Below are 115,343 nucleotides of genomic sequence, written 5' to 3'. Positions count from 1 at the left end.
GGTGAGGAATCGGCCGATGCGGCGGTCGTGGCGACCGCGGCCCATCTGGAGCGCAAGCTCACCGGTCTGCGGCGGGCGCTCGATGCGCTCGAGCCCGGGACCGGCGGGGGAGCGCCGGTGCTGCCCGCGCAGAGCTGAGCGTGTCGAGGGGCTGACAGCCGGGCCGTTCGGGCGGGTGCCAGGTCTGGCGGTGCGTCAAAGCACCGACACGGCACGCGACACGAACGGGTGAAGGGGTGGGCACGCGTGTCCACCGGCGCGCGCACCGGTAACCTCGGCCCCATGGCCTCACGTACGTCCGGCAAGGGTTCCCAGAGCACTGCGGGCACCGCGAAGGGCCGCACCGGCCGGACGACGGCGCCGGCGAAGAAGGCGGCCCCCGCCCGCAAGCCTGCCGCGAAGAAAGCCGCGGCGCCCCGGCGTGCCCCCGTGAAGAAGGTGCCGCCCAAGCCCGCGCCGTCCCCGACCGGGGGCGTGGTGCGGCTGGTGCGCGCCGTGTGGCTGGGCTGTGCGCACGCGGTCGGCGCGGTGTTCCGCGGGATCGGCCAGGGTGCCAAGAACCTCGACCCCGCCCACCGCAAGGACGGCGTCGCGCTGCTGCTGCTCGCCCTCGCGCTGATCGTCGCCGCGGGTACCTGGTCGAACCTGAGCGGTCCCGTCGGGGACCTGGTCACCATGCTGATCACAGGTCTCTTCGGGCGGCTGGATCTGCTCGTGCCGATCCTGCTCGGCGTCATGGCGGTACGTTTCATCCGCCATCCCGAACAGCCCGACGCCAACGGCCGGATCGGCGTCGGCCTCTCCGCGCTCGTCATCGGGGTGCTCGGCCTCGTGCACATCGCCTGCGGGGCGCCGGGCCGGGACGAGGGCACCACCGCCATGCAGAACGCGGGCGGGCTGATCGGCTGGGGCGCCTCGAAGCCGCTGATCTTCACCATGGGCGCGCCGCTGGCCGTGCCGATGCTGGTGCTGCTCACGATCTTCGGGCTGCTCGTGGTCACGGCGACCCCGGTGAACGCGATCCCGCAGCGGCTGCGGCGGCTCGGCATCCGGCTCGGGATCATCGCCCCGAACGAGTACGACGAGGGGTTCGGGGAGGACGGCGCCGCCGGGCGGCACGACCCCGAGCAGTGGCGGGCCCGCTCCGGCGCCGCCGATTCCGGTGATCCTGCCGGCCTCGTCGACCCTGCCGATTCCGCCGACACCGCCGAGGAGCAGGCGCTCGCCCGGCGGCGGCGCCCGCGGCGGACCCCGGCCCGGCCCGCCCGGGAGCGGGAGATGGACGCCGTCGACGTGGCCGCGGCGGCCGCCGCCGCGCTGGACGGGGTGGTCTACGGCGGGATGCCGCCTTCCCCGCTGGTGGCCGACCTGACGCACGGCATCGCCGCCGACCGCGCGGGCGCGGAGATCACCGCTCCGGTGCCGGCCGCCCGTGAGGAGCGGCCCAAGGCCGCCGCCCCGGAGCCGGCCGGGCCGCCGCACGACACCACCGCCGCGGCTTCCGGGACCTTGTCCGTGCCGGACCTCACCAAAGCCCCTCCGCCGCCCCAGCCGCTGCCGCCCCGCGCCGAGCAGCTCCAGCTGCGGGGGGACATCACGTACGCACTTCCCTCGCTCGACCTGCTGGAGAAGGGCGGGCCCGGCAAGACCCGCAGCGCCGCCAACGACGCCGTGGTCGCCTCGCTGCGCAACGTGTTCACCGAGTTCAAGGTCGACGCGGACGTCACCGGCTTCACCCGGGGGCCGACGGTCACCCGGTACGAGGTCACCCTGGGCGCGGCGGTCAAGGTCGAGCGCATCACCGCGCTGACCAAGAACATCGCGTACGCCGTGGCCTCGCCGGACGTCCGGATCATCAGTCCGATCCCGGGCAAGTCGGCGGTCGGCATCGAGATCCCGAACACCGACCGCGAGATGGTCAACCTGGGGGACGTGCTCAGACTGGCGGACGCTGCCGAGGACGACCACCCGATGCTGGTGGCGCTCGGCAAGGACGTCGAGGGCGGCTACGTCATGGCCAACCTCGCGAAGATGCCGCACGTGCTCGTCGCCGGCGCCACCGGCTCCGGAAAGTCCTCCTGCATCAACTGCCTGATCACCTCGGTGATGGTGCGGGCCACCCCGGACGACGTCCGGATGGTGCTCGTGGACCCCAAGCGCGTGGAGCTGACGGCGTACGAGGGCATCCCGCACCTGATCACGCCGATCATCACCAACCCCAAGCGGGCCGCCGAGGCGCTCCAGTGGGTCGTCCGCGAGATGGACCTGCGCTACGACGACCTGGCCGCCTTCGGCTACCGCCACATCGACGACTTCAACCAGGCCATCCGGGACGGCAAGATCAAGCTGCCGCCGGGCAGCGAGCGGGAGCTCAGCCCGTACCCGTACCTGCTCGTGATCGTCGACGAGCTCGCCGACCTGATGATGGTCGCCCCTCGGGACGTCGAGGACTCGATCGTCCGGATCACCCAGCTCGCCCGCGCGGCCGGCATCCACCTGGTGCTCGCCACCCAGCGGCCCTCGGTGGACGTGGTCACCGGCCTGATCAAGGCGAACGTGCCCTCGCGGCTCGCGTTCGCCACCTCCTCGCTCGCCGACAGCCGGGTCATCCTCGACCAGCCGGGCGCCGAGAAGCTCATCGGCAAGGGCGACGGGCTGTTCCTGCCGATGGGCGCGAACAAGCCGGTCCGCCTCCAGGGCGCCTTCGTCACCGAGGACGAGATCGCCGGGATCGTGCAGCACTGCAAGGACCAGATGGCGCCCGTCTTCCGGGACGACGTCACCGTCGGGCAGAAGCAGAAGAAGGAGATCGACGAGGAGATCGGCGACGACCTGGACCTGCTGTGCCAGGCGGCCGAGCTGGTGGTCTCCACCCAGTTCGGGTCGACCTCGATGCTCCAGCGCAAGCTCCGGGTGGGCTTCGCGAAGGCCGGCCGGCTCATGGACCTGATGGAGTCGCGGGGGATCGTCGGCCCGAGCGAGGGGTCGAAGGCGCGCGACGTGCTGGTGAAGGCGGACGAGCTGGACGGGGTCCTCGCGGTCATCCGGGGAGAGACCCAACCGTAATTCTTGGGCGGGCAACCGTTTCCCTTGGGTCCGCGTCAAGTTGAGGGAGGTGGCGGTACCGCGCCCGGTGCCGGTCCGCCGCAGCACCCGGACTTCCTGCTCTGTTCGGATTGCCATTCGGATGGCGTAGGAAGTCCACCCTCCGGTTGCTCCACCCTTTCGTCACCCCCCTAGACTGGACATCCAGCAGGTGGCTACACGCTCGAAAGGCGCCCTCGTGTCCATCGGCAACTCCAACTCCCCCGAAGATGAGCGGCCTTCGACCGACGACCGGTCCGAGGACCGCATCATCGAACCCACAGTCGAAGGACCGTCCATCGGGACGGCCCTGAAGAAGGCCCGGATCGTCGCCGGGCTCACTGTCGACGAGGTCAGTTCCACCACCCGCGTGCGCATCCCGATCGTGCACGCGATCGAAGCTGACGATTTCACGCGGTGCGGCGGCGACGTCTACGCCCGCGGTCACATCCGTACGCTCGCCCGCGCCGTCCACCTCGATCCGGAACCCCTGGTCGAGGCGTACGACGCCGCCCACGGCGGCCGGCCGGCACCCACGCCCGCCGCGCCGATGTTCGACGCCGAGCGGATCCGTCCCGAGCGGCAGCGGCCCAACTGGACCGCGGCCATGGTCGCCGCCATCGTCGCCGTGATCGGCTTCGTGGGCTTCACCGCCTTCGGCGGCGGCGACGCGAAGGACAAGCGGCCGGTGGCGGAAGGTTCCGCCTCTCCGCAGGCCGCACCCAAGCAGTCGGCCGGCAAGCCGGCCGCCCAGCCCCCGCAGGCCCCGAAGACGCCCCAGCCGGAGCCCTCGGACAGTGCCATCGCCGCCGCGCCCAAGGACCTCGTCACGGTCGTCCTGACGGCCAACGAGGGCGAGAGCTGGATCTCTGCGAAGGACCACAGCGGCCGGCTGCTGTTCGACGGGACGCTGGCCCCGGGCGAGTCCAAGACCTTCACGGACAAGGAATCCATCGACCTCGTCCTCGGCGACGCCGGGGTCGTGAAGCTCTTCGTGAACGGCAAGGAGATCAAGGACGATTTCCAGCCGGGTCAGGTGGAACGCCTCACATACACCAAGGACGACCCCCGCCAGGGAGCCGCACAGGCGGGCTGATATGGCGCTGAATCCATGATTCCGGGTCCCCGGGGTGCTGCGCCGCACTCCGGGGATCTTGGTTTACCGGGACTTGGGGCGGGGGTCGGCGTTTGGACAAAGTAGTCTTGAGTCCATGCCCGAACGCCGTACCGTCGCCCTTGTCACTCTTGGCTGCGCCCGTAACGAGGTGGACTCGGAGGAGCTCGCAGGCCGCTTGGCGGCGGATGGCTGGGAGCTCGTCGAGGACGCCGCCGATGCGGACGTAGCCGTCGTCAACACCTGCGGCTTCGTCGAAGCCGCCAAAAAGGACTCCGTAGACGCCCTGCTGGAAGCCAACGATCTCAAGGATCACGGCAAGACCCAGGCCGTCGTCGCCGTCGGCTGCATGGCCGAGCGCTACGGCAAGGAGCTCGCCGAGGCGCTTCCCGAGGCCGACGGCGTGCTCGGCTTCGACGACTACGCCGACATCTCCGACCGCCTGCAGACCATCCTCAACGGCGGCATCCACGCCTCCCACACCCCGCGTGACCGGCGCAAGCTGCTCCCGATCAGCCCTGCGGCCCGCCAGGACACCGAGGTGGCGCTGCCCGGCCACGCGCAGTCGGCGCCCGTCGAGCAGCCGGCCGAAGCCCCCGCCGACCTGCCGGACGGGGTCGCGCCCGCCTCCGGGCCGCGCGCGCCGCTGCGCCGCCGCCTGGACAAGAGCCCGGTCGCGTCGGTCAAGCTCGCCTCCGGATGCGACCGCCGCTGCTCCTTCTGCGCCATCCCGTCCTTCCGCGGCTCCTTCATCTCCCGCCGCCCGAGCGACGTGCTGGGCGAGACGCGCTGGCTCGCCGAGCAGGGCGTCAAGGAGGTCATGCTGGTCTCCGAGAACAACACCTCGTATGGCAAGGACCTCGGCGACATCCGCCTGCTGGAGACCTTGCTGCCCGAGCTGGCCGAGGTGGACGGCATCGAGCGCGTCCGCGTCAGCTACCTGCAGCCCGCCGAGATGCGGCCCGGCCTGATCGACGTACTGACCTCGACCCCCAAGGTCGTGCCGTACTTCGACCTGTCCTTCCAGCACTCGGCGCCCGACGTGCTGCGCGCAATGCGCCGCTTCGGTGACACCGACCGGTTCCTGGAGCTGCTGGACACCATCCGCAGCAAGGCCCCGCAGGCCGGCGTACGGTCCAACTTCATCGTCGGCTTCCCCGGCGAGAAGGAGTCGGACTTCGCCGAGCTGGAGCGGTTCCTCACCCACGCGCGGCTCGACGCGATCGGCGTCTTCGGCTACTCCGACGAGGACGGCACCGAGGCCGTCACGTACGACGGCAAGCTGGACGAGGACACGATCGCCGAGCGCCTCGCCCACATGCAGCGGCTCGCCGAGGAGCTCACCTCGCAGCGCGCGGAGGAGCGGATCGGAGAGACCCTGGAGGTACTCGTCGAGTCCGTCGAGGCGGTCGACGACGAGGGTGACGGCGCCTACGGGCGTGCCGCGCACCAGGCGCCCGAGACCGACGGCCAGGTCGTCTTCACGGACAGCACGGGCCTGGTGCCCGGCCGTATCGTGACGGCCAAGGTGGTCGGCACGCTGGGCGTGGACCTGGTGGCCGAGCCCCTGCATCTCGAGGAGGCGGCCGGATGACCGGAGTCCCGGCATCTGCGGCGGGCGGGACCGGCCGCCGGCCCGCGCCCGGCGCGAAGCTGGGGGCTGCGGCGGTCGATCAGGCCAGCCTGTGGAACATCGCCAACATCCTGACGATGATCCGGCTTGTCCTGGTGCCGGGATTCGTGTTGCTCCTCCTCGCCGACGGCGGGTACGACCCGGTGTGGCGCGCGTGGGCCTGGGCCGCGTTCGCCGTCGCCATGATCACGGACATTTTCGACGGGCACCTTGCCCGTACGTACAACCTGGTCACGGACTTCGGGAAGATCGCCGACCCCATCGCCGACAAGGCGATCATGGGGTCGGCTTTGATCTGTCTCTCCTGGCTGGGTGACCTGCCCTGGTGGGTGACCGGGCTGATCCTCGGGCGGGAACTCGGGATCACGCTCATGCGTTTCTGGGTCATCAGGTACGGAGTGATTCCCGCCAGCCGGGGCGGAAAGCTCAAGACCCTGGCCCAGGGAACGGCGGTGGGTATGTACGTGCTCGCACTGACCGGGGCGCTGGCGACCATGCGCTTCTGGGTCATGGCGGTCGCCGTCGTGCTGACCTTGGTCACCGGTTTGGATTACATCCGCCAGGCCGTGGTGCTGCGGCGCACGGGTCTGGCTGCGGAGCAGGCCGCAAGGTGACACAACCGGTGGGGGAATCTCCGGTGGCCGGTGGGGCGGCTCCGGACGTCGCGGGGGCGGCGGCCGGGACCGGGGACACCGCCGCGATCGCTGCGGAGGTGCTGCGCCTCCTTGCGGAGAGTGACCAGACCCTCGCCGTCGCCGAGTCGCTGACGGGCGGGATGGTGGCCGCGGAACTCACGGCCGTCGCCGGGGCCTCCCGGTCCTTCCGCGGTTCGGTCACGGCGTACGCGACGGAGCTGAAGCACCGGCTCCTCGGGGTGGACGCCGAGCTGCTGGCCGCCGAAGGCGCGGTGAACGCGCAGGTGGCGACCGAGATGGCGGCCGGGGTACGGCGCGTGCTGGGGGCTTCGTGGGGGATCGCGACCACCGGGGTGGCCGGTCCGGACCCGCAGGACGGGCAGCCGGTGGGCACCGTTTTCATCGCAGTGGCGGGTCCGGTGGGCAGGAAAACCGTCCCGCTGAGGTTGAACGGCTCCCGTACGGAAATCCGTAGGGAGAGTGCACGGACAGTGCTCGAACTGCTCTCGAGCGAACTCCGCGAGAATGTGCGGGGGCAGGATACGGAACAGAACGGGGGGATTTGATGTTTGCAGCCCTGAGTGAACACGACATAGCTCCCCGCACGGCCGCGGCGCGAGGCGGTACGGTGGGGCGTGAAGGATGCGGCTACACGGTCAGAGGAGGGAGCCACCGATGATTCTGCTCCGTCGCCTGCTGGGTGACGTGCTGCGTCGGCAGCGCCAGCGCCAGGGCCGTACTCTGCGCGAAGTCTCCTCGTCCGCCCGAGTTTCTCTCGGCTATCTTTCCGAGGTGGAGCGGGGGCAGAAGGAGGCATCCTCCGAGCTGCTCTCCGCGATCTGCGACGCGTTGGACGTACGGATGTCCGAGCTGATGCGCGAGGTCAGCGACGAGCTGTCGCTGGCTGAGCTGGCGCAGTCGGCCGCGGCAAGCGAACCGGTGACGGTGCCGGTCCGCCCGATGCTCAATTCGGTCTCCGTGACTTCGGTCGCGGGTGGCCCGGAGCGGGTGACCATCAAGGCGCCTGCGGAAGCGGTGAATGTCGTAGCCGCGTGAGCTCGATGCGCGAGCTGTGAAGAAATGAGCGTGGCCGGAGCCCCGGTCGGTGTGTGATGCACCGGCCGGGGCTCCGTGCCGTTCGCTGCGCTCGCTCGTACGGGGCCCATGGCGAAGCCGTTCTGGGTGCGGGGGCGGAGAGGTTGCGGGACGATGGTCCCGTCCGGGTCCCCGGCCGCTGGGAGGTAGCCGTGCGGCGGTTACTCATACCCCTCGCGCTGGCGATGGGCGTGTTGTGGTGGTGGGCGGTGCTGCGGCTGGCGCTGGCCCCGGGCGAGTCGGGGCCGGTGGAGGGCGCCGTGGCCGTGGGCGGCTGGGGGCTGGGCCTGCTGCCGGTGCACTGCACGCCGAGGCCCGCATGCAGGGCCCGGCGGGCGGCGGTCGACGGGGCGGAGCCCGATGGGGCGGCGGCCGACCGGGCGGTTACCAGGGCATCGACACTCCCCCGTTCGGGCGGAGGATCTGGCCCGTCATGAAGGACGAGGCGTCCGAGGCGAGGTAGAGCACGGCCTGGGCGATGTCCTCGGGCTCGCCGACGCGGCGCAGGGGGGACATCCGGACCATCGCGGCCTCGGTCTGCTCCTGGACCTCGGGGCTGTGCCGGCCGGTCATCGGGGTACGGATCCAGCCCGGGGCTACGGCGTTGACGCGGATGCCATGGGGGCCGGCCTCGGTGGCGAGGGTCTTGGTGAGCTGGACGACGGCGGCTTTGGCGGCGCTGTAGCAGAGCAGGCCGGGCTGGGCGGCGTCCACGGCGCCGGAGGCCATGGTGACGATCGAGCCGGGGCGGCCGGCCGCGATCATGGCGCGGGCGGCCTCCTGGCAGGTGCGCAGAATCCCCTTGAAGTTGATGTCCAGGACCCGGTCGAGGTCCTCGTCGGCCGTCTCCAGGACGCTGCTGGTGTGCATGATCCCGGCGATGGCGGCGGTGATGTCGAGCGGTCCGGCGGCTGCGACGGCGGCGCGCAGGGCTGCGCGGTCGGTGACGTCGAGGGGGTGGACGGTGGCGGATCCGCCGGCCTTGGCGACGAGGTCCGCCGTCTCGGCGAGGCCGGGCCCGTCGCGGTCCGCGCAGTGCACGGCGGCGCCCGCCTCGGCGAGGAGGACGGCGGTGGCGCGGCCTATGCCGCTCGCGGCGCCGGTGATCAGGGCGGTCCGGCCGGAGAGGTCGTACGGGGCTCTGGGTGTGGGCATGCCGGGACCGTACGACCGGATCTGACGGAGCGTCAACTAGGCTGTCGGGCCGGGTTGGCAGCGGGGGCACCAGTAGGTCGGGCGGTCGTTCTGCGGGGCCTCGCGGACGGGGGTGCCGCAGCGCAGGCAGGGGCGGTGCGTGCGGCCGTAGACGAAGAGCTCCTGGCCGGGGCGGCGGCTGCCGGTGGTGTTGCGGATCCGGCGGTCGCCGATGTTGGCGCGCAGCAGGCGGTGGGCGGCGCCGGCGAGGCGGACGGCGGTGGTCGCGGGGTCGGGGAGGTCGCCGACCGGGGTCCAGGGGGTGACCTGGGCCAGGAAGCAGAGCTCGCTCTTGTAGATGTTGCCGATGCCGGCCAGGTTGCGCTGATCGAGCAGGGCCTCGCCCAGGGGGCGCCCGGGGGTGGCGAGGAGGCGGGCGGCGGCCTGGTCGGCGTCCCAGTCCGGGCCGAGGAGATCGGGGCCGAGGTGGCCGACGGCCCGGTCCTCTTCGGCGGTGCGGAGCAGCTCGACGACGGGGAGCCGGTAGCCGACGGCCGTGTGCCCGGCGGTGCCGAGGACGGCGCGGATCTCGTGGGCGGGGCCGCCGTGCCATTTCTCCTGCGCGGCGAAGACGCGCCAGGCGCCGTCCATGCCCAGGTGGGTGTGGAGGGTGAGGCCGCCTTCGAAGCGGGCGAGGAGGTGTTTGCCGCGCGGGGTGACGTCCAGGGTGGTGCGGCCGGTGAGGTCGGCGGTGGCGAAGCGGGGGACGCGCAGGTCGCAGCGGGTCAGCTGGTGGCCTGCCAGGGCCGTGTGCAACCGGGCCGCCACGCGCCAGACGCTGTCTCCTTCGGGCATGGCGCCATTGTCGCCCCGCGGGGGCCTGGGGATGCGCGGTGCGCGGTGGGCCGGGACGGCCGGAGCCCCCGCCGCGCTGTGGCGCGGGCGGGGGCCCGGTCGTCGGGAAGGGGAAGGTGCGGAGGTGACCGCTACCGGTTCCCGTGCCGCTACTTCCAGAAGAGGCCCTTGCCGTCGTTCAGGTTGTTGTACGGGTCGCCCCAGTACTCGGCGCCGACCACCTTCGTCTGGGCCGAGGGCGCCAGGGCGATCGCGCAGCTGGTCTGCGTCTGGCCGTTGGTGAAGCCCTTCGGCAGCGTCTCGTCCTTGCACTTCTCGAACTTGCCGATGACGGAGACGCCCTGGGCCTCGGAGCCGTCCGGGAGTAGGCCCTTCATGTGGCCCACGGAGGCGTACGAGAGGTCCACGGTGCCGATGTTCTTGACCGAGTAGCGGACGTAGTAGGGAATCATCCCCTTGACCTTGTCGCCCAGCTTGAGCGCGTCCAGGTCGGCCGGCTGACCCTGCTCGACGGCGGTGACGGTGAGGGCGATGGTGCCGCCCTTGGTGTTGCCGTAGCTGAACGGCACCTGCGCCGTCTCGCCGATCTTGAAGGTCTGGCCGGGCTTCGCCTGGCCCGCCGCGCCGGCAGGGGCCTGGCCGCCGCCGGTGGAGGGGCTGGCCGGGGTGCTGGGCTGCGCGGACTCCTGACCGCCCTGGCTCGGCTGGGCGGCCGGCGCGCTCGACTGCGCGGGTGCGACCTCTTCGTTGCCGTTCTTACAGCCGGTGAGGGTCAGGGTTCCGGCAACCGCCAGACCGATGACGCCCGTTGCTGCTCGCCGCATGGTGTTGGTGCTCACTTTTCTGCTCCCCCATGAGTGTGATCTTTTGACGTGGCATCGTCATGCTTGATGCCTGCGGTGATCTTGATAGTCCAGAAAAGGGCGGGGCTGCCAGTCGAGAGGGGCTTCGTGACGTGCTCAAGACATAAGTGGAACGTAAGCGCGATGGTCGAGACCGGAATGTCGGATTCAGCTGCCGGATTCACGAGCGCAGGCGCAGGCCCCGCGGGGTGGCGTGGAATCCGGCGGTCTCGAGGACCTGGCCCAGGGGAGAGGTCAACGCCGGGGTGGCGTTGATGCGTTCCACCGTGAGCGCCGGGAGGGTGCCGATCCGGGACCCGGCCGCCAGCGCCGCGGTGGCCGCCGCCAGGCGGGGATCGTCCGCCGGAGGCCAGACCAGCAGCGTCTTGCCGCCCCGCTCGAGGTACAGGGTGAGCTCGCCGTCGACCAGGACCACCAGCGAGCCCGCCTTGCGGCCCGGCTTGTGGGTGGCCCCGGCCGGGGGCTCCGGCCAGGGCAGGGCCGCCCCGTAGGCGTTCGCCGGATCGGCGGCCGCCAGGACCACCGCCGCCAGCGGGGGCGGGTTCCGCTCGGCCGACCGCAACCGGTCCACTGCGCCGTCCATCGCGAACTGGGCCGCGCCCAGGCCTTCCACCACATAGCCCCGGCGGGCCTGGCCGCTGTCCTCGAAGGCCGACAGGACGCGGTACACCGCGCTGAAGCCGCCCTCGACGCCTTCGGCGGCCACCGCGCCCCGCGTGACCACGCCATGCCGGTCCAGCAGGGTCCTGGCCAGTGCGTGGGCCCGGTGGGTGGGGTCGGCGGCCTGGGAGGGCAGTAGCGACCAGCGGCCGGAGACCGTGGGCGGGCCCGTGCGGGACACCTGCGCGCCGAGCGTCCCGTACCGGCCGCGGGGGACCGTGCGCCGGGCCCGGTGGGCGGTGGCGCCCGCCGTACGGCCCGAGCCGAGCAGGGAGCGCAGCGGGGACAGGGTGTCGTTCGTCAGTCGGCCCGACCAGGCCAGGTCCCAGACGGCCTCGGACAGTTCGAGGTCCGTGGCCTCGGACCACTTGGCGCGCACCGATTCCGCGAGCTGGCGGAAGAACAGCCCGTACCCGCCGGACAGGGTGTCGAGGATCGACTGGTGAAGGGGCGTCAGCTCCAGCGGGTGCGGCGGCGGCAGCAGCAGCGGGGCCGAGTCCGCCAGGTAGAGCGAGACCCAGCCGTCCTTGCCCGGGAGGGCCCCGGCGCCCGCCCAGACCACCTCCCCGGTGGTGGTGAGCTCGTCCAGCAGGGTCGGGGAGTACCCCGAGACCCGCGAGGGCAGGATCAGCCGCTCCAGCGCCGAGGCGGGGACCGGGGCGCCCTGGAGCTGTTCCACGGCCCGGGCCAGGCCGTCGATGCCGCGCAGGGCACCGCCCAGGTGCTGCCACTGCGGCAGGAACGTGGCCAGGGAGGCCGGCGGCACCGGCTCCAGCTCCTGGCGCAGCGCCGCCAGGGAGCGGCGTCGCAGCCTGCGCAGCACGGTCGCGTCGCACCACTCCTGGCCGATGCCGGCCGGGTGGAACTCGCCCTGCACCACCCGGCCCGCCGCCGCGAGCCGGTGCAGGGCGCCCTCGGTCACCGCCGTGCCCAGGCCGAACCGGGCGGCCACGGCGGTCGTGGTGAACGGCCCGTGGGTGCGGGCGTACCGGGCCAGGACGTCGCCGAGCGGGTCCTTGACCGGCTCGGTGAACGCCTCCGGGACCCCGACCGGGAGCGCCGTGCCGAGCGCGTCGCGCAGCCGGCCCGCGTCCTCGATCGCCGCCCAGTGGTCTGCGCCGCCGATCCGGACCGCGATGGCCCGGCGGGCCTGGGCCAGCGCCTTCGGCCAGGCCGGGTCGGCGCCGCGCTCGGCCAGTTCGGCCGTGGTCAGCGGGCCGAGCAGGCGCAGCAGGTCGGCCACGGACTCGGCGTCCTTGGCCCGCCGGTCCTCGGTCAGCCACTGGAGCTCCCGCTCCAGCTCTTCCAGTACCTCCGCGTCGAGCAGTTCGCGCAGCTCGGCCTGGCCGAGCAGCTCCGCCAGCAGGCGGGAGTCCAGCGAGAGCGCGGCCGCCCTGCGCTCGGCGAGCGGCGAGTCCCCCTCGTACAGGAACTGGGCGACGTACCCGAAGAGCAACGAGCGTGCGAAGGGGGACGGTTCGGGGGTGGTGACCTCGACCAGGCGGACCCGGCGCGCCTCGATGTCCCCCATCAGCTCCGTCAGGCCCGGTACGTCGAAGACGTCCTGGAGGCATTCCCGTACGGCTTCCAGCACGATCGGGAACGATCCGAACTCCGAAGCCACCTGGAGCAGCTGGGAGGCGCGCTGGCGCTGCTGCCACAGCGGGGTGCGCTTGCCGGGGCTGCGGCGCGGCAGCAGCAGGGCGCGCGCCGCGCACTCGCGGAACCGGGAGGCGAACAGGGCGGAGCCGCCCACCTGGTCGGTGACGATCTGGTTGATCTCGCCGTGGTCGAAGGCGACGTCCGCGGCGCCCAGCGGGGCCTGTTCGTCGTCGAACTCGAATGAGTGGGAGGCAGCAGGGTCGTGGTCGAGCAGGTCCATGGAGAGCAGGTCCGCGTCGGGCAGCCGGAGCACGATCCCGTCGTCGGCATGCATGACCTGCGCGTCCATGCCGTACTTCTCGGCGAGGCGGGCGCCGAGGGCCAGCGCCCAGGGGGCGTGCACCTGGGCGCCGAACGGGGAGTGGACCACGACCCGCCAGTCGCCGAGCTCGTCGCGGAACCGCTCGACCACGATCGTCCGGTCGTCCGGGACGTGGCCGCAGGCCTCGCGCTGCTCCGCGAGGTACGCGAGGACGTTCTCCGCGGCCCACGCGTCGAGGCCGGCCGCCAGCAGCCGCAGCCGGGCGTCCTCCTCGGGCAGCGCGCCGAGCTCGCGCAGGAACGCGCCCACCGCGCGGCCCAGTTCCAGCGGCCGGCCCAGCTGGTCGCCCTTCCAGAACGGCAGCCGGCCGGGGACCCCGGGGGCGGGGGAGACCAGGACCCGGTCGCGGGTGATGTCCTCGATCCGCCAGGAGGTGGTGCCCAGGGTGAACACATCGCCCACGCGGGACTCGTACACCATCTCCTCGTCGAGCTCGCCGACCCGGCCGCCGCCCTTCTTCGGGTCCGCGCCCGCGAGGAACACGCCGAACAGCCCGCGGTCGGGGATCGTGCCGCCGGAGGTGACCGCCAGCCGCTGCGCGCCGGGCCGGCCGGTGATGGTCCCCGCCACCCGGTCCCAGACGACCCGCGGTCTGAGCTCCGCGAACGCGTCGGACGGATACCGGCCCGCCAGCATGTCCAGGACCGCGGTGAACGCCGACTCCGGCAGCGCCGCGAACGGCGCCGCCCGCCGCACCAGCGCCAGCAGCTCGTCCAGCTGCCACGTGTCCATCGCGGTCATCGCGACCAGCTGCTGCGCGAGGACGTCCAGCGGGTTCGAGGGGATGCGGAGCGACTCGATGGACCCGGTGCGCATCCGCTCGGTGACCACGGCCGCCTGGACCAGGTCCCCGCGGTACTTGGGGAACACGACCCCCGTGGACACCGCGCCCACCTGGTGCCCGGCCCGGCCCACGCGCTGGAGGCCGGAGGCCACCGAGGGCGGGGACTCCACCTGCACCACCAGGTCCACGGCGCCCATGTCGATGCCCAGCTCCAGACTGGAGGTGGCGACCACGGCGGGCAGCCGGCCCGCCTTCAGATCCTCCTCCACCAGCGCCCGCTGCTCCTTGGAGACCGAGCCGTGGTGCGCCCGCGCCAGCAGCGCCGGGGCGCCGTGGGCGGCCCCCGACTGGGCCATGATCTCGGCTGGCGGCGCACCCTCGGGCAGCTTCTCGCCCATGGCGCGCTCGTACGCGATCTCGTTGAGCCGGTTGCACAGGCGCTCGGCGAGGCGGCGGGAGTTGGCGAACACGATCGTGGAGCGGTGCGCCTGGACCAGGTCCGCGATCCGCTCCTCCACATGCGGCCAGATCGAGGGCTTGTCCCCGCCGTCCTTGCCCTCGGTCGCGGGGGAGCCACCCAACTCGCCCATGTCCTGCACCGGGACGACCACCGACAGGTCGAACTCCTTCGCCGAGGGCGGCTGGACGATCTCGACCTTGCCGCGCGGCGCGAGGTACCGGGCCACCTCGTCCACCGGCCGGACCGTCGCCGACAGCCCGATCCGGCGCGCCGGGCGCGGCAGCAGCTCGTCCAGCCGCTCCAGGGACAGGGCCAGGTGCGCGCCGCGCTTGGTCCCCGCGACCGCGTGCACCTCGTCCAGGATCACCGTCTCGATCCCGGCCAGTGCGTCCCGCGTCGCCGAAGTCAGCATCAGGAACAGCGACTCGGGCGTGGTGATCAGGATGTCCGGCGGCCGGGTGGCCAGCGACCGCCGCTCGGCCGGCGGGGTGTCCCCCGAGCGGATCCCGACCCGGATCTCCGGCTCGGGCAGGCCCAGGCGGACCGACTCCTGGCGGATCCCGGTCAGGGGGCTGCGCAGGTTCCGCTCCACGTCGACCGCGAGGGCCTTCAGCGGGGACACGTACAGCACCCGGCAGCGCTTCTTCGGCTCGGCCGGCGGCGGGGTGGACGCGAGCTGGTCGAGGGCGGCGAGGAAGGCGGCCAGGGTCTTCCCGGAGCCGGTCGGCGCGACGACGAGCACGTCGGAGCCCTCCCGGATGGCCCGCCAGGCTCCCTCCTGCGCGGAGGTGGGCTGGACGAAGGCCCCCATGAACCAGGAGCGGGTCGCGGGGGAGAACGAGTCGAGCGCAGAGCCGGCCATGCCCCCATCCTGCACCCGGGCACCGACAACGGCCCGGACCTGGGGAAACACCCGGACAGGGCCCGGCCCTGATCCGCCAGCCACCGCCAAGGCGGAGAATGGGGGGATGGCGGACGAGGCGGTCGAGCGGGAGTGGGCCCGGCACTGGCAGTACGCGGAACTGCCCGGCCTGGACCTGCTGCGCGCCCGCTACGTACGCCACACCTTCCCGCGCCACGCCCACGACGGCTACGTGATCGCGGCGGTCACCGGCGGTATCGAGGAAGTCGGCCTGCCCGGCGGCATCGTGCGGGCCGGGCCCGGGAGCGTGGTCCTGATCAACCCCGAGGTGCCGCACACCGCGCGGGCCGGGGTTCCGGAAGGCTGGGCCTACGCCACCCTGTACCCCTCCCGGGAGCTGATCGCCGAGGTCGCCGCGGAGATCGGCAGCCTGCGCGGAACCCCAGGCTTCACCGCCGACTCGGTCGCCGACCCGCAGACCTCGCACGTCATCACCGAGGTGCACCGGGCCGCCGAGGAGGGCAACGCGCTGGCCGCCGACACGCTGCTGCGCCGTGCGGTGGCGCGGATGCTGACCCGGCACGCCGGACCGCTCCCCGTCCGTACGGTCCGCAGCGCCGGAGCCGCCGACGCCGCGGCGGCCCGGGCGGTGCTCCAGGAGCGGATGGCGGAGCCGCCGTCGCTGGAACGGCTGGCCGCGGAGCTGGGGACCAGCCCGTTCGCCCTGCTGCGGGCCTTCCGGGAGCGGTACGGGATGCCGCCGCACACCTGGCTGACCGACGCCCGGGTCCGGCAGGCCCGCCGGCTGCTCGACGCAGGCACCCCGCCGGCGGAGGCGGCCGTAGCCGTCGGCTTCACCGACCAGCCGCACCTGAACCGGCACTTCACCCGCATCGTCGGCGTCCCGCCGGGCGCGTACCGACGGGGGCGGGCGGGCGGTTAGGCTCCCGCCGTGGACGGGGTGGAGCAGGCCGGGGTGTGGCGGGCGTACGCGGCGCAGGTGCGCGGGCGGGTGCCCGAGTGGCCGCCGACGGGCGCGGTGGTGGAGCAGGACGGGCCCTTCGTACGGACCCACTACGGCACGCACGGGACGGTCGGGCACCGGCCGCTCACGGACATCCCGCGCGCCGAGCTGGCCGGGCTGGTGCGGCGGCAGCAGGAGGCCTTCGCGGCACGCGGCGAACCCGTGCGGTGGAAGGTGTACGGGGAGGACCCGCCGGACCTGGCGGAGGAGCTGGCCGCGGCCGGGTTCACCGCCGACGCCCCGCGCTCGCTGCTCGTCGCGGATCTCGCGCGGCTCGCGCCGGGCCGGGAGACCGGGGTCCGTTCGGTCTACAGCGGTCTGCAGGGGGATTCCCCGTGGAAGGCCCTGGCCGCCGCGAGCGGGCCGCACGCCAAGCCGCTCGCCGAGTTCGAGGCCGACCGCGGCCGGCGCTGCGACCCGGGGGACCTCTCCGTGCTGATCGAGCAGGGTCGCGTGGTGGCCGCGGGCTGGCTGGAGGTCGCCCGCGGCACCGACTTCATGCTGGTCGGCGGGCTGACCGACCCCGCGGCGGCCGCCGCCTTCGTACGGCACTGGACGCCGCCCGGCGATGCGGACCACCACCGGCCGGGCGCGGCGGCGTACTGCATCGCCGAAGCCGACGGGGAGCTGCGCACCGCACTCCTCGCGGCGGGCTTCGCCGAGCTCACGACCGTACGCACCTTCCGGCTGGACCTGGCCGGCCCGCCGGCCCGGACCCGTCCCGTCCGGGAGCTCGCGGGGTCGGAGGACGACGTGCTGTGGGACCGGCTGCGCAGCGAATTCGGCTTCCGGACCAAGGTCGTGGACATCCCCGGCTTCGCCGCCCCGGGCCCGTCCGCCACCTGGCCGCTCGGCGACCCCCACGAGTCGCTGGTCGCTGGGCTGGACCGGATCGTCCTGCGCGGGCTGAGGGCCGTCACCGAGCCCGGGGAGCAGGTGCACTGGCTGGACTGGCAGCACCCCTGCTACGCCTTCGACCCCCACCGGGTCGGCGGCCCCGGGGAGCCGGAGTGCCCGGGCCAGGCGTATCCGGACGGCGATTTCTACCTCTACGTGGACCCCGGGCTGCGCTTCGGCACCTTCGGCCACCCCTGGGAGCACACGCTGACCGTCTTCGGGGCGGGGCTGCTCGGTGCGGTGGAGGCGGAGCTGACCGCCCTGCTCGGCGAGCCGGTGCGGCGCCGGGGCTGATCCGCCGGGACCTGCAAGGCGTACGGGACCCGCAAGACGTACGGGACCCGCAAGAACGTACAAGACCCGACCCCCCTGGCCTGCGTACTTTCGCCGGGTGGAAGAACATCGGACGTTGATGCAGAAGACCCCCGAGGAGGTCGCCGGGCGGCCGCGCGGCGCCGTCGTACGCGACGCGCTCGGGGTCGGGGTGGCCGTCGGGCTGTCCGGGTTCGCGTTCGGGGTGACCGCCGCCGGGGCCGGGATCAGCGTGCTCCAGGCCTGTGTGCTGAGCCTGTTCGTGTTCACCGGAGCCTCGCAGTTCGCGCTGGTCGGGGCGCTGGCCGCGGGCGGGAACCCGTTCACCGCGGCCGCCGGTGCCTTCTTCCTCGGTACGCGCAACGCCTTCTACGGGCTGCGGCTTTCGCAGCTGCTCAACCTGCCCGGGGCCGTGCGGCCGTTCGCCGCCCACTGGGTGATCGACGAGACCACCGCCGTGTCGCTGGCGCAGCCCGACCGCAGGTCGGCGCGGCTCGGGTTCACCGTGACCGGGCTGAGCCTGTACGTCCTGTGGAACCTCACCACCCTGCTGGGTGCCCTCGGCGCCGAAGCCCTCGGGGACACCGCCGCATGGGGGCTGGACGCCGCCGGACCGGCCGTCTTCCTGGCCCTGCTCGCGCCGATGCTGAAGACCGCCACCGAGCGGGCCGTCGCCGCGCTCGCCGTCGTCCTCGGGCTGGGCCTGCTCCCCGTGCTGCCCGCCGGGCTGCCGGTGCTCGTCGCCGCCCTCGCCGCCCCCGTGATCCTCTGGCTGAAGGGACGCCGCTCGTGAACGTCTGGCTCGCCATCGGGCTCACCGTCGTCGGCTGCTACGCCGTCAAGCTCGCCGGGCTGCTCGTACCCGCCGGGGCACTGGAGCGGCCGCTCGTGCGCAGGCTCGCCGCGCTGCTGCCGGTCGCGCTGCTCGCCGCGCTCACCGCCCAGCAGACCTTCGGCACCGGGCACGGGCTCGTGCTCGACGCCCGCGCCGCCGGGCTGGCCGCCGCCGGGCTCGCGCTGCTGCTGAGGGCCCCGTTCCTGCTCGTGGTCGGCGCCGCCGTGGTCGTCACCGCGGGCGTCCGGGCTCTGGGCGGTTAGCCGCTTCACGGGGATCGCCGGCCAGGGGGCGCCCGTACGCGCGCAGGGTCAGCAGGGCCTCCAGGGTGGCGATCGGGCGGCGTTCCAGCGAGCTGCCCGGCGCCCACGCGAGGCGGCGCACGGGCCAGCCGCCGTCCGGCTGCTGCGCGGCGGCCAGGAAGTCCAGCGAACGCCCCAGCTCCTCGTCGGTGAACCAGCCGCGCGCCAGCGACTCCGGCCGCCGGGCGACATCGTGCGGGAACAGCTGCTCGCCCGGCGCGTGGCCGGGGTACGGCGGGTACTCGCGGCGGCGACGCGGATCGAGCACGACGAGCCGCTGCTCGCGCACGAGCCGTCCCAGCCGGTCCGCGGCCGCCACCGCCCGCGGCCGGTCGGGGGCGCCGTCGAGGAAGGCCACCGCGCTCTGGATCTCGTACGGGTCCGCGCGGCGCAGGGTCTCGACCCGGTCCCAGCAGAAGTCCGTGGCCCGGAACAGCCACGCGTGCCAGATCCGGTTGCGGTGCAGTACGCCGACGACCGGGCCCGTGGTCAGCAGTTCGGCCGGCGGATCGTCGTACAGCGGGTGGTACGGGGCCCCGGGGTAGCCGCGCGGGGCCGGGAGGAGCACCGGAAGCGCGCCGTCCGCGGTCGAGACCCGGGTGAGGTGGCGGCAGAGCCGCTCGATCCGCTGCCCGGCGCAGCGGCCCAGGCTGTCCAGGACCCGCAGGGCGTGCGCGGTGTGCAGCGGCTGGCTGAGCGGACCGCGCAGATCGGGATCGAGGGCGTGGCCGTAGCCGCCGTCGGCGTTGAGGTACGAGCCGAGGGCGGTGTCCACCGCGTCGGGGTCGCCGCCGAGGAAGTGGAACGCGAAACGCCGCTGCTCCAGCACCCGGGCCGTGAGCCAGATGAACTGCTCGGCGCGGGCCAGCGGGGTCGGCGGGGTGGGTGGGGCCAGCGAGGAAGCTTCGTCTCCAGGCATGCGTGAAACCGTAGGGCGCGGCCGTGCGGGGACGGGGGGCGAACAGCGCCGGTGCACTCTCCCGGGGCGGGATACTGGGGGCATGCGGTTGACGATTTTCTGGGAGCGGATGGCCGAGCACTTCGGTGCGGGCTACGCGGACTCCTTCGCGCGGGACCACGTCATGACGGAGCTCGGCGGACGCACCGTCCACCAGGCGCTGGAGGCGGGCTGGGAGGCCAAGGACGTGTGGCGCGCGGTGTGTTCGGCGATGGGCGTGCCGGCCTCGCTGCGCTGATGCCTGCGGCCGCTTCCCCGTCCGCGCGGCGGGTGGGACAGACTGGGGCGCGTGGCAGCCACCGATGAGACGACCGTGACGACGACCGGCACCGCCGACACCACCGGGTCGGCCGGTACGGCCGAGGCGGCGACCGGCCGGACCGGGCCGGGTCCCGCCGGTCCTGCAGGGCCTCCCGGCGGCGCCACCGCCCAGGCGGCGCCCGGGGCCCGGATGCCGCGCTGGCTGCCGCGCGCCGTCGTCCTCGTCCTGGCCCTCATCGCCTGCTTCCAGCTCGGCAGCTGGGCCTTCCACCAGCTGACCGGGCTGCTCGTCAACATCCTGATCGCGTTCTTCCTCGCGCTCGCGATCGAACCCGCCGTGGCCCGGATGTCGGCCCGCGGGATGCGCCGCGGGCTCGCCACCTTCCTGGTGTTCCTCGGGGTGTTCGTCGCGGCCGTCGGCTTCGTCGTCCTGCTCGGCTCGATGCTCGCCGGGCAGATCGTGGCGATGGTGCAGGGCTTCCCGGGCTATCTCGACTCGGTGATCGGCTCGATCAACACCACCTTCCACACCAAGCTGTCCCGGCTCGCGATCCAGGACAGCCTGCTGCACTCCGACTGGCTCCAGAAATACGTACAGAACAGCGCGACCGGCGTGCTCGACGTGTCCGCCACGGTGCTCGGCGGGCTCTTCAGGCTGCTGACGGTCGGGCTCTTCTCCTTCTACTTCGCCGCCGACGGGCCGCGGCTGCGGCGCGCGCTGTGCTCCGTACTGCCCCCTGCGAAGCAGTCGGAGGTGCTGCGCGCCTGGGAGATCGCCGTCGCCAAGACGGGCGGCTACCTGTACTCACGCGGACTGATGGCCCTGGTGTCCGGCATCGCGCACTACGTCGTCTTCGCGGTGCTCGACGTGCCGTACGCGCCCGCGCTCGCGGTGTGGGTGGGGCTGGTCTCCCAGTTCATCCCCACCATCGGCACCTACCTGGCGGGCGCGCTGCCGATGCTGATCGCCTTCCCGGACTCGCCCTGGTACGCGCTGTACGTCCTCGGATTCGTGGTGGTCTACCAGCAGTTCGAGAACTACGTGCTGCAGCCGAAGCTGACCGCGAGGACGGTCGACATCCACCCGGCGGTGGCCTTCGGCTCCGTCATCGCGGGCACCGCCCTGCTGGGCGCGGTCGGGGCGCTGATCGCGATCCCGGCCGTCGCCACGCTGCAGGCCTTCCTCGGCGCGTACGTGAAGCGGTACGAGGTGACGGAAGGGGCGGCCGGGGCGGCCGGGGCCGCCGGGGATCCGGCTACTCCTTCTCCTCGGCCGTGGCGAGGAAGGCTGCCAGGGCCTCGGTGACGGTCGCCTCGACGGCGGCCTTGTCCACGCCGAGGCCGCTGAAGACGCCCTCGCCGTTCTCGAGTTCGAGGAGCGCGAGCAGGATGTGCTCGGTGCCGACGTAGCTGTGGCCGAGGCGCAGGGCCTCGCGGAAGGTGAGCTCCAGGGCCTTCTTGGCGGAGGCGTCGAAGGGGACGAGCTCGGGAACGTCCCCGGCGGCCGGGGGCAGGGCGGCGGTCGCGGCGGCGCGTACGTCGTCCGCCGAGACCTGCTGGGCGCGCAGGGCGAGCGCGGCGAGGCCCTCCGGCTCGGCGAGCAGGCCGAGGACGAGGTGCTCGGTGCGGATCTCGGTGTTGCCGGCGGCACGCGCCTCGTTCTGCGCGGTGACGACGACGTTGCGGGCGCGGGGGGTGAAGCGGCCGAAGCCCTGGTTGGGGTCGATACCGGCTTCGCCCTCCTTGTCGGCCTTGGGGACGAAGCGCTTCTGGGCGGCCTGGCGGGTGACGCCCATGCTGCGGCCGATGTCGGTCCAGGAGGCGCCGGAGCGGCGGGCCTGGTCCACGAAGTGGCCGATGAGGTGGTCCGCGACGTCACCGAGGGACTCGGCGACGACGACGGCGCCGCTGAGCTGCTCCAGGGTGTCGGTGTGGACCTTCTTGATGGCCTCGATCAGGTCGTCGAGGCGTACCGGATTGGTCATGCGAACGGGTTCCACCGAAGGGTTCGTCATGGGTGCAACCGTAGGTTGACAGTCGAGAGGGCGTCAACCCTGGGTTGTCAGTTGGGGGGCTGAGGTCAACCCGGGGCCTCGTGGGGCGGTGCGGGGGAGGGCGGGGGTGCGGGCATGGGGCGGGCCAGGGCGGCGGGGGCGCGGGAGATGCCGTGGCGGACGACCTCGATGAGCGCGGACCGGGCCCCCGCGGGGACAGGGGTACCGGCCACCGGCCAGGGGATCCGCGGCGACCATGTCCCGTCCGCGAAGACCTCGAGGCTGCGGCGTCGGCCCGCAGCGGTGGCGTGGCCGGGCACCGGCCCGGCGAACAGGGTGGCGAGCCCCGTCACCGCGCCGAGCGCGGCGAACGCGAGGAACGGCCCCAGGCCGTTGCCCTTCCCGGTGGCAGAGTCGACGGCGCAGGCCGCGACCGTTGCCGGGACCGCGAGCGCCAGCAGCACCTGCTGCGCGGCCTGGGTGCGCGTGGCCCTCTCGCGGCTCCCGGGGGCGACGGCCAGGCCCCGTGCGGCCAGGTCCGTCCCGACCGCGGCGGTGGCGGGGGAGGCGGCGACGAGCTCCCCGAGCCGGTCCACGCGCGACGCCGGAGACCCTGCTGCGCGGCGGAGGGCGTCCACCTGCACGGGGTCGGCCGGCGGGGGCTGCTCCCGTACGCCGGCCCCGACCCGGCCGTCGGCGTTCACCGGCAGCATCCCGGCCAGGTGCAGCGCGGTGAGCGCCACCTCGGCGACGCGCTGCGGGCCGCCGTCCAGGTACGCGGCCTCGTGGAGGCCGAGCGCCCCGGTGTCCGCCCGGCCTTCGGGATCGAGCCCGCGCTGCAGCGGGATGCGGGCGAGGGTCACGGTGAGCAGCGGCACGGCCGAACCCAGGAAGATGTAGACCCACACCGTCGCCCCCGACTCCGTGTCCCGTCGTGCCCTGCCCTGCCCCGCGCTGTGCTGCCTTGCCTCGCCCGGTCCCGCTCCGTTCCGCCTGAGTGTGGGGCTGCACGGTGGCCGGGGCAATGCGTCGGACCGGACCCGCCGGCCCGCGGGCCGACGGCCCCGCCGGGCGGCCCGCGCCAGGTGGGGCGTGGCGCGCTTGACAGGGAAATCGAACATCCATTCTGATGAGTTATCCACAGCCGAACCGGACGTGGGAGCGCATTGTCAGTGGCAGGCGTTAGCGTCAATGGCGTGAAGCGATCGACTCAAGCAAACCGGGTGGAACCCATGGCAGGCACCGACCGCGAGAAGGCTCTCGACGCCGCGCTCGCACAGATTGAACGGCAATTCGGCAAGGGTGCGGTCATGCGCCTCGGCGACAAGCCGAACGACCCCATCGAGGTCATCCCCACCGGGTCGACCGCGCTGGACATCGCCCTCGGCGTCGGCGGGCTGCCCCGCGGCCGCGTGATCGAGGTGTACGGCCCGGAGTCCTCCGGCAAGACGACCCTGACCCTGCATGCCGTGGCCAACGCGCAGAAGGCCGGCGGCACCGTCGCCTTCGTGGACGCCGAGCACGCGCTCGACCCCGAGTACGCGAAGGCCCTCGGCGTCGACACCGACAACCTCATCCTGTCGCAGCCGGACACCGGCGAGCAGGCGCTGGAGATCGTGGACATGCTCGTCCGCTCCGGTGCTCTCGACCTGATCGTCATCGACTCCGTGGCGGCCCTCGTGCCGCGCGCGGAGATCGAGGGCGAGATGGGCGACTCGCACGTGGGTCTCCAGGCCCGTCTGATGAGCCAGGCGCTCCGGAAGATCACCGGTGCGCTCAACCAGTCCAAGACCACCGCGATCTTCATCAACCAGCTCCGCGAGAAGATCGGTGTGATGTTCGGCTCGCCGGAGACCACCACCGGTGGCCGCGCGCTGAAGTTCTACGCCTCCGTGCGCCTCGACATCCGCCGTATCGAGACCCTCAAGGACGGCACCGACGCGGTCGGCAACCGCACCCGCGTCAAGGTCGTCAAGAACAAGGTCGCGCCGCCGTTCAAGCAGGCCGAGTTCGACATCCTCTACGGCCAGGGCATCAGCCGCGAGGGCGGCCTGATCGACATGGGCGTGGAGCACGGCTTCGTGCGCAAGGCCGGCGCCTGGTACACGTACGAGGGCGACCAGCTCGGCCAGGGCAAGGAGAACGCCCGCAACTTCCTGAAGGACAACCCCGACCTCGCCAACGAGATCGAGCGGAAGATCAAGGAGAAGCTGGGCGTGGGCGTGCGCAAGGACGCCGCCGCCGAGGCGGCCGCCGGCGCGCCTGCCGAGGCCACGGCCGTGCCCGCCCCCGCATCGAAGGCCAAGACGACGGCCAAGGCCGCCGTAGCCAAGAGCTGACCCGTGCGGGAGCAGGAAAGGGGCGGCGGGAACGGCGGCCGGGAGGGCCGTCGCGAAGGCAGCCGCGAACGCGGCCGTGAAGGCCGTGGCGAAGGCCGTGGCGAAGGCCGCCAGGAGCTGCCGCCCCAGAGTCCCGAAGAGCAGGCGCGGGCGATCTGCCTGCGCCTGCTCACCGGGATGCCGCGCACCCGGCGCCAGCTCGCGGACGCCCTCGACAAGCGGGGCATCCCCGAGGAGGTGTCGCAGGAGGTCCTCTCCCGGTTCGAGGAGGTCGGCCTGATCGACGACGCCGCCTTCGCCGGGGCCTGGGTCGAGTCCCGGCACCGCGGCCGGGGCCTCGCCCGCCGGGCGCTCGCCCAGGAGCTGCGCACCAAGGGGGTGCACGCCACCCTCGTCCAGGAGGCCCTGGAACAGCTGGACTCCGACCAGGAGGAGCAGACCGCCCGGGAGCTCGTGGAGCGCAAGCTCCGCGCCACCCGGGGCCTGGAGCGGGACAAGCGGATCCGGCGGCTCGCCGGGATGCTCGCCCGCAAGGGGTACCCGGAGGGCATGGCCCTGCGGGTGGTCCGGCGCGCGCTGGAGGAAGAGGGTGACGACGGCACGGAGGCGGACGACCTGGGGTATCCGGGGTTCTGAGCTGCGCCGCAGGACCCGGGGGTGGGGATAGCCCCCGGGTGCGGACGCCAGGGTGCTCCACTGTCAAGAAGCAGGCCCGGCGGCAGAGTTGCCCGCATGATGCTGCGTTACGCCCTCCAGACCGTCAGGGACCGCAAGGGCGGATTCCTCGGTGCCTTCGTCGCACTCCTGTGCGCGGCGGCCCTCGTCACCGCCTGCGGCACGCTCCTGGAAACCGGACTCCGCGGAAAGATCGCCACCGAGCGCTACGCGGCCGCGCCGGTCGTCGTCTCCGCGGACCAGAACGTCCACCAGACCACGGTCAAGGAGAAGAAGGGCAAGGCCAAGACGAAGCACAAGGCCAAGCCCGTCGCCGAGCGGGCGTGGCTCCCCGCCTCCACGGTGGACGCGGTCGTGTCCGTGCCGGGCGTCGAGCGGGCCGTACCGGAGCTCAGCTTCCAGGCCGTCCCGCTGGTCAAGGCCCCCGGCGGCGCGAAGCCCTCGTACGGGCACGCCTGGACATCCGCCGCGCTCACCCCCTTCACGCTCACCGAGGGCCGCGCCCCCCAGGGCGGCGGCGAGGTCGTCGTCGACCGTGAACTGGCCGCCCGTGCGGGGCTGAAGACCGGCTCCCCGCTCACCGTGCAGGCCACCGGCGAGCCGAAGACGTACACCGTCAGCGGGATCACGCAGACCGCCCGCGGCGATCTCGCACGGCAGAACGCACTGTTCTTCGGCGACGCCGAGGCGCAGCGGCTGGCCGCCCGCGACGGGCAGGTCACCGCCATCGGGGTACGGCCCGCGCCCGGGACCGACCCCGGCGAGCTGGCCGGACGCATCGAGCAGGCATTGGGGGGCACCGGCGCGCAGGTCGCCGTGGGCGACGCACGCGGGCCCGTGGAGTTCCTCGACGCGGCCGGCGCGCGCATCAAGCTGGTCTCCATGGGCGGGGCCATGGGCGGCACCTCGCTGCTCGTCGCGATCCTCGTGGTCGTCGGAACCTTCGCACTCTCCGTCCAGCAGCGCTATCGCGAACTCGCCCTGCTGCGCGCCATCGCCGCCACACCCAAGCAGCTGCGCCGCATGATCGGCCGCGAGGCCCTGGTCGTGGGCCTGGCCGCCGGTGTCGCCGGGGCGCTCGCCGGGCTCCCGCTCGCCGCCTGGCTGCACGGCCGGTTCATCGCGAGCGGGGTCGTGCCCGCCAACCTGGAGCGCACCGCCGGGATCTTCCCCATGTTCGCCGCCGTCGGCGCGAGCCTGCTCGGAGCCTGGGCCGCGGCCCGGATCACCGGGCGGCGGATCGCCCGGATCCGCCCGGCCGAGGCGCTGGCCGAAGCCGCCCTCGAGCGGGGGCGGCCCGCGTGGATCCGGATCGCGACCGGGGTGCTGCTGCTCGCCGGCGGTGTGGTGCTGATCGCCGTGCTGAGTGTGCTGCGCACCGAGCCGGCGTCGACCCCGGTGACCTTCCTGGCGGTCGTGGTCCTCGCCGGGGCGGTCTCGCTGCTCGGCCCGCTGCTCGTACGGGGCGCGACCGCGCTGCTCGCCGGGCCGCTGCGGCTGGCCGGCGCGGGCGGGCACCTGGCCACCGCGAACCTGCGCGGCAACGCCACCCGGATGGCCTCCGCCGTCACCCCGCTCGCCCTGCTGATCGGCATGACCTGCACCGTCCTGTTCATCACGCCGACGCTGGGCAACGCCGCCCGGGCGCAGACCCGTGAGGGGGTCCGGGCCGGCTGGGTGCTGGCCGCGCAGGGGCCGGGTGTCACCGGCGCTGCCGCGGAGCGGATCCGCCGGACCCCGGGGGTCACGGCGGCCACCGAGATCGTGCACACGTCCGTACGGGTGGGGCTGACGAAGTACGGCGCGCAAGGGGTGACCCCGGCCGGGCTGACCCGGACCTGGGACCCCGGTGTGACGAGCGGGAGCCTGGACGGCTTCGGCGAGAAGAGCGTGGCGGTGAGCGAACTGGCCGCCGATCAGCTGGGGCTGAAGCCGGGGAGCCCGCTGAAGCTGGCGCTGGGCGACGGGACCCCGGTCACCCTGACCGTCTCGGCCGTGTACGCGCGGGGGCTGGGCTTCGGGGACCTGACGCTGCCGCACGACCTGGTCGCGGCGCACGTGGACAACCCGCTGGCGAGTAGCGTGCTGGTGGCGGCGGAGCCGGGGACCGGGCGGGAGCAGCTGGCCGCGGCGGTACGGGAGTTCCCGGGGGTCGGGGTGCTGTCGGCGCGGGACGCGGACGCGGTACGGGCGGAGCAGCAGCAGGCCGGCGCCGAGATCAACCTGCTGGCGATGGGACTGGTGCTGGCCTTCACCGCGATTGCGGTGGTCAACACGCTGGCGATGTCCACGGCGGAGCGGCTGCGGGAGTTCGCGATGCTGCGGCTGGCGGGGGCGAAGCGGCGTCAGGTGCTGCGGATGCTGCGGACGGAGGCGCTGGCGGTGCTGCTGATCGGGGCGGTGCTGGGGTCGGGGATCTCGCTGGCCGTGCTGACCGCGTTCAGCGTGGGCATGACGGGGGCGGCTGCGCCGGCGGTGCTGCCGGTGGTGTACGTGGGGGTGCTGGGGGTGGCGGGGCTGCTGGCCCTCGTGGCCACCGCCCTGCCGGGCCGGGTTGCGCTGCGGGTCCCTCCGGTGGAGGTGGCCACCTCGAGGTAGCGGCCACCACCTGCGGGCCCGCGGCCCGCCGCCCGCTGCCCGCGGGCCCGGGGCCCCACCGCCTCGGCGGTGCCGGTCCCGGGGCCCGGGGTGGGCGTGGCCTGCGGCGCTGGTCCCCTACCCGCCCTTCTCCCGTTCACCGGGCGCTGCCCGGACCCGGTCCTCAAACGCCGGACGGGCTGAAAGATCCGGGCGCTGCCCGGACCCGGTCCTCGAACGCCGGACGGGCTGGGAGGTCCCGGGGGGTGCCCGGACTCGGTGTCAGGTAACCGGGAGGCCTGCGGCCTTCCAGGCCTGGAAGCCGCCGGTCAGGTCCGTGGCTCGGTGGAGGCCCAGGGCGTGGAGGGAGGCCGCCGCGAGGGACGAGGCGTAGCCCTCGTTGCAGATCACCACCACCCGGAGGTCGTGCGAGGTGGCCTCGGGGGCGCGGTGCGAGCCCTGGGGGTCCAGGCGCCACTCCAGCTCGTTGCGCTCGACCACCAGCGCACCCGGGATCAGGCCGTCGCGCTCGCGCAGCGCCTGGTAGCGGATGTCCACCAGGAGGGCGTCGCCCGCCCGGAACGCGGCGTGCGCCTGCGCCGGGTCGATGCGGGTGTATGCCGAACGGACCCGTTCCAGCAGGGCGTCGATGCCGATCGGGGCGCTCACTGCCAGTCCGCCGGGCGCTCGACCTGCTCCAGCGTCAGCACCTGGCCGGTGCGGCTGTAGCGGCGGATCAGGGGCAGCGGCGGGTAGTACGCGTGCACCGAGACCGCGTGCTCCGCCTCCGACTCGTTGAGCACCTCGTGGACGTGGTGCTCGCCGAAGGCCCGGCCCGTCCCCGCGCCCAGGCTGCGGCTGCGGTCCAGATCGGGGGCGAGTTCCAGGCTCCGCCAGCCCTCCGACGGCAGCCGGACCGCCAGGGAGTGCTCCCGGAGGCGGCCCCGGGCGGTGGCGAACGCGCCGCGCGACTCGGCGTGGTCGTGCCAGCCGGTGCCGGTGCCCGGCGGCCAGCCGATCACCCAGGCCTCGCTGCCGCCCGGCCCGTCGAGGCGGATCCAGGTGCGGCCCTCGGGGTCGAGGGGGAGGGAGTCGATGACCACCGGGTCGGCGGCGGTACGCAGGGCGAAGTCGAGGAGTTCCGCAGCCGTCACAGCATCGGCGCGTGCGGGGGCGTGCGGAGGTGAGAGGGGCGCAGTGGGTGCACTGGGTGCAAGGGGCGCATACATGGGGGCGTGACCGTCCTGGGGGTTCGCGAAAGTGCGCGCGGAGCGCGGAGGGATCGGCGAATCAGCAGGAAGGGCGACACACGCAGCCCGCGTAGCGGAGCAGGTCCATATGGACCCTCCGCCACAGGCGTACGTCGTTGCCGGTCATGTCGGCGAGTGAAGCATGCGGACCGGAGACCGGTCAATCGATCACGGCCGGATGAGTCGAAGACGACTCGAGCGGGGCGGGCGCCCCGAGCCGGACGGTGTCCGCCGCCTCGTACAGCTCGGCCGGCCGCACGCCCGCGAAGGTCGCCGCCAGGTGTCCGTCCGGCCTGACCAGGAGGACGGTGTGCGCCGGAGCCCCCGGGTAGCCGTCCGCGACCAGCAGTTCCGTGCGGACCGGGAGGGCGCTCACCGCCGCCGCGAGCCGGGGCATCAGCCCGGCGCCCAGCCAGTGCCGCCGGTCCCAGACCCCGGTGCCGGGGGCGACCAGGACCACCAGCAGGCGGCCCCGCCCCAGCAGGTCGCGCAGCGGCACGGTCGCCCCGTCGGGCGCGGTGACGGGAACGTTGGCCACCTGGCCGCCCGGCTCCGTGTCGGTGGGCACCTCGCGCACGGCCACCGGAGGGGCGTACGTCGGTACCGCGCCCAGCGGCCCCCGGCCCAAGTGGCCGTCGGTCAGCAGCAGCTCGCCGGAGCGGGTGGCGCCGGGCAGGTACGTCCGCAGCCCGCCGCCCCCGCGCAGTACGGGCATCGCCTGGTCGGCGGCGCGCAGCCGGGCCGCGACGGCGGTGCGGCGCTCGTCCTCGTAGCTGTCGAGCAGGGCCTCGGAGGCGCCCTGGTGCCAGGCCAGGGACAGCTTCCAGGCGAGGTTCTCGGCGTCCCGGAGCCCCTCGTCGACCCCCTGCGTGCCGAGCGCGCCCAGCAGGTGGGCGGCGTCCCCGGCGAGGAAGGCGCGGCGGTCGCGCCAGCGCCGGGCGAGCCGGTGGTGCAGCGTGTACACCCCGGTGTCGAGGAGGTCGTACGGGGGAGCAGCGCCCCCGCACCACACGGCCAGGGTGTCCCGGATCAGGGTGACGAGGGCATCGGGCGTGACCAGTTCCCCGCGGGCCGGGAGCAGCCAGTCCAGCCGCCACACCCCGTCGGGCAGCGGCCGGGCGCTGACCTCGGGTACGCCGGGCGCCGGGGCGCGGTGCAGCAGGGCCTCGCCGGGCCAGGGGAGTTCGGTGCGCAGCGCGGCCACGGCGTGCCGCTCGACGGCGGTGCGGCCGGGGAAGCGGATGCCGAGCAGCTTGCGCACGGTGGAGCGCGCTCCGTCGCAGCCGACCAGGTAACTCCCCCGCCACCACGTGGTCTCGGCGCCCCGGGTGTGCGCGGTGACCCCGCGGTCGTCCTGTTCGAGGGAGTCCAGTTTGCTGTCGGTGACCAGCTGGACCAGCGGATGTGCGGCCGCGGCGTCGCGCAGCCCGCGCGTGAGGGCGTGCTGCGGCAGGTGCAGGGGGGCCTGGCGGTCCTCGAAGGTGATGTGCCGGGCGTCGTCGGTGCGGCTGCGGCGCCGCATGGTGCGCCAGGCGGCGAAGAGCGCGCCCTCGTCGCGCAGTGTCGTACAGCCCAGCCGGTGGATCATGGCCGAGGTGTCCTCGTGCAGGACGACCGTACGGGCAGGTCGGGGCAGGTCCTTGCCGGGTCCCTCGTCGAGCACGACGCTGGGCACGCCCGAGCCGGCCAGGGCCAGGGACAGGGACAGTCCGACGGGCCCCGCGCCGACGACGATCACCGGGTCCATGATGCGGCTCCCGATGTCCGGTATGTGATCACAGAACGTATGCAACCCACTGGAGGTGCCTGCGTCAAGTGACACCCGGCCCCGCCAACGCCGTGTGGTGCGGCGGATGAGTTCCGCCGCACCACAGGTGTCACGCCAGTGTACTGACCGGGTGTCAGGCTCCTGCCGTCGGGGAGCCGTGTCGTCCGGATGCCGGGCCGGGTGTCAGGGAGCCTCGCCCACGCCGGCCGCACCGCCCGCGTCGACCTCGGCCACGTCCCCGGCGACGACCGCGCCGGTGCCCTTCTTCGACTTCCGCAGCCGGCCTTCGATCCAGGAGGCGAAGGTCGTGAGCGCGGAGTTCACCACGATGTAGATCAGTGCGATCACGACGAGGGTCGCGATGGTGTTGCTGTAGTTGGCCGAGATCTGTCGGTTCATCGACAGCAGCTCGGCCAGGCCCAGCACCGCACCGCCGATCGCGGTGTCCTTGAGGATCACCACGAGCTGGCTGACCAGGGCCGGCAGCATGGCCGTGACGGCCTGCGGGACCAGGACGTGCGTCATGATCTGGCCCTTGCGCATGCCGATCGCCTTGGCCGCGTCGGTCTGGCCCCGCGGCAGCGAGCGGATGCCGGCGACGACGATCTCGGCGATGACCGCCGAGTTGTACAGGACCAGGCCGGTGACCACCGCGTACAGCGGGCGCAGTTCGGAGCTGACGGTGCTGAACTTCACGTACAGCGCGGAGCTGAACAGCATCAGCATCAGCACCGGAATGGCGCGGAAGAACTCGACCCACGCGCCCACGGGGATCCGCACCCACCGGTGGTCGGAGAGCCTGCCCATGCCGAGGACCGCGCCCAGCGGCAGCGCGATGACCACGGCGATGAGGCCGGCCTTCAGTGTCTCGGTGAGCCCCGGCAGCAGGAAGGTCGTCCAGACCTCGCTGTCGGTGACGAACGGGCTCCACTTGTCGGCGTCGAGCTGGTTGTTGGCGGCCATGATGGCGAGGACCCACCACATGGCCAGGCCGAACACGACCAGGAAGGCCGCCGTGTAGATCCAGTTGCGCGCCCTGGCCTTGGGGCCCGGGGTGTCGTACAGCACGGAGCTCATCGCTTCACCGCCACTCGCTTGGCCACCCAGCCCAGCAGCAGGCCGGTGGGCAGGGTCAGCAGGACGAAGCCGAGAGCGAAGATCCCGAAGACGGCGAAGAGCGCCTGCGGCTCGTTCTCGATCATTTCCTTCATCAGCAGGGCCGCTTCGGCCACGCCGATGGCCGCCGCCACCGTGGTGTTCTTGGTGAGGGCGATCAGTACGTTCGTGAGCGGCGCGATGACCGCCCGGAAGGCCTGGGGGAGCACGATCATGGTGAGCACCTGGAAGAAGCTCAGGCCAAGCGCGCGGGCTGCTTCGGCCTGGCCCACGGGAACCGTGTTGATGCCCGAGCGGATCGCCTCACAGACAAAGGTGCCGGTGTAGGCGACGAAACCCAGGATCGCGAGCCGGAACCCGATCTCCTTGAACGTGCCGCCGCCGAGCGAGATGCCGAGGGTCTGGTTGAGACCCAGCGAGCAGCCGATGATGATGACGGTCAGCGGGGTGTTGCGCACGATGTTGACGTACGCGGTGCCGAAGGCCCGCATCAGCGGGACCGGGCTGACCCGCATCCCGGCCAGGACGGTGCCCCAGATCAGGGATCCGACCGCCGAGTAGAGGGTGAGCTGAACCGTCACCCAGAAGGCCCCGAGCACGTCGTACTGCCCGGAATTAAGAAAGTCGAACACGTTGCCCTGCGCTCTCCCCAGGATGGCCGGTGAGGTGCGCCGCCGCCCGTGACAGGCGGGCGGCGACGCCCCTCACCGATGAATCAGCTGCCTTCGGTGATCTGCGGGGCCGGCTCGGCCTTGTAGTCGGCCGGGCCGAGGTTCGCGTCGACCGCCTTCTGCCAGGAGCCGTCCTCGACCATCTTCTTCAGCGCGGCGTTGACCTTCGTCTGGAGGTCCTTGTCGCCCTTCTTCAGGCCGATGCCGTAGGGCTCGTCGCTCAGCTTCAGGCCGACGAGCTTGAACTTGCCCTTGTTCTTCTCCTGGGCGGCGTAGCCGGCCAGGATCGAGTTGTCCGTGGTCAGGGCGTCGAGCTTCTTGTTCTCCAGGCCGGTGAGGCACTCGGAGTAGCCGCCCTGCTCCAGCAGGTCGGCCTCGGGGGCCAGCTTGGTCTTGACGTTCTGCGCGGAGGTGGAGCCGGTGACCGAGCAGAGCTTCTTCTTGTTGAGGTCCTCGGCCTTGGTGATCGAGGTGTCGTCGGCGCGGACCAGCAGGTCCTGGTGGGCCAGGAAGTACGGGCCCGCGAAGTCGACCTTCGCCTTGCGCTTGTCGTTGATCGTGTAGGTCGCGACGACCAGCTTCACGTCGCCGTTGGCGATCAGGTTCTCGCGCTCGGCGCTGACGGCCTGCTTGAACTCGATCTGGTCGGGCTGGTAGCCGAGCTCCTTGGCGACGTAGGTCGCCACGTCGACGTCGAAGCCCGAGAACTTGCCGTCCGGGGTCTTGAGGCCCAGACCCGGCTGGTCGTACTTGATGCCGATGACGATCTTGTCCTTCTTGGCGCCACCGGACGCCCCAGCGTCACTGCTCGCCTTGTCGCTGCTGCCGCCGCAGGCGGTCGCGGTCAGAGCGAGGACTGCGGCCACGGCCGCGGCCGCACCGGCCTTGAAAACCTTCATGGTGAACTTCCCTCGGATGAGACGTTGTTGGACGACGAGCGACACGTGTGCTCTGAGCCGCCAGGGGATCACTACCAGACAAGACCGTCAGTGGTGCAGGATCTTTGAAAGGAAGTCCTTGGCGCGGTCACTGCGCGGGTTGCTGAAGAACTGCTCGGGGGCGGCCTCTTCGACGATCTTTCCGTCGGCCATGAAGACGACCCGATTGGCCGCAGACCGGGCGAAGCCCATCTCGTGCGTGACGACCACCATCGTCATGCCCTCCCGGGCGAGCTGCTGCATGACCTCCAGCACCTCGTTGATCATTTCCGGGTCGAGCGCCGAGGTCGGCTCGTCGAACAGCATCACCTTCGGGTCCATCGCCAGCGCGCGGGCGATCGCCACGCGCTGCTGCTGGCCGCCGGAGAGCTGCGCCGGGTACTTGTCGGCCTGCGAGCCGACGCCCACCCGGTCCAGCAGGGACTTCGCCTTCTCGAGCGCCGCTGCCTGGTCCGTCTTGCGGACCTTGAGCTGACCGAGCATCACGTTCTGCAGCACCGTCTTGTGCGCGAACAGGTTGAAGGACTGGAAGACCATGCCCACATCGGCACGCAGCCGGGCCAGTTCCCGTCCCTCCGAGGGCAGTTCCTTGCCGTCGACCGTGATCGTGCCCGAGTCGATCGTCTCCAGCCGGTTGATGGTCCGGCACAGCGTGGACTTGCCCGATCCCGACGGACCGATCACCACGACGACCTCACCGCGGGCAATGCTCAGATCGATGTCCTGAAGCACGTGCAGCGCGCCGAAGTGCTTGTTGACGTTGCTCAGTACGACCAGGTCGTCCGCGGCCCCGGCCGCATCCTGCACGTCCTTGGTCACTGATACTCCGCTCATCGGCAACTTGCTCCGTCCTCCTCGGTTGGGAGGACAGTAGTGACGTGTCGCGCACACCGTCATCACATCTGAGGGAGAATTGAGCATAACGAAACGGCCTCGCTCCGATACGCTCCGTGCGCACCACGGCAACCGGGCGCGTTTGCCCGTACCGGGTGCATAACGGAAGACGCGCCGGACCGGAACCCCCTTGACGTGGGCCTCTCCATCGGCGTGGATGCAGGGTGGCCCTCCGACCGCGGGCCCTGATCAGAAAAAAACAGGAAAGGGGGACGCAATGAGACTGCTGCTCGTCGAGGACGACGACCACGTCGCCGCCGCCCTGTCCGCGATCCTCGCCCGGCACGGCTTCCAGGTGACCCACGCCCGCAGCGGCGAGGAAGCCCTGCAGGCCCTGCTGCCCGCCGGAGCGCCGCCCTTCGGCGTCGTCCTCCTGGACCTCGGCCTGCCCGACCAGGACGGCTACGAGGTGTGCGGCAAGATCCGCAAGCGCACCGCGACGCCCGTCATCATGGTGACCGCGCGCGCCGACGTCCGCTCCCGCATCCACGGCCTCAACATGGGCGCCGACGACTACGTCGTCAAGCCCTACGACACCGGTGAACTCCTCGCACGCATCCACGCCGTCGCCCGGCGCACCGGCGCCTCCGAGGAGGCCGCCGCCACCGGGACGGGCGCCCTCGACGTGGTCCGGCTCGGCCCGGTCAGCATCGAGCTGCCCACCCGGCGGGTCAGCGTGGACGGCACCGACGTACCGCTCACCCGCAAGGAGTTCGACCTGCTGGCCCTGCTGGCGCAGCGCCCCGGGGTCGTCTTCCGCCGCGAGCAGATCATCAGCGAGGTGTGGCGCACCAGCTGGGAGGGGACCGGGCGGACCCTCGAGGTCCACGTTGCCTCGCTGCGCTCCAAGCTGCGCATGCCCGCCCTCATCGAGACCGTCCGCGGGGTGGGCTACCGGCTCGTCACCCCGGCCGCCTCCTAGCGGGGCCCCGTCGTGCGCGCCCGGCTGCTCCCGCTGCTCGTCGTCCTGATGGCGGGCGTGCTGCTCGCCCTCGGCTTCCCGCTCGCCGTGAGCCTGGCCGCCGGCCAGCAGCAGCGCGTGGTCGTGGACCGGATCGACGACAGTGCCCGCTTCGCCGCCCTCGCCCAGTTCGTCATCGACGCCGAGGGCTCCGGGTCCACCGGCGCCGCCGACCGGCACGACACCCTCCAGCTCGAACTCGCCCGCTACCAGCAGCTGTACGGCATCCGGGTCGGCATCTTCTACCGCGACGACAACGCCATGGCCCGGGCCCCCGGCTGGTGGCAGCTCCCGGAGACGGAAGATGCCCGCCAGGCCTTCAGGGAGGCCCTCGCCGGGCGGCGCAGCCACGACCCCGCCCAGGTGTGGCCCTGGCAGACCCACGGCAAACTCCTCGTTGCCTCCCCGGTCGTCCTCGACGGCGACGTCGTCGCGGTCGTCGTCACCGAGTCGCCCACCGACCAGATGCGGGCCCGGATCCTGAGCGGCTGGCTGCTGATCGTCGCCGGGCTCGGCGCCGCCATGCTGGTCGCCTTCGGCGCCGCCCTGCGGCTCACCAGCTGGGTGCTCAAGCCCGTACAGACCCTGGACGCGGCCGCCCACGGCATCGCCACCGGGCGGATGAACTCCCGGGTCGCGGCGGCCGGCGGGCCCCCGGAACTCCAACGCCTGGCCCACTCGTTCAACGAGATGGCCGACAACGTGGAAGAGGTCCTGGAGCAGCAGCGGGCGTTCGTCGCCGACGCCTCCCACCAGCTGCGCAACCCGCTCGCGGCGCTGCTCCTGCGGATCGAGCTGCTCGCCCTCGAACTGCCCGAGGGCAACGAGGAGATCGCCTCCGTGCGGACCGAGGGCAAGCGCCTGACCCAGGTCCTCGACGACCTGCTGGACCTGGCGCTGGCCGAGCACACCTCCGCCGAGCTCAGCCTGACCGACATCGCAGCGCTGACCGCCGAACGGGTGACCGCCTGGCGGCCGTACGCCGAGGAGAAGGGCGTACGGCTCACCGAGACGGGCCGGGCCGCCGTCACGGGCTGGAGCGACCCCATCGCGCTCTCCAGCGCGCTCGACGCCGTCATCGACAACGCCCTCAAGTTCACCCCTGAGGGGGAAGAGGTCGAGGTGTCGGTCGCCGCGGCCGGGCCCTTCGTGCAGGTCGTCGTCGCCGACCGCGGTCCCGGTCTGACCGACGAGGAGCTGCTCCGCGTCGGCGACCGGTTCTGGCGCAGCGGCCGCCACCAGAACATCAAGGGCTCCGGGCTCGGCCTGTCGATCTCCCGGGCCCTGCTCGCCGCGGGGGGCGGGTCCCTCTCGTACGAGACGAACCCGCCGCACGGGCTGCGGGTGACGGTGGCCGTCCCGCGCAGCGATCCGCACACGTCCTGAGCACTGCCGCTGCGGGGCCGGTCAGGCGGATCCGGCCCACGGGAGGGTGGTGCCGGCGGGGGCGGAGGCCGTGTACAGCTCGTCCACGGCCCGGACCTCGAAGGCGGCCGCCCGCTCCCGGCCAGCGCGGGTGACGGCCGGGAGGTGGAGGGCCGTGCCGCAGGTGCCGCCGAGGAAGCGGCGGGTGCCGTCCGGGAGCAGGCGGTACAGCTCGTAGTGGCGGACCGGTCCGGCTGCCCGGCGCCAGGACAGTCGCACGGAGGCCTTGCCGTCCTGCTGGGTCTGGGCGTCCACGGTCAGCGCACTCGGAGACGCCGGGCGCCGCCGCGCGGTGTCGTCGCGTACCGACAGGGCGCCGAGCCGCCAGGACACGGCCGTGTTCCCGCGGGCCGTGATCCGTACGGCAAGCCCGTACGCGGTCCGGCCCGCCAGGGACGAGAGCCCGACCCGGGAGGTGCGCCAGCCGCCCTGGCCGGAGCCCTGGGCCTGCGTCTTCAGCCAGGTGTACGGGACCGGCTCGCCCGGGGCGGCCGGCTCGCGCGTGGCCACGCCCACCTCGACGGTGAGCGCGCCCGCCTCGGTGGCGTGCACCAGCTCCAGCACGGTGGAGCCGGTCAGGGGCAGCCGGGTCGCGTGCAGCCCGACCGCGGCCGGAGCGGTGAGTCTGCCCGCCACGAGGAGGCTGGAGCCGCCGCGCCAGGCCTTCGCGAAGTCCAGGCCGACGGTCGGGCGCGGCCCGGCGCTCTGCACGGCCCAGCGGCGGCCCGGGAGCCGGTCCTGGAGCCCGAGGTGGTTCCAGGCGCTGTCGGAGATGACCTTGCCGCCCTCGTACCAGCGCTCCCCGTGCCCGGTGTTGAAGGCGCAGGCGAAGGGCAGGGCGGCGACGGTGGACCGGTCCGCGACGGCGGTGGCGGGCGCCCGCCAGGTGCTCTCGGGCGCGGGGTGCAACGGGTCCAGGGACTCGCCCGTCCAGAACCGGTCGTCGGCGCGGTGGAAGGCGCCGGGGGAGCGGTCGGTGAGGTGGTTGCGCGTCCACTCGGGGCGGTAGAAGCCGATGCTGACGACGTGGTCGCGGTCGCGCGGGATGATCGCATCCCAACGGACGGTGGAATTCCAGCCGTTGGACTCCATGTCGAGCGCCGCCCACAGCTCGCGGCGGGAGCGGCCCAGCCGGTCGGCGAGCGCGCCGGAGGCGGCCAGGGTCTGCTGCGTCCAGCGGAAGTCGACGAACATCGTGTCCGCGACCCGGCCCGCCCGGTCCTCGAAGAACTCCTGGTTGAGCTGGTTGAGCGCGCCCTGCCAGCCGACCCGGCCGGTGCTGTTCATGGCGTCGTACCAGGTGATCCGCAGGCCGTGCGGGGATCCGGCTGCCCGCAGGGCGCGCAGGAACTCCCGCATCCGGGCGGCGAGCGAGCTGTCCCCGCCGTCGGTCTCGGCGTTCACGAACCAGCCGTCGAACCCGTACGTCCGCGCCACCTGGACGAGCTTCTCGGCGATCGGGAACCGGCCGAGGGCGTCCTGCTGCACCAGGTCCCGCGTCCACCGGAGGTCGCCGCCGTACGCGACGGGCGGCAGGAAGATGTTGCCCAGCACCGGGACGCCGTTGCGGTGGGCCGCGTCGACCACGGGCGCGTTCGGGGCGAGCACGATGCCCTCGCCGGAGGAGCCGCCCCAGAACACCAGCTCGTCGAGGTACGCCCAGTGCGTCAGCGCGTAGTGGTCGGCGGTCGCGGAGCCCTGGGAGGGGTTCTGGGCGGTGGGCCCGAAGGACACGAGGGAGGAGATCCGCGCTTGGCCACTGCGCGCGCCCGCGTTCGGCGGCACCGGGGTGAAGCGGGGCGCGAGCGGCACGGTCGCGGTGTTGTAAGCGAGGTCCGGGTCGGACTCGGGGGTCCACTGCTTCAGCGAGCGCCAGGTGATGCCCGGGCCGGGGGAGCCCTGGGGGAGCGAGTCGGGGAACCAGTACGAGGCGTACGGGGCCAGGTCGGCCGGGGACGGGGTGGCGTCGGCCCGAGTGCCCGGAGCGGTTGCTGCGGCCTGGGCTCTCGTGGTCGCGCCGGTGGCGCCGAGCAGCGCGGCGGCCCCCGCCCCGGCTCCGGCGGCGAGCACCCCGCGCCGGGTCGGCGGCGCCGTACGGGCCGAATGCATCGGAGGTGCCGGAGGTGCCGTAGGTGCCGTACGGAGGGAACGTGCGGTGCGAGGGTCGGCGCCGTTGCCGGTCTCGGACATGCGGGGCTCCTCGGTGACGGGTGACGGGTGACGGGTGACGGGTGACGGGTGACGGGTGACGTGGCGATCGTCAGGTGACGTCGGGCACGCGCAGCACCTCGGTGATGCCGCGCGCGGACAGATGGGCGGGGTCCTCGGCGAGCTCCGCCAGGACCACCGCAGGGCGGACCCCCTGGGCCGTCAGCGCCGCCCAGGCCTCGAAGAACGCCCCGCCGGGGGCGCACACCGACCGCCTCGGCGCGGCCCCCGCCCCGCCGACGTCCACGGCCAGCGCGGTGGACCGGACGGCCGGGCGGTGCTCCCGGCCCCGCCACTCCGCGGCGATCCGGGCGACGGCGGCGCCGGCCGGCTTGGCCTTGCGGTCGTTGGTGAGCAGTCCGAGCCCGTACTCCAGCTCCGGGAAGTCCGCGAGCTCCCGGGACACGTCGTGCGAGCACCACCAGGTCACGCCCCACAGGTCCGGGCAGTCCAGCACGTTCGCCACGGTCGCCTCGGTGAAGGCGGCCGCGTGCTCCGCCGGGATCAGCGGCGCGGGCGCCCCGACCTCCTGGAGCCACACCGGCCGGTGCGGATCGAGCGCCCAGGCCTTCGATAGTTCGACCAGGTACGCGGCGTGGTGCTCGGTCGCCGTCCCGGTCCGGCCGTGGCGCTGCGCGGTGCCGTTGAACACCCACGAGTGCACGGCCGTGGCCGCGCCCAGCCGGGCCGCCTGCGCGACCGTGAAGGGGTGCCCGTCCTGGTACCAGGCGGCGTCGTACTCGGCGTGCAGGTGGAAGCGGCCCGGGGCACCCCTCTCGCAGGCCGCGAGCATCCGCTCCAGCCAGCGGCCCGCCTGCTCGCGGGTGATCCGGTCCGGGTCAGGGTGCGGGGCGTCGGAGAACTGGTTGATCTCGTTGCCGACGGTCATGCCGAGGAAATTGGGCCGGTCGGCGAGGGCGGCGGCCAGCGTGCGCAGGTACTCCTCCTGCCCGGCGACGACGTCCGGGTCGGTGAAGATGTTCCGCCGGTGCCAGGTCCCGGTCCACGCGGGCAGGAAGTCGAAGCTCGACAAGTGCCCTTGCAGACCGTCCACGCCGACGTCGAGCCCGCGCTCGGCGGCCGCGTCGGCGAGCGCGACGAGCTGTTCGACGGCGCGCGGCCGGATGAGCGTCCGGTTCGGCTGGAACACCGGCCACAGCGGGAAGACCCGTACGTGGTCCAGGCCGAGCGCGGCGACCGAGTCGAGGTCGGCCCTGACCTCGTCGAGGTCGAAATCGAGCCAGTGGTGGAACCAGCCGCGTGCCGGGGTGTAGTTGGCGCCGAAACGGAGCGGACGAGGGGCGGATTCGTCGTACACAAGGCGTCCTGGAGTTCTCGGAAATGCGCCGGGTGACGCACAACCTGCCGGGTGTCACGGGGTAAGTCAACAGCGCCTCCAGAACGGGAACTTATGCGCTTCAGTCCCGTTGACAGAAGGGCTCCGGCCCTCCCAAGCTGATCGAGCTAATGCGGTTTAGTTCTGCCACAGGAAAGCGTGCGGAAATGGACAGCGGTATTTCGGTCACCGAGGTCGCCACCCCGGCCCTCTTTACCGGTTCTGCGCAAAGCCCGGCGCAGGTGGTCCGCGTGCGGATCCGCAGGGAGCGTCCGGCCGGCCCGCTGTACGTCACCGTGCACGGCCCCGGAGTCGGCACCCCGCACCCGCGCATCCTGCGCGCCGACACCGCCGACGCGTGGGGCACCGCCGACGTATGGGACACCGCCGGTGCCGGGACCGGCGCGGCGGTGGAGTCCACCGTCGAGGTCGCCGTCCGCACGGGCGGCGCCGCGCCGGGGGCCGTACTGCCCGCCACCGCCCGCGTCGCCACCCCCGACGGGCGGCCGCTCGCCGAGCTGCCGTTCGGCCTGGCCGTCGCCGAGCCGGGCTGGACCGTCCGGCTCGTCCCGCACTTCCACTACGACCCCCTGTGGTGGAACACCCAGGCCGCGTACACCGCCCTGTGGGACGCCCCGCTGCGGCCCGGCGAGCCCGAGCGCGGCTGGGAGTACACCGGCGTCCCCGCCTTCACCCTGATCCCGCTCCACCTGCAACAGGCGCGCGAGGATCCCGCGTACCGCTTCGTGCTCTCCGAGATCGACTACCTCAAGCCGTACTGGGACAGCCGTCCCGAGGACCGCGCCGAGCTGCGCGCCCTGATCGCCGGGGGCCGCGTCGAGATCGTCGGCGGCACGTACAACGAGCCCTCCACCAACCTCACCTCCGCCGAGAGCACCATCCGCAGCGCCGTCCACGGACTCGCCCTGCACCGCGGCACCCTCGGCGCCGACCCGCGCACCGCCTGGCAGCTCGACGTGTTCGGCCACGACCCGTCCTTCCCCTCCCTGATGGCCGGCGCCGGGCTCGACTCCGCCGTCCTCGCCCGCGGCCCGCACCACCACTGGGGCCCGATGCAGGACACCTGGGGCGACGCGCTCCGGGCCCCGTCCGCGATGCAGCTGCCCGCCGAGTACGAGTGGATCGCGCCCGACGGCCGGGGGCTGCTGCTGCACTACCTGCCCGCGCACTACTCGGCCGGCTGGCCCTCCCACCAGGCCCCGGACGCCGAGGCCGCCGCCGGGCAGCTGCTCGAGCTGTATGAACTGCTGCGGACCGGCGCCGCAACGCGGAACGTCCTGATCCCGATGGGCACCGACTTCTCCTGGCCGCACCGCTGGGGCCCGGACGTGCAGCACGCCTGGAACCGCCGCTACTGCTGGCCGCGCATGGAGCACTCCGGCCCGCGCGCCCACTTCGAGGCCGTCCGCGCCGAACTGGCCGCCCGCGGGGAGCGGCCGCTGCCGGTGACCCGGGAGATGGGCCCGGTGTACACCGGCAAGGACGTCAGCTACGCCGATGTGAAACAGGCCCACCGGGCTGCCGAGAACCTGCTCGAACAGGCCGAGACCTTCACCGCGCTGGCCTGCGCGGAAGGGCTGCTGGACTACCCGGAGCAGACCCTCGCCAAGGCCTGGCGGCACCTGCTGCACGCCGCGCACCACGACGCGGTCACCGGGACCTTCTCCGACCAGGTGTACCTGGACCTGCTCCCGGCCTGGCGGGAGGCCCACGAACTGGCCGCCTCCGTACGGGAGGAGGCACTGCGCGCGCTGACCCGGGCGGCCGACACCCGTGGGCCGGGCGCCCTCGCCGTGACCGTCCACAACCCGGTGTCCTGGACGCGGACCGACCTGGTCCGTACGACCGTGGACCTCGCGGAACTGGGCCTGGGCGCGGGCGTGGAGGAGGCCCGGCGCATCACGGTCCTGGACGCCGAGGGGCGCGGCGCGGCCGTCCACCTCGAAGCCGTGGCCGGCCGCCGGGCGGAGCTGGCCTTCCTGGCCGTCGACGTGCCGCCGCTGGGGCACCGCACCTGGTGGCTCGCCGCCGCCCCGTCGCCCGTCTCCGGCGGCTGGGAGCCGGCGGCAGGCCTGGCCGTCGAGAACGCGTACTTCCGGGCGGAAGCCGATCCCGCGCGGGGCGGCGGCCTCGCCCGGCTGCTGGACCGGCGTACGGGGGACGAGCTGCTGACGCCGGGTGAGGTGGACGAGCTCGTCGTACAGGAGGAGTACGACCAGCACCCCTTCTTCGGGGAGGGCCCCTGGCATCTGCTGCCCAAGGGGCCCGGCACCGGCTCGGGCAGCGCGCCCGCCGACTCCTGCCGCGTGGAGCGGGGCCCGCTGGGGGCGCGGATCGTGGCCTCCGGGCGCACCGGCCCGGTCCGCTGGACCCGGACCACGACCCTGTGGGAGGGCCTCGACCGGGTCGAACTCACCACCACCGTGCACGAGTTCAGCGGCTCCGACCGGCTGCTGCGGCTGCGCATCCCGGCCGACGTGCCCGGGGCGCTGCCCGTCGCGGAGACGGCGGCCGCGGTGGTGGGGCGCGGGTTCGCGTTCCCCGAGGCGGATGCGGGGGCCGACCGCACGCGGGCTCCGTGGACCCTGGACAGCCCGTGCCTGAACTGGTTCGGGCTCTCGGCGCCGCTGGTGGTGGGCGGTGGCCGGGGCGGGGGTCCGGGCCGGGCGGTGGGAGCCGGCGAGATCGTGCTCCCGGACGCGGGAACTCCCGACGGCCTGCGGGAGTTGGTCGTCGCGCTCGCCCGGTACGGGGTCACCGCCACCCCGACCCGGCCGGGCGGCCCGCGCTGGGGCGACCTGGCCGCGGACAGCAGCCTCCCGGACTTCCGGATCGCACTCGGCGGCCCCGAGCGGAACACCTTCACGGCGGCGGTGCTGGCGGCGGCCGATCCCGCGTACGAGAAGGCCGTACGAGAACACGCACAGGTCTGGGTACCGGCTCGGGCCGGGCTCCGCGCACTGTGGAGCCCCGGCTGCGACCTGACCGGCATCCGGGACCTGCCGGTCCTGGTGCTCGCCGGGCCGGCGGGGGAGGCCGCGTCGGCCGTCGCCGCGTCGGGCCGGCTCGAGGCCGTGGACCCGCCGGCCGGGGCGGCCGCGCCCGAAGCCCCGTACCCCGGCCCGCCCGAAGCCCCGTACGCCGGCCGGACCGTCGGGATCCTGGTCAAGGGGACGCCCGGCTTCGCCGTGGACACCGGGGGCCGGCTGCACGGCAGCCTGATGCGCTCCTGCACGGGCCGGCCCGCCGGGGAGTGGATGGACCCGCCGCGGCGTACGGCCCCGGACGGCAGCTCCTTCCAGCTCCAGCACTGGACCCACGTCTTCGAGCACGCGCTGGTCGCGGGGTGCGGGGACTGGCGGGAGACCGATCTGGTCCGCCGGGGCCGTGAGTTCAACAAGCCGCTGACCGCCGTCACCGCCGCGCCGGACGCCGGCCCGCAGCCGCCCGCCCGGTCACTGCTCGGCGTCGAACCCGCCGACCGGGTCCTGATCGAGGCGGTCAAGCGCGCGGCCGGCGGCTCGGGCGCTCTGGCGGTCCGGCTGCACGAGACCCACGGCCGCCCGGCGCAGGTCCGGCTGCACTGGCCCGCGGCCCCCGCCGCCGAGGCGGATCTGCTGGACCGCCCCCGCGGCCCCTTCCCCGGCGGGGTCGGCGGCGCGGCGACGACGACCGTACTGCTGCCGGCCGCGTCCGGCATGCCGCTGCGGCAGGGCGAACGCGAGCCGCACCAGCCGGTGTTCAGCCGGTACTGGCTCCACAACACGGGAACGGCGCCGCTGGGCGACGCGCCGTACGCGGTGACCTGCACGGGCGTCCCGGCCGACGCCGAGGTGACGGTCGCGGCGCACGGCGAAGGCGCCTGCGGCCCGGTCGGGCTGGAGGTCCGGGCCCCCGAGGGCTGGCAGGCCTCCTGGACCCGGCGCACGGTCGAACTGCCGCCCGGCGGCTACGAGCGGCTCCCGCTGGCGGTGACCCCCGCGGCCGGTGCCCGGCCCGGCACCCACCTGGTCCGCATCCTCGCGAGCACCCCGGCGGGGGAGTTCGAGGACGTCCTCGCCGTCGATGTGCCCGGCGACCCGGACGCCCCTCCCGCGCTGTGGGTGGAGGCGCCCGATCCCGAGGTGGAGGTGGCCCCCGGCGGGCGGGCCCTCGTACGGGCCCGGATCGGCAGCACCGGGATCCGGAGCCCGCTGACGGGCCGGGCGTACGCCGTATCCCCGTACGGGACCTGGCAGTTCACCGGCCCCGCCGGACAGCCCGTGCACGTACCGGCGGACCATCCGGCGGAGGTGGAGTTCGAGCTCCGGCCGCCGCCGGGAGCCGTGCCGGGCACGTACTGGATGCTGGTCAAGGCGGCCTGCCAGGGCAGGATCGCGTACGGTCCCGCCATCGCCGTCCGCGTATCCGGCGTGCCCGACGTACCCCAGGGATGAAGAAGAGGCAGGCAGGCCATGGCCCGCAGACCCACCATCAAGGACATCGCCCGCCGGGCCGGGGTGTCCGAGAGCGCCGTGTCCTTCGCGCTCAACGACCGGCCCGGCGTGTCCCGGGACACCCGCGCCCGGATCCGCCGGGTCGCCGAGGAACTCGGCTGGCAGCCCAACAGCGCCGCCCGCGCCCTGTCCGGCGAACGCTCCGGCGCGGTCGGACTGGTGCTCGCCCGGCCCGCGCAGACCCTCGGCGTCGAGTCCTTCTTCCTCCAACTGGTCTCCGGCATCCAGGAGGTGCTGTCCGCGGGCCGGGTCGCCCTGCTCTTCCAGGTCGTGGACGGCATCGACGCCGAATGCGCCGTCTACCGCCGCTGGTGGGCCGAGCGGCGCGTGGACGGGGTCCTCGTCGTCGACCCGCGTACGGACGACCCGCGCCCGGAGCTCCTCGCACAGCTCGGCCTCCCGGCGGTCATGATCGGCGCAGCGGGCGGGACCGGCCCCCTTCCGTCGGTCCGGGCCGACGGAAGCGGAACCGGCCCCTTGTCCCCTGTTGGGGCCGACGGAGACGGAACCGGCCCCTTGTCCTGCGTCTGGGCCGACGACGCCCGGGCCATGGCCCAGGTCCTGGACCACCTGTACGGGCTGGGCCACCGCCGGATCACCCACATCGCCGGGCTGCCCGGCCTCGCCCACACCGCCCGCCGGATGGACTCGCTGCGCACCGAGGCCGAGGCGCGCGGGCTCGGCCCGGAGCACGTGCGCTCGGTGGTCACCGACTACTCCGACGCCGAGGGGGCGGCCGCCACCCGCCGGGTCCTCGCCGAGCCCGAACCGCCGACCGCGCTCGTCTACGACAACGACGTGATGGCGGTGGCCGGCATCGCCGTCGCCGCCGAGCTGGGCATCGCGGTCCCCGGCCGGATCTCCATGGTCGCCTGGGACGATTCCCCGCTGTGCCGGGTCACCCACCCCCGGCTCACCGCCCTCGTACGCGACACCGCCGGCTTCGGCCGGCTCGCCGCCGAGGAGCTCCTCGCCGTACTCGTCGGGAGCCCGCCGCGGGCCCGCGAGAGCGAGCAGCCCCGGCTGGAGCCCCGGGAGAGTACGGCCCCGCCGCCGGCCGCATACTGAATCCGACCCCTTCCTGGAGCCGCTGCCGTGACGAGTCCCCACCCCGCCTTCCCCGCACCGCGGGCCACCGCCTCGGCCACCGGCCTGACGGTCGCGATCGACATCGGCGGTACGAAGATCGCCGGCGCCCTGGTGCACCCCGACGGCACGATGACGGCCACCACCCGCCGCCCGACCCCGCGGGGCGCGGACGGCGACGCGGTCTTCGTCGCCGTCGCCGAGGTCGTCGCCGACCTCGCGGCCTCCCCGCTCTGGCCTTCGGCGGTCCGCTGCGGGATCGGCAGCGCGGGCCCCGTGGACGCCTCCCGCGGCACGGTGAGCCCGGTCAACATCGGGGCGTGGCGGGAGTTCCCGGTCCAGGCCCGGATCGAGGCCGAACTGGCCCGGCACGGCGCGGCCCTCCCCACCGTGCTCGCCGGCGACGGACCGGCGATGACCGCCGCCGAGCACTGGCTGGGCGCGGCCCGGGGGCACGCGAACGCCCTGTGCATGGTGGTCTCCACCGGGGTGGGCGGCGGGCTGATCCTGAACAACCAGCTCCACCCCGGCCCCACGGGCAACGCGGGCCACATCGGCCACATCAGCGTGGCCTTCGACGGTGAGCCGTGCGTCTGCGGGGGCCACGGCTGTGTGGAGTCCATCGCCTCGGGCACCGCCATCGCCCGGTGGGCCAAGGCCCAGGGCTGGACCCCGGCGAGCCCGGACGGGGACGTCACCGCAGCGGGTGTGGCCGTGGCCGCCGAGGCAGGGGACCCGGTCGCCGTGGCCGCCTTCGACCGGGCGGGCCGCGCCCTGGCCGCCGCCATCGCAGCCACCGCGACCCTCGTTGAAACGGACATCGCGGTCATCGGCGGGGGCGTCGCCACCTCGGGCGACACCCTGTTCGCACCGATCCGCGCACACCTGGCGGACTACGCCGCGCTCTCGTTCGTGAGGGGCCTGCAGGTGGTCCCGGCGGCCCTGGGCACCCACGCGGGACTGATCGGCGCGGCTGCGGCGGCGCTGATGCTGCTGCCCGCCGCGTGAGCGCTGAGTGAGCGCTGCGTGAGCGTCCCTACGGTTCGCCGTCCTACGGCTTGACCGAGCGGTAGTACCGCTGGGCCCCTTCGTGCAGGTCCAGCGGGTCCGTGTAGATCGCGGTGCGCAGGTCCACCAGCTGCGCCGCGTGCACCTCGTGCCCGATCCGGTCGCGGCTGAGGATCACCGTCCGAGTGAACTGCTCGGTCAGCTCCGGGTCCTTCTCCTCGGTGGTGACCAGCAGGTTCGGTACGGCCAGGGTCGCCACCGCCGAGGTGTTCCGGGCCCGGGTGTACGCGTCCTGGGGCATCACCGCCGCCCGGTAGTACCGCGCGGGGCTCCCACTCGCCTGGAGGGCCTCCACCAGGTCGCCGAGCTGCACGAGCCGGATCTCGAACCGGTCCGACAGCTCGCGCACGGCGTTCGTCGGCAGGCCGCCGGACCAGAAGAACGCGTCGATCCGACCGGCCTCCAGCTCCGCCGGCATGGTGTCGATGCCGATGGACACCGGGGTGATGTCGCGCGCCGGGTCCAGCTTGGCCGCCTTCAGCAGCCGCTCCGAGATCAGCCGCACCCCGGATCCCGGCTGGCCGATCGCGACCCGCTTGCCCTTCAGGTCCCGCGCCGACTGCACCGTCGAGCCCGCCGGCACCACCAGCTGCACGTAGTCGTCGTACAGCCGCGCGACGCCGCGCAGCCGGTCCGCGCCCGGCTTCCCGTCGGCCCGGTACTTGGAGACCGCGTCGGCGGTGGCGATGGTGAAATCGGCCTCCCCGGAGGCCAGTCGCTGGAGGTTCTCCTGCGAGCCCTGGCTGGGCTCCAGCCGTACCTTCATTTCGGGCATGTCCTGGGCGAGGGCCTGCTCCAGCAGCTGGCCGTAGCGGTGGTAGACGCCGGTACGGACGCCCGTGCTGAAGCTCAGCCCGCCCTTCAGCTCCGGCTCGCCGAAGGGCTTCAGCCACCAGGCGAGCAGCGCGAGCACCCCGAGTACGGCCACCAGCCCCCACAGGGCGGTGCGCCTGCGGATGCGGGGCGGTACGTGAGCCATGGCCGCGATCCTGCCACCGACCCGCCGCGCTGTCACGGGCGGCCCGGTCCCGGGCCCCCGGAGCCGGGGTCCGGTGCGGCCCCGGAGGCGAACCTGGTCCGCAGCTGTTCCAGCAGCCTGCGGGCCGCCGGGCCCGACGGGCCGTCCGTGGGCCAGGCCAGGGCGACCCGGCCGTGCAGCACCGGCTCGGTGATGCGCAGCGCGACCAGCCCCTGCGCGGCCCCCGACTCCGCCCCGGCCGGCACCACCGCCACCCCCAGCCCCCGCGCGGCGAGCCGCACCAGCACCCCGGGAGCCGCCGCCTCGAAGTCCACCCGCGGCGCGAACCCGGCCTCCGCGCAGGCCTGCTCCAGCACCCCGCGCAGCCCGGTTCCGCGCGGCAGGCTGATCAGCGCCCGCCCGCGCAGCGCCGCCAACGGAATCCCGCCGTCCGTGGCGTCCCGTACGAGGGGGTCGCCGGACCGCACCGCGGCCACCAGCGGTTCGTCGATCACCACCTGTACGCAGACCCCGGGAGGCGGCTCACCGCCCAGCCCGACCACCGCCAGGTCCAGCCCGCCCTGCCGGAGCGCGGCCAGCATCCGCTCCGAGGTGTCCTCGGCCAGCGCGATCTCCACCTGCGGGTGCGCGTCGTGGAAGTCTCCGAGCACCCCGACCACGTCGGAGCCGCCGACCACGGCTCCGGCCGCCCCAGGGATCAGCCCGATCGCCACCCGCCCCCGCAGCAGGCCGCGGACCTCGTCCGCCGTCCGCCGGATGCCCTCCACCGCCGCCAGCGCGGCCCGCGCGTACGAGAGCACCGCCTCGCCCGCCTCCGTCGGGGTCACCCGCCGTCCCGACCGGTCCAGCAGCCGCAGCCCCAGCTCCCGCTCCAGCTGCCCGACCTGCGCGCTCACCCCCGGCTGGGACACGTGCAGGCGAGCCCCGGCCCGGGTGAACCCGCCCTCCTCGACCACCGCCACGAAATACCGCAGCTGACCCAGTTCCATAACCACGGATTCTAGATCCGAGAAGCATCCGCTCTTGGACTTATGGCCATCGCCCCGCCCACCCTGAACCCATGACCGACATCGCCGCGGCCACCGCCGCAGAACGCCGCGAACTGGCCGACGTGCTCGACACCCTCACGCCCGATCAGTGGGACGCCCCGAGCCTCTGCGCGGGCTGGCGGGTCCGCGAGGTCGCCGCGCACATGTCGATGGGCTTCCGCTACTCGGTGCCCCGGTTCGCCGCCGAGTTCGCCAAGGCCCGCGGCAGCCTGCACCGGATGACCGACCGCACCGCCCGCCGCGACGCCGCCGCCTTCACCCCGTGCGAACTGGCGGCCCTGCTGCGCGACAACGCCGGCCACCCGTGGAAGCCCCCGGCGGGCGGGCCCACCGCCGGGCTCGCGCACGACGTGGTCCACGGCCTCGACATCACCGTCGCCCTGGGCCACCCGCGCCGGGTCCCCGCGGACCGGCTGCGCCCTCTGCTCTCCGCGATCACGCCGCGCGGCCTGAGGTTCTTCGGAGCCGACCTGACCGGCATCCGGCTGTGCGCCGACGACCTCGACTGGTCCCACGGCAGCGGAACCCCCGTACACGGGGCCGCCCAGGACCTGCTGCTCGTGCTCTTCGGGCGCCGCCTGCCCGCGGGCCGGCTGCACGGGGGGCCGGAGGGCTTCCGGGTACCGCCTACCCTTGTTGCATGACCAGCAGCAGCGACCGGAGCACGGCAGTGGACGTCAAGGGAACATACGAGGTGCGCACCTACGGGTGCCAGATGAACGTGCACGACTCCGAGCGACTGTCCGGTCTGCTGGAGGGCGCGGGCTACACGCGCGCGCCCGAGGGCTCCGACGGCGACGCCGACGTCGTGGTGTTCAACACCTGCGCCGTCCGCGAGAACGCCGACAACAAGCTGTACGGCAACCTCGGCCGGCTCGCCCCGATGAAGACCAAGCGGCCCGGCATGCAGATCGCCGTCGGCGGCTGCCTCGCGCAGAAGGACCGCGACACGATCGTCAAGCGGGCCCCCTGGGTCGACGTGGTCTTCGGTACGCACAACATCGGCAAGCTGCCCGTCCTGCTGGAGCGCGCGCGCATCCAGGAGGAGGCGCAGGTCGAGATCGCCGAGTCGCTGGAGGCCTTCCCCTCCACGCTGCCGACCCGCCGCGAGTCCGCGTACGCGGCCTGGGTCTCGATCTCCGTCGGCTGCAACAACACCTGCACCTTCTGCATCGTCCCGGCGCTGCGCGGCAAGGAGGAGGACCGCCGTCCCGGCGACATCCTCGCCGAGGTGGAGGCCCTGGTCGCCGAGGGGGTATCCGAGATCACCCTGCTCGGCCAGAACGTCAACGCGTACGGCTCCGACCTGGGCGACCGCGAGGCGTTCTCGAAGCTGCTGCGCGCCTGCGGGCAGATCGAAGGCCTGGAGCGGGTCCGGTTCACCTCACCGCACCCGCGGGACTTCACGGACGACGTGATCGCGGCGATGGCCGAGACGCCGAACGTGATGCCGCAGCTGCACATGCCGATGCAGTCCGGCTCGGACACGATCCTGAAGGCGATGCGCCGCTCGTACCGGCAGGAGCGCTTCCTCGGCATCATCGAGAAGGTCCGCGCCGCGATCCCGCACGCGGCGATCTCCACCGACATCATCGTGGGCTTCCCCGGCGAGACCGAGGAGGACTTCGAGCAGACGATGCACGCGGTGCGCGAGGCGCGCTTCGCGAACGCGTTCACCTTCCAGTACTCCAAGCGCCCCGGGACCCCGGCGGCCGACATGGACGGGCAGATCCCGAAGGAGGTCGTCCAGGAGCGCTACATGCGGCTGGTCGCCCTGCAGGAGGAGATCTCCTGGGAGGAGAACAAGAAGCAGGTCGGCCGCACGCTGGAGGTCATGGTCGCGGAGGGCGAGGGCCGCAAGGACGGTGCGACGCACCGCCTGTCCGGGCGGGCTCCCGACAACCGCCTGGTGCACTTCACGAAGCCGGAGGCGGACGTCCGTCCCGGTGACGTGGTGACCGTCGACATCACGTACGCGGCCCCGCACCACCTCCTGGCGGAGGGCCCGACGGAGTCGGTGCGCCGTACGCGGGCGGGGGACGCCTGGGAGAAGCGCAATGCGGCGCCGGCGCAGCCCCAGGGCGTCATGCTGGGCATCCCCACCCTGGGCATCCCGGCCCCCCTCCCGGTGGCCACCTCGGGCTGCGCCCTGCCGACTTCTTCCTGACCGCGTCCGGCCCCGCGGGTCCGGCCGCGAGGCCGGCCCTGCGAGAACGGGGTGGCCCGGCGGGGCCGCAATGCGGGCCGCGCGGGGCTAGGCTGCGGATCATGCTCGTTGCCGCCGCCGTCTGCCCCGCCCCGCCGCTCCTCGTGCCCGAGGTCGCCGCGGGGGCCGCCGCCGAACTCGGCGACGCCCGTACCGCCTGCTCCGACGCGCTCGCGGTGCTCGCCGCCTCCCGCCCCGACCTGCTGGTCGTCGTCGGAGCCGCCGACCAGGACCACCGCGGCCCCTACCCGCCGGGCGCCCGCGGCAGCTTCCGCGGATTCGGGGTCGAGGCCGACGTACAACTCGGGGACGGGGAGGAGGGGGCGCGCCTGCTGCCTCCGTCCCTCGCCGTCGGCGCCTGGCTGCTCGGCCGCGCCGGCTGGGGCTCCGCGCCCGTGGAGGGCCTCGGGGTCGGGGAACCGCTCGAGACCGCCCGCTGCCTGGAGGCCGGCCGGGGCCTCGCCGCGCGCGAAGGGCGCGTCGCGCTCCTCGTCATGGGCGACGGCAGCGCCTGCCGCACCCTGAAGGCCCCCGGTTACCTCGACGACCGCGCCGCCGCCTTCGACGCCGCCGCGGCCCGCGCCCTCGCCGCCGCCGACGTGGCCGCGCTCGCCGCCCTCGACACCGAGCTCGCGTACGAGCTCAAGGCCGCCGGCCGGGCCCCTTGGCAGGTGCTGGCCGGCGCCGCCGAGGGCGCGGGCCTCGACGGGCGGCTGCTGTACGAGGACGCCCCGTACGGGGTCGGCTACTTCGTCGCCGCCTGGTCCTGACCGGCGGGAACGAGAAAAGGGCGCGGGTTCCGTCGAACCCGCGCCCCCTCCTTGCGGGACCGCGTCAGGAAGCCGCCGCCGGCGGTGTCGGCCCGCCGGGGGCGTCCTTGTGCGCGATCTTGCCCAGGGCGTCCTTCGCCTTGCTCGTACCGGTCTCGATCTTGCCGTGGTACTTGCCCTTGGTCTTGGAGTCCACGGCCTGCGCCATCTTGTCGAGATTCTGGCCGATCCTGCCCTCGTGCTGCTGTGCGAGGTCGCCGACCTTGTCCTTCGCCGGAGCGAGCTTGGCCTTCAGAGTGTCCAGCAGGCCCATGGGTCACCTTCCAGTGGCGGTGGCTATGTACGGGCGCTCTCGCCGGCCTCGCTGTCCGCGGCGGCCTCCGCCGACTGCTGCTTCGGGATCTCCACGGCTTCCGCCGCAGGAGCCTCCGTCGCGGCCGGCTCGGCCTCGGTCTCGCCGACCGCAGCCTCGGACTCCGTCGTCACGTCCCCGGACGTGACCTCTGCGGTCGCATCTTGGCCCTTACGACGAAAAAGCCGATCAAAAACGCCCATGTCTACTCCTATAACGGTACTCGTGCGGGTGAAGTTCCGCCTTGTGCGGCCCGGCCTCCGCCGGGCGTACGCCCGGCGGAACCTCGCCAGGGCAACGACCCCGCCGACAGCACGTCACGTAACTCGATCGGGTACATGGCAGTGCCTTGACCGGGGGCTGCGAGACTGGGGCGGTGAGGAATGCAGCCCCCGCCCCGCGGGTCATCGCCGTCGTCGGTCCCACCGCGGCCGGAAAGTCCGATCTGGGCGTAGCCCTGGCCCGCCGTTTCGACGGCGAAGTCGTCAACGCCGACTCCATGCAGCTGTATCGGGGGATGGACATCGGCACCGCCAAGCTGACGACGCAGGAGCGCGGCGGCGTCCCGCACCACCTCCTCGACATCTGGGACGTCACGGAGACCGCGAGCGTCGCCGAGTACCAGCGCCTGGCCCGCGCCGAGATCGACAAGCTGCTCGCCCAGGGCCGTACGCCGGTCCTCGTCGGCGGATCGGGCCTGTACGTCCGCGGCGCCCTCGACGCCATGGAGTTCCCCGGCACCGACCCGGAGGTCCGGGCCCGGCTGGAGGCGGAGGTCGTGCTGCGCGGCCCCGGCGCCCTGCACGCCCGGCTCGCCGCCGCCGACCCGGCCGCCGCCCAGGCGATCCTGCCCAGCAACGGGCGCCGCATCGTCCGCGCCCTGGAGGTCATCGAGATCACCGGGAAGCCGTTCACCGCCAACCTGCCCGGCCACGAGTCGGTCTACGACACCGTGCAGATCGGCGTCGACGTGGCCCGGCCGGAGCTCGACGAGCGGATCGCGCTGCGCGTGGACCGGATGTGGGAGGCCGGGCTCGTGGACGAGGTGCGCGCGCTGGAGGCCCGGGGCCTGCGCGGCGGAGTCACCGCTTCCAGGGCGCTCGGCTACCAGCAGGTGCTGGCCGCCCTCGCCGGCGAGTGCACCGAGGACGAGGCCCGGGCCGAGACCGTCCGCGCCACCAAGCGGTTCGCCCGGCGGCAGGACTCCTGGTTCCGCCGGGACCCCCGCGTGCACTGGCTCAGCGGCGCCGTCGCCGACCGGGGGGAACTCGTCGGACTCGCGCAGTCGTTGGTCGAACGAGCGGTTACAGCCTGATCACGTGATGGCATCGGGACGCCCCGCGCGCCCGTTCGGGGCCCTGAGCCGTGCCATCATCAAATTCCGCAGGTGCGGTCACCAGCGGTGAACGACAGCGTGCGAAGTCCGAGTGGGGAGGGCGCGTGGCAATGGAGGCCGGCCCTCGCGACACCGGGCAGGACGGGACGAGACGGGAAGCGGACCCGACGCTTCTCGGGCACCTCCCAGCAGCAGCTGGGGAGTCTCCCGTGCCCGACGGCCTCGGGCTGCCCGCAGACCCGGCACGGCTGACCCCCGACGGCCCGGACGCACCGGACACCGCCGAGGCGGAGGCCGCCGCCGGTCCCGAGTTCGAGGTCGAGCTGCGGCCGCAGCGCCGGCTGCGCATCTGGCAGATCGCCCCCATCGTGATGCTGGCCGCGGCCGGCTCCCTGATGTTCGCCTTCCCGCTCGCCTTCGAGTTCGGCGACGGGGGAGCCGTGGTCGCCATGCTCGGCTTCCTCATCAGCTCCTGCGCCGGAGGCTGGGGCATGATGGCCGCGCGCCGCGTGGGCTACACCTGGCCCGGGCTCCCGCCCCGGGGCAGCGGCCGCCGCCCCGACTGGCGCATGGCAGGGCTGTACGCCCTGGTCGCGCTGGCACTCGTGGCACTGGCCGTGTACCGGGTCGCGCGGCTCCGGTAGCACCTGCCCGAAAGGCAGGCCCCGGACGCCGCCGACCTGCTCGAAGGCCCCGCTCGGTACCATGGGCGGGTGACGCAGACGAGCCTCTCCTTCCTCAAGGGCCACGGCACCGAGAACGACTTCGTGATCGTCCCGGACCCGGACAACGCCGTCGAGCTGCCCGCGACCGCCGTCGCGAAGCTCTGCGACCGGCGCGCCGGGATCGGCGCGGACGGCGTGCTGCACGTCGTCCGGTCCGCCGCGCACCCCGAGGCGGCGCACCTGGCCGACGAGGCCGAGTGGTTCATGGACTACCGCAACAGCGACGGCTCCGTCGCCGAGATGTGCGGCAACGGCGTCCGCGTGTTCGCCCGCTACCTCCAGTACGCCGGCCACGTCGAGCCCGGCGACCTCGCCGTCGCCACCCGCGGCGGCGTCAAGCGGGTCCACCTCGACAAGAGCGGCGACGTGACGGTCTCCATGGGCCGCGCCGTCCTCCCCGAGGAGCAGGTCACCGTGACGGTCGGCGAGCGCGCCTGGCCCGCCCGCAACGTCAACATGGGCAACCCGCACGCCGTCGCGTTCGTCGACAGCCTGGACCACGCCGGAACGCTGCTCGACCCGCCCCCGTTCAGCCCCGCCGAGGTCTACCCGACGGGTGTCAACGTGGAGTTCGTCGTCGACCGCGGCCCCCGGCACGTCGCCATGCGCGTCCACGAGCGCGGCTCCGGCGAGACCCGCTCCTGCGGCACCGGCGCCTGCGCCGTCGCCGTCGCCGCCATCCGCCGCGACGGAGCCGACCCGGCCGTCACCGGCGAGCCCGTCACGTACACCGTCGACCTCCCCGGCGGCACCCTCCTCATCACCGAACACCCCGACGGGCAGGTCGACATGACCGGACCGGCCGTGATCGTGGCCGCGGGCGAGTTCGACGCGGCCTGGCTCACCGAAACGGCTTTCGGCTGAAGCCTCCCTCTAATGGGTGATCCGTTTCACGCTGAGCGAGAGGCGGACTGCGCCACGTGGTGGGGTCGGTAGCATCAGGCACCGGCCCTGAGGGCTCACCCCATGCCCACCACCGCCGGTCGAAGCCGCCGGAGGTGCCCATGAGTGCAGAGGCCACGAACCCCGAAGCACGACCCGAAGCGCGCCCCGAACTCAGCAGACGGGGCCGGACCCGCCTTGACCTGCGACGACTCGGGCGCGCTGCCCTTCTCGGGCCCACGTCCCGAGACCGGCTCCCCGATGCCATCGGTCACGTCGCCGAGGCGCACCGCGCCCACCACCCGGACGCGGACCTGTCCATCCTGCGCCGCGCATACGTGCTCGCGGAGTCCTCGCACCGCGGCCAGATGCGGAAAAGCGGTGAGCCGTACATCACACACCCGCTCGCCGTCACCCTGATCCTCGCCGAACTCGGCGCCGAGACCACCACCTTGACGGCCTCTCTGCTCCACGACACCGTCGAGGACACCGAGGTGACTCTCGATCAGGTCCGCGCCGAATTCGGCGACGAGGTCTGCTTCATCGTCGACGGCGTCACCAAGGTGGAGAAGATCGACTACGGGGCGGCCGCCGAACCCGAGACCTTCCGCAAGATGCTCGTCGCCACCGGCAACGACGTCCGCGTCATGTCGATCAAACTCGCCGACCGGCTGCACAACATGCGCACCCTCGGCGTGATGCGCCCCGAGAAACAGGCGCGCATCGCCAAGGTCACCCGCGACGTCCTCATCCCGCTCGCCGAACGGCTCGGCGTCCAGGCCCTCAAGACCGAGCTGGAAGACCTCGTCTTCGCGATCCTGCACCCCGAGGAGTACGAGCACACCCGCGCGCTCATCGCGGCCCACGCCGGGGAGCGCGACCCGCTGCCCGCCATCGCCGACTCCGTCAAAGCCGTCTTGCGCGACGCCGGCATCGCCGCCCAGGTACAGGTCCGGCCCCGGCACTTCGTCTCCGTGCACCGGATCGCCCTCACACGCGGCGAGCTGCGCGGCTCCGACTTCGGCCGCGTCCTCGTGCTCGTCGGCGAGAACGCCGACTGCTACGCCGTGCTGGGCGAGCTGCACACCTGCTTCACTCCGGTCATCTCGGAGTTCAAGGACTTCATCGCCGCCCCGAAGTTCAACCTCTACCAGTCGCTGCACACCGCCGTCGCCACGCCCGAGGGGTACGTCGCCGAAGTCATCGTCCGTACCCGCCAGATGCACCGGGTCGCCGAGGCCGGCGTGGTCGCCCTCGGCAATCCGTACGCCCACGCCGCGGCGGAGGCCGCCGCACCCGCGGAGGCCGGCTCTCCGGCCGACGCCGCCGACTGCGACGAGGAGCGGGTCGACCCGACCCGGCCCGGCTGGCTGTCGCGCCTCCTCGACTGGCAGCAGTCGGCGCCCGACCCGGACACCTTCTGGAGCGTGCTGCGCGCCGAGCTGGCGCAGGACCGGGAGATCACCGTGTTCCGCGCCGACGGCGGTGCCCCCGGCACGATCAGCCTGCCCGCCGGGGCCAGCTGTATCGACGCCGCCTACGCGCAGTACGGCGAGGCGGCCCACGGCTGTATCGGCGCCCGGGTCAACGGGCGCCTCACCTCCCTGGCCTCCCGGCTGTCCGACGGGGACACCGTCCAGCTGCTGCTCGCCCAGGATGCCTCCTCGGGGCCCGCCGCCGACTGGCTGGAGCACGCCAGGACCCCTGCCGCCCGGATCGCCATCAGCAGCTGGCTCCAGGCGCATCCCGACTCGGTGAAACCCGCCACCGCGCCCGCCCGGGCACCGCTGTCCGTGGTCGGCGCCCGGGGCGGCGGCGGCAACGCGGTCGCCGACCTGCCGGACGCCACCGTACGGCTGGCCGGCTGCTGCACGCCGGTGCCGCCGGACGCCGTCGCCGGGTTCGTCGTACGGGGCGGGGCCGTCACCGTCCACCGCATCCACTGCGCGGCGGTGGCCCAGATGCGCTCGCTGGGGCGGACCTCCGTCGCCGTGCACTGGCGGGCCACGGCGGACTGCCGGGTCACCCTGCTCGCCGAATCGTTCGGCCGTCCGCACCTGCTGGCCGACCTGACCGAGGCCATCGCCCGCCAAGGGGTCGAGGTGGTCTCCGCGACCGTGGAACCGCCCGTGGAGCAGCGCGTCCGGCACACGTACACGCTGCAGCTGCCCGACGCGACCGGACTGCCGGCCCTGATGCGGGCGATGCGGGACGTTCCGGGTGTCTACGACGTGCGCCGGGCGTAGGCCGCACCGGGGCCGAGCGACGCCCGGACCCCGGCCGATCCTGGGCCGGGCCTAGTCCGCGTCGTCGCCGGAAGGTCCCGTTCGGGTGGAACCGTCGCGCGTCGTACCCGGGTGCGCGGCGGGCGCTGGTAAGCGGTGGGGGATGCAGCTCTCCTCCCCGCGCCTGCGCGCCGCCCTGCTCGCCGCGGCCTCCCTCACCCTCGTCGCCGCCGTGCTGCCCCCGCCGAAGCCGCTGGGCATCGGCGACACGCTGTTCCCGCAGCTCGGGAACCCCGGGTACGACGTCCTCTCGTACGACCTGTCCTTCACGTACAAGGACAACAAGAGCCCGCTCGACGCGGTCACCGTCATCGACGCCCGCGCCCTGGAGCCGCTGGAGCGGATCAACCTGGACTTCACCCACGGAACGGTGGCGTCCGCCGAGGTCAACGGCGAGCCGGCGCACTTCGAGAGTGCCGGGGAGGACCTCGTGCTCACCCCGGCGAGCCCCGTCGTGGCCAACGTGCCGCTGCACATCGCGATCCGGCACACCAGCGATCCGCGCGGCATCGCCGACGGGGGCTGGGTGCCCACCGACGACGGCCTGGCCATGGCCAACCAGGCCGACGCCGCCCACCGGGTCTTCCCGTGCAACGACCACCCGGCGGACAAGGCGTACTTCACCTTCCGGATCACCGCCCCCGCCGGTCTCACCGCCGTCGCCAACGGGGTGCCGGGCGCCCTCCCGGCCCCCCGGGCCGCAGGCTCGACCACCTGGACGTACCGGACCCTGCACCCGATGGCCACCGAACTCGCGCAGGTCTCCATCGGCGACTCGGCCGTCGTGGCGGGCACCGGTCCGCACGGGCTGCCGCTGCGCCACGTGGTCCCCGCCGTGGACCGGCAGCGGCTGGAGCCCTGGCTGAAGAAGACCGCCGGGCACGTCCAGTGGATGGAGCAGCGCGTCGGCCGCTACCCCTTCGAGAACTACGGCGTACTGATCGCGCGGGCGAAGACCGGATTCGAGCTGGAGACGCAGACCCTCTCGCTCTTCGAGAACGGCCTGTTCTCGGGAGCGGGCTACCCCGAGTGGTACGTGGAGGCCGTGATGGTCCACGAGCTCGCCCACCAGTGGTTCGGCGACAGCGTCACCCCGCGGACCTGGTCCGACCTGTGGCTCAACGAGGGGCACGCCACCTGGTACGAGGCCCTGTACGCGGACGGCCTCGGCAAGTACTCCATGGAGCGGCGCATGCGCGAGGCGTACCAGCGCTCCGACCAGTGGCGGGCGGCCGGCGGGCCCCCTGCCGCACCGAAGCCGGCCGCCCCCGGCGAGAAGATCGGGCTGTTCCGGCCGGTGGTCTACGACGGGGCCGCGCTGGTGCTGTACGCGCTGCGGCAGGAGATCGGCGCGAAGGCCTTCGACGTCCTGGAGCGCCGCTGGGTGGCGGAGAACCAGGACGCGATCGCCGGCACCGACGACTTCGTACGCATGGCCTCGAAGGTGGCCGGGCGCGACCTGGAGGCCTTCCTGAAGCCGTGGCTGTACGGCAAGACGACCCCGGCGATGCCCGGGCACCCGGAGTGGGGCAGCCCGAAAAGCGTGTGACCGGCAGGGAACGGGCATGTCACCATCGACAGGGCCGCACGCCAGGGGGAATCTCCCGGCGATGTGACACGTTGGACGTGACAGTGTGAGAGTTACTGTCAGGCCTGGCCACGGGCCCCATTCGATATCGACGTAAGGATCCAATGACCTCCTCTTCTTCCCCTTCCCAGGACGCGCGGGACGCACAGGACGTGCCGGACTCGCAGAGCTTCACCGAGAGCCTTCGGGCCGACGCCCTGATGGAAGAGGACGTCGCCTGGAGCCACGAGGTCGACGGAGACCGGGACGGCGAGCAGTTCGAGCGCTCCGAGCGCGCGGCGCTGCGCCGTGTGGCCGGCCTCTCCACCGAGCTCGAAGACGTCACCGAGGTCGAGTACCGGCAGCTGCGCCTCGAGCGCGTCGTGCTGGTGGGCGTATGGACCTCCGGCACGGTGCAGGACGCCGAGAACTCCCTCGCGGAGCTCGCCGCCCTCGCCGAGACGGCGGGCGCCCTCGTACTCGACGGTGTGATCCAGCGCCGTGACAAGCCGGACCCGGCCACCTTCATCGGCTCGGGCAAGGCCCGCGAGCTGCGCGACATCGTGCTCGAGAGCGGAGCCGACACCGTCGTCTGCGACGGTGAGCTCAGCCCCGGCCAGCTCATCGCCCTCGAGGACGTCGTCAAGGTCAAGGTCGTCGACCGGACCGCCCTGATCCTCGACATCTTCGCCCAGCACGCCAAGTCCCGAGAGGGCAAGGCGCAGGTCGCACTGGCGCAGATGCAGTACATGCTGCCGCGCCTGCGCGGCTGGGGTGCCTCGCTGTCCCGTCAGATGGGTGGCGGCGGCGGTGGCGGCATGGCCACCCGAGGCCCCGGTGAGACCAAGATCGAGACCGACCGGCGACGGATCCGCGAGAAGATGGCGAAGATGCGCCGGGAGATCGCGGACATGAAGACCGGCCGCGACATCAAGCGGCAGGAACGGCGCCGCAACAAGGTGCCCTCGGTCGCCATCGCCGGCTACACCAACGCCGGCAAGTCCTCGCTGCTCAACCGCCTCACGGGCGCGGGCGTACTGGTGGAGAACGCGCTGTTCGCCACCCTCGACCCGACCGTGCGCCGGGCCGAGACGCCCAGCGGCCGGATCTACACCCTGGCCGACACCGTCGGCTTCGTCCGGCACCTGCCCCACCACCTGGTCGAGGCGTTCCGTTCCACGATGGAGGAGGTCGGCGACTCCGACCTCATCCTGCACATCGTGGACGGCTCGCACCCGGCGCCGGAGGAGCAGCTGGCGGCGGTGCGCGAGGTCATCCGCGACGTCGGCGCGGTCAACGTGCCCGAGATCGTGGTGATCAACAAGGCCGACGCCGCGGATCCGCTCGTACTGCAGCGGCTGCTGCGGATCGAGCGGCACTCCATCGCCGTCTCGGCGCGTACGGGGCAGGGCATCGAGGAGCTCCTCGGGCTCATCGACTCCGAACTGCCGCGGCCCGAGGTCGAGGTGGAGGCCCTGGTGCCGTACACCCGCGGCTCGCTGGTCGCCCGGGCGCACGCCGAGGGCGAGGTGATCTCCGAGGAGCACACCCCGGAGGGCACCCTGCTCAAGGTGCGGGTCCACCAGGAACTGGCGGCGGACCTGGCGCCGTACGTGCCGGCGAAGCGGTAACGCGTACGCGGTATGAACGAACGGAGGGCCCCCTGCGATGCAGGGGGCCCTCGGTCTTGTATCGCGCTGTGAGGCGTTGCGCGGGTCGGGCTACGTGAACCTCGGGTGGGGCTACTTGAACTTGGCGCTCACGGCGTCGAAGATCCCCTTGGCCTCCGGGCCCAGCCGGGGTCCGGCCAGCCAGCCGGCCTTGGCGGGGCCGATCGAGGTGTTCGACACCAGCGCCGGCTTGCCGTCACTGCCCGCGGCCACCCAGCCGCCGCCGGAGGAGCCGCCGGTCATCGTGCAGCCGATGCGGTACATCACCGGGGCGCTCGCGGCCAGCGACAGCCGGCCCGGCTTGTCCGTGCACTGGAAGGCCTTCTGGCCGTCGAACGGAGCCGCCGCCGGGTAGCCCGTCGCCGTGATGCTCGCGACCTTCGGCACCGCCGGGGCGTTGAACTCCACCGGGAGCGCCGAACCGACCGTCTCCTCCAGGGACTTACCGGTGCTCTTCTCCGGGGTCACGTGCAGCACCGCGAAGTCGTACGGGGCACCCGCGCCACCGGTCGGACCGCCGTTCGCGATCCACTGGTCCGAGGTCTGCGCCCAGTCGCTCCACCACACGCCGTACGGGGCCACCTGCTCGCGCGGGGCGCCCTTGAGCTGCGCCTGCGGCTTGCCCGCGTTGTTGTACGACGGGACGAAGGCGATGTTGCGGTACCAGCCGCCGGACTTGCCCGCGTGCACGCAGTGTCCGGCCGTCCAGACCATGTTGGACTTGCCGGGGTGGGCCGGGTCCTTGACCACGGTCGCCGAGCAGACCATGGAGCCCTCGGGGCCGTCGAAGAAGACCTTGCCGGAGACCGGAACGCTCGTGTGGTACGGCGCGTTGGCGGCCTTGGCCTGTACCGGCGCCGGGGTCGGGTCGGTGACGCCCTGGTCCTTGCCGGCGTCCTGGTCGACGGCCGGGGGCTGCGGGGTCTTGTCCGCCTCGCGCATCCGGTCCGGGTCCCACAGGTCCTCGATGATCGGGTTGATGTAGTCGCCCGCCTCGCGGAGCCAGTCCTCTTGCTTCCAGTTCTTCCACGCACCCCCCTTCCACTTCTCCAGGTCGATGCCGTGCTGCTTGAGCTTGTCCTTGAGCTGGTCCGGGATCTTGATCCCGTCGGCTCCGGACGGGAGGCTCGCAGCCACGGTCGGCTTGGCGTCGCCGCCGGCCTCCCCGTCGCCGGGTCCGCAGGCCGCGGCGGTCATGGCGAGTGCCGCCGCGCACAGGATCGCGGTGACCGGTCGGTTCGGTCGCATGTCGTGAATCCCCCTGGTGATTTTGGGCGTGAGACGCGGTGCAGTTGAGGCGCATGGGGCACGCGAGGTGCGTGCCGCCGAGTGCAGCACCCCACTATGCCGCTGCCGTTGGGGACGGCACAGCCCGGGGCCGCGGTTCCGGTCCTGGAAGGGCGCCCCGAAGTCCGAACGGGACAAGGATCTTGGGCCCACCCGTGATCCGCCGCCGCCACCGTCGTTGGTACGTACGGGGGATGGGGGAGCAGCGTTCATGTTCGAGGCGCAATCCGGTGGAGCAGTCCGTGCGGGAGGTCCGACAGTCGTGGCTTTGACCGAGCAGGGCGCGGCTGCCGCGCAGGCATCGCAGGCACCGCAGGCGTCTCCGGTATCCCAGGTGCCTTTGGAGGTTGCGCCTGTTCCACCTGTTCCGCAGGTTCCGCCGCAGGGGAGCCGGGGGACGGGGGCGGCGGGGCCGAGCGGGCCGGCCGCGGCGGAGGGCATCCTGCGCCGACAGGCGTTGCGGGAGTCCGCCGCCCGGACGTACGCGCGCTCGCTGCCCATCGTCCCGGTGCGCGCCAGGGGTTTGACGATCGAGGGCGCGGACGGGCGGCGCTACCTCGACTGCCTCTCCGGCGCGGGCACCCTCGCGCTGGGGCACAACCACCCGGTGGTGCTCGAAGCCGTCCGGGGCGTCCTCGACTCCGGAGCGCCGCTGCACGTCCTGGACCTCGCGACGCCGGTCAAGGACGCCTTCACCACCGAGCTGTTCGCCTGCCTCCCGCCGGCTCTGGCGGCGGACGCCCGCATCCAGTTCTGCGGGCCGGCCGGTACGGATGCGGTGGAGGCTGCGCTCAAGCTGGTCCGCACCGCCACCGGGCGCTCGGGGCTGCTGGCCTTCACCGGGGCCTACCACGGGATGACCGCCGGGGCCCTGGGAGCCTCGGGCGGGGCCCCGGACGTACGGGTGACCCGGCTGCCGTTCCCGCAGGACTTCCGCTGCCCGTTCGGGGTCGGCGGCCCCGAGGGCGCCCGGCTCGGGGCCCGTTGGACCGAGAGCCTGCTGGACGACCCCAAGGGCGGGGTGCCGACGCCCGCGGCGATGATCGTGGAGCCGGTGCAGGGCGAGGGCGGGGTCTTCCCGGCCCCGGACGCATGGCTGCGCCGGATGCGCGAGATCACCGAGGCCCGGGGGATCCCGCTGATCGCCGACGAGGTGCAAACGGGGGTCGGGCGGACCGGCGCCTTCTGGGGCGTCGACCATGCCGGGGTGGTGCCGGACGTGATGGTCCTGTCCAAGGCGATCGGCGGCAGCCTCCCACTGGCAGTGATCGTGTACCGGTCGGGCCTGGACGTGTGGGCCCCCGGGGCGCATGCGGGCACCTTCCGCGGCAACCAGCTGGCCATGGCGGCCGGGGCCGCGACCCTGGCGTACGTACGGGAGAACCGTCTCGCCGAGCGCGCCGGGGCCCTGGGCGAGCGGATGCTGACGGCCCTGCGCGGGCTGGCCTCCGACCATCCCTGCATCGGGGACGTGCGGGGCCGCGGCCTGATGACCGGCGTCGAACTCGTCGACCCCGAGACCGGGACCGCGGCGCAGGCCCTCGCCGCGGCCGTCCGGCAGGAGTGCCTGAACCGCGGCCTGATCGTCGAACTCGGCGGCCGCCACTCAAGCGTCGTCCGCCTCCTGCCCCCGCTGACGCTCACCGACGAACAGGCCTCCGCCGTCCTGGACCGCCTGGCCGACGCCATCCCCGCCGCCGCCGCAGCCTGCCGGCTCCACTGACCCGCAAGGACCCGCGATGCCCGACTCGCAGCACCCCGCCACCGCGACCCCGGCCCCCCACCCCGCACCCCCGGGCGGAACGCACGAGCCCTCGGCCCCCCACCTCCCGGCAGCCCCACACCCTCCCCGATTCCTTCCCGCCCCGGGCGGTGCCGGCACCCCGGGCGGTGCCGGCACCGGCCAGGGTGTCGGCACCCCGGGCAGCGCCGGCACCCCGGGCAGCCCTGACGCCGCTGCGGCCCCCGGCAGGCCTGACGCCGTTGTCGCCCCCGGCAGGCCTGACGCCGTTGTCGCCGCGGGCAGGCCCGGCGCCGCTGCGGCCCCAGGTAAGCCCGGCGCCCCTGCCGCCCCGGGCGGGGTTGACGCCTCTGCCGCCCCCGCTAGGCCTGGCGCCTCTGCCGCCCCGGGCATGCCCGGGGCTCCCGCCGACCCGGGCAGGGCCGCTGCCCCCGCTGCCCTGGGCCGGTCTGACGCCGCTGCGGCCCCCGCCGGTCCGTTCCCGGCCGGTCGTGGTGGCCCGGTGGCGGAGCCGGAGGCGTCGGGCTCCGCCCAGGCCACCCCGCACCGACCCCCCGCCACCGTCTGCCCGAGCAGCACGGAGCCCGGCTCCGCCTCGCGTCCGTACCCCACCCGCCTGCTGCCCCCCGGAAACGCGGCTCCGGACGGGCCCGCCCCGGTCGGCGCCCCGGCACCGGACCAGCAGCTGACGGGCTCGGCCCCGCATGCCTTCCGCTCGCCGCCTCCTGGGACCAGTGCCCCGGGTGGTCCCGCCCGGGTCGGCGCCCCGGCACCGGACCAGCAGCCGAAGGGCTCGGCCCTGGAGCCCACCGGGTGGCCGGCCCCTGGTACCGGTGAGCCTGCACCGCAGCCGTCAGGCTCGGCGTCCCCGGCCAAGCCGTGGTCGCCGCCCGGGTCTGGTGTCCCTGCCGGGACCGGCACCCCGGGCGAGCCCGACCCGCTCGGCGGTTCCGGCGTCCCAGGTGACCCTGCGCCGGAGCGGGAGCCGGGCACGACTCAGTCCCTGCAGCCCCTGCCAGGCTCGGCGTCCCAGCCCCATCGGCTGCCGCCTCCTGGGTCTGGTGTCCCTGCCCGGACCGGTGCCCCGGAGGGCCTGGGCGATGCCACCCACCTCGGCGGGGCCACCCCGGAGCCGGAGTTGACGGGCCTCGCCCCCGCCCTGCAGCCCCGGATGGGTTCGGCCTCCGAGGCCACCCTGCGGCCGTTCCCCGACACCGGCAGCCTCTGTGTCTCCGATGGTCTGGCCGGAACCAGCGGGAACTCGCTGCCGAGCGGGGCCGAAAGGACCGCAGGGATCGGCAGCCCCGGTGCGCCCGGCAGCCTAGGCCTGAGCTGTGCCGGCGGGGCGCAGAGCCCGGAGGCCGAAGGCACCCCGTGGCACCCGGGGACCGCAGGTCACGGGGCCCCCGCCGACGGCCCGAGCAGCGGGGTCGCAGAGATGGAGTGTCTCGGTGCCCCCGGAGGCCAGAGCAACGGCGGCGCCGACGGCCTAGGCGGGTCCGCCTCGGAGCCCGAGCCGGAGGGCGCCGCTCTGGAGTCCTCGGGCTCCCAGCTCACCCCGCGGCAGGCCGAGATGGGCAGCCCCGATGCCTCCGGCGGCCCGAGCGGTTTCTGGGCCGACGGGACTGCAGGGACGGGCAGTCCTGGTGCCCCCGGCGATGCGGGGAGCGTCGGCGGTTCCACTACCTGGGGCGGTCCCGGGCTGCAGCCGGTGGAGTCGGCGGGCTCCGCCGCGGCCCCGCAGTCCCCCTTGGGCTCGGGTGTGCAGGCCGCCCGGCGGCCCACCCCGGGGACCGGCGGCCCTGGTGAAACCCATAGCCTCGGCGCCCCTGGTGGGTCGGGCGGCCGCAGTGGGAGCGGGGTCGGCCAGGTTGCAGGGACCGGCGGTCCCGCTGTCCCTGGTGGCACCCAGGGGAATGGCGGCGCCAGCGGCGTTGGCGGGTCCACCGAGGAGCCCGTGCCGGAAGGCACCGCTTCGGCCCCGCAGGCCATGCCGTGGCCGGCCCCGGGGCCCGGCGGCCCGGGCGGAACGGGCAGCCTCGGGGCTCCCGGTGGCACCCGGATCAGCGGCGTCGGTGGCGGCCTTGGCGCGGACACCCGGGAGTCCGTGCCGGAGGGTTCCGCTCCGGCCCCGCAGGCCATGCCGTGGCCGGCCCCGGGACCCGGCGGCCCGGGCGGAACGGGCAGCCTCGGGGCCCCCGGTGGTCCCCGGAGCAGCGGCGGCCTCGGCGGGTTCACCCCGGAGCCCGCGCCGGAGGGCGCTGCCTCGGCCTCGCAGTCCCCCCAGGGGGCGGCTTCGCAGGCCGCCCCGGGGATCGGTGGCCTTGGCGCGCTCGGTGGGGGGATCGTGCCGCGGCAGATGGACGGGACGCTTCGGGCCCGGGTCGGCTCTGGCGGTCCGGTCGGGCCCGAACCCGCGATGCTGCCCGACCTGTTGGACCACCCCGACCCGGCTGTCGCCGCCGAAGCCGCGGCGGTGGAGAACCTGCTGCGCTGCTGGGTCCGCGAAAACGGCATCGGTCGTCCCGACGGGCCCGTCGGAACCCTGCTCCGTATCCCTCTCCCCGCATCCGGCACCGCCCTGCTCGTCGCCGTCCGTTACTGGTCCCCGGCCGGCTGGCACCGCTTCGCCCCCGCCCGGCTCGAAGGCGCGCCCGCCCACGCCCCGGCCGTGGACGCCGTCACCCTCGCCTCACTGCTCGCCCGCGAGGGCGACAGCGGCGGCCGCGGCGGCGCCGACCTCGTCGGCCGGGTCGCCGACTCGGTGCGCCGCACCGCCGAGTTCATCGCCGACCGGCGCGAACGCCCCACCCCGCCCGAACCCGTCGCCGGCGATCTCTTCCTCACCGCCGAACAGTCCCTGCTCCTAGGCCACCCCCTCCAGCCGGACCCGAAGAGCCGCGAAGGACTCTCCGAGGCCGAAGCACGCCGCTACTCACCCGAACTCCACGGCTCCTTCCCCCTGCACTGGCTCGCCGTCGAACCCTCTGCGCTCGCCACCGACTCCGCCTGGACCGAACGAGGCCGCCCCGTGTCCGCCGCCCGGCTCCTCGGCCGGCTCGCCCCCGGACTCCCCCTGCCCGACGGCACGACCCCCCTTCCCCTGCACCCCTGGCAGGCCGGCGACCTGCTCCAGCGCCCCGCGGTCGCCGCCCTGCGCGACGCCGGGCTCCTGCACGACCTGGGCCCGTACGGCGACCCCTGGTACCCCACCTCCTCCGTCCGTACCGTCCACCGCCCCGGCACCCCCGCGATGCTCAAGCTCTCCCTGGGCCTGCGCATCACCAACTCCCGGCGCGAGAACCTCCGCAAGGAACTCCACCGCGGTGTCGAGGTGCACCGGCTGCTCCGCACCGGCCTCGCGGAACAGTGGCAGGCGGCCCACCCCGGCTTCGACATCGTGCGCGACCCCGCCTGGATCGCCGTCGACGCCCCGGACGGCACCCCCGTCCCCGGACTCGACGCCGTGCTGCGTCACAACCCCTTCCGCTCCCACGACGACGCCGTCTGCATCGCCGCACTCACCGCGCCCCGCCCGTGGCCGGGCCGGACCACCATGCGCTCCCGGCTCGCCGAGGCTGTCTCCCGGCTCGCCACCACCACCGGACGCCCGACCTCCGCCGTCGCCGCCGAGTGGTTCCTGCGCTACCTCGAGCACGTCGTCCTGCCGGTCCTCGCCTTCGACGCGCTCGCCGGGATCGCCCTCGAAGCGCACCAGCAGAACACCCTGGTCCTCCTCGACCCGGCCGGCTGGCCGGTCGGCGGCCGCTACCGCGACAACCAGGGCTACTACTTCCGCGCATCCCACCGCGCGGAACTCGAGCGCCGGCTCCCCGGCATCGGCAGCGCCAGCGACACCTTCGTCTCCGACGCCGTCACCGACGAACGCTTCGCCTACTACCTCGGCATCAACAACGTGCTCGGCCTCATCGGCGCCTTCGGATCCCAGCAGCTCGCGGACGAACGCGTCCTGCTCGCCGCCTTCCGCCGGTTCCTCGGCAAGGCCTCCGGACTCGGACCGCTCCCCGCGCGGCTGCTCGACTCACCCACCCTGCGCTGCAAGGCGAATCTGCTCACCCGCCTGGGCGGCCTCGACGAGCTCGTCGGCCCCGTCGACTCCCAGTCCGTCTACGTCACCCTCACCAACCCCCTCCACGATTGAGTGCCGATGCCCTCCACCGACACCTTCACCACTGCCCTCGCCCCCGTCACCGCCGCCCCCACGGCAACCGGCACCGCCACCATCGGCACCCGTGTCCCGGGACGACGGCTCTCCACCTTGCTGCTGCCCCTGCTCGCCGAGGCCGAACTCCTCGACTCCCCGGCCGGATGGGGCACCGCCACCACCCCGGCCGGAGCCTTCCGCCTCGAACCCGTACGGCTCGGCCGCGACCTGGAGCTGCTCACCGGCTGGATGAACGACCCCGAGGTGGCCGCCTACTGGGAACTCGCCGGTCCCGCCGCCGTCACCGCCGCCCACGTGCGGGCCCAGCTCGACGGGAACGGCCACAGCATCCCCTGCCTCGGCCTCCTCGAAGGCACGCCGATGAGCTACTGGGAGATCTACCGGGCCGACCTCGACCCGCTCTCCCGCCACTACCCGGCGCGCCCCCACGACACGGGTATCCACCTGCTCATCGGAGACGGCACGAACCGCGGCCGCGGACTGGGCACCGTCCTGCTGCGGGGCGTCGCCGACCTGGTGCTCGACAACCGTCCCCGCTGCACACGCGTCATCGCCGAACCAGACATCCGCAACACCCCCTCCGTATCAGCCTTTCTCAACTCCGGATTCCGCTGTTCCACGGAGATCGACCTCCCCGAGAAGCGCGCCGCCTTGATGATCCGGGAGCGGGCGCTGCGCAATCTCATCTGAATTGCCGCCCGACGTCCCGCGATCCCGCCGCTCCACGCCTCCCCCGTTCAGCCCCCGTTCAGTCCCCCGCTCCACGCCCCCGGTTCGCCCCGTCCAGCGCTCCCCGTTCACGCCTCACCCCTCGAAAACTCTGCGTCGCGCAGCAAAGTTCCCGATCCCCGAGGAGTCCCGTGCCGAATTTCCCCGCCACCCCCGACTCCACCGGCTCCCACTTCTCGGAACCTGCCGTTCCGCCGTCCCCCCAGCACCCCTGCACACCGCCCGAACTCAACAGCGCGACCTGGGAGTCCGCCGCCCGTCGGCTCCTCGCCAAGCTGCTGGGCGAGTTCGCGTACGAGGAGATCATCAGGCCCGTCCCGGCCCCAGGCACCACCTCCGGCGACGCCTGGCAGCTGACCCTCGACGACGGCAGCAGCCTCGGCTTCCGGGCCCGCCGCCGCGCCTACGGCAGCTGGCACGTCGCCCCCGACACCGTCACCCTCAGCCCGCCGGCCCCGTCACCGGAGCCCCCGACCGCCTTCGCGGACCCGTACGCCTTCCTGATCCGCACCCGCATCCTCCTCGGTCTCGACGGCGCCACCCTCGGCCACCTGGTCCGCGAGCTCAGCGCCACCCTCGCCGCCGACGCCCGCATCGAGCACACCGCGCTCACCGCCGACGTCCTCGCCGATCTCGACCACGCCGAGCTCGAAGGCCACCAGACCGGCCACCCCTGGCTCGTCGTCAACAAAGGCCGCATAGGACTGTCCGCCGCCGACACCGCCTCCTGGGCCCCCGAGGCCCGCACCCGCCAGCGGCTGCCCTGGCTCGCGGCCCACACCTCCCTCGCGGCCTACCGCGGCACGGCCGGCCTGGAAGACCCGGCCCGTCTCTACGCCCAGGAGCTCGACCCCGTCACCCGGGCCGCGTTCGACCGGACCCTGCGCGCCCGCGGCCTCGACCCGCTCGGCTACCTCTACCTTCCGGTCCACCCCTGGCAGTGGGACGAGATCGTGCTCCCCCTCTTCGCCCCGGCCCTGGCCTCGGGTGCCCTGGTCCCGCTCCCCGCCGATCCGGACATGCGCATCCCGCAGCAGTCGGTCCGCACCTTTCTCAACCTGAGCCGCCCCGACCGGCACAGCGTCAAGCTGCCGCTCTCCGTCTTCAACACCCTGGTCTGGCGCGGCCTGCCCTCCGACCACTCCGCCGCCGCCCCCGCCGTCACCGCCTGGATCCGGTCCCTCCACGACGCCGACCCCTTCCTTCGCGAGGAATGCCGAGTGGTCCTCCTCGGCGAGGTCGCCTCGGTCACCGTGCGTCACCCCGTCTACGACGAGCTCCCCGAGGCCCCGTACCAGTACAAGGAGCTCCTCGGGGCGATCTGGCGCGAGCCCCTTGCCGGCCGGCTCGCCCCCGGTGAGCGGGCCCGTACGCTCGCCTCCCTCCTCCACGTCGACCCGCGCGGCCGGTCCTTCACCGCCGAGCTCGTCGCCCGGTCCGGGCTCACGGCTGCCTGCTGGCTCCAGCGGCTCTTCACCGCCCTGCTGCCGCCGCTGCTCCATTTCCTCTACCGCTACGGCACCGTCTTCTCCCCGCACGGCGAGAACGCCACCGTGATCTTCGACGAGCACGACGTCCCGGTCCGGATCGCCCTCAAGGACTTCGTGGAGGAGGTCAGCATCTGCCGCGAGCCGCTGCCCGAGCTCGCCGGCGTGCCCGCCGAGGTGCGCGCAGCGCTGCGCGACAAGCCTGCGGACTTCCTGCCCCAGTACATCCACTCCGGCCTCTTCGTCGGAGTCTTCCGCTACCTCTCCGCCCTGTGCGAGGACCGTCTCGGCGTCCCGGAGGAGGAGTTCTGGTCGCTCGTACGGGGGGAGATCCTGCGCCACCAGGCCCGCTTCCCCGAGCTCAAGGAGCGCTACGAGCTTTTCGACCTGCTCGGCGAGCGCATCGGGCGGCTCTGCCTGAACCGGAACCGGCTGTACGAGGACGGCTACCGCGACCGCCCCGACCGCCCGCGCGCGGTGGAGTACGGCACCGTGCCCAACCCCTTGTACCGGCCATGAATCATCGTCGTGGCGGTCACTGTCGGTGGCGCCCCGTAGGGTTGTCATTGCTATGACGAAGCCCTCCCTCCCCGACCTGCTGCACGCCGCCGTCTCCGCCGTCGGCGGCACGGAGCGGCCCGGCCAGGTGGCCATGGCCGAAGCCGTCGCCGAAGCGATCGACGACAACACGCACCGGCTCATCCAGGCCGGCACCGGCACCGGAAAGTCCCTCGGCTACCTGGTACCGGCCCTCGCGCACGGCGAGCGCGTGGTCGTCGCCACCGCCACCCTCGCGCTCCAGCGGCAGCTGGTCGAGCGCGACCTGCCCCGGACGGTCGACGCGCTGCACCCGCAGCTCCGCCGCCGCCCGCAGTTCGCCATGCTCAAGGGCCGGTCCAACTACCTGTGCCTGCACCGGCTCCACGAGGGCGCGCCGCAGGACGAGGAGGAGGGCCTCTTCGACCAGTTCGAGGCGGCCACCCCCACCAGCAAGCTCGGCAAGGACCTGCTGCGCCTGCGCGACTGGGCCGACGAGACCGAGACCGGCGACCGGGACGACCTGACCCCGGGTGTCTCCGACAAGGCCTGGTCGCAGATCTCCGTCTCCTCCCGGGAGTGCCTGGGCGCGACGAAGTGCGCGTACGGCGCCGAGTGCTTCGCCGAGGCCGCCCGCGAGCGGGCCAAGCTCGCCGACGTGGTCGTCACCAACCACGCGCTGCTGGCCATCGACGCCATCGAGGGCGCCCCGGTGCTGCCGCAGCACGAGGTGCTGATCGTGGACGAGGCGCACGAGCTGGTCTCCCGGGTGACCGGGGTCGCCACCGGCGAGCTCACCCCGGGCCAGGTCAACCGCGCCGTGAAGCGCGCGGCCAAGCTGGCCGACGAGAAGACCGCGGATTCGCTGCAGACCGCGTCCGAGTCCTTCGAGCGGGTCATGGAGCTGGCCCTCCCGGGCCGGCTGGAGGAGGTCCCCGAGGACCTCGGGTACGCACTGGCGGCCCTGCGGGACGCGGCGCGCAATGTCATCTCGGCGATCGGTGCGACCCGCGACAAGTCCGTCCACGACGAGGACGCCGTCCGCAAGCAGGCCTTGGCCGCGGTGGAGAGCGTCCACGGGGTGGCCGAGCGGATTCTGCTCCGCTCCGAATACGACGTCGTCTGGTACGAGCGGCACGACCGCTTCGGGGCCACCCTGCGGGTCGCCCCGCTGTCGGTGTCCGGGCTGCTGCGCGAGAAGCTGTTTGAGGACCGCTCGGTGGTCCTGACCTCGGCGACCCTCAAACTGGGCGGCGACTTCAACGGGGTCGCGGCCTCGCTGGGCCTGTCTCCCGAAGGGGTCGAGGGGGAGGACGCGCCGGTCTGGAAGGGCCTGGACGTCGGCTCGCCGTTCGACTACCCCAAGCAGGGCATCCTCTACGTCGCGAAGCACCTGGCCACGCCCGGCCGGGAGGGAACCCGCGGCGACATGATGGACGAGCTCGCCGAGCTGATCGAGGCGGCCGGCGGCCGCACCCTCGGCCTGTTCTCCTCCATGCGGGGCGCCAAGGCAGCCGCCGAGGAGCTGCGCGGCCGGCTGGACAACCCGATCCTGCTCCAGGGCGAGGAGACGCTGGGCGAGCTGATCAAGGCGTTCGCGGCGGACCCGAAGACCTGCCTGTTCGGGACGCTGTCGCTCTGGCAGGGCGTGGACGTGCCCGGTCCCAGCTGCCAGCTCGTGGTCATGGACCGGATCCCGTTCCCGCGTCCCGACGACCCGCTGATGAGCGCCCGGCAGAAGTCGGTCGAGGAGCACGGCGGCAACGGTTTCATGGCCGTCGCGGCCACGCATGCGGCGCTCCTGATGGCCCAGGGCGCGGGCCGGCTCGTACGCGCCGGCGACGACCGGGGTGTCGTCGCGGTCCTGGACCCCCGGCTGGCCACGGCCCGGTACGGGAGCTTCCTGCGGGCCACGCTGCCGGACTTCTGGTACACCACGGACCGCAACCAGGCCCGCCGCTCCCTCGCCGCGATCGACGCTGCCGCTCACGCTGACGGCAAGTAGTTCTCGGGAGCACGAGCGGCGACCATCAATGGAGCAGCCCAAGCGGCGAGCAACCACATCCGCGAGAGCGGCGGCGGTTTAGCCGCAAAGAACGAAACAACCCCCGGGACCGGCGCAGTGGGTCCCGGGGGCTGGCTGGGAAGCGACGCGGGTCAGACCCGGCGCAGTACCGCGACGACCTTGCCGAGGATGGTCGCCTCGTCGCCGGGGATCGGCTGGTAGGCGGCGTTGTGCGGGAGCAGCCAGACATGGCCGTCCTCGCGCTTGAAGCGCTTGACGGTGGCCTCGCCGTCGAGCATCGCAGCCACGATGTCACCGTTCTCCGCGACCGGCTGGCGACGGACCGTGACCCAGTCGCCGTCGCAGATGGCGGCCTCGATCATCGAGTCGCCGACGACCTTGAGGACGAAGAGCTCTCCGTCGCCGACCAGCTGGCGGGGGAGCGGGAACACGTCCTCCACCGACTCCTCGGCGAGGATCGGGCCGCCGGCCGCGATCCGGCCGACCAGGGGGACGTACGAGGCGGCGGGCTTGCCGGTGGTGTCCGTGGGCTGCGAGCTGGGCTGGTCGGAGCCGCGGACCTCGTACGCCCGGGGGCGGTGCGGGTCCCGGCGCAGGAAGCCCTTGCGCTCGAGGGCCATCAGCTGGTGCGCGACCGAGGACGTGCTGGACAGGCCGACCGCCTGGCCGATCTCCCGCATCGACGGCGGGTAGCCGCGCCGCTGCACCGAATCGCGAATGACCTCGATGACCCTCCGCTGCCGGTCCGTGAGCCCGGAGCTGTCGGCGCGGATGCCTGGAGGTCGGCCTGGCAGCGATCGTGCGGGGCGTACGGGCTCCGCCTCCGGGTTCAGGCTTGCGTCATTCATGGGATGCACCGGCTCGAGTCGGCTCTGGGAGCGGTTCTGGGCAGTGATGGTGGCACTGTCTGCGGTGGTGGTCACGTCGGCCCCTCTCGAAATGTTCTCCCTAGCTGGACAACGGTAGTAGCTTTCGAAAGGTTGCGCCAAACACACGTTCGAGTGAAAAATCGCAGATCGTCCAGCGTGGTCAGAACAAGGGGTGTATGGACGATCGGTCCGCCGAACGCGGGTTCGGTCCCGCCTCCGCTGTTTACGGTACCCTTCCCGGTCGGATCGCCGCCTTCCGGTCCCGCGCCCAGTGTGGCACCGGGAACGCCCGGGTCCGGGCATCGGACCCGGCGACACGCGGAGCGAACCAAATCCACCACAACCCAAGATCTAGTGGTTGGATGTGCGCTGCCGCCCAGAAGTTGTGGTCCTCGGTCCGTCGAGGCCCTCGGCATCGCATATGCTGGTGGCTGCTTCACGAGCCCCCGACAGGGACCCGTCCCCGTCGTTCAGGGGCCTCGTGAGGTGATTCAGTCGTGCCAAGAGGGAGGGTGAGGGAACCATGCACTGCCCCTTCTGCAGGCACCCCGACAGCCGCGTCGTCGACAGCCGCACCACGGACGACGGCACGTCGATCCGTCGGCGCCGTCAGTGCCCCGACTGCTCCCGTCGTTTCACGACGGTGGAGACGGCCTCGCTGATGGTGATCAAGCGCAGCGGGGTGACCGAACCCTTCAGCCGTACCAAGGTCATCTCCGGCGTGCGCAAGGCGTGCCAGGGGCGGCCGGTCACCGAGGACGCCCTCGCCAAGCTCGGCCAGCGGGTCGAGGAGGCGGTGCGCGCCACCGGGAGTGCCGAGCTGACCACCCATGACGTGGGTCTGGCCATACTCGGCCCGTTGCAGGAGCTCGACCTGGTCGCGTACCTCCGGTTCGCGTCCGTTTACAAGGCGTTCGACACACTCGAAGACTTCGAGACCGCCATCGCGGAACTCCGCGTGCCGCGGCCTCACCCCGAAGAGTGCGGGCCCGGTGGGACCGTCCAGGTCCCCGTGCCCGCCTCCGCCGCCGACTGACCGGCCGGCCGCAGCGCAGCGCGGCCGCCCGGAAGGCTCAGGCGAAGAAACGTAGATACAAGACAGACCGTGCCGCGGAATAACGCTGGCACTTTAGGGCGTTTTTGCCCGCATATGGGAGGAAGCGGCATGACAGAGACGGCGAGCAGCTCGGCACGAGGTTCCCGCGCCAAGGGGACCAAGACTGCCAAGAGCGGCCTTCGGATCGAGCGCATCCACACCACCCCCGGCGTGCACCCGTACGACGAGGTGAGCTGGGAGCGCCGTGACGTCGTCATGACCAACTGGCGCGACGGATCGGTGAACTTCGAGCAGCGTGGCGTCGAGTTCCCCGACTTCTGGTCGGTGAACGCGGTCAACATCGTCACCAGCAAGTACTTCCGTGGCGCGGTCGGCACCCCGCAGCGCGAGACCGGTCTGAAGCAGCTCATCGACCGGATCGTGAAGACGTACACGAAGGCCGGCGAGGACTTCGACTACTTCTCGTCGCCCGCCGACGTGGAGATCTTCGAGCACGAGCTCACGTACGCCCTCCTGCACCAGATCTTCAGCTTCAACTCCCCGGTGTGGTTCAACGTCGGCACGCCCCAGCCGCAGCAGGTCTCCGCGTGCTTCATCCTTGCCGTCGACGACTCCATGGAGTCGATCCTCGACTGGTACAAGGAAGAGGGCATGATCTTCAAGGGCGGCTCCGGCGCCGGCCTGAACCTCTCCCGCATCCGCTCCTCCAAGGAGCTCCTCTCCTCCGGCGGCAACGCCTCGGGTCCGGTCTCCTTCATGCGCGGCGCCGACGCGTCCGCCGGAACGATCAAGTCGGGCGGAGCCACCCGCCGCGCGGCCAAGATGGTCGTCCTGGACGTGGACCACCCGGACGTCGAGGACTTCATCGCCACCAAGGTGAAGGAAGAGGAGAAGATCCGCGCTCTGCGCGACGCGGGCTTCGACATGGACCTGGGCGGCGACGACATCACGTCCGTCCAGTACCAGAACGCCAACAACTCCGTCCGCGTGAACGACGAGTTCATGACGGCCGTCGAGAACGGCACCGAGTTCGGCCTGCGTGCCCGCATGACCGGCGACGTCATCGAGAAGGTCGACGCCAAGGCGCTCTTCCGCAAGCTGGCCGAGGCCGCGTGGGCCTGCGCCGACCCGGGCATCCAGTACGACGGTGTGATCAACAACTGGCACACCTGCCCCGAGTCCGGCCGCATCACCGCGTCCAACCCGTGCAGCGAGTACATGCACCTGGACAACACGTCCTGCAACCTCGCCTCGCTGAACCTGATGAAGTTCCTGAACGACGACGGCAAGGGCAACCAGTCCTTCGACGCCGAGCGCTTCGCCAAGGTCGTCGAGCTCGTCATCACCGCGATGGACATCTCGATCTGCTTCGCGGACTTCCCGACGCAGAAGATCGGCGAGAACACCCGCGCCTTCCGTCAGCTGGGCATCGGCTACGCCAACCTCGGCGCCCTGCTGATGGCGACCGGCCACGCGTACGACTCGGACGGCGGCCGCACCCTCGCCGCGTCGATCACCTCGCTGATGACCGGCACGGCCTACAAGCGCTCCGCCGAGCTGGCCGCCATCGTCGGCCCGTACGACGGCTACGCCCGCAACGCCGAGGCGCACAAGCGCGTCATGAAGCAGCACGCCGACGCCAACGGTGTCGCGCCGCGCACCGACGACCTGGACAACTCGATCTGGGCCGCGGCCACCGAGGCCTGGCAGGACGTCCTGCGCCTCGGCGAGAAGAACGGCTTCCGCAACTCCCAGGCCTCCGTCCTCGCGCCGACCGGCACCATCGGTCTCGCGATGTCCTGCGACACCACCGGTGTCGAGCCGGACCTGGCCCTGGTCAAGTTCAAGAAGCTCGTCGGCGGCGGCTCGATGCAGATCGTCAACGGCACCGTCCCGCAGGCCCTGCGCCGCCTGGGCTACCAGGAGGAGCAGATCGAGGCGATCGTCGCGCACATCGCCGAGCACGGCGTGGTCGTCGACGCCCCGGGTCTGAAGACCGAGCACTACTCGATCTTCGACTGCGCGATGGGCGAGCGATCCATCTCCCCGATGGGCCACGTCCGGATGATGGCCGCGATCCAGCCCTGGATCTCCGGCGCGATCTCGAAGACGGTCAACATGCCGGAGACGGCGACCGTCGAGGAGATCGAGGAGATCTACTTCGAGGCGTGGAAGATGGGCGTCAAGGCGCTCGCGATCTACCGCGACAACTGCAAGGTCGGCCAGCCCCTCTCCGCGAAGAAGAAGGAAGAGGAGAAGGTGGAGGTCACCGCCAAGGCGGAGGACACCATCCGCGCGGCGGTCGAGAAGGTCATCGAGTACCGTCCGGTCCGCAAGCGCCTTCCCAAGGGCCGCCCGGGCATCACCACCTCCTTCACGGTCGGTGGCGCCGAGGGCTACATGACCGCGAACTCCTACCCGGACGACGGTCTGGGCGAGGTGTTCCTGAAGATGTCCAAGCAGGGTTCGACCCTCGCGGGCATGATGGACGCCTTCTCGATCGCCGTCTCGGTCGGCCTGCAGTACGGCGTCCCGCTGGAGACGTACGTCTCGAAGTTCACGAACATGCGCTTCGAGCCGGCCGGCATGACGGACGACCCGGACGTGCGGATGGCGCAGTCGATCGTCGACTACATCTTCCGTCGCCTGGCGCTCGACTTCCTGCCCTTCGAGACCCGCTCGGCGCTCGGCATCCACACCGCCGAGGAGCGTCAGCGCCACCTGGACACCGGCTCGTACGAGCCGCTCGAGGACGACCTCGACACGGAGTCCCTGGCGCAGTCGGCCCCGCTGGCCGCCGTCCCGGCAGCCCCGAGGCCGGCCGCGGTCGTGGAGGTCCAGGCCCCGAAGACGGCGCACTCCAACGCCGAACTGGTCGAGATGCAGCTCGGCGTCTCCGCCGACGCCCCGCTCTGCTTCTCGTGCGGTACGAAGATGCAGCGCGCAGGCTCCTGCTACATCTGCGAGGGCTGCGGCTCGACCAGCGGCTGCAGCTGAAAGTAGGCGCCCACCAGGCATGACGTGCCTGGTCAAAGCGGGGAGTCGGCGAAATGCCGGCTCCCCGTCGGCGTCATTGCCCGTTGCATCCGATGCAACTGCTCAGGTGGCTTCCCTCGCCTGCGAGGTGCTCCGGGCCCGGGCCCGCTCGATCTCGTTGATATGGGTTTCGGTCCAGTGGCGGAGTGCAGTGATCGGCTCCGCCAGACTGCGACCGAGCTCCGTCAGGTCGTATTCGACCCGGGGCGGGATGGTGGGGTACACGGTGCGGGTGACGAACCCGTCGGCCTCCAGGCCGCGCAGCGTCTGGGTGAGCATCTTCTGTGAGACACCCTCGATGCGCCGCATCAAGTCGGTGTACCGCAGGGTCCCTTCGAGGAGGGCGTCCACGACGAGGATCGTCCACTTGCCGGAGATGTGGTCGAGGACCTGGCGCGTCGGGCACTTTGCGGAGTAGACGTCGGCAGGCAGTCCGGATGCTTCCACCGTGGTCTTCATGCCGGGGAGAGTAGCGCACAAAAAGGTGCCCTCTTCCCGATGGAGAGTCACTCTCCAATAGTGAGTGACATGACGAGCCACACGATGTCGGTCGCAGAAGCGATCCGCACCCGCCGCACCGTCCGCCACTACCGGCCCGACCCGATTCCGCCGAGCACGCTCGAAGCGCTCCTTGATCTCGCGGTCGAGGCCCCCACCAGCTGGAACCTGCAGGACCGGTCGATCGTCGTGGTGTCCGGAGAAGAAGGACGTGCAGGGCTGGCATGGGCTGCCGGAGGCCAGCCCCAGCCCCAAGAGGCCCCGGTCGTACTGGTCTTCGTCGCCGAGCCGCAGTCCTGGCGTGATGACCACAGCGACGTCTATGAGCAGGCGCGGCGCAGCGGAGCATGGAACGACGAGTTCATCGCGATGTTCTCCGCCGCGTCGAGGGCCTTCCAGGAGGATCTCGATCGGCGCGGTCTGCTTCGCGAGTACGCGGTCAAGGACGCCATGATCGCGGCCTCATTCCTGATGCTCGCTGCTACGGAGATGGGTCTGGCGACCTCGCCCATGAACGGTTGGGACGAGGCCAAGGTGAGGAAGGTGATCGGGGTCGACGGCCGTGACGATCTGGCCATCGCCCTGTTGGTCTCGGTCGGCTACCCGGCGGAGGAACGGCGCCATCCAGGTCGGCGTGCCACGGAGCGCAACGTCTTCCACGGATCGCACGGGCCCCGCGACGCGGGGAATACCGCACGCCAGGAGTAAGTGATCTCCACCAGCACCATATGACTCCGGGCGCGGCCCGGGCAGGTAGCTGACCCAGCAGTTCACGACGGGGACCGGCTCAAGGCCGGTCCCCGTCGTCAGTGAGGGATGCGGCGGGCCGGGCGGGTGATCGTCTCCTCACGGAAGGCCGCGATCTCGGAGTGGACCTGGCGCATCAGGATGTCCGTGCCGCCGTCCACGAGCACGACCGCGTCGATCCGGTGGAGGTCGATCAGCGCCCGGTAGGCGGCGCGCAGCGGCTGCACGCCGACCTGGGGGAACGCGTACACCGTGGCCGGGTAGCCGTGCAGCCTGAGCCAGCGGGCCAGCGTCCGTTCCGGGAAGTAGGCCTGGTGGGGCGCGGTTTCGGGGGTGACGGCGGTGAGATCGGGGGGCCACCCGGTCCTCGATGGGCAGGCCCGCGAGCGCGCTGAAGGAGAGGTTCGCCAGGTGGACGTCCTTGCCCTGGTGCAGGAGGGAGAGGGCGATCGGGAGGCCGGAGTAGATGTCGAATCCGCCGCCGGCGCCGGCGATCAGGATGCGCTCGGCTTCGGCGAGCCGGGCGAACCGCGGGTTGGTGTGCAGGGCCGTCACGGTGATCATTGTGCGCAGCGGGGCGATCGGGTGCCTGCAGTTTCACGAGCGGGAGCGGGGGAGACATGTGGAGCGGTGACCAGTTGGATCTCGATGCCTATCTGGCGCGGATCGGCTACGACGGGCCCGTCGGGGACGACGGGGAACTCCGGCCGGACCTCGGGACGTTGTACGCAGTGCACCGGGCCCACACCGGCGCCATCACCTTCGAGAACCTGGACGTGCTGCTCGGCCGCCCCGTCGAGCTGGGTGTCAAGGAGGCCCTGGAGGACAAGCTCGTGCACGACCGCCGCGGCGGCTACTGCTACGAGCAGAACTCGCTGCTGGCCGCTGCCCTGGAGCGGATCGGCTTCGAGGTGTCCGGGCGCGGCGCCCGCAACCGCACCCGGGGGGACGCCCTGCTCGCGGTGACGCACGCCGTCCTCGTCGCCACCGTCGAGGGGGAACCCTGGTTGTGCGACGCCGGGTTCGGCCACCAGGGCCCGCGCGAGCCCGTCCCGCTGGTGCGGCCCGGAGCCGAGGTCGTGCAGGGGGAGTGGACGTACGCCGTCCGCGAGGAGGGCGACGGGATCCTCGTGCTGTGCATGCTGCGCGAGGGGACCTGGCGGGACCTGTATGCGTTCTCCCCGCAGCCCTATTACCCCGTCGACTACGTCCTGCTCAACCACTACAGCTCCTCCCACCCCCGCTCCGCCTTCGTCGGGCAGGTGATCGTCCAGCAGCCGGGCGATTCCGTCCACCACCCCGTTCGCCGGGCGCTGGTGGGGCGCGAGCTCACCCGGCTGTACCCCGACGGGCGGGTCGAGCGGCAGTCCGTGGCCCCCGACGAGCTGCTCGCGCTGCTCGACCGGGAGTTCGGGCTTCGGCTGTCCGGGCGGGATGCGGAGGAACTGGCGCGGATCAACCGCCATAGGGACTGACCGGGGCCGCGCCGGGCCCGTACGATGGCGCGGTGCTGGTCAAGTGGATTCGCTGCACGGTGACGGACCGACGCGGGTTCGAGCGCGGGCAGCGCAAATGGGCGGGGCTGCCTGGCGAGCCGGGATTCCGGGGACAGGGTGGCGGCTGGAGCCGGGGGAGGCAGGGGGTCGCGCATGTTTTTGCGTTCTGGGAGAGCCGTTCCTTCTACGACTCCTTCATGGCCCGGTCGTACGACCGGCTGGCAGCGGCCCAGACCGGCACGTACACCAATGCGCGGGTGACGCTCTTCGACCACCGCTTCGACGTGAAGACCGGCTTCGAGCCGCGGTTCACCGACGCGGACGTCGTGCGCGTGGCCCACACCCGGGTGCGGGAGGGCCGCGTGGACCACTTCGCCCTCATGCAGGAGAAGGTGTGGAACCCCGCCATGGCCGGCTCACCCGGAATGATCCGGGGCCTCTTCGGGGAGGCGCCGGGGCGGGAGTTCCTCGTGCTGTCGATGTGGCATGCCGCCGCCGAACACGGCAAGTACCGTCAGGAACGGGTCGAACGGCTCTCGCTGCGCGCCCAGACCGAAGCCGACGTGGAAGCCCTCACCGGTGACGTCGTCGACCTCGAATCATCCTGGACGGTATGACCGTACGACGATCGGCGGGTCCGTCCGGCGTGCCCGGCGTGCCCGGCCCGCCGGTGGCCGAATAGGGTCGGGGAATGGCACGACCACGGCGCATCGTCCTTGTCCGGCACGGGGAATCGGAGGGCAATGCCGATGACACGGTGTACGAGCGGGAGCCCGACCACGCCCTGCGCCTGACCCGCCGGGGGCACGAAGAGGCCGCGGAGGCCGGCGTACGGCTGCGCGAGCTGTTCGGCGACGAAGCAGTCAGCGCGTACGTCTCCCCCTACCGCCGGACCCTGCAGACGTTCCGGGAGCTGCGGCTGGACCCGGCGCGGGTCCGGATGCGCGAGGAGCCGAGGCTGCGCGAGCAGGACTGGGGGAACTGGCAGGACCGGGACGACGTACGGCTGCAGAAGGCGTACCGCGACGCGTACGGGCACTTCTTCTACCGCTTCGCGCAGGGCGAGTCCGGCGCGGACGTGTACGACCGCGTCGGGTCCTTCCTGGAGAGCCTCTACCGAAGCTTCGAGGCCCCGGACCATCCGCCGAACGTGCTGCTCGTGACGCACGGCCTGACCATGCGGCTGTTCTGCATGCGCTGGTTCCACTGGTCGGTGGCCGAGTTCGAGGCCCTCTCCAACCCGGGGAACGGCGAATTCCGGGTGCTTGTGCCCGGTCCGGACGGCCGATACCGGATGGACCGCCCATTTGAGCGGTGGACCACACCGGAGCCTTATGACCTGGACGGCTAAAGTGACGCGGGATGACCTCTGACTCCTCTTCCGAAAGGCGCTACGCACGCGCCATGGCCAGCCTCCGCGGGCTGGCTCTGGGTGACGCCCTGGGCTCCCAGTACTTCGTCCCCGTGAACTACCCCCTCCTCAAGCGCCGCGAGGTGCCCGCCGGCACCGAGACCTGGCAGTGGACCGACGACACCGAGATGGCCTGCTCGGTGGTCGCCGTCCTCGCCGACCACGGACGCATCGACCAGGACGCCCTGGCGAGCTCCTTCGCCCACCACCACGACTTCGACCGCGGCTACGGACCCGCCGTGAACCGGATGCTGCGGCTCGTCCGGGAGGGCGAGGACTGGCGCACGCTGGCCGCCGAGCTGTTCAACGGGCAGGGCTCGTGGGGCAACGGCGCTGCGATGCGGATCGCGCCGCTGGGCGCCTGGTATGCCGACGACCCCGAGCAGGCCACGCACCAGGCGGAGATCTCCGCCTACACCACCCACCAGCACCGCGAGGCGGTGTGCGGGGCGATGGCCGTCGCCGCGGCGGCCGCACTGGCGGCGGCTCCGGCCGGCCCGCCGAAGGCCGCCGACCTGCTGGACGGGGTGATCGCGCTGGTGCCGCGCAGCGCCGTGGGAGCGGGGCTGCGGCGGGCACGGGACATGCTGGACTACGGCGACGCGACCACGGTCGCGGCGGTACTGGGCTGTGGGCGGCGCACGAGCGCCCACGACACCGTGCCGTTCGCCCTGTGGTCGGCGGCGCGCTCGCTGGACGACTACGAGCGGGCGTTCTGGACCACCGCGCAGGTGGGCGGCGACGTCGACACGACCTGCGCGATCGTCGGCGGGGTGCTGGGGGCGCGCGGGGACGCGGTGCTGCCCGCCGCCTGGCTGGCCCGTACGGAGGCCCTGCCGGCCTGGCTGCCGGAGACGGCGGCGCGTTAGCCGACGGCGCGGTGGCCTGCGGCCGGGTGGCCTTGCGGCCTCGTCGCCGGGCCGGGGGAACGGGCGCCCGCGGTGGGTGATATGCCCCGTTCTGATTGTCACGGTCCTGCCACAGGGGCCGTTCCGGTATGGCTGAAGCCGCACGTCACGGGCCTACCCTGTCCGCGCGCTGCCGCCTCCGTCGTGACGACGGGGGCGGCCGACAGGGGAGGGGAACCCGATGTCAGACAACACCGAAGGGGTGGCCGACGCCGCGGCCGGGGACGCGGTCGGGGGCTCAGCCGCCGATCCGGCGCAGCCGGCTCCGGCAAAGGCCGGGCCACGCGCAGCCGCCGGGGCGCCGGCCGGCGTTGCGCCCGCCGGCTGGGATCCCAAAGCGTGGCGGGTCTATCAAGTGCGGCAGCAGCGGGCCGAGTCCGGGGCGTGGTCCATCGCGCCGCTTGCCTGGGCCGAAGCCGCGCGGCCGGGGCAGGCCGGGCCCGTGCCCACCGCCGTGCTGGTCTGCGCCGTCGTCGCCGGCATCGCCTCGGCCCTCTTCCTCGGCGACGGCCTGGGCCCCGGCCTGCTGCTCGCCGTCGTGCCCGCCATCGCCGCCGCGTACGTCGCCGCCCGCGCGGCCCGGCGTACCGTCCGCCCCTGGACCCTGGTCTGGGCGATCGGCTGCGTAGCCCTCCTCGCCGTACCCGCGCTCCGCGACGCCGGCTGGCCCTCCACCCTCGCGCTGCTCGCCGCCGCCCTGCTCGGCGCACTGGCCCTGCACGGCAGCCGCACCTGGCCCGGCGTCCTGCTCAGCCCGCTCGGCTTCGTCGACGCCACCGTGCTCGGGTTCCGCTGGGCCTGGAGCGGGCTGCGCTCGCGCGGCAGCGGAGTCGACCGGAGCCGCTGGCTGCCCGTGGCCAAGGCAGCGCTGGTGGCCGTGGTCCTGCTGGTGCTCTTCGGCGCACTCTTCGCCTCCGCCGACGCCGCCTTCGCGGACCTGCTCAGCGGGCTGACCCCCGACGTCTCCGTCGGCGACAGCCCGGTGCGCTTCCTGCTGTTCCTGCTCGGAGCCCTCCTCGCACTCGCCGCCGCCCGCGCCGCCGCGGCGCCCTCGCGCTGGGACCGGATCCGGGTGGCGCCCGGAAAGCCGCGCTCCCGCGTCGAATGGGCGCTTCCGCTCGTCGTGCTCAACCTGCTCTTCGCCGGCTTCAACGCCGTCCAGCTGGCTGCCCTGTTCGGCGGCTACGACAAGGTCCTGGAGAGCACCGGGCTCACCTACGCCGAGTACGCCCGCCAGGGTTTCTGGCAGCTGCTCTGGGCCACCCTGCTCACCCTCGCCGTGATCGCGCTCGCCCTGCGCTGGGCCCCGCGCGCCGGGGCCGGCGACCGGCGGTTCGTCGGCGTCGTCCTGGGCACACTGTGTGCGCTGACCCTGGTCGTGGTCGCCTCCGCGCTGCGCCGGATGGACCTGTACGTGGACGCGTACGGACTGACCCGGCTGCGCGTTTCGGTGGCCGCGATGGAGCTCTGGCTCGGGCTGGTCATCGTACTGATCATGGCTGCCGGGGTGTTCGGCGCGAGCCGGCTGCCGCGCGCGGTCGCGGGCAGCGCGGCAGCCGCCGTCCTGGCGTTCGGGCTGCTGTCCCCGGACGGGATGGTCGCCGAGAAGAACGTGGCCCGCTTCCAGCAGGACGGCAAGATCGACCTGGCCTACTTCCAGTCCCTCTCGGCGGATGCAGTGCCCGCCCTGGACCGGCTGCCCGAACCCCGCCGCTCCTGCGCCCTGCGCGGCATCAACAACGAGCTGTCGCGGGGCGGTCGGGTGCCCTGGTACGCGATGAGCCTCGGTGAGTACCGGGCCCGGCAGATCCTTCGCGAGCGCCCGGTGAAGGCCTCGTACGAGGTCTGCTCGAGCCTCGGCTCGTTCCACAGCCGCACCGCCGGGTAGCCGCCCGGCGGAGGTCGCACGAGGGCCCGGGCGCGGGATCATCCCCGCGCCCGGGCCTCCGTACGCCGGACCGGGCTCAGGCGGCCGGACCGGCCTCCGCGGCGGCGCCGTTGAGGGCCTCCAGGTCGCTCTTGCGCACCCGGATCACCAGCAGCGCGGTGGCCAGGGCGAGCCCGGCCATGGCGACGGCCGCGGTGAAGGCGGTGGAGATGCCCTGGGTGAGGACGAGGTCCCCCCAGGGGTCGGGCAGCCGCTTGGTCTCGGTGAAGGCCGCCACCTGCCCTGGATCGGCGTGGGCCATGAAGTCCGGCATCTGCCTCTCGCCCTCGCTCCGGCTGGCCGTGCCGAAGACGGTGACGAGGATCGACAGGCCGAGGGAGCCGCCGACCTGCTGGCTGGCGTTGAGCAGCCCGGACGCCGCGCCCGCCTCCCGCTGGGCGACCCCGGAGACGGCGGTGAGGGTGAGCGTCACGAAGTTCAGGCCCATGCCGAAACCGAACAGCAGCATCGGCCCGAGGACCCCGGAGACGTACGAGCTGTCGGTGCGGATGAGGGTCAGCCAGGCCAGTCCGATGCCGGTGAGGCCGGATCCGGCGACCATGAACGGCTTGGGGCCGAAGCGTGGCAGGAAGCGCTGCGAGAGGCCGGCGGCGGTGACGATCGCGACGGTCACGGGCAGGAAGCCTAGCCCCGACCGGATCGGGGAGAAGCCCAGCACGTTCTGGACGAACTGGACGATGAAGAAGAACATGCCGAACATCGCGGCGGCGAGGCCGAGCATGATCAGGTACGTGCCCGCGCGGTTGCGGTCGGCGAACATCCGCAGCGGGATGATCGGCTCGTGGGCCCGCGACTCGATGGCCACGAAGAGCGCGAGCAGGACGACGGCCGCGGCGAAGGAGGCGAGGGTGAGCCCGTCGCGCCAGCCATCCTCGGAGGCGCGGATGAACCCGTAGACGAGCGTGGCCATGCCGCCGGTGGAGGTGAGGGCGCCGGCGATGTCGAACCGGCCCGGGTGGCGCTCGGACTCGGTGATGTACAGCGGGGTGAGCACGGCGATCAGCACGCCGATCGGCACGTTGACGAAGAGCACCCAGCGCCAGTCGAGCCACTCGGTCAGCATCCCGCCGGCCAGCAGGCCGATCGCGCCGCCGCCCGCGGAGACGGCCGCGAACACCCCGAACGCCCGGTTGCGCTCGGGGCCTTCGGCGAACGTGGTGGTGATCAGGGCCAGCGAGGTCGGCGAGGCGATCGCGCCGCCGACCCCCTGCAGGGCGCGGGCGGCGAGCAGTTGCCAGGGCTCCTGCGCGAAGCCGCCGAGCAGGGAGGCCAGGGTGAACAGCAGGATTCCGGTCAGGAACACGCGGCGCCGGCCGAGGATGTCGCCCGCCCGGCCGCCGAGCAGCAGGAGGCCGCCGAAGGCCAGCGTGTACGCGCTGATCACCCAGGACAGGTCGGTGGTGGAGAAGGAGAGGGCGGTCTGGATGTGCGGGAGTGCGATGTTCACGATCGTCGCGTCGAGGACGACCATCAGCTGGCACGCGGCGATGACCGTGAGTGCCACGCCCGGGCGGCCTTCCCGGCGGGCCGCGCCCGGTATCCGGGGCGTGGCGAGTTGAGAGCCTTTCACCGTGGAACCCCCCATAGTGAAATAGTGAACGCATCCGTTCACTGCGGGTCCACGGTAGGAGGCCCTTGATAGTGAACGCAACCGTTCACTAAGGCTGAAAACGCGTGCGAGGGGCGCGTGGGTCGGCCGGAGGCAGAGGTGATGGTGGGTTCGCGCTGGTCAGCGACATCACCGGGGCGCAGGCGGGGTCCGGAACTCGAACGGGCGATTCTCGACGCGGCCTTGGAGCAGCTGAGCACCGTCGGCTGGAACGGGCTCACCATGGAGGGCGTCGCGGCCTGTGCGCACACCGGCAAGGCGGCGGTGTACCGGCGCTGGCCCTCGAAGGCGGACCTGGTGGCCGACGTGCTGCGGACCGGGCTGCCGCCGATCGGGGGGATCGCCGACCACGGATCGATCCGGGGCGACCTCATCCGGTTGTGTGTGCGGATGCGGGAGGTGATGGAGTCGCGGGCCGGCCAGGCGCTGCGTGCCGTCCTTCACGAATGCGACCACACCCATGCGGGCCGGTTCCACGACGTCATCCGGGCGGGGCTGCACGAGCCCGCCCATCGGTTGATCAGGGAGCTTGTCCAGCGGGGGATCGAGCGGGGAGACGTGCGGCCGGATGCGACCGGTCCGTTCGTCGCCGACGTCATTCCGGCGATGATGATGTACGGCGCGAAGGTGTGCGGGAGCGAATGGTCCGATCCGGACATCGCGGAAATGATCGATCAGGTGATGGTGCCGCTGCTCAGGGGGTGAGACGCCGCACCGACTCACCCGGGCCGGGGTGTGCAGTCGGCTCGGGGCGGCGTAACCTTGCTGGCGCCATGCCGTACGAAGCACCCACCCACACCGTCGAACGCTCCCTCCGTGCAACCACCGGCGCCAAGGTCATCGCCGGGGTCGACGAAGTCGGACGAGGGGCCTGGGCCGGTCCGGTCACCGTGTGCGCGGCGGTCACCGGTCTGCGCCGGCCGCCCGCAGGGCTCACCGACTCCAAACTGCTCACCCAGAAGCGACGCGATGCGCTCCTCGACGTCCTGGAGACCTGGGTCACCGCGTACGCCCTGGGGCACGCCTCCCCGGAGGAGATCGACGCACTCGGGATGACCGCCGCCCTGCGGCTCGCCGCGGAGCGCGCCCTGGAGGCGCTGCCCGTGCGGCCCGACGCGGTGATCCTCGACGGCAAGCACGACTATCTCGGCCCGCCCTGGCGGGTTCGTACGGTGATCAAGGGCGACCAGTCCTGCGTCGCCGTCGCGGCGGCCTCGGTGATCGCCAAGGTCAGGCGCGACCGCATGATGGCCGAACTCGGTCAACAGGGCGGCGGCATCGAGGACTTCGCCTTCGGTGACAACGCCGGATACCCCTCGCCCGTGCACCGGGCCGCGCTCGAGGAACTGGGGCCGACCCCGTACCACCGGCTCTCGTGGTCGTACCTCGATGCACTGCCCCGGTGGAGCCACCTCAAGAAGGTGCGCCGCAGCGAGGAGGCGGTGGAGCTGGAAAACGGAGGCCAACTCGGCTTCGATTTCTGATCGCACCCACGTGCCACCCGACGGTACGTTTCGTACCGGTGTTTGATAGACATCAACTCATGCCTCTCACCCCCGAGGAGCCTCAGATTCACGAGAGTGCCCAGGGTCCCCGCGTCACGCCGGCTGCGAGCCGCACCGCGCAGACCCCCCGCCCCGTACCTGGTCCGCGTCCCGCCGCCGTGCCGCGGCCCGGACGCCCCGGTCCCTCCCCCGCAGCGGCAAGCCGCGCGGGAGGTGCCCCCAGGCCCGCCCCGCCCGCGCAGCGTGCGCCGCAGGCCGCCCCCGGACCCGTTCCCGCCGCCCCCACCGCACCGTCCGTCTCGGCGGCGGTGCCGCAGATCCAGCTGATCCCGGCCTCCGCCGAGGGTGCCCTGGACGCGGCCGAAGAGGCCGTCGACCTGCTGCTCGACACCGGGCGCGCGCCCGGCGACATCCTGCTGTTCACCACTGGCGACCCGCACCCGTGGGCCGCTCACGAGCTGTCCTTCGGTGAGGCCGCGTACTGGGCCCTGCACGATGCCGGGGACGACGTCTTCTACGCGGACGCGGCGCAGGTCCAGCGCGCTGCGGGCCGTCCCGTCGTGGTCTTCGCGGCCAACGGCGGACCGGCCGAGGCGACCGCCGCCGCCCTGCCGACCGCGCTGACGCGGGCCGGTGCGCTGCTCATCGTGTGCGGCGACCCGCAGCAGATCAACTCCGTGCTGGGCACGGGCGTCTGACGCCCCGTACCCCGGCGCGGTCGAGGGGCGGGGCCAGGGGGTGTCCGGCGGAGCCGGCCCCGCTGAAGCCCGAGGCCTGACCTGCCGTACGCCCGCTCCAGGGTGTGCGGCCGTGAGGGCTGCCCGCGGGCGGGCCGGCGTACGGGTGCGGCGGGGCTCAGCGCGCGGCGGTACGGCGCAGGACCTCGGTCGCGCCGCCGCCGGTGCGCAGGGTCACCGGGGGGAACTCGGCCACGGTGTCGCCGAGGCGCTCGGGGCGCGAGTCGGAGCTGGGCCGCCGGCCGCCCCGGCCTTCGCCCAGCACCTGCCAGCCGCCGCGGGTCAGCGTGATGTACGCGCCGCAGCGCAGCCCGTGCAGGGTGCAGGCGTCCCGCAGACCCCACATCCAGGCGCCGTCCTCCTCGGTCCACCGCTCGTCGCCCTCGCGGCAGTACAGCAGGACCGCCGTCCGCACCGGGGTCCGGCGCCGCAGGTCGTGCGGGAGGACCCGGCGCAGCGCGGCGAGCAGGGCGTTGCGGTACTCCCAGCCGTCGGCCGAGGCCGAGCGCTGGACGAAGGAGGCGCTCGCGACGAGTTGTTCCTCGGGGCCGAGGACGGCGATCACCGCCGTCGAGGGCACCGGACCGTGCCGGGAGTGCAGCCCGCTGACCACCTCGCGCGGATTGCGCAGCAGGGGGATGCCCGCCGAACTCCACTCGGCGGGTTCCAGCAGTCGGCCGTGCCGGCTGGCGCCGCCGGCTGCCTGTGTCAGAGACGTGGTCGAGGGCGGGGCGAATCCGAAGGTCACGGTCCTCCCTTCGGGTACACGCCCGCGGACGGGCACAGCTGAAGTGCGGGCACGCCGCGGCGCGGCCCAGGAGAGCGCCGTCGAGCCGAGCGGGAGCACTCCGATTCTCGCGTGGCCCGTGAGCATGCGGCAACGAGCAATTGGCGCCGCCGACCGGAATTCGCCGGTATGCCGTTCATATCCTTGCCCCGTCACACCGAAGATGACTCATTCGACTCGGGCCGAAGCGCCCAGTGCCAGCGGAAACACTCGCTACGGGCCAGAGTCGACGGCGGCGCCGGGGTCCCGGTCCAGCCCTGATGGAGGCGCTCTCCCCGGCGTGGCCGCTCGCGCCGTACGACGCGCAGGCCGTCCGTGACGTGCTCGTCACGTTGGGTGAATTGGCCGATTGTCCGTGCCATCCGGTTGCATGGGGGGCATGGACAACCTGGAGCTCCGCACCGAAGCCGATGCCGTCCTTGCCGAGCTCGTAGGCGCCCCGGGAGGTTCGGCGCGGCTGCGGGAGGATCAGTGGCAGGCGGTGGCGGCCCTGGTGGAGGAGCGCCGGCGGGCCCTGGTGGTACAGCGCACCGGCTGGGGCAAGTCGGCGGTGTACTTCGTCGCCACCGCCCTGCTGCGACGGCGCGGCTCCGGCCCCACGGTGATCATTTCGCCGCTGCTGGCGCTGATGCGCAACCAGGTCGAGGCGGCGGCGCGGGCCGGTATCCAGGCGCGCACCATCAACTCGGCCAACCCGGAGGAGTGGGACACCATCTACGAGGAGGTCGAGCGCGGCGAGACCGACGTCCTCCTCGTCAGCCCGGAACGCCTCAACTCCGTGGACTTCCGCGAGCAGGTGCTGCCCAAGCTCGCGGCCACCACCGGTCTGCTGGTGGTCGACGAGGCCCACTGCATCTCCGACTGGGGCCACGACTTCCGCCCCGACTACCGCCGGCTGCGGGCCATGCTCGGTGACCTCGCCCCCGGTGTGCCGGTCCTGGCCACCACCGCGACCGCCAACGCCCGGGTCACCGCGGACGTGGCGGAGCAGCTGGGAACGGGCGCCGGCGAGGCCTTGGTGCTGCGCGGCCCGCTGGACCGCGAAAGCCTGCGCCTCGGCGTGGTGCAGCTGCCGGACGCCGCGCACCGCCTGGCCTGGCTCGCCGAGCACCTGGACGAGCTGCCCGGCTCGGGGATCATCTACACGCTGACGGTGGCCGCGGCCGAGGAGGCCGCCGCCTTCCTGCGGCAGCGCGGCTTCCCGGTGGCCTCGTACACGGGGAAGACGGAGAACGCCGACCGGCTGCAGGCCGAGGTCGACCTGATGGAGAACCGGGTCAAGGCGCTGGTCGCGACGTCGGCGCTGGGCATGGGCTTCGACAAGCCCGACCTGGGCTTCGTGATCCACCTCGGCTCGCCGTCCTCGCCGATCGCCTACTACCAGCAGGTCGGCCGCGCCGGGCGCGGTGTGGAACACGCCGAGGTACTGCTGCTGCCGGGCAAGGAGGACGAGGCCATCTGGCGCTACTTCGCCGATACCGCCTTCCCGCCCGAGGTCCAGGTACGGCAGACCCTGTCGGCCCTCGCCGATGCGGGACGGCCGCTGTCCGTACCGGCCCTGGAGGCGGCGGTGGAGCTTCGGCGCACCCGGCTGGAGACCATGCTCAAGGTGCTCGACGTCGACGGAGCGGTCAAGCGGGTGAAGGGCGGCTGGTCCTCCACCGGCCGGGAGTGGACGTACGACTCCGAGCGGTACGCGTGGGTCGCCCGCCAGCGGGCCGCCGAACAGCAGGCGATGCGCGACTACGTGAGCACGTCCGGGTGCCGGATGGAGTTCCTGCGCCGGCAGCTGGACGACGAGGGGGCGGCTCCGTGCGGCCGGTGCGACAACTGCGCGGGCGCCTGGGCCGATTCCTCCGTGTCGGCGGAGACGCTGAGCGGGGCGGCGAAGGAACTGGACCGCCCGGGGGTGGAGGTGGAGCCGCGCCGGATGTGGCCGACGGGCATGTCCGCACTGGGCATCAACGTCAAGGGACGCATCCCGGCCGGCGAGCAGTGTTCCACCGGGCGGGCCCTGGGCCGGCTCTCTGACATCGGCTGGGGCAACCGGCTGCGCCCCCTGCTGGCCGAGAACGCCCCCGATGGACCCGTCCCCGACGACGTGCTGCACGCCGCGGTGGCGGTCCTCGCCGACTGGGCGCGCTCTGCGGGCGGCTGGGCACCCGATGTCCCGGATGCCTCCGCCCGGCCCGTGGGCGTCGTCGCCGTACCGTCCCTCGCCCGCCCGCAGCTCGTCGGCTCCCTCGCGGCGGGGATCGCGAGCATCGGCCGCCTCCCGTACCTGGGCACCCTGACCTACACCGGGCCCGATGGCGCCCACGCGGCACGCCGCAGCAACTCCGCCCAGCGCCTCAGGGCGCTGGCCGGCACCTTCGCCGTCTCCGAGGAACTGGCCGAGGTCCTGGCGCAGTCGCCCGGGCCCGTCCTCCTCGTCGACGACTACTCCGACTCCGGCTGGACCCTGGCGGTCGCTGCCCGCCTGCTCCGCCAGGCGGGCAGCGGGCCGGTCCTACCGCTGATCCTCGCGACGGCAGGCTGAACGTCGGCCACGCGGCCGGTACTCCGTGGCGGCGGGCGGGGGTGCGGCCAGGGTCAGGTGGTTCCCGGTGTCCTGCAGGCGGTCGCCCTGCGTGGCCGGCATCCGGCGGACCACGGGCTCCGGCATGCCGATCACCACCGGCTGCGGCAGGTCGTCTCCCGTACCGCCGTGGCCGTGCGGCCCCGCTTCTCGGCGAGTCGCCGGACGAGCAGCTGACGGACCATCCGGATCTGGCCCGCGCCGTGCGGACCGCCTCGGCGCTGCTGTCGGACCCGACCAGCCCGTACGGCGCGAGGCGTACGGGCAGCTGAGCGAGAGGGCCGGGCGCTCGCCCGCCCCGGTCGGCACGGCCGGGCAGGCGCTGCTGGTGCGGTACGAGTCGGCGGACGGCCTGCTCTCGGCCCGGGTGGCCATGGACCGGGTCCGGGCCCTGTTGGAGGAACCCGCCGACCTGCTCGCAGAATCGATCCTGCTCGGTGCGCCCGCGGCTGCGGCCGTGGCCCTGTGGGCCGACGAACTGGACGAGGCCGAGCGCCTGGTCGAACGGGGTCTGGCCGGGCAGCGCGCCTCGCTGCTGCATCCCATGCACGGGCCGCTGCTGAACGTACGGGCGGACATCGCCGCCGCACTCGGCGGGTACGCCGGTCTGATCGTCGGGCCCGATACGCGGCAGACTCCGGAGGCAACCGGCAACCGGCAACCGGCGCCTGCCGACACACGTGGATGCTGTCGCCGTCGTCGCGCTGGTCGAAACCGGCCATGCGCAGCGGGCCGCGGCGCTCGCGGACCGCTGTGACCCCCGGGAGATGCCCGACTCCTGGGAGTTGCCCCGCTTCCTGTACGCCCGCGGGCATCTGCGCGCCGCGTGCGGTGATCCGGCCGGAGCGCTCGACGACTTCCTGGAGTGCGGACGGCGCCAGGCGGTACGGGACGTGGTCAGCCCGGTCGTCAGGCCGTGGCGGACCGCCGCAGCCGAATGCCGGCTGGCCCTGGGCAGGCCGGAGGAGGCCCTCGCCCTGGCCCAGGAGGAGCTGCGGCTGGCCACGCTCGGGAACACACCACGCCTGCTGGGGCGTTGCCTGGGCATGGCGACCGGGGTTCTGCGCGGCCTGGAGCCGGCCGAGCAGGCCGTAGCGCTGCTGCGGGACACGCCGGCCGAGACGGAGCTGATCCCGCGCTGATCGCTCAGGGCCGGCAGCTCGCCGCCGCCGGGGACCGGACCCGGGCCCGCGATCCGCTGCGGGAAGCGGCCGAGCGCGCCGAACGGATCGGCGCGGTCCGGCTGCGCGCCGTGGCCGAAAAGGTGCCGCGCGAGGGCGGCGCCCGGCGCGCCGCGACACCGCATACCGGGCCGGCCGCGCTGACCGACAGCGAGCGGCGCATCGCGGAACTCGCTGCGGGCGGCGGGACGAACGCCGAGATCGGCGAGCTCCTGCACCTGGCCCGGCGTATCGTCGAAATCCATCTGACCCACGCGTCCCGCAAGCTCAGCATCTGCCGGCGTGCAGAACTCCCCGCGGCTCTGGGTCGACTGCTGGTCGGCGGGGAATAGGGCACCCGCCGCGCCGGTCGGCGGAGTCGGACGCTGGGCGGAGTTGACGGTGCGGGCGTGAGCCAGAGTTCTGCGTTCATGCCCCCATGCAACGCGATGGTTCCGACATCGCGCCAACGGCACTCCGAACCTGTGGATGTTGAACGATCAAGAGTTATCCACAGGGGTTTCGGGATCCGATCGTCCGCGGGACCGTCGGGGCATGACGAACGACCGCGAATCACGCAGCCCGTCCGACCGGCCCTCCATCAGCCCGTCCGGACCCGCCCTCGACCCTCGGATCACCCTGCGCAGCCCGGCCGAACTGGCCGACGCGCTGCCCTACATGCTCGGCTTCCATCCCACCGACTCCCTCGTCATGGTCACCGTGCACGGCGAAGGCGGCCGCTTCGGCGGCCGGCTCCGCGTCGGCATCCCCTCGGCCCCCGCGGAATGGGAGGACACCGCCCGGCAGGTCGCCGACTGCCTGGTCCGGGGCAGCGAACGGCGCGGCGACAAGCCCGACGGCATCGTCGTCTTCCTCTGCCAGGACCCGGCCGGCGACGAAAGCGGCCAGCGGGTGATGACCCGGCTGCGGCCGCTGGCCCAACGCATCCGGCTGGCCTGCGGCGCGCTCGACGTGCCCGTGATGGAGGCGCTCTGCATCTCCGGCGGGCGGTACTGGTCCTACTGCTGCCCCGACGAGCGGTGCTGCCCGGCCGAAGGCAGCCCACTGGCCGCGACCGGCACCTCGGTGATGGCGGCGACGGCCACCTTCGCCGGACTCCAGGTCAGGGGCTCCCTCCGGGAGATCGAGGGCCGGCTGGCACCGCTGCGCGGCGGTGCGGCGGTGGAGATGGAGCGGGCCCTGGACCGGGCGGCCGCCGCCCTCGTACCGAAGATCCTCGACGGGGCCACCCAGCAGGAGGTCGGCGCGGAGACCGTCACGCTGGCCCGCACCCTGATGCGGCGGTTGACCCTCGCCCCGCCCGTCGAGGGCGGCCCCGGAGCCGACGAGTGGGACGACGCCCTGCTCGGCCACGACGAGGCCGCCACTGTGATCCTCGGCCTCCAGGACCGCGAGATCCGGGACGTCGCGGCCGAGTGGATGGAGGGCGAGGAAGCAGCCCCGGCCCTGCGGCTGTGGCGGGCGCTGGCCCGCCGCTGCGTCGGGGCCTACGGGGAGCACGCGGCGGCGCCGCTCACCCTCGTCGGCTGGGTCTCGTGGTCCACCGGCGACGAGCCGACTGCCCGGATCGCCCTCGGGCTGGCCTTGCGGGCCGATGGCGAGTACCGCTTCGCCCAACTGCTCCACCACGCCTGCAACGAGGGCATCGACCCGGAGGGGCTGCGGGCCTGCCTGCGGGAGGAGCGGCGGCGCCGGGAACCCCGCCGCAAGCGTGCAGCGGCCACCACCCGCCCTCCCGGCCGCCGGGAGGCACAGCCCCGCCGCGATCCCCGCCGCACCGCAGGGAGCGAACAGTGAGCCGGGACCGGGCCAGGGGCCGGAGTACGGGCCCGGGCCGGAGCGGAAAGAAGCACGTGCGGCGGATCCGGAACGCTGCGATCACCGCCCTGCGGCGGCGACTGCGTCACCGGCACGGCCCAGTACGGGCGCAGCCGCCCCCGGGGCCCGTGACCCGGGCGGGGGCGGGGGCGTTCAGCTGGAGGGTGGCGGGGGCCCGGCCGCGCCGCCGCCCAGCGAAACCGGCCGGAGCGCAGACAGCCCAGACAAGGCGACCCATGGCCCACTCCGTACCGCCCGCCCGCAGGACCGAGTTGCCGCCCGTGCACGGCGCCGTCATCTGCGTCGCCGCGCCCTGCCTGGTCATCTCGCCGGAACACGGCCAGCTGACCGGACGGGGGATCGACGGGATCTACCGCTCCGGGCGGCGGCTGCTGTCCCGCTGCGTGCTCCGGGTCGGCGGCCGGGAACCGGTCGCCGTCCAGGGCCGCAGCCTCGGCTCCGACCGGGCCGCCTTCACGGCGACCGTCCGTACCGGGGCCGAAGCCGGCCCCGACCCCGACATCGGCGTGGAACGGGTCCGGCACGCGGACGGCACCGAGCGCATCACCCTGCGCAGTTTCGCGGCCCGGCCGATGCGCCTTCCCGTGGAGGTGGCGCTCGGCACCGACCTGGCGGAGCTGGCCGCGGTGGCCGCCGGCCGGACCGGGCCCGAACTGCCGGCCGGGGTGCATGCCGCCGGGCTGCGCTGGAGCACCGGGGAGGCGCAGGCCGTCACCGCGGCCGAACCGGCCCCGGACGACGCCCTCGCCTCGGCGGGACTGCTGCGCTGGCAACTCGAGCTGGGGCCGGGGGAGTCCCGCACCATCGAGCTGCGGACCACGCAGGACCGCACGGCGCGGGCCCCGGCCGGGCAGGTGGCCAATCCGCTGGCCGACGCCCGGGCCGAGGGGGACGACCCGCGGGTCGAGGCCTGGTTCCGCACCAGCGTCGAGGATCTCGGCGCGCTGCTGATGCGGGACCGCGAGGAGCCGGCCGATGCGTTCGCCGCGGCCGGGGTGCCGTGGCGGCTCGGGCTGGCCCCGGCGGAGTCCCTCTGGGCCGCCCGGATGGCGCTGCCGCTCGGGACCGGGCTCGCCGCGGCCACCCTGCGCACCCTCGCCCGGACCCAGACCGGGGGCCGCGGCCCCGACGCCGGGAAGATCCCGGGGCCGCTGCGCGGGGCGGGTCCGCAACTGCCTCCGGGGTGCACCGGCACCGAGGCGACCCTCGGTTTCCCGGCGGTGCTCGCCGAGGCCCGGCGCTGGGGGATGCCCGAGGGCGAGGTGGCCCGGCTTCTCCCGGCGGCCGAGCGGTGCCTGGACTGGCTGCGCGGCGCCCTGGGGCAGGACGGGTTCCTGGCCGATCCCGACCCCGGTCCGCGCCGCTGCGAGACCCAGGCCCACGCCCACCGGGCCGCGCTGCTCGGGGCCGACCTGCTCGCCGGATGCGGGCGGCCCGGCGCCGAGGAGTGGCGGGAGTGGGCGGCCGCGCTGCGGAAGCGGGTCCGGGAGGCGTTCTGGATCGACGGCCCGGACGGCGGACGGCCCGCGGCGGCCCTGCACCCCGACGGGCGGCCGCTGCCCCGGCTGACGGGGGCGGCCGTGCACCTCCTGGACACCGGCCTGCTGGGCGGCGGTCGGCTCGCCCCGGGGCTGCTGGACCGGGTCCGCACCGAACAGCTCGCCCGCCTCCTCGGGGCCCCCGCCATGGATTCGGGATGGGGGCTGCGCAGCATGGCGTTCCGGGAACCGGGTCACAACCCCTTCGGCCACCGCTCGGGCGCGGTGCGGGCGTACGAGAGTGCCCTGGCGGTCGCCGGGCTGGCCCAGGCCGGCTTCGAGAAGGAGGCCGCCGGACTGCTGCGCGGCCTCCTGGATGCCGCGGAGAGCTTCGGGTACCGGCTGCCGGAGATGTACGCCGCCGAGCAGCGCACGGTGGGCAGCGCCCCGCTTCCGCACCCGGCGGCCTGCCGCCCCGCGGCGGTGGCCGCGGCCGCCGGGGTCCATGCCCTGACCGCGCTCGCCGGGATCCGTCCCGACGCCCCCGCGGGCACGGTCGCCCTCGTCCCGCTGCCCGGTGCTCCCCTCGGGGCCCTCCGGTTCTCCGGCCTGCGGGTCTCGGGGGAGCCGTTCGCCGTCCGGATCAGCCGGCTCGGCCTCGCCATGGTGGAGGAGGCGGCCGATGCGCTCCAACTGGGCGGGTAGCTTGCCGATCGCCGCCTTCGGGATCACGAAAGCTCTGTTTATCGTCAGGCAGACGACTATGATCGCGGCATGTCGCCCTACGACCCGTCGGCCTATCCGCCCTTCGCAGTCACCGTCGACCTGGTCGTGCTCACCGTGCGGCGTCACGCGCTCTGTGCGCTGGTCGTCCGGCGGGGTGAGCAGCCGTTCCAGGGACGCTGGGCCCTGCCCGGCGGCTTCGTGCGCGGAGACGAGGACCTGGCCGCGGCCGCGGCCCGGGAGCTCTCCGAGGAAACCGGCCTGTGCGCCCACGACCCGGCCGAGCCGGGCGCGGGCAACGGGGCGCACCTCGAACAGCTGGCCACGTACGGGGATCCGAAGCGGGATCCGCGCATGCGTGTCGTCAGCGTGGCGCATCTGGTCCTGGCTCCGGACCTGCCCGCACCCCGGGCCGGCGGAGACGCCAACAGCGCGCGCTGGGCCCCCGTCGACGAGCTCCTGGCCGTCGAGGACGAGGCGGCCTCGGGGCTCGCCTTCGACCACGCCCGGATCCTCGCCGACGGCGTGGAGCGGGCCCGCTCCAAGATCGAGTACTCCTCGCTGGCCACCGCGTTCTGCCCGCCCGCGTTCACCGTCGGCGAGCTGCGCCGGGTCTACGAGGCCGTGTGGGGCGTGGCCCTCGACCCCCGCAACTTCCACCGCAAGGTCACCGGGACTCCCGGGTTCCTGGTGCCGGCCGGGGGGACGACGACCCGTCAGGGCGGTCGGCCCGCCCAGCTGTTCCGGGCCGGCGGGGCGACCCTGCTCAACCCGCCCATGCTGCGCCCGGAAGTCTGAGGCCCCGCCACCCCGGCCACCCCCGCCACCCCGGCCACCCGCACCGTCACGACCCGCACCACCACGACCCGGGCCGTCGCCACCCGGACCGTCGTCGACACGGCCACGAACGCATCCTGGTTGCGCCGAAAATCGGACATATCGCGTTATCTTGATTGCGGTACTCACGCTGCCGCAGAGCGGTCTCACCCCCCGCGAGAGAAGCGATGCTCCAGGCCATCGGACTCACCAGCACACCCCGTCGAGACCTCCCGCCCCTCGTGGACGACCTCACCTTCGAGGCCCGCCCGGGGACCGTGACCGCCCTCCTCGGCGAACCGGGATCGGGCAAGACCACCGCACTGCGGCTCATGCTCGAACTCGAACCGGGCCGCGGCGTCACCTACTTCCGCGGACGCCCGCTGCACCGGATCCCGCATCCCGGCCGTGAGGTCGGCGTGCTGCTCGGTGACGTCCCCGGCAATCCGGCGCGCACCGTCCGGGGCCAGCTGCGGATGCTGTGCGCCGCCGCCGGCGTGCCGGCCTCCCGGGCCGACACCATGCTGGAGATCGTCGGCATCGCGGGCCTGCGCGACCAGCGGCTCGGTTCGCTCTCGCTCGGCATGGACCGCCGGGTGGCGCTGGCCGCGGCGCTGCTCGCCGATCCGTGCACGCTGCTCCTCGACGAGCCCGCCGCCGGACTCTCGCCCCGCGAACGCGGCTGGCTGCACGGGCTGCTGCGCGGTCACGCCTCCCTCGGCGGCGCGGTGCTCTTCACCACCGACGACGCGAAGGAGGCCGCCCGCAGCGCGGACCGGGTCGTGAGCATCGAGGCGGGCCGGCTCGTCGCCGACCAGGACGCGGCCGAGTTCGCCCGCACCCGGCTTCGGCCGCGGGTCGCCGTGCGCAGCCCGCACGCCGCCCGGCTGGCCGACGTACTCGGCCGTGAGGCCAGGGACGCCCAGCGTGCGGTGGAGATCGTCGAGGAGTCCGGCAGTCGCCTGTCGGTGTACGGCAGCAGCTGCGCGGAGGTCGGCGAAGCGGCGTTCCGGCACGGCGTCCTGGTCCACGAGCTCGCGGACGAGACCGGGGACGCCGGGGCGCCCTGCCCGTCCGTACCGCCGGTGCCGCAGGCGCGCACCGAGCCCGGCGCGGACCCGGCGAGTACTGCCGTCCCGGCCGAAGCCGGGCCCCTGCCCGCCCAAGGCGGCGGCCGGTCGGCTGCCCGCAGCGGGACCCCGGCCTCGGCGGTACGCCGGGTCGGCGGGCCGCTGCGGCCGCTGCGCTACGAGCTGCGCCGGGTCTTCGGCACCGCCATGCCCGTCCTCACCGCGGCCGTCGTCGTCGCCGTCTCCGCCGTCACCGCCCTGGTGCTGGCCCGGGCCGGCGGCACCCCGCAGAACCGGCTGCTCGCCGCCTGGCCGGAGCTGCTGCCCCTGCCCCCCGCCGCCCTCGGCGCGGGACTGCTCGGCGCCCTGGCCTTCGGCGAGGAGTACCGCTACCCCGCGCTCGCCGCCGACCGCGGCACCGTGCCGCGCCGGATGGGCCTGCTCGCCGCCAAACTGGCCGTCTGTGCGGGCCTCGCCCTGGTGTTCGGTGCGCTCGCCGTCACCGCCGACGCCGCCGCCCTGAAGCTCGTCTTCGACCGCGGCCCGCTGCGCACCCCCGGGGAATGGGTCTCCCCGGCCGCGAGTTGGGCCGGACTGCTCATCGGCTGCGCCTGGGCCGGCGTGCTGGCCTCCGGCGTCTTCCGGTCGGCCACTGCCGGCCTGGCCGCCGTGCTCGCCGTCCCGGTGATGGTCGTCCCGCTCGTCCGCAAGGCCCTGGACGGTCCGTCCGCGTATCCGGCGAGCGGACTCGCGGCCCGGCTGCGCGGGCTGGCCTGGGCGCAGTGGCCCCCGGAGGCGGACCGCCTGGTCCTGGGGGCCTTGCGGGTGATGGCCCAACCCGTCGGCACCGCACTGGTGTTGTCGCTGATGGTCCTGTTGTGCGCCTATGGGTTCACAGGACTGCGCAGCCGCGTCCGTTGGTAACGGACCGTTCGTGATCGTTCCGGTGCCGGAGAATGTCTCGACTGGACCGGTCCGGTCCACATCACGCGAACCGGACCACAACTCCCCCCAAAGAGCCCGGTTCTTTACGATAAGTCGTCAATTGCGTAGGTGGCACCGATCACCCTTTCGTGTGCTTTTCACCAAAGACCTCAAGGGTCATCGAGGCAAGGCCGACAAAGGATTCGTGAGTACCCTTGCGCACACCATGATGACCGCCGCCCGCCATGCCGACTCCGGCCTCGCCGGCCCGGGCGAACTCGACCGCTACCCCTACGCGGAAGCCTCCGGGACCGACCGCGTCGGAGCGCCCCACTGGGACGGCGCCGACGTCGAGTTGAGCCGGGTCGGCCGCCGCGCGGCAGGCAGCCGCGGCCGCGGACTGCACGGCCAACTCGTCCAGCAGCTCGGCCAGATGATCGTCTCCGGCGACCTCGGCGCGGACCGCCCGCTGGTCCCCGAGGAGATCGGCCAGCGCTTCGAGGTCTCCCGCACGGTGGTCCGCGAATCGCTGCGCGTGCTGGAGGCCAAGGGCCTCGTCAGCGCCCGCCCCAACGTCGGCACCCGCGTCAGGCCCGTCGCCGACTGGAACCTGCTCGACCCCGACATCATCGAGTGGCGCGCCTTCGGCCCCCAGCGCGACGACCAGCGCCGCGAGCTCAACGAGCTCCGCTGGACCATCGAGCCGCTCGCCGCCCGCCTCGCCGCCGGCCATGGCCGCCCGGACATCCAGCAGCGCCTCGCCGACATGGTCGAGATCATGGGCCACGCCCTCGGCCAGGGCGACGCGATCACCTTCGCGCGCGCCGACAACGAGTTCCACGCGCTCCTCATCCAGGTCGCGGGCAACCGCATGCTGGAGCACCTCTCCGGCATCGTCTCCTCCGCGCTCCAGGTCTCGGGAAGCCCCGTCATCGCCTGCGACCGCCCCAGCGAGGCCTGCGTTGCGCACCACGCGCGGATCGTCGAGGCCCTCGCCGCCGGGGACGCGACGGGCGCCGAGAACGCCATGCGCCAGCTCCTGATGGTGCATCCGGAGGTCGAGCGCGTGGTCCCCGCCCCGCGCGAGCACTGACGGGCGGGACGGACGGCGGCGCGGGAGTACTCGCACGTGCCGCCGGGGGGCGTTGGCGGTGGCGCCGACGCCCTGGAGGTACCCGGGACGCAGTCTGACGGGGGTGCCTCCCGGCGGAGACCGGGGAGACGCCCCGGCGACACCGGCGAGCGCACGCCATCAACCGCAGGTCGGCGCACACGGGCCCCGGCGGGGGCCGGCCCCGCACCACCGTCGGCGGCCTCGCAATACGGCATCCGGCCGCGTCCGGCCCGCGTGTACGACCGTATGACCGGCATCGGGGCAATCGGGGTGTGACTCGGGCCACGAAGAATTGGGCGTAACACTCCGCGAGGTCAAGCGATGACCTAGAGAGGTGATGGCCGACGGAGGGAAGACAGCAGCCCTTGCGGGTGCTGTGCAGCTCCCCGGCCCCTGCCCGCGCCCCCGGCCCATCCCCCGTCGGTGGTCGTCGGCTCCGGTCCAGCACCACCCGGCCGGGGTCGGAAGCCGTTTCCATCGTTCCGAGAGGTTGTTCGTGTCGGCCAGCACATCCCGTACGCTCCCGCCGGAGATCGCCGATTCCGAGTCTGTGATGGCGCTCATCGAGCGGGGCAAGGCCGAGGGGCAGATCGCCGGCGATGACGTGCGTCGGGCCTTCGAGGCTGACCAGATTCCTGCGACCCAGTGGAAGAATGTTCTGCGCAGCCTCAACCAGATCCTCGAGGAAGAGGGTGTGACGCTGATGGTCAGTGCCGCGGAGTCGCCCAAGCGCACCACCCGCAAGAGCGTCGCAGCGAAGACCCCGGCCAAGCGGACGGCCACCAAGACCGTCGCGGCGAAGACGACGGCTGCGCGGACCGTCGCCGCTGCGGCACCGGCGGCCGAGACGGTGGACCCGGAGCCCGTGGACGCTCTCGCGGAGGAGCCCGGAACCGAGCCCGCCGCGAAGAAGACGGCGGCGAAGAAGACGGCGGCCAAGAAGGCCGCGCCCGCCAAGAAGACCGCTGCCAAGAAGACGGCGGCGAAGAAGACCGCATCCAAGAAGGACGCGGACGAGGGCGGCGGGGACGAGACTCCGGACGAGGGTCCCGACGCCGCCAAGGCCGAGGCCGAGGAAGAGGAGGAGGGCGGGGAGAACAAGGGCTTCGTCATCTCCGACGACGAGGACGACGCCCCCGCCCAGCAGGTCGTGGTCGCCGGTGCCACCGCCGACCCGGTCAAGGACTACCTCAAGCAGATCGGCAAGGTCCCCCTCCTCAACGCCGAGCAGGAGGTCGAGCTCGCCAAGCGGATCGAGGCGGGCCTGTTCGCCGAGGACAAGCTGGCCAACTCCGACAAGCTGGCCCCCAAGCTCAAGCGCGAGCTGGAGATCATCGCCGAGGACGGTCGCCGCGCCAAGAATCACCTGCTGGAGGCCAACCTCCGCCTGGTGGTCTCGCTGGCCAAGCGCTACACCGGCCGCGGCATGCTCTTCCTGGACCTGATCCAGGAGGGCAACCTGGGCCTGATCCGTGCGGTCGAGAAGTTCGACTACACCAAGGGCTACAAGTTCTCCACGTACGCGACCTGGTGGATCCGCCAGGCGATCACCCGCGCCATGGCCGACCAGGCCCGCACCATCCGCATCCCGGTGCACATGGTCGAGGTCATCAACAAGCTCGCCCGCGTGCAGCGCCAGATGCTCCAGGACCTGGGCCGCGAGCCCACCCCGGAGGAGCTGGCCAAGGAACTCGACATGACCCCCGAGAAGGTCATCGAGGTCCAGAAGTACGGCCGCGAGCCGATCTCCCTGCACACGCCGCTCGGCGAGGACGGCGACAGCGAGTTCGGCGACCTCATCGAGGACTCCGAGGCGGTCGTCCCGGCGGACGCCGTGAGCTTCACGCTCCTGCAGGAGCAGCTGCACTCGGTGCTCGACACGCTCAGCGAGCGCGAGGCCGGCGTGGTCTCGATGCGTTTCGGCCTCACCGACGGACAGCCGAAGACCCTCGACGAGATCGGCAAGGTCTACGGCGTCACGCGCGAGCGCATCCGTCAGATCGAGTCCAAGACGATGTCGAAGCTGCGCCACCCGTCCCGCTCCCAGGTCCTGCGCGACTACCTGGACTGACAGCCGGACCGGCCGGGCCGGGGGCCGTACGGAGGTGGCCGTGCGCGGGTGCGCACGGCCACTTGGCGTCCCACTCTGGGTGGAGTCATGCACACTCAGAGTCAGGAGGCCTCATGCGTCGTCCCTTTTCCCGTGCTCTGGCGGGCGCGCTGACCCTGGTGGCGGGAGCGGCCGCGGCGCCGCTGGCCCAGGCGCCGCACGCAGCCGCGGACAGTGTGGTGATCGGCGGGAAGCCGGTGAAGGCGGCCGACAGCCCGTGGGTGGTGGCCCTGGCCAGCCGTGACCGGTTCGGGGGTACGCGGGGCGGCCAGTTCTGCGGGGGCGTCATCGTGGGCCCGACGAAGGTGCTGACCGCGGCCCACTGCCTGGGCCGCCAGGTGCTCGGCGGCACGTTCGAGTCCGTCCCCGACTTCCGGGTGATCACCGGGCGTACGGAGCTGCGGGCTGATGAGGGCCGGGAGATCGCGGTCCGCTCGGCCCGGGTGAACCCGGGCTACGACACACGGAGCAATGCCGGCGACCTGGCCGTGCTGGAGCTCGATGAGGCCGTACCCGCGCACTACGTGCTCCCGATGGCCGGCGACGGGCATCCCGGCTACGAGGCGGGCGGCGAAGCGGCCGTGTACGGCTGGGGCGACACGAGCGGATTCGGTGACTATGCGTACGCGCTGCGCACCGCGCGGGTGACGGTCCTGTCGGACGAGGCCTGTCGGCGTGCCTACCCCGGGGACGCGGACGGGCAGTACCGGCCGGAGTCCATGGTGTGCGCGGGGCACCGCGACGGCGGGAGGGACGCCTGCCAGGGGGACAGCGGCGGGCCGCTGGTCGCCCAGGGTCGGCTCATCGGGCTGGTGTCGTGGGGGCGGGGCTGCGGGCGCCCCGACAGTCCGGGGGTCTACACGAAAATCGCGCCGCTCACCGGCTTCGTGACAGCCCCTGAGACGGCCGCGCGGCAAAGCGTCGGCCAGGACATCGCGTGGGGTGCCCAGGGGCGCTCCGGACCGGCTGCACGGCCCGTACGGGGGCACGCGGCAGAAAAGCCGCAGGGAGCCCCGGGAGCACCCGGGGGACGGCACCGGCGCGGGAGCCGCTAGCCGGGCCCGCAAACCGTCGGGCCCCGGCGAGGCTCCGGACATGAGGACGGGCGGCACTCCTGGGTCTCAGAGGTGCCGCCCGTCGACCGGCCTGGCCGGTCCTGGCTCGTCGGATGCGAGGTATAGGCCTGTGTCAGCGGTCCTCGGTGTCGGCATTGGCCGTCGGAGCGGACGTGAGCCGCTCGGTCTCATCCTGTATATCCGCGGCGATCTTCTTGAGTTCCGGCTCGAACTTACGCCCGTGGTGGGCGCAGAACAGCAGTTCACCGCCGCTCAGCAGGACGACGCGCAGATATGCCTGGGCGCCGCAACGGTCGCATCGGTCAGCGGCCGTCAGCGGGGTCGCGGGTGTCAGAACAGTAGTCACGTCGCCTCTTCTCTAGCTCGACGAGCTGTCGTACCAGGGTCAACATCCAACCAGGCCGAAAACGTTCCCGCTCGCGGCTTTTCCTCGAAACTTCCTTCCGAAGCTGGCCGGCTGTTGCCGGTTGGCGGCGAAGGAGCCGTATTGCGTTGCTTTACGGTTTCGCGTTGTCAGTCGTTCGCTTGTAGCAGTTCCGTCCTCCCCGGCGTGAGTGCCGGTTGTTCATGAGGACGTGCCCGAACCCTAAATGGTTCATGCCTGGAAGGGAACGTGATGTTTGCTTCACTCCCCCGGGGGATCGAACACCCGTGCGGTCCTGCACTAGGCTGATGAAGGACGAGGGTGGCGTTGCATCGGCTCTACCAGGCCTCGGTACCCTTCGACCGGCAACCGAGCCACCCTGCGCCCGACGGGCCAGAAAAAGAAATTCAGCGAGGAGCGAACTGCGTGACCGCCGACACGTCCGTGCCTTCCAGCGCACTGCTGTCCGGAGCAGACCGGGACGGCTCCAACTACACCGCGCGGCACCTGCTCGTCCTCGAGGGCCTCGAGGCCGTCCGCAAGCGCCCCGGCATGTATATCGGTTCCACCGACTCCCGGGGCCTCGTGCACTGCCTCTGGGAGATCATCGACAACGCCGTGGACGAGGCCCTGGGCGGTTACTGCGACCACATCGAGGTGATCCTCCACGAGGACGCCTCGGTCGAGGTCCGCGACAACGGCCGCGGCATCCCCGTCGACGTCGAGCCCAAGACCGGGCTGTCCGGCGTCGAGGTCGTCATGACCAAGCTGCACGCCGGCGGCAAGTTCGGCGGCGGCTCGTACGCGGCCTCCGGCGGCCTGCACGGCGTCGGCGCCTCCGTGGTCAACGCCCTCTCCGCCCGGCTGGACGTCGAGGTGGACCGCAACAGCTCCACCCACGCGATCAGCTTCCGCCGCGGCGTCCCGGGCATGTTCACCGAGCAGGGCCCCGACAGCCCGTTCGACCCCGCCAACGGCCTGCGCAAGGTCAAGCGGGTCGCCAAGGGCAAGACCGGCACCCGGGTCCGCTACTGGGCCGACCGGCAGATCTTCCTCAAGGACGCCCGGCTCTCCCTGGAGACGCTCTACCAGCGCGCCCGCCAGACCGCCTTCCTCGTCCCGGGCCTGACCATCGTCGTCCGCGACGAGCGCGCCATCGACGGGGCCGGCAAGACCGAGGAGACCTTCCGCTTCGACGGGGGCATCAGCGAGTTCTGCGACTACCTCGCGCAGGACAAGGCCGTCTGCGACGTGCTGCGCCTGACCGGCCAGGGCACCTTCAAGGAGACCGTCCCCGTCCTCGACGAGCGGGGCCACATGACCCCCACCGAGGTCACCCGCGAGCTCGGCGTGGACATCGCCCTGCGCTGGGGCACCGGGTACGAGACGCAGGTCAAGTCCTTCGTCAACATCATCGCCACGCCCAAGGGCGGAACCCACATCACCGGCTTCGAGCGCTCGGTCGCCAAGACCGTGAACGAGGTGCTGCGCTCCGCGAAGCTGCTGCGCGTCGCCGAGGACGACGTGGTCAAGGACGACGCGATGGAGGGCATGACGGCGGTCGTCACCGTCCGGCTGGCCGAGCCGCAGTTCGAGGGCCAGACCAAGGAGGTACTCGGCACCTCGGCGGCCGCCCGGATCGTCGCGGCCGTGGTCGCCAAGGAGCTCAAGGCCTTCCTGACCAGCACGAAGCGCGACGACAAGCAGCAGGCCCGCGCCGTGATGGAGAAGATCGTCGCGGCCGCCCGGACCCGGATCGCCGCCCGCCAGCACAAGGAGGCGCAGCGCCGCAAGACGGCGCTGGAGACCTCCTCGCTGCCCGCGAAGCTGGCCGACTGCCGCAGCGACGACGTGGAGCGCAGCGAGCTCTTCATCGTCGAGGGCGACTCCGCCCTCGGCACTGCCAAGCTCGCTCGGAACTCGGAGTTCCAGGCACTGCTGCCGATCCGCGGCAAGATTCTGAACGTCCAGAAGTCGTCGGTCTCGGACATGCTCAAGAACGCCGAGTGCGGAGCGATCATCCAGGTCATAGGAGCCGGCTCGGGCCGGACCTTCGACATCGACGCCGCGCGCTACGGGAAGATCGTCCTGCTCGTCGACGCCGACGTGGACGGCGCGCACATCCGCTGCCTGCTGCTGACGCTCTTCCAGCGGTACATGCGGCCGATGGTCGAGGCGGGCCGGGTGTTCGCCGCGGTGCCGCCGCTGCACCGGATCGAACTCGTCCAGCCCAAGAAGGGCCAGGACAAGTACGTCTACACGTATTCGGACAACGAGCTGCGCCAGACGCTGCTCGAATTCCAGCGCAAGAACGTCCGGTACAAGGATTCGATCCAGCGCTACAAGGGTCTCGGCGAGATGGATGCGGACCAGCTGGCGGAGACCACCATGGACCCCCGGTTCCGCACGCTGCGCCGGATCAACATCGGCGACCTGGACTCGGCCGAGCAGGTCTTCGACCTGCTGATGGGCAACGAGGTCGCGCCGCGCAAGGAGTTCATCACGAGCTCCGCGGCGACGCTGGACCGCTCGCGCATCGACGCCTGACGGGCGCACCGGCACACCGGTGTTCTTCACTCCATCACCTGTTGGAGTGAAGAGCACCGGGACACCAGTCCGGAAAACGTCCATACCGCACATCCTTGTGGGCACGCGGCCAATGCGGCAGCGGACAAGGAGAGTTCGGTGGACAAGCACGAAGGTCCCGATGCCGGAACGATCCGGCTCGACGACCCCTGGTACGACGCGCTCGCCGTCGGCTGGGGGGAGGGCGAGGGCGAGGACCCGGCGCCCCCGCGTCCCGCCGCCGGCGGCCGGGCCGCGCCCGGGGCATCCGACATCTACCTCGAAGTGCAACGCAGCGCCGCCTTCCAAGAGGTCCGCAGCCGCTACCGCGGGTTCGTCGTCCCCGCGACCGCCGGATTCTTCCTCTGGTACGTCGCCTACGTGGTCGCGGCCACCATGGCACCGGGGATCATGGCCCGGCCCGTCGTCGGGGCGGTCAACGTCGCCCTGCTGGCGGGGCTCGGCCAGTTCCTCAGCACCTTCCTGCTGACCTGGGCGTACGCCCGCCACGCGCGGCTGCGCCGCGACCGGGCCGCGCTGGACCTGCGGTGGACGGTCTTCGAGCAGGAGCGCGGCCAGGAGCGGATCCGCGCCCGGGAGGCCGGCCGGTGACCACCGAGCACCAGACCCTCGCGCTGATCCTGTTCAGCCTCTTCATCGCGGTCACCCTGGGCATCACCACCTGGGTCAGCCGCAACCGGCACGGCTCGGCCGAGGAGTTCTACGCCGGCGGGCGGCTGTTCTCCCCCCTGGAGAACGGTTTCGCCATCGCCGGCGACTACATGTCCGCAGCCTCCTTCCTCGGCATCTCCGGCCTGATCGCCCTCTTCGGCTACGACGGCCTGCTGTACTCGGTGGGCTTCCTCGTCGCATGGCTCGTCGTGCTGTTCCTCGTCGCCGAACTCGTGCGCAACTGCGGGCGCTTCACCCTCGCGGACGTGGTCGCGGCCCGGATGAGCGAGCGGCCCGTCCGGATCGCCGCCGGCACTTCGTCCGTCACCGTCTCGGTGCTGTACCTGGTTGCACAGATGGTCGGCGCGGGCAGCCTCGTGGGTCTGCTGCTCGGTGATTCGGGCACCGCGGCCCGGACGCTGACCGTGATCGGGGTCGGGGCGCTGATGGTGGTCTACGTGTCCTTCGGCGGCATGCGGGCCACCACCTGGATCCAGATCGTGAAGGCCGTGCTGCTCATGGGCGGGGCCGTCACCCTCACCGTGCTCGTACTCCTGCGCTTCCACGGGAACTTCGACCAGCTGCTCACCAGCGCAGCCGAGCGCAGCGGGCACGGGCAGCGGTTCCTGAGCCCGGGGCTCAAGTACGGCGGTGACTGGACCTCCCGCTTCGACTTCATGAGCCTCGGCCTCGCGCTGGTCCTCGGAACGGCAGGGCTGCCGCACATCCTGTCGCGGTTCTACACGGTGCCGACCGCGCGGGCGGCCCGCCGGTCGGTGGTGTGGGCGATCGCGCTGATCGGCGGGTTCTACCTGATGACCATCGTGCTCGGGTTCGGGGCGGCCGCGCTGGTGGGTCCGGACGCGGTGCGGGCCTCCAACGCCTCGGGGAACACGGCGGTTCCGCTGCTCGCCGCCTTCCTGGGCGGCGGGGCCGGCTCGACCGGGGGCGCGGTGCTGTTCGCCTTCGTGGCGGCGATCGCCTTCGCCACGATCCTCGCCGTGGTCGCGGGGATCACGCTGGCGTCCTCGGCCTCGGTGGCGCACGACCTGTACGCCTCGCTCAAGCGCCGCCATGCGCGCCAGCGCAGCGAGGTCGCGGTGGCCAGGGTCGCGGCCGTCGGGATCGGGGCGGTGGCGATCGCCCTGGGGCTGCTCGCCCAGGACCTGAACGTGGCGTTCCTGGTGGGGCTGGCCTTCGCGGTGTCGGCTTCGGCCAATCTGCCGGTGCTGCTGTACTCGCTGTTCTGGCGCTCCTTCACCACGCGGGGCGCCGTCTGGTCGGTGTACGGGGGCCTAATTCCGGCGGTGGTGCTGGTCGTCCTGTCGCCGGTGGTCTCCGGCAGCGCGGACTCCCTCTTCCCGGGGGTGAGCTTCCAGTTCTTCCCGCTGCAGAACCCGGGCCTGGTCTCGATCCCGCTGGGCTTCCTGGCGGGCTGGCTGGGCACGGTCACCTCGGCGGACGAGCCGGACGAGGCGAAGCACGCGGAGACGGAGGTCCGCTCCCTGACCGGCGCCGGGGCCGTCTGAGCGGGTTCCCGTCCGGCGGTCAGGCGCCCTCGGACGGGAGCCAGGAGTAGCGGTGTTCGGGGCGGCCCGTCTCGCCGTAGCGCAGGGCCAGGGTGACCCGGGCGGTGCGCTCCAGGAGTTTCAGGTAGCGCTGGGCGGTCTGGCGGCTGATGCCGGCGCGGTCGGCGATCTGCTGGGTGGAGAGCGGGCCCTCGGCAGAGCGCAGGACCTGGCGGACCAGTTCGGCGGTGGTGGCGGAGTGGCCCTTGGGCAGTTCGTTCGGGGAGCCGGCCGCGGCAAGGGCGCCGAAGATCCGGTCCACCTCGGCCTGTTCGGCCTCGCCGCCCGTCTCCAGGGTGCGGCGCAGGGAGCCGTACGCCTCCAGCCGGGTGCGCAGGCCGGCGAAGGTGAAGGGCTTGACCAGGTACTGGAGGGCGCCGAGGCGCATGGCGGACTGGACGGTGGCCAGGTCGCGGGCGGCCGTGACCATGATCACGTCGGTGCGCCGGCCGAGCTGGCGCAGCCGGCGGACCAGGTCCAGCCCGTTCTCGTCCGGGAGGTAGTGGTCGAGGAGGATCAGGTCGACGGGGTGGGTGTCGAGGTACGCCAGGGCCTCGGCCGCCGAATGGGCCTGGGCACAGACGCGGAAGCCGGGAACCTTCGACACGTACGCCGCGTTGATCCGGGCAACACGCATGTCGTCGTCGACGACCAATACGTGGATGTCATGGATCGGGGTCTCGTTCATCGCAGGGCCTCCGGGAGTACGACGGAGAACTCCGCCCCTCCGTCCGCTGCCTCGCCGGCCCGGGCCGTGCCACCCTGCCGCTCCGCGAGGCGGCGTACGAGTGCGAGACCGAGCCCCCGCTCGCGGTGGGCCTTGGGCTGCTTGGTCGACCAGCCCTCGGTGAAGATCTCCTCGCGGCGGGCTGCCGGGACGCCGGGCCCGCTGTCCCGCACCCGGAGGATCGCCGTACGGCCCTCGGTACGCAGCTCGACCTCGACCAGGGGTGCCGCGGAGCCCGCCGCAGCGTCCAGGGCGTTGTCCACCAGGTTGCCCGTGATGGTGACGAGGCCGCCGGGGTCGACGAGGCAGTCGGGCAGGAACGTGGTGTCGGCGAGGCGCAGCGGGACGCCGCGCTCGGCAGCCACGGTCGCCTTGCCCACCAGAAGGGCGGCCAGCAAGGGGTCGTGGACCTTCTCGGTGACCTGTTCGGCGGTGCTGCGGTGCACTCCGACGACCTCGGTGACGAACTCCACCGCCTCCTCGTGCAGGCCCAGCTCCAGCAGGCCGAGGAGGGTGTGGAGGCGGTTGGCGTGCTCGTGGTCCTGTGCGCGCAGTGCGTCGATCAGGCCCTTGGTGGAGTCGAGCTCGCGGCCGAGGTGCTCCAGCTCGGTGCGGTCGCGCAGGGTGGCGACGGCGCCGCCGTCCTCGGTGGGCATCCGGTTGGCGACCAGTACCCGGGGCCCCTGGACCGTGAGCAGATCGCGGCCGGTCACGCGGCCGGCGAGGACGTCGGTGGTGCGGCCCGTGCCCAGTACGTCGTCCAGCGGGCGCCCGGCGACGGTTGCGGCCGTATCCGGCGCGAGGCCCAGCAGGCGGGCCGCCTCGTCGTTGACGAGCCGGACCCGGCCGTCGCGGTCGAGGGCGATCACACCCTCGCGGATGGAGTGCAGCATCGCCTCGCGCTCGGCGAGCAGTCCGGCGATGTCGGAGAAGGCCAGGTCGCGGGTCTGCCGCTGGATCCGGCGGGACAGCAAATAGGCGGCGAGCGCGCCCGCCGCGAGGGCGCCGCCCGCGTAGGCGAGCAGGCCCGGGATGGCGCCGAGCAGCCGGTCGCGGACGCTGTCGTAGGCGATGCCGACGGAGACGGCGCCGACGATCTCCCCGTCGGCCGCGAGCAGCGGGACCTTGCCGCGGGCGGAGCGGCCGAGCGTGCCGTCGTCGATCTCCATGACCTCGCGGCCCGCGAGGGCGTCGCTCGGGTCGGTGGAGACGGGCAGGCCGATCCGGTCGGTGCCGGGGTGCGAGCGGCGGATCCCGTCCAGGTCCATGACGACGACGTACTCGGCACCCGTGGCGCGGCGGATCCGCTCGGCCGAGGCCTGCACGGGGCTGTCGGCCGTCGGCCCGGAGTCGAGGAGGTCGGCGGCCAGTGACGGGTCGGCCGCCGCGCTCTGGGCGATGGCCAGGGCGCGCCGCATGGCCTGGTCGTCGAGCTGCGTGCTGAGCGGGGCCAGGAAGAGCCCGGTGGCCAGCACGGCGACCCCGGCGGCGATGGCCAGCTGGGTCAGCAGGATCTGCGAGACGGCCCGTCTGGGCAGCCCGAGGCGCCGAGTGGTCATGTGGAGGAACCGCATGACCAGCAACGGTAGGTCGCCTTCGGCCTGAGTGGAATATCCCATGTGCGCGCACCTGTGGCTGATCTCCCGCTGCCTGCTGCCCGCGGGCCCGTCACGGCATCGGCTGTGGCGGGCGGGGTCCCTGGTACTGGCCGCTCGGGCGCATCCGGAGCGGCCGCTCCTGGTATTCCTCCAGCGCGTGCGCGATCCAGCCAGCCGTCCGGGACACGGCGAACACCGTCTCCCCGGCCTCCGCGGGCATCCCGCAGGACACCGTCAGAACAGCCAGTGCCAGGTCGACATTGGCGTGCAGGCCGCCGCGCCGGGCCGCCGTCGTGGCGACCACCTCCCGGGCGGCGGCCAGTGCGGGCCCGGCCTGCGGCACGTTCTCCAGCCGCGCGAACAGCGCCGTCGCCCGCGGGTCCTCGCCCTCGTACAGCCGGTGCCCGAGTCCGGGAACCCGCCGTCCCGCCCGCAGATGGTCCGCGACCACCGGCGCGGCCCCGCCCCGCTCCAGGGCCTCCGCCAGCATCCGGTGCGCGAGCCGTCCGGCCGCGCCGTGCAGCGGGCCCTCGAGCGCGCCGAGGCCGGCCGACACCGCCGCGTACGGATGGGCCCGCGCCGACGCGGCCACCCGTACGGCCAGGGTCGAGGCGGCCAGATCGTGGTCGATGAGCAGCGCGAGGGCCAGGTCCAGCGTGGCCAGCGCATCCGGGTCCGGCTCGCGCGCCGTCAGCCGGGTCCACAGCTGCCGGGCCAGCCGGCCGTCCCCTCGCCAGCCGGGCGGGCCCACCTCGGGCAGCGCGCCGACCAGCGTCGGGATCAGGCAGCGTGCGGAGCCCAGTACGGCCTCCGCGGACAGGTCGAAGCGCAGCGGATCCGCCACCGCTGCGGCCGCGGTGGCCACCCGCAGCCGGTCGATCGGGCCACTGTGCTCGGGCAGTGCGGCCACCGCGCGCCGGGCCGCGGCCAGCACCTGCGGGGGAGCGGTGAACCGCACGCCACTCGGCAGCGTCCCGGTCCAGAGCCACTCGGCGACCTCCTCGTAGCGGTGCCGCGAGGCCAGCTCGACGGCGTCCACGCCCCGGAAGTAGTACCGGTCGGGCTCGATGAGCGTGAGCGAGGTGCGTACGGAGAGCTCCGCGCCGGGGGGCGCCGCCGCCTCGCGCCGGCTGCGCCGGGCCAGGTCCTCCACCTCGCGCGCGTCGAAGCTGCTGCCGCGGCCGACCGGGTCGCGGCGGCTGGTGAGCTGGCCGCGGCTGACGTACGCGTACACGGTCGCGGGCTTCACCCCCAGGAGTTCCGCCGCCTGCCGGGTGCTGATCCGGCGCTCGCCCTCCGCCTGGTCGTTCATGATGCTCACCCTACATAGATTGATTCGATCAACATTGACAAGGATTCAATCCATCATGGATGGTCGATGCATGAACACCACCGTCGATGTGCCCCGCGGTCTCGCGGGAGTCGTGGTCACCGAGACCGAACTCGGTGACGTCCGAGGCCGCGAGGGCTTCTACCACTACCGCCAGTACTCGGCCGTCGAGCTCGCAGCGAGCCGCAGCTTCGAGGACGTGTGGCACCTGATGTTCCGAGGCGCCCTGCCGGCCGACGCCGCCGAGCGTGCCTCGTTCGCCGCCGAGATCGCCCCGCTGCGCCGACTGCCCGACGCGGTGCGCGACGCACTGCCCGCCCTCGCCCAGGCCACCGTGCTCTCCGGCCCGCTCGCCGGGCTGCGGACCGCGCTCTCGCTGCTCGGCGCCTCCGCCGGGTTCCGCCCGGTGTACGACCTCGACCCCGGGCGGCGGGCCGCCGACGCACTGGCCGCCTGCGCCGCCGTACCGACCCTGCTCACCGCGCTGCACCGGCTGGGGCAGGGCCTGGAGCCGGTCGAGCCGCGGGCGGATCTCCCGTACGCCGCCAACTACCTGTACATGCTCACCGGACAGGAGCCCGACCCGGTCAAGGCGCGGGCGGTCGAGCAGTACCTGATCTCCACCGTCGACCACGGCTTCAACGCCTCGACCTTCACCGCCCGCGTGATCGCCTCCACCGGCGCGGACGTGGCGGCCTGCCTCACCGGGGCGATCGGCGCGCTCTCCGGGCCGCTGCACGGGGGTGCGCCCAGCCGAGCCCTGGACACTCTGGACGCCATCGGCACAGCGGACCGCATCGACCCGTGGATCCGCGAGCGGGTGCTCGCCGGGGACCGGATCATGGGCTTCGGGCACCCCGTCTACCGCACCGAGGATCCGCGCTCGCGGATGCTGCGGGACATCGCGCTGCAGTTCGGCGGCCGGCTCGTGGACTTCGCCGTCGAGGTCGAGCGGCACGTCGAGGAGATCCTCGCCGAGCTCAAGCCGGGGCGGGAGCTGCACACCAACGTGGAGTTCTACGCGGGTGTGGTCATGGAGCTGTGCGGGCTGCCGCGCGAGATGTTCACCCCGACGTTCTGCGCGGCCCGCGTGGTCGGCTGGAGCGCGAACGTCCTGGAGCAGGCCGCCGATTCGAAGATCATCCGCCCGGCCGCCCGGTACGTCGGCCCGAACCCGCCGGAGCCGGTTCCGGTGCTCGGCTGACTACGATCGGCGGGGTGAACAGCAGTCAGCCCGCCCAGCAGTCCGCTCAGCCGCCTGTCCGGCCGCCCGCGCAGCCGTCCGTACAGCCGATTCCCGTCCTCGTGCTGTCCGGATTCCTCGGATCCGGCAAGACGACGCTGCTCAACCACCTCCTCGGCAACCGGGGAGGCACCCGGATCGGGGTCGTCGTCAACGACTTCGGCTCGATCGAGATCGACGCGATGGCCGTGGCGGGCCAAGTCGGCGATTCGATGGTCTCGCTCGGCGGCGGCTGCCTGTGCTGCGCGGTCGACGGCAGCGAGCTGGACACGTACCTGGAGAAGCTCTCGGCGCCGGTCCACCGGATCGACGTGATCGTCATCGAGGCGAGCGGGCTGGCCGAGCCCCAAGAGATGATCCGGATGCTGGTGGCCAGCGAGAATCCGGCGATCCGGTACGGCGGCATGGTGCAGGTCGTGGACGCGGCGGAGTTCGATTCGACCCGGGGCGAGCACCCGGAGAGCGACCGCCACCTCGCCGTCGCGGACCTGGTGGTCCTCAACAAGACCGACCGGGTCGACGCCGCCGAGCGGGCCCGGATCGAGGGCGAGCTGGGCGCGCTCTGCCCAGGGACGCCGGTGGTGGCCGCCGACCACGGCCGCATCGATCCGGAGCTGCTCTTCGACCGCCGCCCGTGGACCGAGACCCAGGGCCAGCTGTCGTTCGAGGACCTGATCGCGCAGGCCAGGGACGCGCTCGACGCAGTTGATGCAGGCGACGCGGAGCACGAGGAGGACGGGGACCACACCGGGCACGCCCACACGGTGTACGAGAGCACGGAGTTCGTGTCCGACCAGGCCATGAACCCGCGCCGGTTCATCGACTTCCTCGACCGGCGGCCGGCCGGGCTGTACCGGATCAAGGGCTATGCCTACTTCGGAGTCCCCGGCCACGAGGAGCGCTACGAGGTCCACGCCGTCGGCCGCTTCCTCCGGTTCGCCCCGCAGCCCTGGGGCCGGGGCGAGGCCAGACTGACGCAGCTGGTCCTGATCGGCGCCGGTACGGACGGCCCCGCCCTGCTCCGTGAGCTGGAGGCCTGCCGCGAACCGGCTCCGCAGCACGCGCCCCCGGAGAGCATGTGGGGCGTGCTCCGCTACGTCGACCGCCCGGCGGAGGCGGAAACCGAGCCGGAGCCGGAGCCGTACGACCCCGAGCCGTACGGCGATCCCGATTCCGATCTTGATCCCGATTCCGACCCCGAATCCGCAGACCTGTAGGACGCGACGCCCGGGGTCAGGCGACCTCGACGCCGTATTCGCGGAGGAGGTCCTCGAGGCCGCCGCGGTAGCCCTTGCCGCCGATCACGAAGTCCCAGTCGCCGTTGGAGCGGCGCCGGAACGAGCCGAGGACCAGGGCGGTCTCGCCGGCGC

Annotated in this window: 91 protein-coding genes and 2 pseudogenes (2 of these 93 only partly in view); 61 read left to right on the top strand and 32 right to left on the bottom strand. The window is 73.0% G+C overall.

Features of this window, described 5'->3' with window-relative positions; translation table 11 throughout:
- From OHT74_RS10940 to OHT74_RS10905, 8 genes are all read left to right on the top strand, one after another.
- Positions 1-138, top strand: the 3' end of a protein-coding gene (locus tag OHT74_RS10940; protein WP_133896729.1) for a response regulator. 540 nt of this gene lie to the left of the window's left edge; the window shows 138 of its 678 coding nt (coding positions 541-678); its start codon lies beyond the left edge, outside the window; the stop codon is at positions 136-138.
- Positions 139-282: 144 nt separating this feature from the next.
- A complete protein-coding gene (locus OHT74_RS10935; RefSeq protein ID WP_328620160.1) occupies positions 283-3,066 on the top strand; it encodes an FtsK/SpoIIIE family DNA translocase in 2,784 nt (927 codons plus the stop codon).
- Between the two features lie 217 nt (positions 3,067-3,283).
- The gene (locus OHT74_RS10930; RefSeq protein ID WP_266663133.1) at positions 3,284-4,180 is read left to right on the top strand and encodes a helix-turn-helix domain-containing protein; all 897 of its coding nucleotides are present in this window, start codon (positions 3,284-3,286) and stop codon (positions 4,178-4,180) included.
- A gap of 115 nt (positions 4,181-4,295) precedes the next feature.
- Positions 4,296-5,792 (top strand): 30S ribosomal protein S12 methylthiotransferase RimO, encoded by a 1,497-nt coding sequence (rimO, locus tag OHT74_RS10925; RefSeq protein WP_266663131.1) that lies wholly within the window; start codon positions 4,296-4,298, stop codon positions 5,790-5,792.
- Positions 5,789-6,445: a CDP-diacylglycerol--glycerol-3-phosphate 3-phosphatidyltransferase gene (gene pgsA, locus OHT74_RS10920; RefSeq protein ID WP_266663129.1), complete on the top strand. Its 657-nt coding sequence runs from the start codon at positions 5,789-5,791 to the stop codon at positions 6,443-6,445. Before rimO ends, pgsA begins: the two co-directional genes overlap by 4 nt.
- An 86-nt stretch (positions 6,446-6,531) precedes the next feature.
- On the top strand, positions 6,532-7,032 hold the full coding sequence (locus OHT74_RS10915; RefSeq protein WP_266672642.1) for a CinA family protein: 501 nt from the start codon (positions 6,532-6,534) through the stop codon (positions 7,030-7,032).
- 109 nt (positions 7,033-7,141) lie between these two features.
- The gene (locus OHT74_RS10910) at positions 7,142-7,522 is read left to right on the top strand and encodes a helix-turn-helix domain-containing protein (RefSeq protein ID WP_030301503.1); all 381 of its coding nucleotides are present in this window, start codon (positions 7,142-7,144) and stop codon (positions 7,520-7,522) included.
- Between the two features lie 224 nt (positions 7,523-7,746).
- Positions 7,747-7,998 (top strand): hypothetical protein, encoded by a 252-nt coding sequence (locus tag OHT74_RS10905; RefSeq protein ID WP_328623299.1) that lies wholly within the window; start codon positions 7,747-7,749, stop codon positions 7,996-7,998.
- Here OHT74_RS10905 and OHT74_RS10900 read toward each other — a convergent pair.
- The 4 genes from OHT74_RS10900 to OHT74_RS10885 form a co-directional block, all read right to left on the bottom strand.
- Positions 7,946-8,716 carry an SDR family NAD(P)-dependent oxidoreductase gene (locus tag OHT74_RS10900; protein WP_266663127.1) on the bottom strand — a complete coding sequence of 257 codons (771 nt, stop codon included), beginning with the start codon at positions 8,714-8,716 and terminating at the stop codon, positions 7,946-7,948. The two genes, OHT74_RS10905 and OHT74_RS10900, sit on opposite strands and share 53 nt — an antisense overlap.
- 36 nt (positions 8,717-8,752) lie before the next feature.
- The gene (locus OHT74_RS10895; RefSeq protein ID WP_328620159.1) at positions 8,753-9,550 is read right to left on the bottom strand and encodes an Fpg/Nei family DNA glycosylase; all 798 of its coding nucleotides are present in this window, start codon (positions 9,548-9,550) and stop codon (positions 8,753-8,755) included.
- A gap of 149 nt (positions 9,551-9,699) precedes the next feature.
- The gene (locus OHT74_RS10890; protein ID WP_266663123.1) at positions 9,700-10,389 is read right to left on the bottom strand and encodes a hypothetical protein; all 690 of its coding nucleotides are present in this window, start codon (positions 10,387-10,389) and stop codon (positions 9,700-9,702) included.
- 184 nt (positions 10,390-10,573) lie between these two features.
- On the bottom strand, positions 10,574-15,163 hold the full coding sequence (locus OHT74_RS10885; RefSeq protein ID WP_328620158.1) for an ATP-dependent helicase: 4,590 nt from the start codon (positions 15,161-15,163) through the stop codon (positions 10,574-10,576).
- 106 nt (positions 15,164-15,269) lie between these two features.
- On the opposite strand from OHT74_RS10885, the gene OHT74_RS10880 reads away from it, so the two are divergent.
- From OHT74_RS10880 to OHT74_RS10865, 4 genes are all read left to right on the top strand, one after another.
- On the top strand, positions 15,270-16,106 hold the full coding sequence (locus OHT74_RS10880; RefSeq protein ID WP_266663119.1) for an AraC family transcriptional regulator: 837 nt from the start codon (positions 15,270-15,272) through the stop codon (positions 16,104-16,106).
- 9 nt (positions 16,107-16,115) lie between these two features.
- On the top strand, positions 16,116-17,378 hold the full coding sequence (locus OHT74_RS10875; protein ID WP_328620157.1) for a DUF2716 domain-containing protein: 1,263 nt from the start codon (positions 16,116-16,118) through the stop codon (positions 17,376-17,378).
- Positions 17,379-17,496: 118 nt separating this feature from the next.
- Entirely contained in the window at positions 17,497-18,189 is a 693-nt protein-coding gene (locus tag OHT74_RS10870) for an AzlC family ABC transporter permease (protein WP_328623298.1), read from the top strand.
- Positions 18,186-18,494: an AzlD domain-containing protein gene (locus tag OHT74_RS10865; RefSeq protein ID WP_266663116.1), complete on the top strand. Its 309-nt coding sequence runs from the start codon at positions 18,186-18,188 to the stop codon at positions 18,492-18,494. The genes OHT74_RS10870 and OHT74_RS10865 overlap by 4 nt, the downstream gene beginning before the upstream one ends.
- On the opposite strand, the gene OHT74_RS10860 is transcribed toward OHT74_RS10865, so the two are convergent.
- Positions 18,463-19,452: a hypothetical protein gene (locus OHT74_RS10860; protein ID WP_328620156.1), complete on the bottom strand. Its 990-nt coding sequence runs from the start codon at positions 19,450-19,452 to the stop codon at positions 18,463-18,465. The genes OHT74_RS10865 and OHT74_RS10860 overlap by 32 nt on opposite strands.
- 82 nt (positions 19,453-19,534) lie before the next feature.
- Here OHT74_RS10860 and OHT74_RS10855 point away from each other — a divergent pair, with 82 nt between their 5' ends.
- Both OHT74_RS10855 and OHT74_RS10850 read left to right on the top strand, forming a co-directional pair.
- Entirely contained in the window at positions 19,535-19,729 is a 195-nt protein-coding gene (locus OHT74_RS10855) for a DUF3046 domain-containing protein (protein WP_266663114.1), read from the top strand.
- Between the two features lie 213 nt (positions 19,730-19,942).
- Entirely contained in the window at positions 19,943-21,058 is a 1,116-nt protein-coding gene (locus tag OHT74_RS10850) for an AI-2E family transporter (protein ID WP_328623297.1), read from the top strand.
- Here the strand turns inward: OHT74_RS10850 and OHT74_RS10845 are convergent.
- Positions 21,009-21,767 carry a Clp protease N-terminal domain-containing protein gene (locus OHT74_RS10845; RefSeq protein WP_266663112.1) on the bottom strand — a complete coding sequence of 253 codons (759 nt, stop codon included), beginning with the start codon at positions 21,765-21,767 and terminating at the stop codon, positions 21,009-21,011. The genes OHT74_RS10850 and OHT74_RS10845 overlap by 50 nt on opposite strands.
- A gap of 65 nt (positions 21,768-21,832) precedes the next feature.
- A complete protein-coding gene (locus tag OHT74_RS10840; protein ID WP_328620155.1) occupies positions 21,833-22,654 on the bottom strand; it encodes a TIGR04222 domain-containing membrane protein in 822 nt (273 codons plus the stop codon).
- A 324-nt stretch (positions 22,655-22,978) separates the two neighbouring features.
- Between OHT74_RS10840 and recA the strand changes: the two genes are divergently transcribed.
- The 3 genes from recA (at position 22,979) to OHT74_RS10825 (ending at position 27,358) form a co-directional block, all read left to right on the top strand.
- Positions 22,979-24,085 (top strand): recombinase RecA, encoded by a 1,107-nt coding sequence (recA, locus tag OHT74_RS10835; protein ID WP_266997317.1) that lies wholly within the window; start codon positions 22,979-22,981, stop codon positions 24,083-24,085.
- A gap of 3 nt (positions 24,086-24,088) precedes the next feature.
- On the top strand, positions 24,089-24,721 hold the full coding sequence (gene recX / locus OHT74_RS10830; protein ID WP_328620154.1) for a recombination regulator RecX: 633 nt from the start codon (positions 24,089-24,091) through the stop codon (positions 24,719-24,721).
- A 96-nt stretch (positions 24,722-24,817) separates the two neighbouring features.
- Positions 24,818-27,358: an FtsX-like permease family protein gene (locus OHT74_RS10825; RefSeq protein WP_328620153.1), complete on the top strand. Its 2,541-nt coding sequence runs from the start codon at positions 24,818-24,820 to the stop codon at positions 27,356-27,358.
- A 261-nt stretch (positions 27,359-27,619) separates the two neighbouring features.
- Here the strand turns inward: OHT74_RS10825 and OHT74_RS10820 are convergent, their stop codons facing one another.
- The 8 genes from OHT74_RS10820 to OHT74_RS10785 all read right to left on the bottom strand — a co-directional run bounded on the left by OHT74_RS10820 (position 27,620) and on the right by OHT74_RS10785 (position 33,914).
- Complete coding sequence (locus OHT74_RS10820; RefSeq protein WP_266663102.1) at positions 27,620-28,006, bottom strand: rhodanese-like domain-containing protein; 387 nt, start codon at positions 28,004-28,006, stop codon at positions 27,620-27,622.
- Positions 28,003-28,566 (bottom strand): cysteine dioxygenase, encoded by a 564-nt coding sequence (locus OHT74_RS10815; RefSeq protein WP_266663100.1) that lies wholly within the window; start codon positions 28,564-28,566, stop codon positions 28,003-28,005. Before OHT74_RS10815 ends, OHT74_RS10820 begins: the two co-directional genes overlap by 4 nt.
- Positions 28,567-28,627: 61 nt before the next feature.
- On the bottom strand, positions 28,628-28,714 hold the full coding sequence (locus OHT74_RS42125) for a putative leader peptide (protein ID WP_311318651.1): 87 nt from the start codon (positions 28,712-28,714) through the stop codon (positions 28,628-28,630).
- 33 nt (positions 28,715-28,747) lie between these two features.
- Complete coding sequence (locus OHT74_RS10805) at positions 28,748-30,334, bottom strand: FAD-dependent monooxygenase (protein WP_328620152.1); 1,587 nt, start codon at positions 30,332-30,334, stop codon at positions 28,748-28,750.
- Positions 30,335-30,538: 204 nt separating this feature from the next.
- A complete protein-coding gene (locus tag OHT74_RS10800) occupies positions 30,539-31,432 on the bottom strand; it encodes an amino acid ABC transporter permease (protein ID WP_266997323.1) in 894 nt (297 codons plus the stop codon).
- A complete protein-coding gene (locus OHT74_RS10795) occupies positions 31,429-32,103 on the bottom strand; it encodes an amino acid ABC transporter permease (protein WP_328620151.1) in 675 nt (224 codons plus the stop codon). The genes OHT74_RS10800 and OHT74_RS10795 overlap by 4 nt, the downstream gene beginning before the upstream one ends.
- An 83-nt stretch (positions 32,104-32,186) precedes the next feature.
- Positions 32,187-33,041, bottom strand: a complete 855-nt coding sequence (locus OHT74_RS10790) for a glutamate ABC transporter substrate-binding protein (RefSeq protein ID WP_328620150.1) — start codon at positions 33,039-33,041, stop codon at positions 32,187-32,189.
- Between the two features lie 87 nt (positions 33,042-33,128).
- On the bottom strand, positions 33,129-33,914 hold the full coding sequence (locus OHT74_RS10785; protein ID WP_323139548.1) for an amino acid ABC transporter ATP-binding protein: 786 nt from the start codon (positions 33,912-33,914) through the stop codon (positions 33,129-33,131).
- 277 nt (positions 33,915-34,191) lie between these two features.
- On the opposite strand from OHT74_RS10785, the gene OHT74_RS10780 reads away from it, so the two are divergent.
- Together OHT74_RS10780 and OHT74_RS10775 are read left to right on the top strand one after the other, a co-directional pair.
- Complete coding sequence (locus OHT74_RS10780) at positions 34,192-34,896, top strand: response regulator transcription factor (protein ID WP_266663088.1); 705 nt, start codon at positions 34,192-34,194, stop codon at positions 34,894-34,896.
- 12 nt (positions 34,897-34,908) lie between these two features.
- Positions 34,909-36,321 (top strand): sensor histidine kinase, encoded by a 1,413-nt coding sequence (locus OHT74_RS10775; protein ID WP_328620149.1) that lies wholly within the window; start codon positions 34,909-34,911, stop codon positions 36,319-36,321.
- 21 nt (positions 36,322-36,342) lie between these two features.
- Here the strand turns inward: OHT74_RS10775 and OHT74_RS10770 are convergent, their stop codons facing one another.
- Both OHT74_RS10770 and OHT74_RS10765 read right to left on the bottom strand, forming a co-directional pair.
- Entirely contained in the window at positions 36,343-38,469 is a 2,127-nt protein-coding gene (locus OHT74_RS10770; RefSeq protein WP_328623296.1) for an endo-beta-N-acetylglucosaminidase, read from the bottom strand.
- A 151-nt stretch (positions 38,470-38,620) separates the two neighbouring features.
- Positions 38,621-39,886: a glycoside hydrolase 5 family protein gene (locus OHT74_RS10765; protein ID WP_328620148.1), complete on the bottom strand. Its 1,266-nt coding sequence runs from the start codon at positions 39,884-39,886 to the stop codon at positions 38,621-38,623.
- 185 nt (positions 39,887-40,071) lie between these two features.
- On the opposite strand from OHT74_RS10765, the gene OHT74_RS10760 reads away from it, so the two are divergent.
- The 3 genes from OHT74_RS10760 to OHT74_RS10750 are packed head-to-tail and all read left to right on the top strand — an operon-like array spanning position 40,072 to position 46,515.
- Entirely contained in the window at positions 40,072-44,361 is a 4,290-nt protein-coding gene (locus tag OHT74_RS10760) for an NEW3 domain-containing protein (RefSeq protein ID WP_328620147.1), read from the top strand.
- Between the two features lie 18 nt (positions 44,362-44,379).
- Complete coding sequence (locus tag OHT74_RS10755) at positions 44,380-45,489, top strand: LacI family DNA-binding transcriptional regulator (protein ID WP_328620146.1); 1,110 nt, start codon at positions 44,380-44,382, stop codon at positions 45,487-45,489.
- Between the two features lie 27 nt (positions 45,490-45,516).
- Positions 45,517-46,515, top strand: a complete 999-nt coding sequence (locus OHT74_RS10750; RefSeq protein ID WP_443047344.1) for an ROK family protein — start codon at positions 45,517-45,519, stop codon at positions 46,513-46,515.
- Between the two features lie 43 nt (positions 46,516-46,558).
- On the opposite strand, the gene OHT74_RS10745 is transcribed toward OHT74_RS10750, so the two are convergent.
- Positions 46,559-47,554 (bottom strand): TAXI family TRAP transporter solute-binding subunit, encoded by a 996-nt coding sequence (locus OHT74_RS10745; protein WP_328620145.1) that lies wholly within the window; start codon positions 47,552-47,554, stop codon positions 46,559-46,561.
- Between the two features lie 32 nt (positions 47,555-47,586).
- Entirely contained in the window at positions 47,587-48,543 is a 957-nt protein-coding gene (locus tag OHT74_RS10740; protein WP_328620144.1) for a LysR family transcriptional regulator, read from the bottom strand.
- Positions 48,544-48,614: 71 nt separating this feature from the next.
- Here OHT74_RS10740 and OHT74_RS10735 point away from each other — a divergent pair, with 71 nt between their 5' ends.
- The 3 genes from OHT74_RS10735 to OHT74_RS10725 all read left to right on the top strand — a co-directional run bounded on the left by OHT74_RS10735 (position 48,615) and on the right by OHT74_RS10725 (position 51,579).
- Positions 48,615-49,247, top strand: coding sequence for a maleylpyruvate isomerase family mycothiol-dependent enzyme (locus OHT74_RS10735; protein ID WP_328620143.1), 633 nt, complete (start codon positions 48,615-48,617; stop codon positions 49,245-49,247).
- The gene (gene miaB / locus OHT74_RS10730; protein WP_328620142.1) at positions 49,244-50,770 is read left to right on the top strand and encodes a tRNA (N6-isopentenyl adenosine(37)-C2)-methylthiotransferase MiaB; all 1,527 of its coding nucleotides are present in this window, start codon (positions 49,244-49,246) and stop codon (positions 50,768-50,770) included. The genes OHT74_RS10735 and miaB overlap by 4 nt, the downstream gene beginning before the upstream one ends.
- A gap of 101 nt (positions 50,771-50,871) precedes the next feature.
- Complete coding sequence (locus OHT74_RS10725) at positions 50,872-51,579, top strand: class III extradiol dioxygenase subunit B-like domain-containing protein (RefSeq protein ID WP_328620141.1); 708 nt, start codon at positions 50,872-50,874, stop codon at positions 51,577-51,579.
- A 64-nt stretch (positions 51,580-51,643) separates the two neighbouring features.
- Here the strand turns inward: OHT74_RS10725 and OHT74_RS10720 are convergent, their stop codons facing one another.
- Positions 51,644-51,892, bottom strand: coding sequence for an antitoxin (locus tag OHT74_RS10720; RefSeq protein ID WP_266663068.1), 249 nt, complete (start codon positions 51,890-51,892; stop codon positions 51,644-51,646).
- Between the two features lie 23 nt (positions 51,893-51,915).
- The gene (locus OHT74_RS10715; RefSeq protein ID WP_323139547.1) at positions 51,916-52,065 is read right to left on the bottom strand and encodes a gliding motility protein; all 150 of its coding nucleotides are present in this window, start codon (positions 52,063-52,065) and stop codon (positions 51,916-51,918) included.
- 242 nt (positions 52,066-52,307) lie between these two features.
- Here OHT74_RS10715 and miaA point away from each other — a divergent pair, with 242 nt between their 5' ends.
- The 6 genes from miaA to hflX all read left to right on the top strand — a co-directional run bounded on the left by miaA (position 52,308) and on the right by hflX (position 60,357).
- Positions 52,308-53,246: a tRNA (adenosine(37)-N6)-dimethylallyltransferase MiaA gene (gene miaA / locus OHT74_RS10710; RefSeq protein WP_266663064.1), complete on the top strand. Its 939-nt coding sequence runs from the start codon at positions 52,308-52,310 to the stop codon at positions 53,244-53,246.
- 131 nt (positions 53,247-53,377) lie between these two features.
- Positions 53,378-53,911, top strand: coding sequence for a hypothetical protein (locus OHT74_RS10705; RefSeq protein WP_266997336.1), 534 nt, complete (start codon positions 53,378-53,380; stop codon positions 53,909-53,911).
- A gap of 69 nt (positions 53,912-53,980) precedes the next feature.
- On the top strand, positions 53,981-54,856 hold the full coding sequence (gene dapF / locus OHT74_RS10700; RefSeq protein ID WP_328620140.1) for a diaminopimelate epimerase: 876 nt from the start codon (positions 53,981-53,983) through the stop codon (positions 54,854-54,856).
- Between the two features lie 140 nt (positions 54,857-54,996).
- Complete coding sequence (locus tag OHT74_RS10695) at positions 54,997-57,120, top strand: RelA/SpoT family protein (protein WP_266663058.1); 2,124 nt, start codon at positions 54,997-54,999, stop codon at positions 57,118-57,120.
- 142 nt (positions 57,121-57,262) lie between these two features.
- Positions 57,263-58,708 (top strand): M1 family metallopeptidase, encoded by a 1,446-nt coding sequence (locus OHT74_RS10690; protein ID WP_266663056.1) that lies wholly within the window; start codon positions 57,263-57,265, stop codon positions 58,706-58,708.
- A gap of 143 nt (positions 58,709-58,851) precedes the next feature.
- A complete protein-coding gene (hflX, locus tag OHT74_RS10685; RefSeq protein ID WP_266636118.1) occupies positions 58,852-60,357 on the top strand; it encodes a GTPase HflX in 1,506 nt (501 codons plus the stop codon).
- Between the two features lie 111 nt (positions 60,358-60,468).
- On the opposite strand, the gene OHT74_RS10680 is transcribed toward hflX, so the two are convergent.
- Positions 60,469-61,644 (bottom strand): trypsin-like serine peptidase, encoded by a 1,176-nt coding sequence (locus tag OHT74_RS10680; protein WP_328620139.1) that lies wholly within the window; start codon positions 61,642-61,644, stop codon positions 60,469-60,471.
- Positions 61,645-61,894: 250 nt separating this feature from the next.
- On the opposite strand from OHT74_RS10680, the gene OHT74_RS10675 reads away from it, so the two are divergent.
- The 5 genes from OHT74_RS10675 to OHT74_RS10655 all read left to right on the top strand — a co-directional run bounded on the left by OHT74_RS10675 (position 61,895) and on the right by OHT74_RS10655 (position 72,368).
- Positions 61,895-63,406, top strand: coding sequence for a diaminobutyrate--2-oxoglutarate transaminase family protein (locus OHT74_RS10675; protein ID WP_328620138.1), 1,512 nt, complete (start codon positions 61,895-61,897; stop codon positions 63,404-63,406).
- Positions 63,407-65,564: 2,158 nt separating this feature from the next.
- Complete coding sequence (locus OHT74_RS10670; protein WP_443047699.1) at positions 65,565-67,586, top strand: IucA/IucC family protein; 2,022 nt, start codon at positions 65,565-65,567, stop codon at positions 67,584-67,586.
- 6 nt (positions 67,587-67,592) lie between these two features.
- Positions 67,593-68,300 carry a GNAT family N-acetyltransferase gene (locus tag OHT74_RS10665; RefSeq protein ID WP_328620136.1) on the top strand — a complete coding sequence of 236 codons (708 nt, stop codon included), beginning with the start codon at positions 67,593-67,595 and terminating at the stop codon, positions 68,298-68,300.
- A gap of 170 nt (positions 68,301-68,470) precedes the next feature.
- Positions 68,471-70,345 carry an IucA/IucC family protein gene (locus tag OHT74_RS10660; RefSeq protein ID WP_328620135.1) on the top strand — a complete coding sequence of 625 codons (1,875 nt, stop codon included), beginning with the start codon at positions 68,471-68,473 and terminating at the stop codon, positions 70,343-70,345.
- Between the two features lie 52 nt (positions 70,346-70,397).
- Entirely contained in the window at positions 70,398-72,368 is a 1,971-nt protein-coding gene (locus OHT74_RS10655; protein WP_328620134.1) for an ATP-dependent DNA helicase, read from the top strand.
- A gap of 152 nt (positions 72,369-72,520) precedes the next feature.
- On the opposite strand, the gene lexA is transcribed toward OHT74_RS10655, so the two are convergent.
- Positions 72,521-73,312: a transcriptional repressor LexA gene (lexA, locus tag OHT74_RS10650; protein WP_030301390.1), complete on the bottom strand. Its 792-nt coding sequence runs from the start codon at positions 73,310-73,312 to the stop codon at positions 72,521-72,523.
- A 469-nt stretch (positions 73,313-73,781) separates the two neighbouring features.
- Here lexA and nrdR point away from each other — a divergent pair, with 469 nt between their 5' ends.
- The gene (nrdR, locus tag OHT74_RS10645; RefSeq protein WP_266663039.1) at positions 73,782-74,294 is read left to right on the top strand and encodes a transcriptional regulator NrdR; all 513 of its coding nucleotides are present in this window, start codon (positions 73,782-73,784) and stop codon (positions 74,292-74,294) included.
- Positions 74,295-74,423: 129 nt separating this feature from the next.
- Positions 74,424-77,312 (top strand): vitamin B12-dependent ribonucleotide reductase, encoded by a 2,889-nt coding sequence (locus tag OHT74_RS10640; protein ID WP_328620133.1) that lies wholly within the window; start codon positions 74,424-74,426, stop codon positions 77,310-77,312.
- 102 nt (positions 77,313-77,414) lie between these two features.
- On the opposite strand, the gene OHT74_RS10635 is transcribed toward OHT74_RS10640, so the two are convergent.
- A complete protein-coding gene (locus OHT74_RS10635) occupies positions 77,415-77,810 on the bottom strand; it encodes a winged helix-turn-helix transcriptional regulator (RefSeq protein WP_266663035.1) in 396 nt (131 codons plus the stop codon).
- A 69-nt stretch (positions 77,811-77,879) separates the two neighbouring features.
- Between OHT74_RS10635 and OHT74_RS10630 the strand changes: the two genes are divergently transcribed.
- Positions 77,880-78,557: a nitroreductase family protein gene (locus OHT74_RS10630; RefSeq protein ID WP_328620132.1), complete on the top strand. Its 678-nt coding sequence runs from the start codon at positions 77,880-77,882 to the stop codon at positions 78,555-78,557.
- Positions 78,558-78,727: 170 nt separating this feature from the next.
- Here the strand turns inward: OHT74_RS10630 and OHT74_RS10625 are convergent.
- Positions 78,728-79,160 (bottom strand): annotated as a pseudogene (locus tag OHT74_RS10625) (DUF1152 domain-containing protein); the annotation flags it as partial.
- 56 nt (positions 79,161-79,216) lie between these two features.
- Between OHT74_RS10625 and OHT74_RS10620 the strand changes: the two are divergent.
- The 5 genes from OHT74_RS10620 to OHT74_RS10600 all read left to right on the top strand — a co-directional run bounded on the left by OHT74_RS10620 (position 79,217) and on the right by OHT74_RS10600 (position 84,299).
- On the top strand, positions 79,217-80,071 hold the full coding sequence (locus OHT74_RS10620) for an arylamine N-acetyltransferase family protein (RefSeq protein ID WP_328620131.1): 855 nt from the start codon (positions 79,217-79,219) through the stop codon (positions 80,069-80,071).
- 32 nt (positions 80,072-80,103) lie between these two features.
- Entirely contained in the window at positions 80,104-80,709 is a 606-nt protein-coding gene (locus tag OHT74_RS10615) for a YdbC family protein (RefSeq protein WP_053787769.1), read from the top strand.
- Between the two features lie 74 nt (positions 80,710-80,783).
- Positions 80,784-81,443 (top strand): histidine phosphatase family protein, encoded by a 660-nt coding sequence (locus OHT74_RS10610; protein WP_328620130.1) that lies wholly within the window; start codon positions 80,784-80,786, stop codon positions 81,441-81,443.
- 11 nt (positions 81,444-81,454) lie between these two features.
- Complete coding sequence (locus OHT74_RS10605) at positions 81,455-82,372, top strand: ADP-ribosylglycohydrolase family protein (protein ID WP_266663026.1); 918 nt, start codon at positions 81,455-81,457, stop codon at positions 82,370-82,372.
- 220 nt (positions 82,373-82,592) lie between these two features.
- The gene (locus OHT74_RS10600; protein ID WP_328620129.1) at positions 82,593-84,299 is read left to right on the top strand and encodes a DUF4153 domain-containing protein; all 1,707 of its coding nucleotides are present in this window, start codon (positions 82,593-82,595) and stop codon (positions 84,297-84,299) included.
- A gap of 76 nt (positions 84,300-84,375) precedes the next feature.
- On the opposite strand, the gene OHT74_RS10595 is transcribed toward OHT74_RS10600, so the two are convergent.
- Positions 84,376-85,944: an MFS transporter gene (locus tag OHT74_RS10595; RefSeq protein WP_266663022.1), complete on the bottom strand. Its 1,569-nt coding sequence runs from the start codon at positions 85,942-85,944 to the stop codon at positions 84,376-84,378.
- A gap of 126 nt (positions 85,945-86,070) precedes the next feature.
- Here OHT74_RS10595 and OHT74_RS10590 point away from each other — a divergent pair, with 126 nt between their 5' ends.
- The 3 genes from OHT74_RS10590 (at position 86,071) to OHT74_RS10580 (ending at position 88,171) form a co-directional block, all read left to right on the top strand.
- Positions 86,071-86,673, top strand: a complete 603-nt coding sequence (locus OHT74_RS10590; RefSeq protein WP_266672626.1) for a TetR/AcrR family transcriptional regulator — start codon at positions 86,071-86,073, stop codon at positions 86,671-86,673.
- Positions 86,674-86,741: 68 nt separating this feature from the next.
- Complete coding sequence (locus tag OHT74_RS10585) at positions 86,742-87,452, top strand: ribonuclease HII (protein ID WP_328620128.1); 711 nt, start codon at positions 86,742-86,744, stop codon at positions 87,450-87,452.
- 59 nt (positions 87,453-87,511) lie between these two features.
- Positions 87,512-88,171 carry a hypothetical protein gene (locus OHT74_RS10580; RefSeq protein ID WP_328620127.1) on the top strand — a complete coding sequence of 220 codons (660 nt, stop codon included), beginning with the start codon at positions 87,512-87,514 and terminating at the stop codon, positions 88,169-88,171.
- A 157-nt stretch (positions 88,172-88,328) separates the two neighbouring features.
- Here the strand turns inward: OHT74_RS10580 and OHT74_RS10575 are convergent, their stop codons facing one another.
- Positions 88,329-88,958, bottom strand: a complete 630-nt coding sequence (locus OHT74_RS10575; protein ID WP_266663016.1) for a hypothetical protein — start codon at positions 88,956-88,958, stop codon at positions 88,329-88,331.
- A 418-nt stretch (positions 88,959-89,376) separates the two neighbouring features.
- On the opposite strand from OHT74_RS10575, the gene OHT74_RS10570 reads away from it, so the two are divergent.
- The 9 genes and pseudogenes from OHT74_RS10570 to OHT74_RS10520 all read left to right on the top strand — a co-directional run bounded on the left by OHT74_RS10570 (position 89,377) and on the right by OHT74_RS10520 (position 103,885).
- Positions 89,377-91,536: a RecQ family ATP-dependent DNA helicase gene (locus OHT74_RS10570; protein WP_328620126.1), complete on the top strand. Its 2,160-nt coding sequence runs from the start codon at positions 89,377-89,379 to the stop codon at positions 91,534-91,536.
- A 143-nt stretch (positions 91,537-91,679) separates the two neighbouring features.
- Positions 91,680-93,088, top strand: a pseudogene (locus OHT74_RS42120) (LuxR C-terminal-related transcriptional regulator); the annotation flags it as partial.
- A gap of 202 nt (positions 93,089-93,290) precedes the next feature.
- Positions 93,291-94,553 carry a DUF4192 domain-containing protein gene (locus OHT74_RS10550; RefSeq protein ID WP_328620122.1) on the top strand — a complete coding sequence of 421 codons (1,263 nt, stop codon included), beginning with the start codon at positions 93,291-93,293 and terminating at the stop codon, positions 94,551-94,553.
- A gap of 257 nt (positions 94,554-94,810) precedes the next feature.
- Positions 94,811-96,778: a glycogen debranching N-terminal domain-containing protein gene (locus OHT74_RS10545; RefSeq protein WP_328620121.1), complete on the top strand. Its 1,968-nt coding sequence runs from the start codon at positions 94,811-94,813 to the stop codon at positions 96,776-96,778.
- 69 nt (positions 96,779-96,847) lie between these two features.
- The gene (locus tag OHT74_RS10540) at positions 96,848-97,594 is read left to right on the top strand and encodes an NUDIX hydrolase (protein ID WP_266663008.1); all 747 of its coding nucleotides are present in this window, start codon (positions 96,848-96,850) and stop codon (positions 97,592-97,594) included.
- 206 nt (positions 97,595-97,800) lie between these two features.
- Positions 97,801-99,606, top strand: a complete 1,806-nt coding sequence (locus tag OHT74_RS10535; protein WP_328620120.1) for an ATP-binding cassette domain-containing protein — start codon at positions 97,801-97,803, stop codon at positions 99,604-99,606.
- A gap of 151 nt (positions 99,607-99,757) precedes the next feature.
- Complete coding sequence (locus OHT74_RS10530) at positions 99,758-100,699, top strand: FadR/GntR family transcriptional regulator (RefSeq protein WP_328620119.1); 942 nt, start codon at positions 99,758-99,760, stop codon at positions 100,697-100,699.
- A 517-nt stretch (positions 100,700-101,216) separates the two neighbouring features.
- On the top strand, positions 101,217-102,791 hold the full coding sequence (locus tag OHT74_RS10525) for an RNA polymerase sigma factor (RefSeq protein WP_266663002.1): 1,575 nt from the start codon (positions 101,217-101,219) through the stop codon (positions 102,789-102,791).
- A gap of 113 nt (positions 102,792-102,904) precedes the next feature.
- Positions 102,905-103,885, top strand: a complete 981-nt coding sequence (locus OHT74_RS10520) for a serine protease (protein WP_328620118.1) — start codon at positions 102,905-102,907, stop codon at positions 103,883-103,885.
- Positions 103,886-104,018: 133 nt separating this feature from the next.
- Here OHT74_RS10520 and OHT74_RS10515 read toward each other — a convergent pair whose 3' ends face one another.
- Positions 104,019-104,252, bottom strand: coding sequence for a DUF7455 domain-containing protein (locus tag OHT74_RS10515; protein ID WP_030154305.1), 234 nt, complete (start codon positions 104,250-104,252; stop codon positions 104,019-104,021).
- A 444-nt stretch (positions 104,253-104,696) separates the two neighbouring features.
- Between OHT74_RS10515 and OHT74_RS10510 the strand changes: the two genes are divergently transcribed.
- The 3 genes from OHT74_RS10510 (at position 104,697) to OHT74_RS10500 (ending at position 109,036) form a co-directional block, all read left to right on the top strand.
- The gene (locus OHT74_RS10510; protein WP_266662992.1) at positions 104,697-106,817 is read left to right on the top strand and encodes a DNA gyrase/topoisomerase IV subunit B; all 2,121 of its coding nucleotides are present in this window, start codon (positions 104,697-104,699) and stop codon (positions 106,815-106,817) included.
- A gap of 138 nt (positions 106,818-106,955) precedes the next feature.
- Entirely contained in the window at positions 106,956-107,447 is a 492-nt protein-coding gene (locus OHT74_RS10505; protein ID WP_266662990.1) for a DUF485 domain-containing protein, read from the top strand.
- Positions 107,444-109,036: a solute symporter family protein gene (locus OHT74_RS10500; RefSeq protein WP_328620117.1), complete on the top strand. Its 1,593-nt coding sequence runs from the start codon at positions 107,444-107,446 to the stop codon at positions 109,034-109,036. Before OHT74_RS10505 ends, OHT74_RS10500 begins: the two co-directional genes overlap by 4 nt.
- 19 nt (positions 109,037-109,055) lie before the next feature.
- Here OHT74_RS10500 and OHT74_RS10495 read toward each other — a convergent pair whose 3' ends face one another.
- The 3 genes from OHT74_RS10495 to OHT74_RS10485 all read right to left on the bottom strand — a co-directional run bounded on the left by OHT74_RS10495 (position 109,056) and on the right by OHT74_RS10485 (position 112,712).
- Positions 109,056-109,763 carry a DUF7342 family protein gene (locus OHT74_RS10495; protein WP_266662983.1) on the bottom strand — a complete coding sequence of 236 codons (708 nt, stop codon included), beginning with the start codon at positions 109,761-109,763 and terminating at the stop codon, positions 109,056-109,058.
- Positions 109,760-111,361, bottom strand: coding sequence for a sensor histidine kinase (locus OHT74_RS10490; protein WP_328620116.1), 1,602 nt, complete (start codon positions 111,359-111,361; stop codon positions 109,760-109,762). Before OHT74_RS10490 ends, OHT74_RS10495 begins: the two co-directional genes overlap by 4 nt.
- Positions 111,362-111,470: 109 nt before the next feature.
- Positions 111,471-112,712: a citrate synthase gene (locus OHT74_RS10485; RefSeq protein ID WP_266662979.1), complete on the bottom strand. Its 1,242-nt coding sequence runs from the start codon at positions 112,710-112,712 to the stop codon at positions 111,471-111,473.
- Between the two features lie 55 nt (positions 112,713-112,767).
- Here OHT74_RS10485 and OHT74_RS10480 point away from each other — a divergent pair, with 55 nt between their 5' ends.
- Both OHT74_RS10480 and OHT74_RS10475 read left to right on the top strand, forming a co-directional pair.
- Positions 112,768-113,934, top strand: coding sequence for a citrate synthase/methylcitrate synthase (locus OHT74_RS10480; protein ID WP_328620115.1), 1,167 nt, complete (start codon positions 112,768-112,770; stop codon positions 113,932-113,934).
- 89 nt (positions 113,935-114,023) lie between these two features.
- Positions 114,024-115,190 carry a CobW family GTP-binding protein gene (locus tag OHT74_RS10475; RefSeq protein ID WP_328623294.1) on the top strand — a complete coding sequence of 389 codons (1,167 nt, stop codon included), beginning with the start codon at positions 114,024-114,026 and terminating at the stop codon, positions 115,188-115,190.
- 16 nt (positions 115,191-115,206) lie between these two features.
- On the opposite strand, the gene OHT74_RS10470 is transcribed toward OHT74_RS10475, so the two are convergent.
- A protein-coding gene (locus OHT74_RS10470) for a restriction endonuclease (protein ID WP_328620114.1) crosses the window boundary here: on the bottom strand, positions 115,207-115,343 show its 3' portion. Its footprint extends 1,954 nt past the window's final position; only the last 137 of its 2,091 coding nucleotides appear in the window; its start codon lies beyond the right edge, outside the window; its stop codon occupies positions 115,207-115,209.

The organism is Streptomyces sp. NBC_00354, assembly GCF_036106915.1.
Classification (GTDB): Bacteria; Actinomycetota; Actinomycetes; order Streptomycetales; family Streptomycetaceae; genus Streptomyces.
This window is presented reverse-complemented; position numbering and strand designations above follow the sequence as displayed.

Coding starts and splice junctions, on each gene's coding strand:
- OHT74_RS10935 (WP_328620160.1), top strand. CDS start 283: ATGGCCTCACGTACGTCCGGCAAGGGTTCCCAGAGCACTGCGGGCACC.
- rimO (WP_266663131.1), top strand. CDS start 4,296: ATGCCCGAACGCCGTACCGTCGCCCTTGTCACTCTTGGCTGCGCCCGT.
- pgsA (WP_266663129.1), top strand. CDS start 5,789: ATGACCGGAGTCCCGGCATCTGCGGCGGGCGGGACCGGCCGCCGGCCC.
- OHT74_RS10910 (WP_030301503.1), top strand. CDS start 7,142: ATGATTCTGCTCCGTCGCCTGCTGGGTGACGTGCTGCGTCGGCAGCGC.
- OHT74_RS10905 (WP_328623299.1), top strand. CDS start 7,747: ATGGGCGTGTTGTGGTGGTGGGCGGTGCTGCGGCTGGCGCTGGCCCCG.
- OHT74_RS10900 (WP_266663127.1), bottom strand. CDS start 8,716: ATGCCCACACCCAGAGCCCCGTACGACCTCTCCGGCCGGACCGCCCTG.
- OHT74_RS10895 (WP_328620159.1), bottom strand. CDS start 9,550: ATGCCCGAAGGAGACAGCGTCTGGCGCGTGGCGGCCCGGTTGCACACG.
- OHT74_RS10885 (WP_328620158.1), bottom strand. CDS start 15,163: ATGGCCGGCTCTGCGCTCGACTCGTTCTCCCCCGCGACCCGCTCCTGG.
- OHT74_RS10880 (WP_266663119.1), top strand. CDS start 15,270: ATGGCGGACGAGGCGGTCGAGCGGGAGTGGGCCCGGCACTGGCAGTAC.
- OHT74_RS10870 (WP_328623298.1), top strand. CDS start 17,497: ATGCAGAAGACCCCCGAGGAGGTCGCCGGGCGGCCGCGCGGCGCCGTC.
- OHT74_RS10860 (WP_328620156.1), bottom strand. CDS start 19,452: ATGCCTGGAGACGAAGCTTCCTCGCTGGCCCCACCCACCCCGCCGACC.
- OHT74_RS10855 (WP_266663114.1), top strand. CDS start 19,535: ATGCGGTTGACGATTTTCTGGGAGCGGATGGCCGAGCACTTCGGTGCG.
- OHT74_RS10850 (WP_328623297.1), top strand. CDS start 19,943: ATGCCGCGCTGGCTGCCGCGCGCCGTCGTCCTCGTCCTGGCCCTCATC.
- OHT74_RS10845 (WP_266663112.1), bottom strand. CDS start 21,767: ATGACGAACCCTTCGGTGGAACCCGTTCGCATGACCAATCCGGTACGC.
- recA (WP_266997317.1), top strand. CDS start 22,979: ATGGCAGGCACCGACCGCGAGAAGGCTCTCGACGCCGCGCTCGCACAG.
- OHT74_RS10825 (WP_328620153.1), top strand. CDS start 24,818: ATGATGCTGCGTTACGCCCTCCAGACCGTCAGGGACCGCAAGGGCGGA.
- OHT74_RS10815 (WP_266663100.1), bottom strand. CDS start 28,566: ATGTATGCGCCCCTTGCACCCAGTGCACCCACTGCGCCCCTCTCACCT.
- OHT74_RS42125 (WP_311318651.1), bottom strand. CDS start 28,714: ATGACCGGCAACGACGTACGCCTGTGGCGGAGGGTCCATATGGACCTG.
- OHT74_RS10805 (WP_328620152.1), bottom strand. CDS start 30,334: ATGGACCCGGTGATCGTCGTCGGCGCGGGGCCCGTCGGACTGTCCCTG.
- OHT74_RS10800 (WP_266997323.1), bottom strand. CDS start 31,432: ATGAGCTCCGTGCTGTACGACACCCCGGGCCCCAAGGCCAGGGCGCGC.
- OHT74_RS10790 (WP_328620150.1), bottom strand. CDS start 33,041: ATGAAGGTTTTCAAGGCCGGTGCGGCCGCGGCCGTGGCCGCAGTCCTC.
- OHT74_RS10785 (WP_323139548.1), bottom strand. CDS start 33,914: ATGAGCGGAGTATCAGTGACCAAGGACGTGCAGGATGCGGCCGGGGCC.
- OHT74_RS10780 (WP_266663088.1), top strand. CDS start 34,192: ATGAGACTGCTGCTCGTCGAGGACGACGACCACGTCGCCGCCGCCCTG.
- OHT74_RS10770 (WP_328623296.1), bottom strand. CDS start 38,469: ATGCATTCGGCCCGTACGGCGCCGCCGACCCGGCGCGGGGTGCTCGCC.
- OHT74_RS10760 (WP_328620147.1), top strand. CDS start 40,072: ATGGACAGCGGTATTTCGGTCACCGAGGTCGCCACCCCGGCCCTCTTT.
- OHT74_RS10755 (WP_328620146.1), top strand. CDS start 44,380: ATGGCCCGCAGACCCACCATCAAGGACATCGCCCGCCGGGCCGGGGTG.
- OHT74_RS10745 (WP_328620145.1), bottom strand. CDS start 47,554: ATGGCTCACGTACCGCCCCGCATCCGCAGGCGCACCGCCCTGTGGGGG.
- OHT74_RS10740 (WP_328620144.1), bottom strand. CDS start 48,543: ATGGAACTGGGTCAGCTGCGGTATTTCGTGGCGGTGGTCGAGGAGGGC.
- OHT74_RS10735 (WP_328620143.1), top strand. CDS start 48,615: ATGACCGACATCGCCGCGGCCACCGCCGCAGAACGCCGCGAACTGGCC.
- miaB (WP_328620142.1), top strand. CDS start 49,244: ATGACCAGCAGCAGCGACCGGAGCACGGCAGTGGACGTCAAGGGAACA.
- OHT74_RS10725 (WP_328620141.1), top strand. CDS start 50,872: ATGCTCGTTGCCGCCGCCGTCTGCCCCGCCCCGCCGCTCCTCGTGCCC.
- OHT74_RS10720 (WP_266663068.1), bottom strand. CDS start 51,892: ATGGGCCTGCTGGACACTCTGAAGGCCAAGCTCGCTCCGGCGAAGGAC.
- OHT74_RS10705 (WP_266997336.1), top strand. CDS start 53,378: ATGGAGGCCGGCCCTCGCGACACCGGGCAGGACGGGACGAGACGGGAA.
- OHT74_RS10695 (WP_266663058.1), top strand. CDS start 54,997: ATGAGTGCAGAGGCCACGAACCCCGAAGCACGACCCGAAGCGCGCCCC.
- OHT74_RS10690 (WP_266663056.1), top strand. CDS start 57,263: ATGCAGCTCTCCTCCCCGCGCCTGCGCGCCGCCCTGCTCGCCGCGGCC.
- hflX (WP_266636118.1), top strand. CDS start 58,852: ATGACCTCCTCTTCTTCCCCTTCCCAGGACGCGCGGGACGCACAGGAC.
- OHT74_RS10680 (WP_328620139.1), bottom strand. CDS start 61,644: ATGCGACCGAACCGACCGGTCACCGCGATCCTGTGCGCGGCGGCACTC.
- OHT74_RS10675 (WP_328620138.1), top strand. CDS start 61,895: ATGTTCGAGGCGCAATCCGGTGGAGCAGTCCGTGCGGGAGGTCCGACA.
- OHT74_RS10670 (WP_443047699.1), top strand. CDS start 65,565: ATGCCGTGGCCGGCCCCGGGACCCGGCGGCCCGGGCGGAACGGGCAGC.
- OHT74_RS10665 (WP_328620136.1), top strand. CDS start 67,593: ATGCCCTCCACCGACACCTTCACCACTGCCCTCGCCCCCGTCACCGCC.
- OHT74_RS10655 (WP_328620134.1), top strand. CDS start 70,398: ATGACGAAGCCCTCCCTCCCCGACCTGCTGCACGCCGCCGTCTCCGCC.
- nrdR (WP_266663039.1), top strand. CDS start 73,782: ATGCACTGCCCCTTCTGCAGGCACCCCGACAGCCGCGTCGTCGACAGC.
- OHT74_RS10640 (WP_328620133.1), top strand. CDS start 74,424: ATGACAGAGACGGCGAGCAGCTCGGCACGAGGTTCCCGCGCCAAGGGG.
- OHT74_RS10635 (WP_266663035.1), bottom strand. CDS start 77,810: ATGAAGACCACGGTGGAAGCATCCGGACTGCCTGCCGACGTCTACTCC.
- OHT74_RS10630 (WP_328620132.1), top strand. CDS start 77,880: ATGACGAGCCACACGATGTCGGTCGCAGAAGCGATCCGCACCCGCCGC.
- OHT74_RS10620 (WP_328620131.1), top strand. CDS start 79,217: ATGTGGAGCGGTGACCAGTTGGATCTCGATGCCTATCTGGCGCGGATC.
- OHT74_RS10610 (WP_328620130.1), top strand. CDS start 80,784: ATGGCACGACCACGGCGCATCGTCCTTGTCCGGCACGGGGAATCGGAG.
- OHT74_RS10605 (WP_266663026.1), top strand. CDS start 81,455: ATGACCTCTGACTCCTCTTCCGAAAGGCGCTACGCACGCGCCATGGCC.
- OHT74_RS10600 (WP_328620129.1), top strand. CDS start 82,593: ATGTCAGACAACACCGAAGGGGTGGCCGACGCCGCGGCCGGGGACGCG.
- OHT74_RS10595 (WP_266663022.1), bottom strand. CDS start 85,944: ATGGGGGGTTCCACGGTGAAAGGCTCTCAACTCGCCACGCCCCGGATA.
- OHT74_RS10590 (WP_266672626.1), top strand. CDS start 86,071: ATGGTGGGTTCGCGCTGGTCAGCGACATCACCGGGGCGCAGGCGGGGT.
- OHT74_RS10585 (WP_328620128.1), top strand. CDS start 86,742: ATGCCGTACGAAGCACCCACCCACACCGTCGAACGCTCCCTCCGTGCA.
- OHT74_RS10580 (WP_328620127.1), top strand. CDS start 87,512: ATGCCTCTCACCCCCGAGGAGCCTCAGATTCACGAGAGTGCCCAGGGT.
- OHT74_RS10570 (WP_328620126.1), top strand. CDS start 89,377: ATGGACAACCTGGAGCTCCGCACCGAAGCCGATGCCGTCCTTGCCGAG.
- OHT74_RS10550 (WP_328620122.1), top strand. CDS start 93,291: ATGACGAACGACCGCGAATCACGCAGCCCGTCCGACCGGCCCTCCATC.
- OHT74_RS10545 (WP_328620121.1), top strand. CDS start 94,811: ATGGCCCACTCCGTACCGCCCGCCCGCAGGACCGAGTTGCCGCCCGTG.
- OHT74_RS10540 (WP_266663008.1), top strand. CDS start 96,848: ATGTCGCCCTACGACCCGTCGGCCTATCCGCCCTTCGCAGTCACCGTC.
- OHT74_RS10535 (WP_328620120.1), top strand. CDS start 97,801: ATGCTCCAGGCCATCGGACTCACCAGCACACCCCGTCGAGACCTCCCG.
- OHT74_RS10520 (WP_328620118.1), top strand. CDS start 102,905: ATGCGTCGTCCCTTTTCCCGTGCTCTGGCGGGCGCGCTGACCCTGGTG.
- OHT74_RS10495 (WP_266662983.1), bottom strand. CDS start 109,763: ATGAACGAGACCCCGATCCATGACATCCACGTATTGGTCGTCGACGAC.
- OHT74_RS10490 (WP_328620116.1), bottom strand. CDS start 111,361: ATGACCACTCGGCGCCTCGGGCTGCCCAGACGGGCCGTCTCGCAGATC.
- OHT74_RS10485 (WP_266662979.1), bottom strand. CDS start 112,712: ATGAACGACCAGGCGGAGGGCGAGCGCCGGATCAGCACCCGGCAGGCG.
- OHT74_RS10480 (WP_328620115.1), top strand. CDS start 112,768: ATGGATGGTCGATGCATGAACACCACCGTCGATGTGCCCCGCGGTCTC.